99 protein-coding genes (1 of these 99 running past the window's edge) are annotated in these 102,546 nt (G+C 63.5%); 55 read left to right on the top strand and 44 right to left on the bottom strand.

Annotation, left to right across the window (positions count from 1 at the left end; genetic code table 11):
* From AV059_RS20210 to AV059_RS20185, 6 genes are all read right to left on the bottom strand, one after another.
* The coding region (locus AV059_RS20210) for a DUF1328 family protein (protein WP_058997447.1) at positions 1-190 on the bottom strand (190 nt) is incomplete at its 3' end.
* Positions 191-234: 44 nt separating this feature from the next.
* Positions 235-855, bottom strand: a complete 621-nt coding sequence (locus tag AV059_RS20205) for a hypothetical protein (protein ID WP_058997442.1) — start codon at positions 853-855, stop codon at positions 235-237.
* A 60-nt stretch (positions 856-915) separates the two neighbouring features.
* Positions 916-1,806, bottom strand: coding sequence for an RNA-guided pseudouridylation complex pseudouridine synthase subunit Cbf5 (locus AV059_RS20200; protein WP_058997440.1), 891 nt, complete (start codon positions 1,804-1,806; stop codon positions 916-918).
* A gap of 4 nt (positions 1,807-1,810) precedes the next feature.
* A complete protein-coding gene (cmk, locus tag AV059_RS20195) occupies positions 1,811-2,389 on the bottom strand; it encodes a (d)CMP kinase (RefSeq protein WP_058997439.1) in 579 nt (192 codons plus the stop codon).
* A 45-nt stretch (positions 2,390-2,434) separates the two neighbouring features.
* On the bottom strand, positions 2,435-3,325 hold the full coding sequence (locus AV059_RS20190; protein WP_004963999.1) for a DUF106 domain-containing protein: 891 nt from the start codon (positions 3,323-3,325) through the stop codon (positions 2,435-2,437).
* Between the two features lie 87 nt (positions 3,326-3,412).
* A complete protein-coding gene (locus tag AV059_RS20185; protein ID WP_058997435.1) occupies positions 3,413-4,063 on the bottom strand; it encodes an adenylate kinase in 651 nt (216 codons plus the stop codon).
* 406 nt (positions 4,064-4,469) lie between these two features.
* On the opposite strand from AV059_RS20185, the gene AV059_RS20180 reads away from it, so the two are divergent.
* Positions 4,470-6,950, top strand: a complete 2,481-nt coding sequence (locus tag AV059_RS20180) for a BGTF surface domain-containing protein (RefSeq protein ID WP_079990827.1) — start codon at positions 4,470-4,472, stop codon at positions 6,948-6,950.
* A gap of 20 nt (positions 6,951-6,970) precedes the next feature.
* Here the strand turns inward: AV059_RS20180 and AV059_RS20175 are convergent, their stop codons facing one another.
* Entirely contained in the window at positions 6,971-7,846 is an 876-nt protein-coding gene (locus tag AV059_RS20175; RefSeq protein WP_058997431.1) for a homoserine kinase, read from the bottom strand.
* Positions 7,847-7,969: 123 nt separating this feature from the next.
* On the opposite strand from AV059_RS20175, the gene AV059_RS20170 reads away from it, so the two are divergent.
* Both AV059_RS20170 and AV059_RS20165 read left to right on the top strand, forming a co-directional pair.
* Positions 7,970-10,201: a histidine kinase N-terminal 7TM domain-containing protein gene (locus AV059_RS20170; protein WP_058997429.1), complete on the top strand. Its 2,232-nt coding sequence runs from the start codon at positions 7,970-7,972 to the stop codon at positions 10,199-10,201.
* Positions 10,202-10,212: 11 nt separating this feature from the next.
* The gene (locus tag AV059_RS20165) at positions 10,213-11,574 is read left to right on the top strand and encodes an NAD(P)/FAD-dependent oxidoreductase (protein WP_058997427.1); all 1,362 of its coding nucleotides are present in this window, start codon (positions 10,213-10,215) and stop codon (positions 11,572-11,574) included.
* A 63-nt stretch (positions 11,575-11,637) separates the two neighbouring features.
* Here the strand turns inward: AV059_RS20165 and AV059_RS20160 are convergent, their stop codons facing one another.
* On the bottom strand, positions 11,638-12,246 hold the full coding sequence (locus tag AV059_RS20160; RefSeq protein ID WP_058997426.1) for a DUF6149 family protein: 609 nt from the start codon (positions 12,244-12,246) through the stop codon (positions 11,638-11,640).
* Positions 12,247-12,377: 131 nt separating this feature from the next.
* Here AV059_RS20160 and AV059_RS20155 point away from each other — a divergent pair, with 131 nt between their 5' ends.
* The 10 genes from AV059_RS20155 to AV059_RS20110 all read left to right on the top strand — a co-directional run bounded on the left by AV059_RS20155 (position 12,378) and on the right by AV059_RS20110 (position 24,454).
* Positions 12,378-13,628 carry an NAD(P)/FAD-dependent oxidoreductase gene (locus AV059_RS20155; RefSeq protein ID WP_058997424.1) on the top strand — a complete coding sequence of 417 codons (1,251 nt, stop codon included), beginning with the start codon at positions 12,378-12,380 and terminating at the stop codon, positions 13,626-13,628.
* 48 nt (positions 13,629-13,676) lie between these two features.
* Positions 13,677-13,901, top strand: a complete 225-nt coding sequence (locus AV059_RS20150) for a hypothetical protein (protein WP_058997423.1) — start codon at positions 13,677-13,679, stop codon at positions 13,899-13,901.
* Between the two features lie 52 nt (positions 13,902-13,953).
* Positions 13,954-14,370 carry a hypothetical protein gene (locus AV059_RS20145; protein WP_058997421.1) on the top strand — a complete coding sequence of 139 codons (417 nt, stop codon included), beginning with the start codon at positions 13,954-13,956 and terminating at the stop codon, positions 14,368-14,370.
* A gap of 74 nt (positions 14,371-14,444) precedes the next feature.
* A complete protein-coding gene (locus AV059_RS20140) occupies positions 14,445-15,293 on the top strand; it encodes a hypothetical protein (RefSeq protein ID WP_058997420.1) in 849 nt (282 codons plus the stop codon).
* A 107-nt stretch (positions 15,294-15,400) separates the two neighbouring features.
* Positions 15,401-15,934 carry a DUF5815 family protein gene (locus AV059_RS20135; RefSeq protein WP_058997418.1) on the top strand — a complete coding sequence of 178 codons (534 nt, stop codon included), beginning with the start codon at positions 15,401-15,403 and terminating at the stop codon, positions 15,932-15,934.
* A 50-nt stretch (positions 15,935-15,984) separates the two neighbouring features.
* Positions 15,985-16,746, top strand: coding sequence for a hypothetical protein (locus AV059_RS20130; protein ID WP_058997413.1), 762 nt, complete (start codon positions 15,985-15,987; stop codon positions 16,744-16,746).
* An 87-nt stretch (positions 16,747-16,833) separates the two neighbouring features.
* Positions 16,834-17,064, top strand: coding sequence for a hypothetical protein (locus tag AV059_RS20125; RefSeq protein ID WP_004963957.1), 231 nt, complete (start codon positions 16,834-16,836; stop codon positions 17,062-17,064).
* A gap of 156 nt (positions 17,065-17,220) precedes the next feature.
* A complete protein-coding gene (gene carB / locus AV059_RS20120) occupies positions 17,221-20,472 on the top strand; it encodes a carbamoyl-phosphate synthase large subunit (protein WP_058997412.1) in 3,252 nt (1,083 codons plus the stop codon).
* A 110-nt stretch (positions 20,473-20,582) separates the two neighbouring features.
* The gene (locus tag AV059_RS20115) at positions 20,583-23,594 is read left to right on the top strand and encodes a PAS domain S-box protein (protein WP_058997410.1); all 3,012 of its coding nucleotides are present in this window, start codon (positions 20,583-20,585) and stop codon (positions 23,592-23,594) included.
* Positions 23,595-23,827: 233 nt separating this feature from the next.
* Positions 23,828-24,454 (top strand): hypothetical protein, encoded by a 627-nt coding sequence (locus AV059_RS20110; RefSeq protein WP_058997409.1) that lies wholly within the window; start codon positions 23,828-23,830, stop codon positions 24,452-24,454.
* Between the two features lie 347 nt (positions 24,455-24,801).
* Here the strand turns inward: AV059_RS20110 and carA are convergent, their stop codons facing one another.
* A complete protein-coding gene (carA, locus tag AV059_RS20105; protein ID WP_058997408.1) occupies positions 24,802-25,848 on the bottom strand; it encodes a glutamine-hydrolyzing carbamoyl-phosphate synthase small subunit in 1,047 nt (348 codons plus the stop codon).
* 102 nt (positions 25,849-25,950) lie between these two features.
* On the opposite strand from carA, the gene AV059_RS20100 reads away from it, so the two are divergent.
* The 4 genes from AV059_RS20100 (at position 25,951) to AV059_RS20085 (ending at position 29,966) form a co-directional block, all read left to right on the top strand.
* Positions 25,951-26,364, top strand: coding sequence for an Lrp/AsnC family transcriptional regulator (locus AV059_RS20100; protein ID WP_004518577.1), 414 nt, complete (start codon positions 25,951-25,953; stop codon positions 26,362-26,364).
* Positions 26,365-26,580: 216 nt separating this feature from the next.
* Positions 26,581-27,456: a mechanosensitive ion channel family protein gene (locus AV059_RS20095; RefSeq protein ID WP_058997407.1), complete on the top strand. Its 876-nt coding sequence runs from the start codon at positions 26,581-26,583 to the stop codon at positions 27,454-27,456.
* 88 nt (positions 27,457-27,544) lie between these two features.
* A complete protein-coding gene (locus AV059_RS20090) occupies positions 27,545-28,645 on the top strand; it encodes an AI-2E family transporter (RefSeq protein WP_058997401.1) in 1,101 nt (366 codons plus the stop codon).
* A 133-nt stretch (positions 28,646-28,778) separates the two neighbouring features.
* Positions 28,779-29,966, top strand: a complete 1,188-nt coding sequence (locus tag AV059_RS20085) for a sensor histidine kinase KdpD (protein WP_058997399.1) — start codon at positions 28,779-28,781, stop codon at positions 29,964-29,966.
* A gap of 26 nt (positions 29,967-29,992) precedes the next feature.
* Here the strand turns inward: AV059_RS20085 and AV059_RS20080 are convergent, their stop codons facing one another.
* From AV059_RS20080 to btuC, 3 genes are all read right to left on the bottom strand, one after another.
* On the bottom strand, positions 29,993-32,431 hold the full coding sequence (locus AV059_RS20080; protein ID WP_058997397.1) for a DEAD/DEAH box helicase: 2,439 nt from the start codon (positions 32,429-32,431) through the stop codon (positions 29,993-29,995).
* Positions 32,432-32,501: 70 nt separating this feature from the next.
* A complete protein-coding gene (locus AV059_RS20075) occupies positions 32,502-33,773 on the bottom strand; it encodes an ATP-binding cassette domain-containing protein (protein WP_058997395.1) in 1,272 nt (423 codons plus the stop codon).
* On the bottom strand, positions 33,770-34,840 hold the full coding sequence (gene btuC / locus AV059_RS20070; protein ID WP_058997394.1) for a vitamin B12 ABC transporter permease BtuC: 1,071 nt from the start codon (positions 34,838-34,840) through the stop codon (positions 33,770-33,772). Before btuC ends, AV059_RS20075 begins: the two co-directional genes overlap by 4 nt.
* 58 nt (positions 34,841-34,898) lie before the next feature.
* Between btuC and AV059_RS20065 the strand changes: the two genes are divergently transcribed.
* The 3 genes from AV059_RS20065 to AV059_RS20055 all read left to right on the top strand — a co-directional run bounded on the left by AV059_RS20065 (position 34,899) and on the right by AV059_RS20055 (position 38,745).
* Positions 34,899-35,999: a PGF-CTERM-anchored ABC transporter substrate-binding protein gene (locus AV059_RS20065; RefSeq protein WP_058997392.1), complete on the top strand. Its 1,101-nt coding sequence runs from the start codon at positions 34,899-34,901 to the stop codon at positions 35,997-35,999.
* Positions 36,000-36,003: 4 nt separating this feature from the next.
* Complete coding sequence (locus tag AV059_RS20060; protein WP_058997389.1) at positions 36,004-36,732, top strand: 5-formyltetrahydrofolate cyclo-ligase; 729 nt, start codon at positions 36,004-36,006, stop codon at positions 36,730-36,732.
* A gap of 87 nt (positions 36,733-36,819) precedes the next feature.
* Positions 36,820-38,745, top strand: coding sequence for an ATP-binding protein (locus AV059_RS20055; RefSeq protein WP_058997387.1), 1,926 nt, complete (start codon positions 36,820-36,822; stop codon positions 38,743-38,745).
* Here the strand turns inward: AV059_RS20055 and AV059_RS20050 are convergent.
* The 3 genes from AV059_RS20050 to AV059_RS20040 form a co-directional block, all read right to left on the bottom strand.
* Complete coding sequence (locus AV059_RS20050) at positions 38,740-40,140, bottom strand: NAD(P)/FAD-dependent oxidoreductase (protein ID WP_058997385.1); 1,401 nt, start codon at positions 40,138-40,140, stop codon at positions 38,740-38,742. The two genes, AV059_RS20055 and AV059_RS20050, sit on opposite strands and share 6 nt — an antisense overlap.
* 92 nt (positions 40,141-40,232) lie before the next feature.
* Positions 40,233-42,749 carry an RND family transporter gene (locus AV059_RS20045; RefSeq protein ID WP_058997384.1) on the bottom strand — a complete coding sequence of 839 codons (2,517 nt, stop codon included), beginning with the start codon at positions 42,747-42,749 and terminating at the stop codon, positions 40,233-40,235.
* Positions 42,750-42,752: 3 nt separating this feature from the next.
* Entirely contained in the window at positions 42,753-44,678 is a 1,926-nt protein-coding gene (locus AV059_RS20040; protein ID WP_058997383.1) for a COG1361 S-layer family protein, read from the bottom strand.
* Positions 44,679-44,882: 204 nt separating this feature from the next.
* On the opposite strand from AV059_RS20040, the gene AV059_RS20035 reads away from it, so the two are divergent.
* Positions 44,883-45,503, top strand: coding sequence for a TetR/AcrR family transcriptional regulator (locus AV059_RS20035; protein ID WP_058997382.1), 621 nt, complete (start codon positions 44,883-44,885; stop codon positions 45,501-45,503).
* On the opposite strand, the gene AV059_RS20030 is transcribed toward AV059_RS20035, so the two are convergent.
* A complete protein-coding gene (locus tag AV059_RS20030) occupies positions 45,500-46,042 on the bottom strand; it encodes a response regulator (RefSeq protein WP_058997381.1) in 543 nt (180 codons plus the stop codon). The two genes, AV059_RS20035 and AV059_RS20030, sit on opposite strands and share 4 nt — an antisense overlap.
* A gap of 124 nt (positions 46,043-46,166) precedes the next feature.
* Here AV059_RS20030 and AV059_RS20025 point away from each other — a divergent pair, with 124 nt between their 5' ends.
* Both AV059_RS20025 and AV059_RS20020 read left to right on the top strand, forming a co-directional pair.
* On the top strand, positions 46,167-46,775 hold the full coding sequence (locus tag AV059_RS20025) for a hypothetical protein (protein WP_058997379.1): 609 nt from the start codon (positions 46,167-46,169) through the stop codon (positions 46,773-46,775).
* 76 nt (positions 46,776-46,851) lie between these two features.
* Positions 46,852-47,139, top strand: a complete 288-nt coding sequence (locus AV059_RS20020) for a hypothetical protein (RefSeq protein ID WP_004963905.1) — start codon at positions 46,852-46,854, stop codon at positions 47,137-47,139.
* Here AV059_RS20020 and AV059_RS20015 read toward each other — a convergent pair.
* Complete coding sequence (locus AV059_RS20015; protein ID WP_058997377.1) at positions 47,136-47,987, bottom strand: NAD(+)/NADH kinase; 852 nt, start codon at positions 47,985-47,987, stop codon at positions 47,136-47,138. The two genes, AV059_RS20020 and AV059_RS20015, sit on opposite strands and share 4 nt — an antisense overlap.
* Before the next feature lie 108 nt (positions 47,988-48,095).
* Between AV059_RS20015 and AV059_RS20010 the strand changes: the two genes are divergently transcribed.
* Complete coding sequence (locus AV059_RS20010) at positions 48,096-49,268, top strand: KaiC domain-containing protein (RefSeq protein WP_058997375.1); 1,173 nt, start codon at positions 48,096-48,098, stop codon at positions 49,266-49,268.
* On the opposite strand, the gene AV059_RS20005 is transcribed toward AV059_RS20010, so the two are convergent.
* Positions 49,265-49,978 carry a DUF4013 domain-containing protein gene (locus AV059_RS20005; RefSeq protein WP_058997373.1) on the bottom strand — a complete coding sequence of 238 codons (714 nt, stop codon included), beginning with the start codon at positions 49,976-49,978 and terminating at the stop codon, positions 49,265-49,267. The two genes, AV059_RS20010 and AV059_RS20005, sit on opposite strands and share 4 nt — an antisense overlap.
* Before the next feature lie 157 nt (positions 49,979-50,135).
* Here AV059_RS20005 and AV059_RS20000 point away from each other — a divergent pair, with 157 nt between their 5' ends.
* Positions 50,136-50,579 carry a universal stress protein gene (locus AV059_RS20000; protein WP_058997371.1) on the top strand — a complete coding sequence of 148 codons (444 nt, stop codon included), beginning with the start codon at positions 50,136-50,138 and terminating at the stop codon, positions 50,577-50,579.
* Between the two features lies 1 nt (position 50,580).
* Here the strand turns inward: AV059_RS20000 and AV059_RS19995 are convergent, their stop codons facing one another.
* The 3 genes from AV059_RS19995 to AV059_RS19985 all read right to left on the bottom strand — a co-directional run bounded on the left by AV059_RS19995 (position 50,581) and on the right by AV059_RS19985 (position 53,624).
* Positions 50,581-51,012 carry a universal stress protein gene (locus AV059_RS19995; protein WP_058997370.1) on the bottom strand — a complete coding sequence of 144 codons (432 nt, stop codon included), beginning with the start codon at positions 51,010-51,012 and terminating at the stop codon, positions 50,581-50,583.
* Between the two features lie 69 nt (positions 51,013-51,081).
* On the bottom strand, positions 51,082-52,932 hold the full coding sequence (locus AV059_RS19990; RefSeq protein WP_058997368.1) for an ATP-binding protein: 1,851 nt from the start codon (positions 52,930-52,932) through the stop codon (positions 51,082-51,084).
* 56 nt (positions 52,933-52,988) lie between these two features.
* On the bottom strand, positions 52,989-53,624 hold the full coding sequence (locus tag AV059_RS19985; RefSeq protein WP_058997365.1) for an IS6 family transposase: 636 nt from the start codon (positions 53,622-53,624) through the stop codon (positions 52,989-52,991).
* Between the two features lie 99 nt (positions 53,625-53,723).
* On the opposite strand from AV059_RS19985, the gene AV059_RS19980 reads away from it, so the two are divergent.
* The 4 genes from AV059_RS19980 to AV059_RS19965 all read left to right on the top strand — a co-directional run bounded on the left by AV059_RS19980 (position 53,724) and on the right by AV059_RS19965 (position 55,727).
* The gene (locus tag AV059_RS19980) at positions 53,724-54,515 is read left to right on the top strand and encodes an endonuclease/exonuclease/phosphatase family protein (protein ID WP_079990807.1); all 792 of its coding nucleotides are present in this window, start codon (positions 53,724-53,726) and stop codon (positions 54,513-54,515) included.
* A gap of 139 nt (positions 54,516-54,654) precedes the next feature.
* Positions 54,655-54,990 carry a hypothetical protein gene (locus AV059_RS19975; RefSeq protein ID WP_058997363.1) on the top strand — a complete coding sequence of 112 codons (336 nt, stop codon included), beginning with the start codon at positions 54,655-54,657 and terminating at the stop codon, positions 54,988-54,990.
* 69 nt (positions 54,991-55,059) lie between these two features.
* The gene (locus tag AV059_RS19970) at positions 55,060-55,425 is read left to right on the top strand and encodes a winged helix-turn-helix domain-containing protein (protein WP_228841846.1); all 366 of its coding nucleotides are present in this window, start codon (positions 55,060-55,062) and stop codon (positions 55,423-55,425) included.
* Positions 55,425-55,727: a hypothetical protein gene (locus tag AV059_RS19965; protein ID WP_058997358.1), complete on the top strand. Its 303-nt coding sequence runs from the start codon at positions 55,425-55,427 to the stop codon at positions 55,725-55,727. The genes AV059_RS19970 and AV059_RS19965 overlap by 1 nt, the downstream gene beginning before the upstream one ends.
* 5 nt (positions 55,728-55,732) lie before the next feature.
* On the opposite strand, the gene AV059_RS19960 is transcribed toward AV059_RS19965, so the two are convergent.
* Together AV059_RS19960 and AV059_RS19955 are read right to left on the bottom strand one after the other, a co-directional pair.
* Entirely contained in the window at positions 55,733-56,983 is a 1,251-nt protein-coding gene (locus AV059_RS19960) for a DNA double-strand break repair nuclease NurA (protein ID WP_058997356.1), read from the bottom strand.
* Between the two features lie 55 nt (positions 56,984-57,038).
* The gene (locus AV059_RS19955) at positions 57,039-57,431 is read right to left on the bottom strand and encodes a hypothetical protein (protein WP_058997353.1); all 393 of its coding nucleotides are present in this window, start codon (positions 57,429-57,431) and stop codon (positions 57,039-57,041) included.
* Positions 57,432-57,602: 171 nt separating this feature from the next.
* Here AV059_RS19955 and gpmI point away from each other — a divergent pair, with 171 nt between their 5' ends.
* On the top strand, positions 57,603-59,162 hold the full coding sequence (gpmI, locus tag AV059_RS19950; protein ID WP_058997352.1) for a 2,3-bisphosphoglycerate-independent phosphoglycerate mutase: 1,560 nt from the start codon (positions 57,603-57,605) through the stop codon (positions 59,160-59,162).
* A gap of 17 nt (positions 59,163-59,179) precedes the next feature.
* Here the strand turns inward: gpmI and AV059_RS19945 are convergent, their stop codons facing one another.
* On the bottom strand, positions 59,180-59,848 hold the full coding sequence (locus AV059_RS19945) for an RNA 2'-phosphotransferase (protein WP_058997349.1): 669 nt from the start codon (positions 59,846-59,848) through the stop codon (positions 59,180-59,182).
* A gap of 185 nt (positions 59,849-60,033) precedes the next feature.
* Between AV059_RS19945 and AV059_RS19940 the strand changes: the two genes are divergently transcribed.
* Positions 60,034-60,777, top strand: a complete 744-nt coding sequence (locus AV059_RS19940; protein WP_058997348.1) for a bifunctional helix-turn-helix transcriptional regulator/GNAT family N-acetyltransferase — start codon at positions 60,034-60,036, stop codon at positions 60,775-60,777.
* A 15-nt stretch (positions 60,778-60,792) separates the two neighbouring features.
* On the opposite strand, the gene nadC is transcribed toward AV059_RS19940, so the two are convergent.
* The 4 genes from nadC to AV059_RS19920 all read right to left on the bottom strand — a co-directional run bounded on the left by nadC (position 60,793) and on the right by AV059_RS19920 (position 66,021).
* A complete protein-coding gene (gene nadC / locus AV059_RS19935; RefSeq protein ID WP_058997347.1) occupies positions 60,793-61,614 on the bottom strand; it encodes a carboxylating nicotinate-nucleotide diphosphorylase in 822 nt (273 codons plus the stop codon).
* The gene (locus AV059_RS19930) at positions 61,614-63,125 is read right to left on the bottom strand and encodes an L-aspartate oxidase (protein ID WP_058997345.1); all 1,512 of its coding nucleotides are present in this window, start codon (positions 63,123-63,125) and stop codon (positions 61,614-61,616) included. The genes nadC and AV059_RS19930 overlap by 1 nt, the downstream gene beginning before the upstream one ends.
* Before the next feature lie 2 nt (positions 63,126-63,127).
* On the bottom strand, positions 63,128-64,255 hold the full coding sequence (gene nadA, locus AV059_RS19925) for a quinolinate synthase NadA (RefSeq protein WP_174789895.1): 1,128 nt from the start codon (positions 64,253-64,255) through the stop codon (positions 63,128-63,130).
* Between the two features lie 269 nt (positions 64,256-64,524).
* Positions 64,525-66,021 (bottom strand): amidohydrolase, encoded by a 1,497-nt coding sequence (locus AV059_RS19920; protein WP_058997341.1) that lies wholly within the window; start codon positions 66,019-66,021, stop codon positions 64,525-64,527.
* A gap of 484 nt (positions 66,022-66,505) precedes the next feature.
* Between AV059_RS19920 and AV059_RS19915 the strand changes: the two genes are divergently transcribed.
* On the top strand, positions 66,506-67,861 hold the full coding sequence (locus AV059_RS19915; protein WP_079990826.1) for a hypothetical protein: 1,356 nt from the start codon (positions 66,506-66,508) through the stop codon (positions 67,859-67,861).
* Between the two features lie 51 nt (positions 67,862-67,912).
* Entirely contained in the window at positions 67,913-69,130 is a 1,218-nt protein-coding gene (gene hmgA, locus AV059_RS19910; RefSeq protein ID WP_058997337.1) for a hydroxymethylglutaryl-CoA reductase (NADPH), read from the top strand.
* A gap of 21 nt (positions 69,131-69,151) precedes the next feature.
* On the opposite strand, the gene AV059_RS19905 is transcribed toward hmgA, so the two are convergent.
* Both AV059_RS19905 and AV059_RS19900 read right to left on the bottom strand, forming a co-directional pair.
* Positions 69,152-69,505, bottom strand: coding sequence for a hypothetical protein (locus AV059_RS19905; protein ID WP_058997335.1), 354 nt, complete (start codon positions 69,503-69,505; stop codon positions 69,152-69,154).
* The gene (locus AV059_RS19900; protein WP_058997333.1) at positions 69,502-70,026 is read right to left on the bottom strand and encodes a DUF5817 domain-containing protein; all 525 of its coding nucleotides are present in this window, start codon (positions 70,024-70,026) and stop codon (positions 69,502-69,504) included. Before AV059_RS19900 ends, AV059_RS19905 begins: the two co-directional genes overlap by 4 nt.
* A gap of 92 nt (positions 70,027-70,118) precedes the next feature.
* Here AV059_RS19900 and AV059_RS19895 point away from each other — a divergent pair, with 92 nt between their 5' ends.
* Together AV059_RS19895 and AV059_RS19890 are read left to right on the top strand one after the other, a co-directional pair.
* Positions 70,119-70,457, top strand: coding sequence for a cupin domain-containing protein (locus AV059_RS19895; protein WP_058997332.1), 339 nt, complete (start codon positions 70,119-70,121; stop codon positions 70,455-70,457).
* Positions 70,458-70,567: 110 nt separating this feature from the next.
* Entirely contained in the window at positions 70,568-71,365 is a 798-nt protein-coding gene (locus tag AV059_RS19890) for a hypothetical protein (protein ID WP_058997329.1), read from the top strand.
* A 21-nt stretch (positions 71,366-71,386) separates the two neighbouring features.
* Here AV059_RS19890 and AV059_RS19885 read toward each other — a convergent pair whose 3' ends face one another.
* Positions 71,387-71,611 (bottom strand): hypothetical protein, encoded by a 225-nt coding sequence (locus AV059_RS19885; RefSeq protein WP_058997328.1) that lies wholly within the window; start codon positions 71,609-71,611, stop codon positions 71,387-71,389.
* Positions 71,612-71,692: 81 nt separating this feature from the next.
* Here AV059_RS19885 and AV059_RS19880 point away from each other — a divergent pair, with 81 nt between their 5' ends.
* A complete protein-coding gene (locus AV059_RS19880) occupies positions 71,693-71,920 on the top strand; it encodes a hypothetical protein (RefSeq protein ID WP_008310699.1) in 228 nt (75 codons plus the stop codon).
* Positions 71,921-72,065: 145 nt separating this feature from the next.
* On the opposite strand, the gene icd is transcribed toward AV059_RS19880, so the two are convergent.
* Positions 72,066-73,328, bottom strand: coding sequence for an isocitrate dehydrogenase (NADP(+)) (gene icd, locus AV059_RS19875; protein WP_058997327.1), 1,263 nt, complete (start codon positions 73,326-73,328; stop codon positions 72,066-72,068).
* Between the two features lie 150 nt (positions 73,329-73,478).
* On the opposite strand from icd, the gene AV059_RS19870 reads away from it, so the two are divergent.
* Positions 73,479-74,321: an isoaspartyl peptidase/L-asparaginase gene (locus AV059_RS19870; protein ID WP_058997326.1), complete on the top strand. Its 843-nt coding sequence runs from the start codon at positions 73,479-73,481 to the stop codon at positions 74,319-74,321.
* A 42-nt stretch (positions 74,322-74,363) separates the two neighbouring features.
* On the top strand, positions 74,364-75,260 hold the full coding sequence (gene map, locus AV059_RS19865) for a type II methionyl aminopeptidase (RefSeq protein WP_014039607.1): 897 nt from the start codon (positions 74,364-74,366) through the stop codon (positions 75,258-75,260).
* Between the two features lie 220 nt (positions 75,261-75,480).
* On the opposite strand, the gene AV059_RS22840 is transcribed toward map, so the two are convergent.
* Positions 75,481-75,678 carry a hypothetical protein gene (locus AV059_RS22840; RefSeq protein ID WP_004518623.1) on the bottom strand — a complete coding sequence of 66 codons (198 nt, stop codon included), beginning with the start codon at positions 75,676-75,678 and terminating at the stop codon, positions 75,481-75,483.
* Positions 75,679-75,921: 243 nt separating this feature from the next.
* Between AV059_RS22840 and AV059_RS19855 the strand changes: the two genes are divergently transcribed.
* The 3 genes from AV059_RS19855 (at position 75,922) to AV059_RS19845 (ending at position 77,871) form a co-directional block, all read left to right on the top strand.
* The gene (locus tag AV059_RS19855) at positions 75,922-76,458 is read left to right on the top strand and encodes an HIT domain-containing protein (RefSeq protein ID WP_058997324.1); all 537 of its coding nucleotides are present in this window, start codon (positions 75,922-75,924) and stop codon (positions 76,456-76,458) included.
* A gap of 78 nt (positions 76,459-76,536) precedes the next feature.
* Positions 76,537-77,451, top strand: coding sequence for a cation diffusion facilitator family transporter (locus tag AV059_RS19850; protein ID WP_058997322.1), 915 nt, complete (start codon positions 76,537-76,539; stop codon positions 77,449-77,451).
* A gap of 33 nt (positions 77,452-77,484) precedes the next feature.
* Entirely contained in the window at positions 77,485-77,871 is a 387-nt protein-coding gene (locus AV059_RS19845; protein ID WP_058997320.1) for a DoxX family protein, read from the top strand.
* Between the two features lie 43 nt (positions 77,872-77,914).
* Here AV059_RS19845 and AV059_RS19840 read toward each other — a convergent pair whose 3' ends face one another.
* Complete coding sequence (locus tag AV059_RS19840) at positions 77,915-79,198, bottom strand: tRNA (N(6)-L-threonylcarbamoyladenosine(37)-C(2))-methylthiotransferase (protein ID WP_058997318.1); 1,284 nt, start codon at positions 79,196-79,198, stop codon at positions 77,915-77,917.
* 50 nt (positions 79,199-79,248) lie between these two features.
* Entirely contained in the window at positions 79,249-79,944 is a 696-nt protein-coding gene (gene deoC / locus AV059_RS19835) for a deoxyribose-phosphate aldolase (protein ID WP_058997316.1), read from the bottom strand.
* A 152-nt stretch (positions 79,945-80,096) separates the two neighbouring features.
* Here deoC and AV059_RS19830 point away from each other — a divergent pair, with 152 nt between their 5' ends.
* Entirely contained in the window at positions 80,097-80,933 is an 837-nt protein-coding gene (locus AV059_RS19830; protein ID WP_058997315.1) for a DUF63 family protein, read from the top strand.
* 8 nt (positions 80,934-80,941) lie between these two features.
* On the opposite strand, the gene AV059_RS19825 is transcribed toward AV059_RS19830, so the two are convergent.
* Entirely contained in the window at positions 80,942-81,355 is a 414-nt protein-coding gene (locus AV059_RS19825) for a hypothetical protein (RefSeq protein ID WP_058997314.1), read from the bottom strand.
* Positions 81,356-81,596: 241 nt separating this feature from the next.
* On the opposite strand from AV059_RS19825, the gene AV059_RS19820 reads away from it, so the two are divergent.
* A complete protein-coding gene (locus AV059_RS19820; protein ID WP_058997312.1) occupies positions 81,597-82,106 on the top strand; it encodes a hypothetical protein in 510 nt (169 codons plus the stop codon).
* 1 nt (position 82,107) lies between these two features.
* Here AV059_RS19820 and AV059_RS19815 read toward each other — a convergent pair whose 3' ends face one another.
* Positions 82,108-82,329, bottom strand: coding sequence for a hypothetical protein (locus AV059_RS19815; RefSeq protein ID WP_058997310.1), 222 nt, complete (start codon positions 82,327-82,329; stop codon positions 82,108-82,110).
* Positions 82,330-82,415: 86 nt separating this feature from the next.
* Here AV059_RS19815 and AV059_RS19810 point away from each other — a divergent pair, with 86 nt between their 5' ends.
* Positions 82,416-83,141 (top strand): nucleoside phosphorylase, encoded by a 726-nt coding sequence (locus AV059_RS19810; protein ID WP_058997305.1) that lies wholly within the window; start codon positions 82,416-82,418, stop codon positions 83,139-83,141.
* Positions 83,142-83,256: 115 nt separating this feature from the next.
* Complete coding sequence (locus AV059_RS19805; protein WP_058997304.1) at positions 83,257-84,771, top strand: HPP family protein; 1,515 nt, start codon at positions 83,257-83,259, stop codon at positions 84,769-84,771.
* Here AV059_RS19805 and AV059_RS19800 read toward each other — a convergent pair.
* A complete protein-coding gene (locus AV059_RS19800; protein ID WP_058997303.1) occupies positions 84,768-85,976 on the bottom strand; it encodes an NAD-binding protein in 1,209 nt (402 codons plus the stop codon). The two genes, AV059_RS19805 and AV059_RS19800, sit on opposite strands and share 4 nt — an antisense overlap.
* A gap of 29 nt (positions 85,977-86,005) precedes the next feature.
* On the opposite strand from AV059_RS19800, the gene AV059_RS19795 reads away from it, so the two are divergent.
* The 3 genes from AV059_RS19795 (at position 86,006) to AV059_RS19785 (ending at position 89,497) form a co-directional block, all read left to right on the top strand.
* Positions 86,006-87,286 carry a potassium channel family protein gene (locus AV059_RS19795; RefSeq protein WP_058997299.1) on the top strand — a complete coding sequence of 427 codons (1,281 nt, stop codon included), beginning with the start codon at positions 86,006-86,008 and terminating at the stop codon, positions 87,284-87,286.
* A complete protein-coding gene (locus tag AV059_RS19790) occupies positions 87,283-89,097 on the top strand; it encodes a TrkA C-terminal domain-containing protein (protein ID WP_058997297.1) in 1,815 nt (604 codons plus the stop codon). Before AV059_RS19795 ends, AV059_RS19790 begins: the two co-directional genes overlap by 4 nt.
* A 121-nt stretch (positions 89,098-89,218) precedes the next feature.
* The gene (locus tag AV059_RS19785) at positions 89,219-89,497 is read left to right on the top strand and encodes a ubiquitin-like small modifier protein 1 (protein WP_058997295.1); all 279 of its coding nucleotides are present in this window, start codon (positions 89,219-89,221) and stop codon (positions 89,495-89,497) included.
* Positions 89,498-89,515: 18 nt separating this feature from the next.
* Here AV059_RS19785 and AV059_RS19780 read toward each other — a convergent pair whose 3' ends face one another.
* The 3 genes from AV059_RS19780 to gatD all read right to left on the bottom strand — a co-directional run bounded on the left by AV059_RS19780 (position 89,516) and on the right by gatD (position 93,454).
* Positions 89,516-91,171 (bottom strand): histidine kinase N-terminal 7TM domain-containing protein, encoded by a 1,656-nt coding sequence (locus tag AV059_RS19780; RefSeq protein ID WP_079990806.1) that lies wholly within the window; start codon positions 91,169-91,171, stop codon positions 89,516-89,518.
* 51 nt (positions 91,172-91,222) lie between these two features.
* Positions 91,223-92,116: a GNAT family N-acetyltransferase gene (locus AV059_RS19775; protein WP_058997291.1), complete on the bottom strand. Its 894-nt coding sequence runs from the start codon at positions 92,114-92,116 to the stop codon at positions 91,223-91,225.
* Between the two features lie 90 nt (positions 92,117-92,206).
* Positions 92,207-93,454, bottom strand: a complete 1,248-nt coding sequence (gatD, locus tag AV059_RS19770; protein WP_058997289.1) for a Glu-tRNA(Gln) amidotransferase subunit GatD — start codon at positions 93,452-93,454, stop codon at positions 92,207-92,209.
* Positions 93,455-93,649: 195 nt separating this feature from the next.
* On the opposite strand from gatD, the gene AV059_RS19765 reads away from it, so the two are divergent.
* From AV059_RS19765 to AV059_RS19755, 3 genes are all read left to right on the top strand, one after another.
* Entirely contained in the window at positions 93,650-94,249 is a 600-nt protein-coding gene (locus tag AV059_RS19765; protein ID WP_058997288.1) for a hypothetical protein, read from the top strand.
* A 73-nt stretch (positions 94,250-94,322) separates the two neighbouring features.
* The gene (locus AV059_RS19760; protein ID WP_058997287.1) at positions 94,323-94,832 is read left to right on the top strand and encodes a hypothetical protein; all 510 of its coding nucleotides are present in this window, start codon (positions 94,323-94,325) and stop codon (positions 94,830-94,832) included.
* Positions 94,833-95,186: 354 nt separating this feature from the next.
* The gene (locus tag AV059_RS19755; RefSeq protein ID WP_058997286.1) at positions 95,187-96,752 is read left to right on the top strand and encodes a Na+/H+ antiporter NhaC family protein; all 1,566 of its coding nucleotides are present in this window, start codon (positions 95,187-95,189) and stop codon (positions 96,750-96,752) included.
* A gap of 30 nt (positions 96,753-96,782) precedes the next feature.
* Here the strand turns inward: AV059_RS19755 and AV059_RS19750 are convergent, their stop codons facing one another.
* The 3 genes from AV059_RS19750 to AV059_RS19740 all read right to left on the bottom strand — a co-directional run bounded on the left by AV059_RS19750 (position 96,783) and on the right by AV059_RS19740 (position 99,488).
* On the bottom strand, positions 96,783-97,430 hold the full coding sequence (locus tag AV059_RS19750) for a metalloregulator ArsR/SmtB family transcription factor (protein WP_058997284.1): 648 nt from the start codon (positions 97,428-97,430) through the stop codon (positions 96,783-96,785).
* A 69-nt stretch (positions 97,431-97,499) separates the two neighbouring features.
* Entirely contained in the window at positions 97,500-98,747 is a 1,248-nt protein-coding gene (locus AV059_RS19745; RefSeq protein WP_058997283.1) for a hypothetical protein, read from the bottom strand.
* A 96-nt stretch (positions 98,748-98,843) separates the two neighbouring features.
* Positions 98,844-99,488, bottom strand: a complete 645-nt coding sequence (locus AV059_RS19740) for a DUF1405 domain-containing protein (RefSeq protein ID WP_058997282.1) — start codon at positions 99,486-99,488, stop codon at positions 98,844-98,846.
* Between the two features lie 148 nt (positions 99,489-99,636).
* Here AV059_RS19740 and AV059_RS19735 point away from each other — a divergent pair, with 148 nt between their 5' ends.
* The 4 genes from AV059_RS19735 to AV059_RS19720 form a co-directional block, all read left to right on the top strand.
* Positions 99,637-100,002: a DUF5802 family protein gene (locus AV059_RS19735; RefSeq protein ID WP_004963742.1), complete on the top strand. Its 366-nt coding sequence runs from the start codon at positions 99,637-99,639 to the stop codon at positions 100,000-100,002.
* A gap of 517 nt (positions 100,003-100,519) precedes the next feature.
* Positions 100,520-101,185 (top strand): helix-turn-helix domain-containing protein, encoded by a 666-nt coding sequence (locus AV059_RS19730; protein WP_058997281.1) that lies wholly within the window; start codon positions 100,520-100,522, stop codon positions 101,183-101,185.
* A 71-nt stretch (positions 101,186-101,256) separates the two neighbouring features.
* Complete coding sequence (locus AV059_RS19725; RefSeq protein ID WP_058997280.1) at positions 101,257-102,150, top strand: Vms1/Ankzf1 family peptidyl-tRNA hydrolase; 894 nt, start codon at positions 101,257-101,259, stop codon at positions 102,148-102,150.
* A gap of 31 nt (positions 102,151-102,181) precedes the next feature.
* Positions 102,182-102,546 carry the start of a DUF1611 domain-containing protein gene (locus AV059_RS19720; protein WP_058997279.1) on the top strand. It continues 646 nt past the right edge of the window, so 365 of the gene's 1,011 nt are visible here — the first part of the coding sequence; it begins with the start codon at positions 102,182-102,184; its stop codon lies beyond the right edge, outside the window.

Here is a 102,546-nt window from a genome sequence, read left to right as displayed (position 1 = left end):
ACAGGAGGAAGCTAACGACCATCAGGACGAGGAACACGACGACGAGTATCTTCGCTATTCGCATGCTGAGCCCCGCCACGCCCCCCAGACCGGCCAGTCCAGCAACGACGGCGAGGACGAGAAACAGCAGCGCCAGTTCGAGGAACCCGCCACCGGGCTGGAGCGGGACTGCAGTTAGTAGGTGGTTCATGACGTTGTGTACCGCCCCATCTCCATTTATTATATATCACCTAATCAGGGACCGATGGCGAACGCGCCCGGGTCGTACTGGAACCGCGTCCGGTAGGTTTCCCACTCGTCGAGTTCTTCGAGACGGTACTTGCTGAACGACGGGTTCCGAACCAACTCCAACTCAGCGAGCCGTTCCTGAACCGGGTCGAACAGGGTCGCCCAGTCGAGTTCCTGAAGCGATTCATCCGGCTCCGCCTCACTCTTGGTAAAGGTCAACCCGTCGCCAGTTCGCTCAATGGTTCCGTACTGGTACCGGCTCCAGACGGTGTACTCCCCGAACGGAACGGTCTCAGTCGGTGGCGGTGGTCGGCGGTACTGCGCCTGAAACCGCTGGTGTGTCTCACCGCCGCCCCACAGCACCCCGCGGGTGAGGAGCTTGATCCGCTGGTTGGCGTCTACGCCACTGTTGTAGATGATGCGCGCATGCTCGTACTCACTGGACTGGAACTGTTCGGCGACGCTATCGTCGTGGTGAATGTCGACCTCGTGTTGATACGGCAACGGCGTCCGGAAGGCGCGTTCGAGCACCGAGACCGTCTCAGCGCCCCGGCGCAGGTCTTCGTACGGCCCCGTTCCACGCCACTGCGCCGGGTCGGCCTCGTTGGGATCGACCCATCGGTCCATGCTAGCAATATGTGGGAGACGGTCTTAGTTTTTCCCGCGGGGCGGCTGGGGCCGCCGTTCTCACACCAGCACGCGGTCGAGTTCGACAACGAGGCCGCTGTCGGCGTCTGGGTCGCTGATGAGCGTCCCCAGGCAGACCGCAGCGCCGTCGGGCGTGACGGAAACGACCTGTGAATCTATCTCAGGCGTCGCGTCGCCCACTTCTGCCGGGCCGGTCTCGATGACGCCCGGCGCATACACCGGCGCGCCCTCGGCGACTTCGCGGGCGGCGCTGGGCGCAATTGTGACCCGTGGCAGGTGGGACAGCGCACGCTCTGCGGGCTGGATGATCTCGCGCAGTTGCGCTTCGTCCCCGTCCGCAGCAAAGGCCAGCGCGTCCACGAGGTCGTGCATCGTCGACAGCGATCTGTCGTCAAAGGTGGCGGTCGCCGTCCGGCGGAGGTCGCCCATGTGTGCGCCGGTCCCCGCCGCCAGCCCGATATCGTGACACAGCTTCCGGATGTAGGTCCCCGACGCACACCGGACCCGCAACAGCAGTCTCCGGTCGCCCTGTTCGAGGATATCCAGTGAGTGAATCCGGCGGGAACGCAACTGGCGCTTCACTGCGCTCTTTCGAGGAGGTTTCTGATAGATGTCTGTCTCGAACTCGGCGACGATATCTGCAATATCGGCCGGCGCTTGGTCGTGGAGTTCGAGCACCGTCACGTACTCCTTGACGGCGTTGTCGAACACTTGCGCCATCCGAGCGGCGTCGCCGAGCAACACGGGCAGACAGCCGGTCACCTTTGGGTCGAGCGTTCCGCCGTGGGCGACCCGGTCCTGGCCAGTGGCGTCGCGAATCCAGGCCGCGACCTGATGGGCTGACGGGCCCGGTGGCTTATCGAGGTTGACGACGCCGAACGAGCGAAGCGAATCGAGGTCCCGTTCGTCGGGCGGGGCACGGAGTGTCATCGGCTCAGAACTCGTACCGGACGTTCTCGACCGGTGCCTTCCCCTCGTCGCCATCGGGGCTGTATGATTCGACAGCGTGGAGGGTCACGCTCAGGACTCCCTGTGGGTCCCAGCGAGCGGTGTTGACCGACAGGTCGTAGATAGCGAGGTCGTCGAAGTCGATGTCGTAGTAGTCGCTGTAGCGCTGGGCCTCGCTGTCGCCACGCTCCCGGGTTTCGGTCTTTGCCTGTTCGAAGGGCTTGTTTTCCCGTGTCGCGATGCGGTCGGCGCGTACGTCCAGCGGCGCAGTCAGCCACAGTTTCATGTCGGCGTACTCGCCTGCCATCCAGCCAGCGAGTCGGGACTCAAGCACGAGGTCATCGCGCTCGGCAGCAATATCACGCAATCGGCGGTCCAGATCACGGTCGATCTGGTCGTCTTCCTCGGCGGCTTTGTTCAGTTCGAGCGGTGTCATCCCGCGCTCTTCGGCCAGCGAGCGGAAAATATCGCCGCCACTGACGTGCTCGTAGTTCAGGGCGTCGGCCAGACTCTTGGCAAGTGTGCTCTTGCCGCTGCCGGCCGGGCCGGAGACGGTAATCAACATAGAGATGTTCGGGGGGCCCCGATAGAAAGGGCTGTCTCTTCGCGCCTACCCAGTCGGCGTCGTCTCGACGTTGAGCGCCTTCCGGATGATCTGGGTGAACGACAGCGAGCACAGGAAGTACCAGACAATCCACGCCTGGACCGGGCCGGCGACGCTGTTGCTCCACGCTTCGACCTCGCCGAAGATGGGGAGCGTAATCACCGGGCTCGCGTCGACGCCGGCTCCGAAGACAATCCAGTAGAGCCAGAGGAACAGCGGGATGTTGACCAGCATGATCCACACCATCGGGCGGAACTGCTGTTTGAACATCCCCATCTGGTCGGTCATCAGCTCCATCTGCTCCTCTTCGAGGCGGTCAAGCGCTTCTTGATCGTCGCGTTCCTTTGCGGCTTTGCGGCGCTCTTTCAGGTCCTCCATCTTCTCCTGGTGGTCGCCCATCCCCGACATGTCCATGAGGTTGTCCTGCAGAATCGTCGAGGTGGTCCCGGTGATAATCGCAAGCACCAGGATAACGACGTAAAACGGCAGCATGTCGTTGAGCGGCCCGAGGACGATGTCGATGACGCCGCCTGCGATAACGTCCCGGACTGAAGTCAGGGAGTAGCCGGCAAACAGGCCGAGCGTCCCGAGGCCGGCGAGCTTGTCCCATTTCGACCAGCCGCTGCCCTCGTCATCATCGCTCGGGGCCGCGTCGGACTCTTCGAGCGCCTCACGGACGCCATCAGGGTCGTCGATAACGAACCCCTCGCCATCGGCGTCGATGAGCAGGCCGGACTCGATGAGCCGGCCCCACTCGCCGCTCGTGAGGTCGTCGCTCACGTCGCCCCAGGTGACGGTCCCGTTCTCTTCGGCCGCAGCGAGCACCGTCGAGAGCGCATCAGTCATTGCCTCGCCGTCTTCGGCGAGTCGTTCTACCTTCGGCGCGGTACGTGCCATTGTGTGTGCTTGAGTTGCGACGGCATATCAACGTTTTACTCTGACTGTCTCGACGGTGTCGGACTCGAACGGCGGTTCCGTCGCGTTTCAGGCCGTGTGTGCGTCGACGGCGTCGTGAATCTCGCTCCAGACCTCGTCGGGTGTCTGCTCGCCGTCGACGGCGACGAAGCCGTCGTGGTCCCCGTAGTGGTCGATGACCGGTGCGGTGTTGTCGTCGAACACGTCCAGTCGGTTGCGGACGGACTCCTCGTTGTCGTCGTCGCGCTGGATGAGGTCGCCGCCACATTCGTCACAGACACCGTCTTCCTCGGGCTGATTGAACTCGACGTGGTAGTTCGTGCCGCAGTCGTCACAGACCCGCCGGCCCGTGAGTCGGTCGACCAGTTCCTCCCGCGAGACATCGAGCGAGAGGATCACGTCGAGGTCGGTCATCCCTTCCAGCTCTTCGGCCTGTTCGAGGTTGCGCGGATAGCCGTCGAGCACGAACCCGTCGGCCTGTGAGAGGGCTTCGTCGACGATAGCGTTAACTACCGCGTCCGGCACGAGGTCGCCCGCTTCCATGTACTCACGGGGCGTGTCGTACTCGGTGTCCATGTCGCTGATATCCATGTCCTTGTTCGCCCGAAGGGCGTCACCGGTCGTGATGTGTTCGACGCCGTACGCTTCGGCGAGGTTGGCGCTCTGGGTTCCTTTGCCGGCTCCCGGCGGCCCGACAATCAGGATTCGTGGATTCGACATAGTCAGGGTTTCCAAGGGGTCGGTTAAATGGTTGTCCAAACGCGTCCATCGGAGCGAGACGCGTCAGCCGCCGTCTAGAAGAGCGCAGGTGCGCTCCCATCGCCGTCCGCGGCATGATTGTTGGTCTGCCCAGAGACCGGAGTGATTTTATACATTAGGCGCGCCTAAAAATATGGTGTGCCGGTCAGATTGACAGATTGGCCGGTACTGCGCCGATCAGGAGGTCAGATCGGCCGTAAAGCGCGTTTCGATAAGTGTCCTGTTTTTTGGCTAGCCTAAAATTCGCAATCTATTTGTATTTCTTTAGGTATGCCTAAAACGCATGGTGGACAATGCCGACGATTCGACCAGTCCGACTCGACGTGACTCCCCGAACGGCGTGCGAAGTGCGCGGTGGAGACCGCCGATGTGGACAGAGAGCACGACAACCGTATCGAGAACAGCACCGACCGACAAACTCCGGAGCCTGTTTCTCACGGCGCTGGTGGTGGCGTCGGTGGTCGCCGGTACCGTCGCCGTCTCCGGGACAGCGGCCGCCGCCGGTAACATCAGCGTCGAGCAGGCTGTAGAGTACTCGGCAGCCAGCGGGGGCAGTACGGTCGAGTTGGCGCTGAACGAATCCGTCACGAACGGTCTCGACGGGACCGGCGAACTCGCGCTCTACCTCGACGGCGACGAGGTTTCTGGCACGCTTGTCGACGGCATCGACGCGGACGGAACCAGCGGCCGCGTCGAGATCGATCTCACCGAGGACGTGGCGCCGAACCGGAATCTGTCGGTGAAGCTCACCGACTTCGGAAGCGGCTCCGTCACCGCGACGGACATCAGCGTGACCTCGAAGACGATCACACCGGCCTCTGACGGCGGCTCCGACGCGAACGTCTATCACGGCGAGGTCATCGCCATCGAAGACACGGACGCCAATACCGACACGAACCTGCTCGTTGAGGCCGACGGTGGGAGCGTCGTCCTCGACGGCAGCTACGCCGACAACAGCCAGGTCTACACCGTCGACACTGGTGACATCGTTACCGGGCAGCGCTACGACGTGACATCCGGGTCCGATGTGGCCGGGTTCCGCATCAATGACCTCGACCTCACCGTCGAGGTGAGCGACACCAACGTCACCGACGAGGACACCATCACCGCCGACGTGACTGCTATCCGCGGCGGCACCGCGGCGACCGCGACGCTGACCGACGGCGACGGCGACGAGGTCGCGACCGCGGTCGGGACTCTCGACGGTACGGAGGCCGTCGAGTTTGACTTCGGCAGCCAGTCGGCCGGCGACGGACCGTACACGGTCAGCGTCACGGACAACCAGAGCGGTCTCGCGGTCACCTCGGCGCAGATCACCGTCACCGAAGCACAGGAGGGAGAGGTGCGCTTCGAGGACAGCGTCGTCTCTGACGAGCGCGGCGACGTGGTCAGCCTCACGTACCAGTTAGAGAACACGGACGACGGCTACGTCGTCATCGGCGACGAGAGCGAGAACAACTACGCCATCTCCGGCCAGATCACCGACGACGACGGTGACGGCGAAGTCACCGTCCTGTTCAACAGCTACCTCGCCGGCGTCCCCAACAGCGGGAACGCGAGCATCTCGGCGAGCGACGTCCTCAGCGTCTCGGGCGACGACGAGATCAGCGGCGTCAGCGAGAGGGGATCGTTCGCACGAGCCGACCTCACGGCCGAGACGCTGGACGCGACCAGCTACACGATGAACGCGACCGCGGGCACGAGTCGGAGCGACGACCCCGACTCTGTCGGGACGCTCCGGCTGGAAGCGCGCTCGACCGAACACGTCCAGAGTTGGGTCGCCCCGAAAGACGCCGACCTCACGGACGAGGACGTCGGCATCTACGACCGCGTCGGCACGACTCTCACGCAGTCGACCGAAGTCGCAGACGGTGACATCGTCGTCCACCGGATCACCGCCTCCGGTATCGAGGGTGCGATCGACTACCGGACGGACGTCAAGGGCGCAAGCGACACCACGGCCGCGTTCCTCCAGGCTACCGGGGACGGGGACGCGTTCAACATCTGGGTCAACCGAACGAACGTCGGCGCAAACACCGACGAGGACCCGATGCATCTCAACGACAGTAACGTGGTCGTGGTCGATGATCCCGACAACGACACGTACTTCGTCGCCGTCGAACTGTCGAACGTGAACTATCAGAGCGGAGCACCGGTCCGTGTGGACGGCGATGACGAGATCACGACGACCTTCTCGGTCTCGGACGCCACCGGCCTGAGCGACGATACCGACGGGGGGACAGCCAGCTACACGATTACGGACCGCGACGCTGGACTCGGCACGACCGATGGACGCGTGACCGTCGAAGCCGCCGAGAACCAGTCCGTCTCGGGTACAACGACGATTGCGCCCGGTTCGGACGTCAAGGTCAGCCTCGCCTCCGAGAGCGAGGCGAATCCGTTCATCCACCGTCCCGGGGCCACTGTCACGTCGAGCGGGACGTTCACCGCTACGGCCGATATGGGCGAGTACGCCGCCGGTGTGAACTTCACCGCGGACGTTCTCGACGTGGGCGGTGACAGCTTTGCCGCCGACAAAGACGGGCGCATCGTCTCGGTGGCCACCGCGAACAACTCCGTCGAGTCTGCGAGCGCGAACGTCAACAGCACTGGGGAGCCGACCGACCAGCCGACTGACGAGCCAACCGAACGGGCGTCGGAAGAACCGAGCACGGCGGTGAGCGACGAAGCGACCGCAGCATCAACCGCGGAACAGACCACGGTTGCACGCACCGATACGGCGACAGAAGTCGCCACTACACCCGCGTCCGGTCCGGGCTTTACCGTAGCCGTCGCGCTCATTGCGCTCGTCGCCGCGGCGCTCCTCACCGTCCGACGAAACGTCTGATTGAGACGGGGCGGCAGCGGTCAGAAGATCTCCGCGCCGCCGCCGATACGCGTCTGATAGACGCGGGCGTCGACCCCGCGCTCGCCGAAGGCATCGAGCATCGTACTCGCGATCTTCCGGCGGTCCTCCTCTGCACACGCGGCGATGACGGTCGGGCCGGCTCCGGAGATAGTGACGCCGGTGGCACCGGCCGCCAGTGCAGCCTCGCGGACCTGTTCGTAGCCGTCGATGAGTTTCGCACGGGCCGGCGTCACGACGGTGTCGTGCATCCCCTGGCCGACGAGCTCGGGGTCGTCGCGGTGCATCCCGGTTGTTAGCGCCGCAGCGTTGCCGACCGTCTCTACCATCTGGTCGACGCGGGCGGTCTCCGGGACGACGTTCCGAGCATCCCGCGTCGAAACCACGATATCGGGCAGACACGCCACGAGCGGGATGTCGGCATCAACCTGCGTGACGCCCTTCTCGGTCGCGATGGTGAACCCGCCCATTATCGAGGGGGCGACATTGTCGTCGTGGGCGTCCCCGGAGACGACGGCCTCGCCCTTGGCGGCGATGGGGACCAGTTCCTCGCGTGAGTAGCCGCGGTCGTACAGCTCGTTCAGCCCGACGGCCGCCGCGGCGGCGCTGGCCGCGGAGGAACCCAGCCCTGACGCGGGGCGGACGCCCTTGTCTATCTGAATGCGTGCCGGCGCATCAAGTGCGTCAGCGACCGCGCCGACGGTGTTCTTGTCGGGGTCCTCCGGAATGTACTGGCTGCCAGCGCCGGTCATTTCGATGGTGACCCGGTCGGCTTTCTCCAGACGGACGACGTCGGCCGGACGCTCCAGTGCGACGCCGAACACGTCGAAGCCGCTCCCGAGGTTTGCACTGGTAGCCGGCGCCCGGACTGTCAGCATGCCTGCGAATTTCAGCAGTGTAGGCAAAAAGGTAGCGAACCGACACTGTGGCCGTTTCGCAGTACTGAGAACGCGGCCCAAAGGCATAATACAGGGAAACCTGACGTTGGAATAGGTATCAATATGGATGTCGACATCGCCACGGTCGCCATCCTCGGGAACGCGGGTGGAGCGCTCATTGGTTTCGCAATTGCTGTCGTCGCCGCCCGAAACCAGGATGTCCCCGGCGCTCGCCAGTACGGCTGGCTTGCGGTCGCTGGGGGCTGCTGGTGTGCTATCTCGATATGGCAGATCGGCGTTTCGGACCCCGCCGCTGTCAGGGCAGTGTACCTGCTGTCGCGAACCGCCGCTATGCAGGTCATCGGGCTCTGGGTCGTCTTCGCGCTCGTCTACACTGGCCGACAGTCGTGGCTTCGGCCATCGTCTCTCGTAGCGCTGTTTCTCGTGGTGAACGCGGACGTGCTACTACTGTTGACGGACCAGGCACACGACCTCGTCGAAGTGGCGGCCGTGCCCGTCACCCAGCTCGGTACGACAATGGTCGCCATCCAGCGCGGTCCCACGTTCGCGGTACTTCTCGCCGTCAGTTACGGGCTGTTACTGCTCGGATACGCACTCCTGATTGAGTTCCTGTTCCGGTCGCAGAACGTCTATCGGCGACAGACAGCGGCGATCATTATCGGAACCGGCCTTCCGATATTCGTCGCTGTGCTGTATGATTTCGGCTACACGCCGCACCCGGCCATCGACTTCACGCCGGTAGCGTTCTCGCTCAACGCGGTGCTCGTCGGCTGGGTACTGTTCAAGGACGAATCGCTGTCTGTGACGACGCTGTCGGGTGACACCCTCGTCGACAACCTCCCCGACCCGGTCATCGCGCTCGACGACGACTGTGTTATTATCGATTACAACGCCGCGGCGGCCAGCGCGCTGGATCATCCGGACCCCGACGGAGAGCCACTCGACGACTTCGTCCCGGATCTCGTTGCCCGCATCGAGCGCGGCGAGGTGTTCTCGTTCGGCGATTCGTTCACGTACTATAACCCACAGACGACGAGCCTCACCGATCAGTCCGGGACGGAGCGTGGTCGCCTCGTCGTTCTCAGGGATGTCACCGGGCAGCAGCGCCGGCAGGACCGACTCGAAGCGCTGCAGGCTGCGACCCAGCAGTTCATCGAGGCCGAGACCGCCGAGGCGGTCGCGGAGATGGCTGTCGAGTTCGCGACGGCCGTCCTCGACCAGAACGCGGCGGGCGTGTTCCTCGAAGACGACGACGTCCTCGAACCGGCCGTCATTAGCGAATCGATCGCGGAACACGTCGAAGACGAACTGCTGTACGCCTCGCCGACGGACGAGCCCGAAAGCAAACTCTGGCAAACGTACGAAACCGGTGAGATACAGGCCGTCTCGCTCGACCAGGACGGACTCAACCCACTGGACAACGCGCTGATGCTGCCGCTTGGCTCCCACGGCGTGATGGCGATTACGTCACACGACAGCACCCTCGCCACGGAGGACAGACGGTACGCCGCGATCCTCGCACAGACGACGCAGGTAGCCCTCGACCAGGTCGAGCGCGAGCGCGAACTCCGCCAGAGCCGCAGTTCTGTCCAGCGACGCCGCGAGCAGATCGAGTTCTTCAACGGCGTCCTCAGACACTCGCTGCACAACGCGATGGTCGTCATCCGCGGCCGCGCGGAGCACATCAGAACCGACGTGCCGCGGTCGAAACGGCGGCATCTCGACAGCATCAGCGACTGGTGTGGGAACCTCACCGAGATGAGCGAAACGATCCGGGATATCAACAACACCGTGACAGCGAGCGAAGCTGAGCGGCTGGACGCCGTCGACCTCAACGCCACGCTCCGTCGCTCGATCGAGTCGCTCCGGGTCGAGTACGATTCGGTATCGGTCTCCTGTGAACTAAATGGCGACTACCGCGTGCAGGCGAACGAATTGCTCGAAGAAGTCCTCCTGAGCATCCTCCGGAACGCGGTCGACCACAACAACGCCGACACCCCGCAAGTGACTGTCTCGGTCCAGCAGGCCAGCGACTGGCTGCAGGTCCGTATCGCTGACGACGGCCCCGGAATGAGCGACGAACTGAAGACGACGGTGTTCGAACGCGGGCTCTCGCCCGACCAGACCGCTGGCGGCTTCGGCCTCTACTTCGTCTCGGTCATGATGGACCTGTACGGCGGGACACTCTGGTTCGAGGACAACCACCCGACGGGGACCGTCGCGATCCTCGAATTCCAGCAAGCGGTGACGGCCGACGAGGCGGAAGGCGACCCCGGGCCCGACGACACCGAGACGGCGGCGACCGAAGCGCAAACTAAATCCCACAACCGCTGATAGGTCGAGGCATGATTGGCGTCGTCGGTGGCGGTATCGCCGGCCTCTCGGCAGCGTACCGGCTCCAGCAACGCGGCCACGAAGTCCGTGTGTTCGAAGCGAGCGAGGACCTCGGTGGCCTAGCAGCGACCTACGAGACGGCTGGGGACCCCATCGAGAAATTCTATCACCATCTCTCGAAATCCGAGGAAACAATCGTCGACCTCGCCGAGGCACTGGGCCTCGGTGACGCGGTCGAGTGGCACATCGGGGAGAACGCCTACTACGTCGACGGTGTCGTCCACCCCATGGACAAGCCCTGGGAAATCCTCTCGTACCCGCACCTCTCGATGTATGACACGTTCCGACTGGGGATGCTAGTCCTCGATATCGATGTTCGCGGCGGCATCCCTTCCTTCGACACCTACGAGCGACTGGAGGACTTCGAGGACGTGCCTATCGAGGAGTTCGTCGTCGAACACACCACACGGGGCGTTTACGAGAACTTCTTCGAGCCGCTGCTCGACGCGAAGTTCGGCGGCCGGAAAGACGACGTGAGCGCGGCGTGGCTGCTCGGCCGGGTCAAGTTCCGCGGCGAGCGGGACATCCTGAACGGCGAGATTCTGGGCTACTTTGACGGCGGATTCGGCCGGTTGCTTGACGCGCTGGTCGATGCCGTCGGCCGGGAAAACATCGTCACTGGCACGCGCGTCTCCGACATCGATACGAGCGGCGGGACCGTCTCGTCGCTGACGGCCACCGACGGAACTGAGACGACGGTTCACGACGTTGACAGCGTCGTCGTCGCGACGATGCCGAACGTGCTTGAAGCCCTGACCGGCTATACCTGCGACATAGACTTCCAGGGGACGGTGTGTTCAGTCATCAGCATGGACGAACCCCTGCTTGATACGTACTGGCTGAACATCGCCGACGACGCCCCCTTCGGCGCGCTCATCGAGCACACGAACTTCGTCTCCGCGGAACGGTACGGCGGCGAGCATCTCCTGTACGTCGCCCGTTACATTCAGGACGAATCCGAGGCCATCTGGCAACAGACCGACGACGAGGTCGCCGAGACTTGGTTGGATGGCATCGAATCCCTCTTTCCCGAATTCGACCGTGACGCCGTCAACTGGATTCGGACGGGGCGCAATCCACGGACTGCCCCGGTCTACGAACGCGGGTATCTGGACATGGTCATCCCGTACGACCTGGGTGACGATGTCGCGGACGGCCTCTACTACGCCGGGATGGCTTCGCGCGCCCAGTACCCGGAGCGCTCGCTCAACGGCGGTATCGTCGCAGGCTTCGAGTGCGCCGATCGGATCGCACGCGATCCGTCAGCGGCGTCGAAAACCGACGATTCGCCGCTTTCGGAAGCCCAACGCTGAGCGCTTTTCTGCCCTCAAACCCGTTTTCTCTCGGAAAGTCCAATTCGGTGTGTACCGCGCGAGTCAGTCGCCGGCCGCGCTTTCCACGTCGTCCTCGTCGACGACCGGCGCGTCAGTCGGGCTCACGTCGTCCGGTTCCTCGCGGCCGCCGCCGACGATCATCTCGCCGTCCTCGGTTTCGACGTAGACGTCGTCGGCGAAGCCACCGACGGCGTGAGGGTGTTCTGGCTCGTCCAGCCGCTCCGGCGTCGACGGCGCGTCGGCAATGCCGCCGGCCGAGCGGAACGTCCCGAGCGGGTCGTCGATGGTGATGTCGTACGCGTCGAAAAAGTCCGCGTACCGCTCGTAGTGGGCTTCGAGTTCGTCGGCCGGGAACTCCATCATCTCCGTCCAGCCGTGGTTGTAGAAGTCGAAATTCGCCTGAATGTGGGTAATCTCCCGAGCCTCAGCCTCCGAGTACTCTGCTTCGAGCGCGGCCACGTAGGTGTCCATCGTGGCGTCGAAGAAATCATCGAGATGGTCGCGCCGTTCCTCCCGGTGAGCCTCGTCGGCCTTCCCGAGGAAGATCTTGGTGTGGAGTTTCACCAGCCCGTAGTTGGCCACCGACCGGACGCCGGGCGTGGTCAGCGCCTTCTTGCTTGCCCAGTGGCGCGGGTTCTGGTAGATTTTCATTTCAATTTCGAATACGGGCCCCAGCGCCTTCAAATCCCCGACTATCGGCCTCTACTACAGTGTTGCGCGCGCTATCGCAAACGATACGCAGATAGCAATCCACATTAAGCCCGATTTCGTATCGGCCGTACATGAGCACGTCGCACGTAATCATCGGTGACGGCATCGCGGGTGCGTCCGCAGCCGAGACAATTCGGGAAGCGGACCCGGACGCGTCGGTCACAGTCTTGACTGACGAGGGGGAGGCACTGTACAACCGGATCCTCATCAAGGAGTTCGCCAAGGGGAAGCTGCCGGAAGCGCCGATCTCGATCCACGAGCCGGAGTGGTACGACGAGCGCGACATCGACCTCCAGTTGAACACCCACGTGACGGACATCGATCCCGACGCTCACGAGATCCAGACCCACGAGGGGGACACCTACGAGTACGACAAGCTGTTGGTGGCCACGGGCGGGACGCCGGCACAGCTTCCGGTCGAGAACAGTGACGCCGACGGCATCCACCACTTCTGGACGTTCCAGGACGCGCGTGGTATCCGCGAACACGCCGACGAGGCCGATCAGGGCATCATCGTCGGGGCAGGACTGCTCGGCATCGACCTCGCGGCGGTCTGTGCCGCACAGGAAATCGACGCGAAGTACCTGATGCGTGGCAACCGCTGGTGGCGCTACGCGCTCTCGGAGGATGGGGCGGAGATCATCCACGAGGCCCTCGAAGAGAACGGCGTCGAACCCGTCTTCGAGTCCGGTGTCGACCACTTCGAGGTCGACGACGACGGCAAAGTCACCGGTGCAGTCGATCCCGATGGCAACCACTATGACGGCGAGTGGGCGGGTGTCGCCATCGGCCTCGACTTCAACACGGAGTTCCTCAACGGGACCGGACTCGAACTCGACGACGGCGTCGTCGTTGACGAGTATATGCAGACCAACGTCGAGGACATCTACGCTGCGGGTGACCTCACCAAGTTCTACGACACCATCCTCAACTCTCAGGCGCAAAACGGCGCGTGGGGCTCGGCCAAGGAGCAGGGGTCGGTTGCCGGGACCAACATGGTCGCGGACGCAGAGGAGAAGGAGTTCCGCTGGGTCTCCTCGTACTCCATCACGCACTTCGACTTCCCGTTCCTCTCCTTCGGCCATCCGACCCGTGGCGACGACGAGGCCGAACGGAAGTACTCCGACAGCGAGTGGCGGCGGCTCGCGTTCGAGGACGGACAGCTCATCGGCGGCGTGCTGATCGGCGACCTCTCACAGCAGTCGACGTTCAAGAAGCTCATCCGCCAGGAGCGCCAGGTCGCAGACAAGAAGGAACTGCTGCTGGAGAAGGAAGTGGACCTCGAAGAAGTGAAGGCACAGACGCCCGCGCCGGCCGAATAAGACCCGCCGACACCGATATTTTTACGCGCTGCGGACGTAGTCGCACGTATGCGTACCGCCCTTTCCCGCGTCGTTGCTTGGGTCACCCGTCGCAGCGACCCGTCGGGTGAGGCAGACGAGACAGGCGATGAGAGCAGCAGCTTCACGGGCTCGCTGCTCGATGCGTCGGTCAATCAGGGGCACGGTCAGGGCGACCCACAGGCCGCCAGCGAGATGGCCGCAGTGCAGGAAGAGGCCAACCGCCTCGCACAGGCGGACCAGCACCGAAAGTAACTGCCGGCGGGAGAACGACGCTCTTTTTTCGCCCTAAAGCGGAGAGTCGCGTATGGATGGCGGCAGCGGCGATATGACACTCGCGTTCGACCTCGACGCCCTCAAGCAACTGGCCTACCCGGACAGCGTGTTCAACGACGCGCGCCAGTGGTCCGAGTACGTCGGCGTCATCTCCGAACAGCCCACCTACGTCGTGACCAACTTCACCCGGAAACACCGGATCAGACAGGACTTCTTCTCTGGGCCGCGCGGCCGCGAGGAGAGCCTCGAAAACGTCAAAGAGCAGTTCGACACTGACCGGCACGTCTTCGTCGGTGCGAATGACGACGACGCTGATCTCGCCGAGACGGCGGGCTGGGAGTACCTCCCCGTCACGCAGGCCGCAGAGGCGGCCGACTGGGACCTTGGCGAACCGGAGACGCCGGACGCGACAACCGACGAGAACGAGCAGCGCGACGACTGGCCGTAAGCGGCGTAGTCCCGCTGTCGGCGGGAATCTACGATTCGACTAGTTTTATATTTTCTCGGAGAGCGACTGAAGATATGGCCCTCCAGATCGGCGACGCGTTACGGCGCGGTATCGACGATGTAACCAGCGAAAGCGGCCTTCTGGTCATGGGTGTTTTTCTCCTGTACAACCTCGGAAACACCGTCGCAAGTTCGTCGGTAATGGAAGTGCTGTTCGACGAGTTGATGGCACAGGGCAACCCCAGTGGCGCAGGTGGCCCTGCTGGGGCGGGCAGCCCGGGGTTCTCGATGGCGGACTTCGTTGGGCCGTTCAGCCTTGATCTGGCGGCTCCAGTCGCCGTAGTGTTGCTGCTGGTGTTCCTCGTGCTCGGACAGCTCGTCAAGTTCTGGGGTATCCGGCTGTTCGCAGACCAGAGCGAAATCAGGAGCGACAACGCGTCGGAGCGAGCTGTGATGGCGGTTGTCCTTGGTGGCAGCATCGCGATCGTGATGTTCGCAATCTCGATGAGCTCGACGTTTTTCCAACTCAACGGACAGGCGTTGCTAAGTCTCGCTGCGTCGCTCGGTAGCGTTCTCGCCTCTCTGGTCGTCGGCCTTGCACTCGTGTACCTGCTGCAGGCGATTGCCCTGTTCGACGGCGGCTACGTCGCGACACTCAAGCACTCCGTCGCACGGTTCATGGACGCCCCCGCACAGATCATCGTCTTGCTGTTCCTCTTGGCGCTTCTCGGCATTATTCCGGGCATTCCTTCTACGGCGTCCATCATCTCGGTGTTCCTTCCCGGCACATTCAACCTCCCCTCTCAGTCGGTCCTGCAGGTCGTCTCGATGGTACTGAACGCACCGGTGCAGGCGTTTAGTCTCGCAGTGATTACGGACGCATACCTGCAGGTGCGGGCGGATCAGGACGACGACGGGTTCTGAGTACTGGGCTTGAGTGCCCCCGGTCACTGATTTCGGGCCTTCGTTCACTATAAACCGCTGTAGTTCGTATCGCGGCCTTTAACCACGCGAGCGACCAATCACAGGTAATGGCTGAACCGCGCGTGCCCGGCGGGCGCGAGTCCGAACTCGAACTGGCCTGTGGCGAACTCGTCGACACGCATGACCTCCATCTGGGAATGCGGGAGTTCGCGTGTGACTGCGGGCAGACTCACGCCGTCGTGCTTGACCCGCACCCGCTGGCACGGTTCGTGCCGGAGTTTCTCACCGAGGTACTACACGCGACTATCGAGACCAACGACGACTACGAGGAGTTCACCACTGTCCACCTGATGGGCGTCGTGATGGAGGAGTTCCCCGAGAAGGTCGTCGCCGCCGACACCAGCGAGGACGGGTCGGTCGGCTTCTCGCTGGCATGGGTGAGCGACTTCGACTCTCGCCGCCTTCACGAAATCGTCGTCGAACTACTCGTGGAACTGATGGAACACGCTATCAGCCACGCCGAGGACGACGACGTGATGGCGGAGTTCGAAGAGCAGATGCTCCAGTTCGACGTTGACGCATTTGTCGAGCAGTACCGCGACGAGCGGAACTTTGATGGCCGATCTGACACCGCGATCTGAGACCGACTGCGGCCTGAGTACTTAGTAGAGCCGGCTCGCATACCCCACGTATGGCGGCTCGCATCGCGGTCCTGCTTGTCCTCTTGCTTTTTGCGGGCTGTGGAGCCTTCGGCGGGGCGGAGCGACAGACGGTAACGCCAGTTCCGGTCCCTGAGCAGTCACAGGACGACCGGGCCCACCCCGGCGTGACCGAGGAAGCTGTCGATGCTAGGCGACTCGCGGCGGCACACCGGCGCGCGACCCGGAACCGCTCGTACGTGCTGGGAATGCGGCTGTCGCTGGAGTGGGGCACGCAAATCGTCAGTCTCGTCGTCGAAGACAGGTACCGCTACCAGTTCCGGACCGAAATCGTCAACAAGAATTACACCAAGCGAGTGTACAATAACCGGAATCGGCGCTATGTCTATGATAAGCGAGCACAGGGAGCCTGGACCGCAACGCGGCGGCCAATCCCGGTCAGCGGGGTACTTGACCCCGACCCCGCTCGACTCATCGAAGCCTACCTCGCGACAAACGTCAGCGTCGACCGTCCGAAAGACGACTGTGACTCCTGCAGTGTGACGCTCATGGCTACGGACCCGCCGGCGGCGTTTGAACCGGCCGACAATTACAGCGTGCAGGCGACTGTCCGGCCGGACGGCCTCGTCCAGTCGCTCACCGTCTCGTACTGGGACCGCTCCAGAAAGGCGCCGGTCAGCTACGAAATCCGGTACTCAGCGGTCGGCGATACAACCGTCTCCCGACCGGCGTGGGTCCGAAAGCGCTGGGGGAACGCGACAGACAGCGACCCTGAACTGTCCGACAGCCAGTGACACGCCGCCGTCGGTTGATTTCCCGGAATCAGCCGTCTGACTGTTGTCTGACGGTGTTATATGGTGAAAGCGGTGCTGTAACTGTGTATGGCTATGCGTGAGGGAGAGTTCGGGCGCATCCTGACAGTGCTCGAAGAAGCCGATGTCAACGGCACACTGACGGCACGCGAAATCTGTGACCTGCTCGAAGAACACGACGAGGCGTTCGGGAGCGCCCACCGTGTTGCGACAGTCCTTGGTCGTCGTGCCCAGTCCGGCGAGGTCGAGGTTATTCAGGGCCAGCCCTACCGGTATCGCGTTCCCGACCGCGACAACTGACCGTTCTCAGCGCCGCTACCGTCTGTCTGCTACACCGAGACTCATCTGTGAGATAGCCGGCTGTGTTACGGACACGCATTACGATATTCGAAATTAGGCTTCGAGCTTCGCATTGTTTCGCCGGGCTTATTACGATGTGTAGACTCCGCTCGTACAATGACAGCGGACGAGGACCGTACAATCCTGCTCATCGGCAGTGGCCCGATCAAGATCGGACAGGCGGCCGAGTTCGATTACTCCGGCGCACAGGCGTGTCGTGCCCTTCAGGAAGAGGGTGCCCGCGTCGTGCTCGTGAACTCGAACCCGGCGACGATTATGACTGACCCGGAGATGGCGGACAAGGTGTATCTCGAACCGATTAACACCGAAGCCATCTCTGAGATTATCCGGAAAGAAGAACCCGACGGCGTCATCGCCGGTCTGGGCGGCCAGACTGGACTGAACGTCACCGCCGAACTCGCCGAGGAGGGCGTCCTCGACGAGTACGACGTGGACGTGATGGGGACGCCACTGGACACCATTTACGCGACGGAGGACCGCGACCTGTTCAAACAGCGGATGGAGGACATCGGCGAACCGGTGCCGCGCTCGACGACCATCACGCTCGACGACGGTGAATCGGTCACCGACTTGGACGAGGACTCGCTCATCGACCGCGTCGAATCCGCCGTCGACGAGGTTGGCGGGCTCCCCGTCATCGCACGCACGACGTACACGCTCGGTGGCTCCGGCTCCGGGGTCGTCGACGAGATGGACGAACTCATCGAACGCGTCCGCAAGGGCCTGCGCCTCTCACGCAACAATGAAGTCCTCATCACCGAGTCTATCTCCGGCTGGGTCGAACTCGAATACGAGGTGATGCGCGACGCCGACGACTCCTGTATTATTATCTGCAACATGGAAAACATCGACCCGATGGGTATCCACACCGGGGAGTCGACCGTCGTCACCCCCTCGCAGGTCATCCCCGATGAGGGCCATCAGGAGATGCGCGACTCCGCGCTGAAGGTCATCCGCGACCTCGGCATTCAGGGCGGCTGTAACATCCAGTTCGCCTGGCACGACGACGGCACCCCCGGCGGCGAGTACCGCGTGGTCGAGGTGAACCCGCGTGTCTCCCGCTCCTCTGCGCTGGCCTCAAAGGCGACTGGCTATCCGATTGCCCGCGTCACCGCGAAGGTCGCGCTCGGCAAGCGCCTCCACGAAATCGACAACGAGATTACCGGCGAGACGACCGCCGCTTTCGAGCCGGCTATCGACTACGTCGTGACGAAAGTGCCGCGCTGGCCTATCGACAAGTTCCGCGACACGGAGTTCAAACTGTCGACCGCGATGAAATCCACCGGCGAAGCGATGTCTATCGGCCGGACCTTCCCCGAGAGCCTGCTGAAGGCGCTTCGCTCCTCGGAGTACAACCCGGCTGCTGACTTCAACGAAATCGACGACGCGGAACTCGAAACGGAGTACCTCGAAAAGCCAACGCCTGACCGCCCATACGCGATGTTTGAGGCGTTCTGCCGCGACTACACCGTCGAAGAAGTCGTCGAGATAACCGACATCAAAGAATGGTACGTCGAGCGGTTCAAAGAGGTCGCCGATGCCGCTGAAGCCGCCCGCGATGGCGACTACGAGACCGCCGCACAGGCCGGCTTTACCGACCAGGAAATAACGGCGCTCGCCGGCGGCGAGTTCAACGACACGCACGTCTCCTGGCTCCCGGCGGACCTCGATGAAGACGGCGGCGACGAGCCGGAAGTCGAGGCAGCCACTGACGGTAGCGGCGTGCAGATTGAGGATGTCGAGACCGACACGACCGACCGCGACTTCAAGCTCGTCGACACCTGTGCCGGCGAGTTCGAGGCGACGACGCCGTATTACTACTCGACGCGGGACCCGCTGTCGGGTATCGACCGCGACGAACTCCAGATCGACCCCGACCTCGAAAGCGTCGTGGTCGTCGGTGGCGGCCCCATCCGTATCGGGCAGGGCGTGGAGTTCGACTACTGTTCGGTCCATGCGGTCCGCGCGCTGGAGAACCTGGGCATCGACGCCCACGTCGTCAACAACAACCCCGAAACGGTGTCGACTGACTACGACACGTCTGACGGGCTGTTCTTCGAACCGGTCACCGCCGAGGAGGTCGCCGATGTCATCGAAGCGACCGACGCCGACGGCGTGATGGTCCAGTTCGGCGGCCAGACCTCCGTCGACATCGGCCACCCGCTCGAACAGGAACTCGAACGCCGCGACCTCGACTGTGAGATCATGGGGACCTCCGTCGACGCGATGGACCTCGCCGAGGACCGTGACCGGTTCAACAAGCTGATGGACGAACTCGGTATCTCACAGGCCGAAGGTGGCTCTGCGACCTCCAAGGAGGAGGCCCTCGATTTGGCCCACGACATCGGCTACCCCGTCCTTGTGCGCCCGAGCTACGTGCTCGGCGGCCGCGCGATGGACGTGGTGTACAACGACGAGGACCTCGAAACGTACATCGAGGAAGCCGTCCGCGTCAGCCCGGACAAGCCGATTCTGGTCGACGAGTTCCTCGCCGACGCCGTCGAACTAGACGTCGACGCTGTGGCCGACGAGGACGACGTCCTCATCGGCGGTGTGATGGAACACGTCGAGACGGCGGGCATCCACTCGGGCGACTCCGCCTGTATGATTCCGCCACGCTCTCAGGAGATCAAGGACGTGATGCCGCGCATCCGCGAGGTCGTCGAGGACATTGCCGACGCACTCGATACCGTCGGTCTGTTGAACGTCCAGCTCGCCGTTCGTGACGGCGAGGTGTTCGTCCTCGAAGCGAATCCGCGCTCGTCCCGCACCGTTCCGTTCATCTCAAAGACGGCCGGCGTCCCGATCGCGAAGATCGCCGCCAAGGTGATGTCCGGCGCGACGCTCTCGGAACTCGACGTGCAGGAGCAGATTCCCGAGCAGGTCTCTGTCAAGGAGGTCGTCCTGCCGTTCGACCGCCTGCCTGGTTCGGACCCACGTCTCGGCCCCGAGATGAAATCCACCGGCGAGGTCATGGGGACCGCCGGCTCCTTCGGCAAGGCCTACCAGAAGGCCCAGATGGCCGTCGGCAAGGCAATCCCGCTTGAGGGGACGGCCATCGTCGATCTACCGATCCTCGGCTTCGAGGAGCACTTCGACGTACAGGACTTCGATGACTACGACGACACCGACGCCATCATCGACGCCATCCAGAGCGGCGAGGTCGACCTCGTTCTCTCCCGCGACCGCGATGTGCTGGAAGCTTGCGTCGAGGAGACTGTGACGTACTTCTCGACCCACGAGAGCGCTGAGGCGGCGCTGGAAGCAATCAACTCCGCCGACCAGCCACTCGCCGTCCAAGCCATCGACGAACGGCCAAAGACCCAGCGCGAGTGGGGCGCTGAGTAACGCGATCGGTCGGTCTCGGGATTCGGTCAGGCACCGCGGCGGCACTGATTCCTGTCACTCGAACAGATAGGCACAAATACTTATTCGTTGGACACGTTCACATACACTTCATGGCCGATGTCGTGCGTGTCCTACACGTCGAGGACGACCCCGAGTTTGCGTCGATGACGGCAGCGTTTCTCAGTCGTACCGACGACCGGTTCGACGTGGTCTCGGCAACGTCGGCGGATGAGGGACTGACCCGGCTCAGTGAGGAACCGATCGACTGCGTCGTCTCCGATTTCGATATGCCCGAGCAAGACGGCATCGAGTTTCTGGAGTCCGTCCGGGCTGTCGATGAAGACCTCCCGTTCATTCTCTTTACTGGGAAAGGCTCTGAGGAAGTGGCCAGTGAGGCGATTTCGGCCGGTGTGACGGACTACCTCCAGAAGCAGCAAGGTACTGACCAGTACACGATTCTGGCCAACCGCATCGCCAACGCGGTCGAGCAGTACCGGTCACAGCGAGCACTGGATGCGAGCCGGAAGCGGCTCTCGCTGTTTATCGATAAGTCACCGCTCGGCGTCATCGAATGGGACGAGAGCTTCGAGGTGGTTCAGGTCAACGAGAAAGGCGAGAAGATTCTGCGGCGCGGGGACGCGGACCTCGTCGGCAAGGAGTTCAAGACGCTCGTCCCGGATTCGGCGTTGGATGCGGTCGAAGAGACGATCACGGCCCTGCAGGAAGGTAGCGGGGGCTACTACACAGTACTCGACATCGAAACCGGCGATGGCGAGCAGATCGTCTGTGAGTGGCACAACCGCATTATCCGAGAGGACGGGGAGACCGTCGCGATCTTCTCGCAGTTTCAGGAGATAACGGAGCGCCGGCAGCGACAGCAGCGTATCGAGGCGCTACACGACACGACCCGGGAGCTGATGCACGTCGAGTCACGCGAGGCCGTCGCCGAACTGGTCGTCGAAACCGCGCGTGATCTGCTTGGATTGCCACTCAGCGCAGTCTTTCTCGCTGACGAGTCGGCCGACGCTCTCAGGCCGACTGCAGTGACCGATCAGGCACGGGCGATCATCGACGAGCACCCGACGTTTAGCGAGGGCGACAGCCTCGTCTGGGAGGTGTTCGAATCCGGCGAACAGCGCGTCTTCGACGATGTCTCAACGAATCCTGGCCGCTACAACCCCGATACCGACATCAGCAGCGAGATTCTGATCCCACTGGGCGATCACGGCGTGCTAATCGCCGCGTCGACCGATACCGATGCGTTCGAGGACGCATCGATCTCACTGATGCGGACCCTCGCTGCCAACACTGAGGAGGCGCTTTCCAGACTCGATCGACAGCAGGAGCTCAGAACGCTCACGGAACGCCACGAACTCGCGCTCGAGGGTGCCGAACTCGGCGTCTGGGACTGGAACGTCAAGACGGACGAAGTCACCTTCGACGAGCGCTGGGCCGATATGCTCGGCTACTCGCTCGACGAACTCGACCCGTCGGCCGACACCTGGGACGAACTGATCCACCCCGAAGACCGCGATCGGACCTACGAAGCACTGGACGCCCACTTCGATGGCGAGACGGAGATCTACGAATGTGACCACCGGCTCAAGACGGCCGCCGGCGACTACCGCTGGATTCGCGACATCGGCAAGGTGTTCGAACGCGACGAGCACGGCGACCCGGTCCGTGCGGTGGGGATCCATCAGGACGTGACCGACCACAAAGAACGGAAACAGGCCCTCGAAGACACGAGCCGCAAACTGCAGGTCATTCTCGATACAGCGCCGACGTACATCCTGATGAAAGATACTGACAGCCGCTTTCTCTTCATCAACAGCGCGGCCCGTGACCTCTACGGGATCGACGCTGACGAGTCTGTTGTCGGGATGTCCGATTACGATATTCTCTCGGACCACATCGCGGAGCAGACCCACGCCGACGATCAGCGAGCCCTCGAACAGAAAGAGACCGTCGAAGTCGAGACGGTGATTCCTGTCGACGGGACGGAGCGGACACATCTGACGCGGAAGACGCCGATACTCGACGAGGACGGCGAGCCGTATGCTCTCTGTGTCGTTGCGACCGACATTACCGACCAGAAACGGCGCGAGCGGGAGTTGGCCCGCCTCACCGACGAGTACGAGGCGGTGTTCGAGAACACCAACGACGCCATCGCGCTCGTCGACATCGAGGGGTCGGCAGACGATCCGACGTTCCGCTACGTCCGGACGAACGAGGCCTACGAACGACAGAGCGGATTCGACACCGAGTCACTGACCGGTCAGACCCCAGTCGAAGCTGCCGGCCCGGACAGCGGTCGTCGAATCGCCGACCACTACGAGCGGTGTGTCTCGGCCGGTGAAACCATCACGTTCGAAGAACGGGACCTCCACCCGACTGGTGTCTGGGAGACGCAGGTGACACCGATCTTCGCTGACGGAGAGATAGATAGACTCGTTGCTATCTCCCGGGATATCTCCGACCGCATCGAGTACCGAGAAGAACTGGAGCGACAGAACGACCGGCTCGAAGAGTTCGCGAGCATCGTTAGTCACGACCTCCGGAACCCGCTTAGCGTCCTCGAAGGCTCACTCACCCTCGCCAGAGATACCGGAAATGACGAGCAGTTCGACCGTTGTTACCGTGCAATCGACCGCATGAAGGAACTCATTGAGGATCTGCTGACGCTCGCCCGTGAAGGGGACACGGTATCCGAAACGGAACCGCTCGACCTCGAATCGACTGTGCAGTCCTGCTGGCACGCCGTCGAGACGTCTGATGCCACCCTCGAAGTCACTGCCGAGAGCACGATATACGCCGACGAGAGCCGCGTTCGCCAGCTCCTCGAGAATCTCATCAACAACGCCGTGACACACGGCGGCCCAGCCGTCACTGTCGAGGTCGGTGATCTCACCGATTCGGGCTTTTATGTCGCCGATGATGGCGGTGGTATCCCGCCGGAAAAACACGACACAGTGTTTGAGAGCGGCTACACCACTACCGATGGTGGCACCGGCTTTGGTCTCGCTATCGTCAAGGAGATTGCGGCGGCACATGACTGGTCGGTGTCCGTGACTGAGAGCACCGACGGCGGCGCACGATTCGAGTTCAGCGGCGTTAGATAGGAGTTCTGAGGGTGGGGCTGTGATGACTACTTGCCGTGAATGCCTCTCTTTCTAGCCTTACAACTCAGAAGTATTACGCCAATATAGTAGCTATAGATGATGGACATTCATATATTGGTGCCTATCTGTCCTATTCTGGGTCAATAATGGCACGTTCGTAACACTCATTTCCGGGGCTGTGACACTAGCTGTATGGATCGCGTTGTAATCGCTGTCGCCGCTCCGGGAAGCCGATGATAGAGGATGTCACCAAGCGGGCGGAGACAGTTGCGGAGATGGCGCCCGGTGACTCGGTAACGGCGGGTGTCCTCGCCGGATACAAGAGTCGCTTCTCCGAGTCACCACCGCTGAACAACCCACCGCTGACGTACCTCGACGGCGCGGAAGCCCCGGCGTACCTCCTGACCAACGGGAAGCGCGGCATCGGGCGCGGGACGAAACGCAAGACTGAATCACCGGTCGGCGACCGACGGACCGTCATTCTGGTTACCGGCCGCCGGACGCTCTGTCTCATCGGGAAAGACGAGAACGACGACATCATCGAGATCCCACACGAAGCAGTTGCCGACGTTACCACCAAGACCGGGTTCCGTGCGCACCGCCTCGCGCTTCGGACTCCACGGAAAATGTACCACTGCTGGGTGCACCGCAAGACCGACAAGACAACGCTCAAAGCTGCCGCCGAATTCATCGAGAACCATCAGCAGGACAGTCCGGACGCAATCGACGGCGACGACACCGCCAACCGGGTCATGTACCGCGGCCGCCCCGTCGCACCACAGAATAATATGACCGAAAACGAAGATAGCGACCAGACCACGTACTACCGTGGGCAGCCAATTGACGACGACAGCGACTGACAGACGTGGCTCATCGGCGTGCAAACCGCACTACTGCTCGCGAGTCACTCCGTTCCCCGTCGTCGGGCGGCGATACCGCCCGACTGCCTGCGGGACCGAAGGTCCCGCTCCGCTCGCAATTCGAGGGCCGCTCCCTGTAGTCGCGCCCCTCGCTCTCCTCACGGTTCGTTACCACTCACCGTTCGGAAGGCTGGGGACCCCTCCCTACGGTCGGGCTCCCCCTGCTCACGGCTGCGCCGTTCGCGTTTCGCGGTTCTCACCCGCTTCGCTCGCTTCGAACCGCGCTCCTGCTCGCGGGTCGTTCCTCCCCGCTCGCAATTCGAGGGCCGCGCTTCGCGCGCCCCTCGCTACTCCCCCGCCATCCCTAGCACATCATCAAAGAAGCCGAGCGAATCGTGCGGACCGGGGTTGGCCTCGGGGTGGTACTGGCGCGTGATGATGTCCAGATCGTCGTTCTCCAGTCCCTCCGGCGTGTCGTCGTTGACGTTGATCTGTGTCACGTCAAGCTTGTCGCCGGGGTCAGCGACGGTGTAGCCGTGGTTCTGGGTCGTCATCACGACCCGATTGGAGCGCAGGTCACGGACCGGCTGGTTCACGCCGCGGTGGCCGAACTCCATCTTCTCGGTCTCGCCGCCGAGCGCGTTGGCGACGACCTGCTGACCGAGACAGATACCGGCGAGCGGAACATCCCCGACGTAGGTCTCAACGAGCTCACCGGCCTGTTCGAAGTTCTCGGGGTCGCCGGGGCCGTTCGAGATGAACAGCAGGTCCGGGTCGATAGCCGCCACGTCGTCCTCGGTGGCGTCGTACGGGAACACGTGGACCTCGGCGTCGCGCTCGACGAGCGACTCGGCGATAGAGCCCTTCGCACCGCAGTCGACCAGCGCGACCGTCGCACCGTCGCCACCCTCGTTGTGGACCTCCACGTCGTCGACGGAGACCTGCGCGCCGATGTCGGTGTGGTCAGACATATGCTTACACTCGTGGAGTTCGTCGAGCGCGTCCTGCTCGGTCACGTCCGGCCCAGCGGCGATCCCGCATTTCATCGCCCCCTCGTCGCGGATTTCGGTGACGATGTCGCGCGTGTCGAGGTGGTCGACGGCCGGGACGCCCTCGGATTCGAGCCATTCGGCCACGTCGTCGGTCATCTCGCGGGCTACTGCCGCACGCGGGTGGACGCGGTCCGACTCGAAGCGCTCCTCTCGGACGCCGTAGTTCCCGATGAGCGGGTAGGAGAACGTCAGGACCTGTTCCTCGTAGGAAGGGTCGGTGAGACTCTCCTCGTACCCGGTGTACGCCGTTGTAAAGACCAGTTCGCCGCGGGCCGTCCCCGGAGCGCGAGCGCGCGCCTCGATGACGCGGTCGCCTTCGATTGCCACGTATGCGTCAGTCATTACGAGATGCGTATACTATCGTCGGTCATAAGGGTTGCTTTCGAAGACGAGTTTCGAATTTCGTAATCCTCAAGTCACGGACGATGGTACTGTCACATCTCGATGGACGACCTCGACAGAGAGATACTCTCGATACTCCGCCGGGACGCCCGAACCCCGTATACGGAAATCGCGGACCGGGTCGGCACGTCGGAAGGGACCGTGCGAAACCGCGTCGAACGACTGGTCGACGACGGCGTTATCGAACGATTCACCGTCGCGACGCGGACTGGCAACGTGAAAGCGATGATCGAGGTCAGCGTCGATGTCAACGTCGATACGGCCGAGGTTTCGGACCGTATCGCCGATTGGCAGGAGGTCGATTTCGTGTGGCAAGTCTCCGGCGAGGAGGATATCGTCGTCGTCGTTGATGCCGCTGACACCGACGCAGTCAACGGGCTCATCACGCAAGCGCGTGAGTTGGAGGAGGTTGTGGGTACGAAGACGAGGCTCATTCTGAACGAACGAGTTGGGTGACGCGCGGGACTGCTGCGCGAGCCAACTCGGTGAATCGGAATTCGCCGAGTGGGGTTGGTTTTAAACGAGCGCGTCGGGTGATGTGTATGGCGTGGCCGTGCGCGAACCGACCTTGAAGAACGAGCGGCGGAGCCGCGACCAGACTCGCGGAGCCGTGGTCGCCACCAGTCCGATGTGACACCCTGATTTCATATCCGTCGGGCTACGACAGACGGTATGCAGTTCCCGGCGGGTCTGGATATCGACATCGTCTCGACGTACGGACAACTCGCGACCGACGGGGCGCAGTTCCTCGCTGTCGCGGCGCTACTCTACGCTATCGGCCGGCTAATCGCTGTACCAGCGGCCCGATGGCTGCTGTCACGGATGGAGACTAACAAGACAGTCGCCAGTGCGCTGACCAGCGCCGTCCACCTAATCTCAGTCATCCTCGCGGTGGTCATCGGCGCCAGCGTCGCGGGCTTCCGGGGCGCACTTGCGGGGTCGACGCTGCTGGCCGCAGGCATTACACTGGCGGTCGGGCTGGCGGCACAGGACGTACTCGGAAACTTCGTTGCCGGCGCGTTCATCGTGACCGACCCGGATCTGAACGTCGGTGACATCATCGCTTGGAACGGGATGCAGGGCACGGTGGTCGATATCGACCTGCGAGTGACGCGGATTCGGACGCCGGACAACGAGCGTATCATCGTCCCGAACACGGAGCTGGCAACGAGTGCAGTGACGAACCAGACATCAACAGGCCCGGTGGGTATCTCCTACCGGTTCGGCGTCAGCTACGACGCCGATATCGAGACGGTACAGGCCATCATCACGAACGCTGCCCGCGACCTTGACCACGTCTCGGAGAAGCCGGCACCAACAGCCAGGGTCAGTGACCTGGCGTCGACGGCGGTCATCCTGACTGGCCGAATCTGGATCCCCAACGAACGGCGGAACCGACTCGTGTCGGTCAGGGCTGCGTTTATTCAGCAGGTGCAGGCGGACTGCCGCGCCGAGGGAATCGACCTCAGTGACACGAGCCAGCACGAACTCTCCGGCGACATCGGCGTCCACGACAGCGTCGGGCCGGTGCACGAGCGAACCGAGTAGCCACCGGTCGGGACCGTGTCCGGCCCCATGTTGTCTGCGAGATTCCCAGCGCCCGTACGTTTATACCTGTTCACAAGCTGGTACGTATATGGACGAGAAGCGTTTCGTCGTCGCCCTCTTCGGCCTCGCTGTCGCGGTGGTGGTCGGCGTCCTCGCATATCAGTTTATCGCGGCGTTGACTGTCTCCGTGTTCCTCTATTACTCGACGCGACGGTACTACAGCTCCCTGCGCAGGCTCCGCCTTCCGGCGCGGGTGCGTGCGGTCGTCGTCATGGCGTCGCTGGCGATTCCACTCCTGTTGCTCGTCAGCTATGCGGCCGTCCTCCTCATTGTCGAGGCCCGGCAGTTCGTCACCCAGTACGCGCTCGTCGACGTGGCCGCGACGCACGTCAGTTGGCTTGACGGCGCGGAGTCCGTGCCGGACCTCACCGTCGAGGGGCTGTACAGCGCCTACCAGTCGGGACAGCTCTCGCCGTTCGTCGACTTCCTCAGCGAGAACGCGATGGTGCTTACCTCGGTCGCCTCCCAGTTCGTCCTCAATCTGTTCATCACGACCATCGTCACGTACTATCTCCTCGTGGACGGGCGGCGCATCCGCGAGTGGCTGCTCCGGTTCGATGACGAGGCCATCATCCGCGAGTACCTCGAAGCTGTCGACGAGGAGCTGGAAGCGGTGCTGTTCGGCAATCTCCTGAATGTGCTGGCGATATCGCTCATCGCCATCGCTGCATTCACGGGCTATAACGTCGTCGCGCCGGCGGCTGTCGAGGTTCCATATCCGACGCTTGCCGGCGCGCTGACCGGTATCGCAAGCCTGATCCCCGTCGTCGGGATGAAAATAATCTACCTCCCGCTGACCGGTATCACCGCGCTCCCGGTGGTGCTCGACGGTCAATCCTCGTTGCTCGTGTACGTGCTTGGATTCCTCCTCATCGCGGTGGTCGTCGTCGACACGATCCCGGACCTGCTGCTCCGGCCACTCCTCAGCGGCGAGAGCACGCACGTCGGGCTCCTGATGCTCGCGTACACGCTCGGACCGGTCGTACTGGGGTTCTACGGACTGTTCTTCGCACCGATACTGCTCGTCGTCGGCATGACGTTTGCGAATACGGCCCTTCCTCGTCTGCTCGGCGCGAGCGAGCCGGACGGTATCCACCCCGACCAGCTACGACTGGAAGACTTCAGCTAGCTGCCGTAACTCGGGCCAGAAGTCGAACGCGAATGGGTTTTCGGGATAAGGAGATACCGATGCCCATGTCTGAATGTGTATTTGTCACAGACTGAACGAACATTTATATTCAGGCCAAAGTAAGAGGGCAAAAATGGGGATGGATTCCGACTCCCCCTCCTGTCTGGTGGCTTCGGACGACCATATCGGGGAGTTGTATGTGGCGACACGCCGGCTGATGACAGCCGAGAACCGGTCCGAAGTCGCGACTATCGCAGTCGAGACTGCAACAGCGATTCTCGACTTCCCGTTCAGTATCTTCTGGGAAGCCACTGACAGCGGGCTCAAAGCCGAGGCGATCTCTGACCCGCTTCGAGAGCACGTCGAGGTCCCGGACGAGCCGGGACGGAGAATGCGACACGAACGCGGGAGTTGGCTGTGGGACCATTACGAGAGTGCCGAGACACAGCGGGTCCTCGTTGATGAAGAGAAAGCGGCGTCCGATGCACCCCTTCACGGCTGTATCTCCGTTCCACTCCCGAAGTACGGACTCTTGACAGCCGGGACGGATGAACGAGCCGAACCGACCGAGCGCGAGACGCAGTTGGCCGACATCCTCGGGAAGAACGTGCTTTCGACCCTCGAACGGATCGAGCGCGAGCGGGAGCTGAAACGGCAACGCGACAACCTCGACCTGTTGAACCAGATCGTCCGCCACGACCTCACGAATCACCTACAGACCATCAGCGGCCGGGCGGAGTTGCTCCGGGACCAGTGCAGCGATGACGCACTGGAACACGTCGACGGGATTCAGGAGAGTAGCCGGTCGGCTGCGGAACTGCTTGAGACGGCTGGAAACCTTGCGACGGTAATGCGACAGACGGACTGGGAGACTGAGCCGGTCGCCCTCGGCCAAGTCCTGTCCTCGGTGACCGAAGATATCACAGCGACGTACAACGATGCACAGGTCACCGTCCCGGACGAGTACCCGTCGGTACGGGTACAAGCCGACGAACTCCTGTCCTCCGTGTTCCGAAACGTCCTCACTAACGCCATCCAGCACAACGACTCGGCACCGCCGTCGGTCGTCGTCGATGTGACCGACGACGGCGACGGAGTCCACGTCACTGTCGCCGACAACGGACCGGGAATCCCGGACGAGCAGAAACAGGCGGTGTTCGAGCGCGGGGAGAAACGTCCGGACAGTGACGGCACCGGTGTCGGCCTCTATCTCGTCCGAACGCTGGTAGACGCGTACGGCGGTGACGTGTGGGTCGAAGACAACGAGCCGACGGGGACGGTAGTCGGGGTAACGCTACCGAAGGCAGTGGGCGACGCCTGAGTCGTCTCCAGAACTGGGCGGGCTCGCTACCGCTCTACCAGCCCGTCCAGCAGGTGTATCGCGCCGTGTTTGTCGAGCGGGTCGTTCGCGTTCCCGCAGTGGGGCGACTGCACACAGGCCGGACAGCCGTCGGCACAATCACACGAGGTCAGCATCGACAGCGTGGTGTCCATCAGCGGTCCGATATCGTGGTAGCCCGCCCGCGTTAGTCCGATGCCACCGGGATAGCCGTCGTAGATGAAGATGGTAGGCTCGCCGGTGTGGGGATGGCGCGGCGTCGACAGGCCGCCGATGTCACCGCGGTCACAGAGGTACTCGAAGGGGAACATCGAAATCATGGCGTGCTCGGCGGCGTGGATGGCCCCTGGGAAGTCGCCGGCGTCGCCGCCGTCGGTCACCGCATCGCCGGACTGACCGCCGCCACCGCTTCCGCTCTCGTTCTCGCTCCCGGAATCGCTTTCGGCTCCGTACGCACCCTGCCGTATCTCGCTTTCCAGGTCCGACGGCACGGTGTAGTACAGCGCCTTCGTCTCCAGCGTCGTCTCGGGCAGATCGAGCGAACGCTGGCCGAGCACCTCCCCGGAGGAGCCGTCGCGGCGCTCGTAGCCAGTGATTTGCTTGCGCATCGTCACTGAGGCGAAGCGGACCGGAACCTCCTCGCGGGTCGGTAGTCGCCGCTCCGCCAGGTCCGCCTCAACGGTGATGGTCTTGTCGTGCAGGACGCGAGTGAAGTAATCGGCCCACGTCCGGTCGAGTTCTGCCACACCCGCGTTGAGGTCGAGGTCCGTCACCTCGTAGCGCCGGCCCTGATGATGGTAAATCGCGCCGGGGTGGGCGTCCCGCAGTGCGTCCTCGACGGAGAGCGTCGCTATTACGTCGCCGTTCGCCACCAGCTTCACCTCGCCGTCGTCAACGGTCCGCAGGTTCATCTCGTGGTGCGGGCTGCCGTTGCCGAGCCAGCGCATTCCCTGGTCGGTCTGGCGACGGTCGAGTTTCCCGGCCGATTCGAGGTCGGCGACTACGTCGGGGAACGTCTCGCCGAAATGACGGTCGTCGTCCGGTGAGAGCCAGTTTTCACAGGCGGCCGCGTGAACGTGGTCCGGGAGCAGTTGCTCGTTTTCGGGGTTGGTCACAGCTTGCTCGGCCCCCGTCTCGAACAGCGCGTCGGGGTTGCGCAGGACGTACTGGTCAAGCTGGTCCTCCCCGCCGACCAGCGCGACGAGCGCGGGGTCGGTGCCGCGGCCGGCCCGCCCGGCCTGCTGGAAGGCCCGCATCCGCGTCCCGGGGTAGCCGTCCAGCAACACGGCGTCGAGGCCGCCCACGTCGACGCCCAGTTCGAGTGCGCTGGTCGACCAGACGCCCCGCAGGTCCCCCGACTGCAGGCCCTGCTCCAGTTCGCGCCGGCGGTCGTCGGTCAGCGCGGCCTGGTACGCGGCGACGCCATCGGCGAGGTCGTGCTCGCCACGCTTCCGGAGTTCGTCGGCGCTATCGCTGGCGTAGCGCTCGGCGGTCTGGCGCGACCCGGCAAAGACGACCGTCTGGAGGCCCCGCTCGACGAGGTCGACGAACAGCTGTTTCGTCTCGACGTGGTTCGACTTCCGGCGGCCGCTCCCCCAGCCGTCACCCTCGTACTCCGGGGGGTTCCACAGCAGCCAGTGACGCGGCCCGCTGGCACTCGCGTCCTCGTCGACCAGCGCGAACGACGGATCGGGCTGGCCGGTGACTGCTGCCGCGTGCTCCACCGGATTGCCGATAGTCGCCGAGCAACAGACCCACTCCGGGCCGCCCGCCGTAGCCGTACTCTCCTCGCCGTTACTGCCGCCTGCGTCGAACCGCTCAGCTACCCGCTGGAGGCGGCGCATCACCAGCGAGACGTGGCTGCCGAACACGCCGCGGTAGCCGTGGACCTCGTCGATGACGACGGTTTCGAGTCGCTGGAAGAACCAGTCCCACAGCCGATGGGCGTGGGGGAGGATGCCGTAGTGGAGCATATCCGGCGTGGTCAGCAACACGGTCGGCTGGCGCTCCCGGATAGCCTCTTTCTCGGATTTGGACTGCCGGCCGGTGTACTGGGCGACGGAGACGCCGGAGGCGAAGCCAAGTCCCTGCGCCAACTCCGACAGCGTCTCGGTCTGGTCGTTGATGAGCGCGACCTGTGGGGCGATGTACAGTGTCGTTGCCCGGCGGTCAAGCGCCCGCTCGAACGCCGGAACGGTGTAGGCGAGGCTCTTCCCGCTCGCCGTCTCGGTCGCGAGAACAACGTTGTCACCGGACCTGATTGCCTCGATTGCGTCCACCTGATGGGTGTAGAGGTCGGTGATGCCCCGGTCTTCGAGGACGCTGGCGAGCCGGTCCGCCACGTCGCAGTCCGCGGTCCGCGCGTCCCGGCCGGGGACCGTCCGCTGGTCGACGATCTGTCCCTCGTAGTACGGACGGTCCCGGAGCCACGAAATCGTGTCGTCCACGGGCGACGTACGGGAGCGAAAAGTATCGGTGTTGCTGTTCTCGCCCGGGATACCTCAGCCGACGGTGGACTCAGTCAGTGGTCGACTGATTGAGCGGCGGTGTCGCATCGCGCTCCGGTCCGGGCGGCAGGGACCCCACCGCTGCAGGGAGCGCAGCCAGTGGGACGGTATTGTGGACGGCGCTGGCGTGGACGCTCTCATCCGTCTCGACAGCGAGGCAAGTATCGCCCGCCTCGATAACCGCACTGTTGCCGTCACCGGTTTCGCCCGCTATCACGACAGCATCGGCGGCAGCGGCGAGGTCAACTGCGCGCTCACGGGCCGTGTCGTCGATGCCAGCGAAGGCTGGGACCGTGACTGCTTCACAGTCGAGGTCCTGGGCCCGCTCGGCGGCTGCGTCGCCGGCAGAGACAACGCCGACACTGACCCGACAGCCAGCCCCGACGAGTTTCGAGACGGCAGCGGCCGCTGGCTTGCCGGTCCCGACGACGTGGACGCGACGGGCGACCGACTCTTGTTCAGCAAGCGGCGTCACAAGCGGCGCGTCGGTGCCGGGCTGGGTCGTCACCAGTGTCTCCGCGTCGAAGGCGTCACGGAGCGTGTCGCTCGTGAGAACATCGGCGGGACGGCCCGCGGCGCGGATGCCGCCGCCGGCGAGCAACACCAGCTCGTCGCAGTACCGCGCGGCCAGATTGAGGTCGTGGATGGCGGCGACGGCCGTTTTCCCATCGTTGACGAGCGCTCGGACGAGTTCGAGCGTGCGGACGGCGTGGTTGATGTCGAGGCTCGCCGTCGGTTCGTCAAGCAGGAGCACCGGCGTCTTCTGTGCCAGTGCCCGGGCCAGCAGGACCCGCTGGCGCTCGCCGCCGGACAGCGAGGTGAACGGCCGGTCAGCGAACTGAGCGACGCTGGCGCGCTCCATCGCCGTCTCGACGGCGCGCCGGTCGCCGTCGTCCATTCGGTCGAATCGGCCGAGATGCGGTGTCCGCCCCATCTCCACGGTCTGTCTGACGCTGAAGTCGAACGACAGTGCGGTTCCCTGTGGCGTGCTCGCGACAAGGCGGCTCACCGCTTTCGCTGAGCGGTTCGAAATCGGCTCGCCATCGACGCGAACCGTTCCGGTGTCCGGGTTGAGCGTCCCTTTCACCGCTCGCAGGACGGTCGTCTTGCCCGCGCCGTTGGGACCGACGAGACCGACGAGCGACCCGCGGTCGACGCCGAAATCGACGCCCGAGACGACCGGCTGGTCGCCGAAAGACACCGTGAGGTCGGATACGTCGAGCATCGGCCTGGAACGGTCTCGCTCCGGGTCCGCATTGTCGGGCTCGCTTTGACCGCTCATAGCTCGTGGACCTCCCGCTTCCGGAGCAAGTACAGGAAAAACGGCGCACCGAGGACGGCGGTGACGATGCCGACCGGGACCTCGGCGCTCCCCGAGCGTGCTAGCGTGTCCGTCGCCACGAGGAACGACGCCCCAGCGAGCGCCGCTGTCGGGAGGAGTATCCGGTGGTCCGGCCCGACGAGCAGCCGCATCACGTGGGGGACGATGAGGCCGACGAACCCGACGATGCCGGCGACGGCGACACCCGCAGCCGTGATGACCGCTGATAGCGCAAGCAGGACTCGTTTGGTCCGTTCGACTTCGATACCGAGGCTCTGTGCGTCTTCCTCGCCGAGCAGCATGACGTTCAGGTCGCGTGCGTACGCGAGCAACACGACGAACGGGACGGCAACGAGCACGACGCTAGTGGTCACTTCGGGCCAGGACGCACCCTTGAGATGGCCCATCAGCCAGTACAGCGCCCGGCGGATGCTCTCGCCGCTGTGGAGCAACAGGAACGAGACCACCGCGCCCAGAAACGTCTGTATCGCCACGCCGGCCAGCAACAGCGTCGCGACCGGCGTGCGGCCGTTCCGCGTGGCGATGAGATAGACGCCGAAGGCCGCGACCAGCGCTCCTGCGAAGGCCGCGCCGCGGAGCCCGAGCCCGAACGGGATGACGACTGGCGCGACAATGAAGGCAACCGCGCCGACCGCTGCGCCGGAAGAGACGCCGATGATAGAGGGATCAGCCATCGGGTTCCGGAAGATTCCCTGCATGATCGTCCCCGCGGCGGCAAGCGAGAAGCCGACGACCGCACCGAGCAGTATCCGGGGGAGTCGGACCTGCATCACTATCTGTGTCTGGAGGTCGCTTACGGTGTAGGAAAATACGTGGGCCGTGGTCACGTCGACGGCAGGACCGGAGAACGAGATGCCAGTCGGGACGACGACGGCGTTGAGCAGCACTTTCCCGACGACGTCGGGCGGAATCCACACCGGGCCGATGCCGGCGCTCGTCGTCACCACGGCACAGAGGACGGCGACGAGCCCCGCCGACCACCCGACAGTCCGACCCGCGAAACGCATGTATGAAAGCCCAGTTGCAGTAGATAAGTATTTATTGCTCCTGACACCCGCCTAGGATATGCGACGACTTTCTCTCGTATTCGTCTCTGTCTTGCTTGTCGGCTCGTTCGCGGGTGTCACTCCAGCTTCAGCAACAGCAGCCACACAGGCGGAGGGCTGCTCGTTTCCGGTCACGGTGACCGACGCGACCGGGACCGAGGTCACCCTCGAGGAACGCCCGGAGCGGGTCACGACGACCAACCCTTCGGCTGCCCAGACGATGTGGGAGATCGGTGGCCGCTCCCAAGTGGTCGGGCTCACCCAGTATGCAAGCTATCTGGACGGCGCTGAGAACCGAACGAACGTCTCCGCGAGCTTCGGTGTCAACGTCGAGCGTGTCGTCAGCACGAACCCGGACCTCGTGATCGCACCGAACGCCAGCGCCGGCGACGTGGCCCCGCTCCGACAGGCCGGGCTCACTGTCTATCACCTCCCCGCCGCGACAACTATCGAGGATATCCGAACAAAGACAACGACTATCGGACGCCTGACCGGTAACTGCGAGGGTGCGAGCGAAGCGAACGCCTGGATGGACGCAAACGTCGATGCCGTCCGGCAGGTCACCGCGGACGCCGAAGACAGACCGACGGCGCTGTACCCGCTGGGCGGAGGGTACGTGGCGGCGGGCAACACCTTCGTCACGTCGCTCATCGAACTCGCGGGCGCGGAGAACGTTGCGGCCCGCAACCACACCCAGTATCCACAGCTCAGCGACGAGGTCATCCTCCAGCTCGACCCGGATGTCCTCTTCGTCACCGAGAACACAGCGACCGTTGCGGAGACAGAACCCTACGCCAGCACGACCGCAGGCGAGACCAATTCGACGGTCGCCGTACAGGTCCGGAACATCAACCAGCCCGCCCCGCGGAGCGTAGTTTCGTTCGCACATAATGCCACTGCACAGCTCTATCCGGACCGCTACGACGCCGACAGCTACGTCCCACGGTCGGCGGTGATGCCGGCCGAGACCAAAACGAGCGAGCCCACGCCCGCGGACCACACGCCAAGCACTGACCAGTCCACGACCGACGCCAGTGGCCCCGGATTCACGGCTGTTGGGGCACTTGTCGCGCTGCTGGCGCTGGTCTGCACACAGCAGGTTCGCCGCCGGAGGCCATAGCGCCATGGATAAACAAACTATCCGCGAGACGGTCTGGGACGCGCTGGAAGAGCGCAGTATCGCTCGATTCCCGTTCCCGCCCCACGACCGGATTCCGAATTTCGAAGCCGCAAACGAGGCCGCACAGCGCTTGACCGAGACCGCAGTCTGGGACGCCGCGGAGACGGTGAAGGCGAATCCGGATTCACCACAGCTCCCGGTCCGCCGGGCGGCGCTGCGGGCCGGCAAAACGGTGTATATGGCCGTGCCACGGCTCCGGGACGAGCAGTGTTTCTACGAACTCGACCCCGCCGAACTCGACGACATCGAGGCCGCGCCGGCGGTGTCGAACGTCGCGGACCACGCCCGGCAGGTCGGCCCCGAGGCGGTCGGAAGCGTTGACCTCGTGGTATCGGGGTCGGTCGCAGTCACCGGGGACGGCGCGCGAATCGGGAAGGGTGAGGGGTACAGCGACCTCGAATACGCTGTCCTCCGTGAACTGGGACTGGTCGACGAGACGACACCGGTCGTGACGACGGTCCACGAACTCCAGATTGTCGGCGGCCCCGAAGGCGTCGTCGACACCACTGTCCCCGTCGACGACCACGACGTGCCAATGGACTGGGTTGTGACGCCGGACCGAACTGTCGAGACGGCCACCACGCATACGACGCCAACGGGCGTCGACTGGGACGCGCTTTCGACAGAGCGCATCGACGAGATTCCGGTCCTGTCGGCTCGCCGGCCTGACTGACCTCTCAGTCGCTATACACGGGGTAAAACCCTGGTAATGAAAGCTTACCGGCGGTACAACTTTATTCCCACATACCCTGAAGCGGATATGGATACACCCGTGGCCACGCCGAACCGTCACGGGGCCGACGGAACTGCCGGTCGGGTGCGCGTTCTCTACGTTGACGCGGACTGCGACGACATCACGGCAGTCACGGAGGCGCTAAGCGGGAGCCCCGACGAATTCACTGTGACGGTGTGTGAGACGGCGGACGACGCGCTCACATCTCTCGAAAACGCGTCCTATGACTGTGTTGTCAGCGAGTACCGACTGACGGACAGAGACGGAATCGAACTGTTGAGCGTCGTCCGGGAGCAGTCGTCTGACCTCCCGTTTTTGTTATTCACTGACGATGGGGACGAAAGCGTGGCCAGCGATGCCATTTCTGCCGGGGTCACGGACTACGTGACGAAGACACCCCTCTCAGAGCAGACGGAGTTCCTTCGACAGCGGATCACCGCTGCTGTCGCTCGTTATCAGGAGGAGGCGGACATTCTCGACCGGATGACCGACGCGTTCTTTGCGGTGGACGAAAACTGGGAGTTCACATACGCCAACGAACGCGGTCGCCGCGTCATCGGCCGTGCGATGGCGGGAGACGGTGATACCACCGACTTGCTGGGGCAAAACATCTGGGAAGTGGTCCCGTCCCTGGAAGAAACGGAGTTCAGCAAGCAGTACCGACAGGCGATGACTAAGCAGGAGCCAACATCCTTCGAAGCGTACTTCGAGCCGCTACAGACGTGGTTCGAAGTGTCTGCGTACCCGTCACAAACCGGAATTTCGGTGTACTTCCGTGACATCACTGAGCGCCACAAGCACGAGGAGGAGATCAGGGGCAGAGAACGGACGCTCCGAGAGATTTACGCGGTTATCTCCCGCAAGGACCTCGATTTCGAGGACAAGGTCGAGCGCCTGCTCGAAATCGGGCAGCACGCCCTCGGAACCGAAACGGCCGCGCTCTCACGCATCGATGGCGATATGTACGTCTTCGAAATCGTCCGCGACCGGACAGGAGCCATCGAGGCGGGCGATGCAGTCCCGCTCGACGCGACGAACTGCGAGCGGGCCGTCGTCGAGGAGCAGACGCTGGTGCTCGCTGATATCGCCGAAGACCGGCCAGAACTAACTGAGAGAGTGGGTTACACCGAAATGGGCGTCTCCTGTTACCTCGGAACGCCCGTTGTCGTCGACGGCTCGGTGTACGGCACGTTCTGCTTCTACGGCACGGAGCCCCGCGATTCCTTTTCGGAGTGGGAAGTCACGCTCGTGGAGTTGATGGGGAACTGGGTCAGCTACGAACAGGAGCGCGAACGCCGCGAGCAGGAACTCACCCGCGAGCGAAACCGCCTGGAGGAGTTCGCCAGCGTCGTCAGCCACGACCTCCGGAACCCGCTCAACGTCGCGGTCGGCCGGCTAACGCTTGTCGACGAGGAATACGACGGGGACCCGGAGCACGTCGAATCGCTCCGGCGGTCGCTCGAACGGATGGACGAACTCATCGACGACGTGCTCGCGCTCGCCCGCGGCGGCCACAAGGTCATCGACGCGACCGAAGCGTCGCTAGACGATATCATTACGGCCGCCTGGGACACCGTCGAGAGTTCGGACGCGACGCTTGAACGGGTCGATACGGACGCGCGGATCACGGGCGACCAGACGCGGCTTCAGCAGCTCTTCGAGAACCTCTTCCGAAACAGTGTGGAACACAGCGACGACCCCGTGACCGTCTGCGTCGGGACCCTCGCTGACGGCCGTGGGTTCTACGTCGCGGACGACGGCCCCGGAATTCCCGAAGACGAGCGTGACGAGGTGTTCGAGCGCGGCTACACCACGAGCGACGACGGGACCGGCTTCGGGCTGGCTATCGTCTCCGAAATCGTCGACGCACACGGCGGCCGGATAACTGTCGCAGAAAGCGAGGACGGCGGGGTGCGCTTCGACGTGACCGGTGTTCAGGTCGACCGCTTATAACTGGTCGACGCAGTCCCGAATGAGGCCGTCGACGTTTTCGGGGAGCGTCGGGTGATAGGCCCGGTCCGGCAGGTCGCGCACGTCAAGGCCAAGTTCGACGATGGTCTGGAACGTCTTGGCGAAGCTGTCCGCGTGGTAGTGCATGCCCTGCCAGCCGAGTACTGTCCCGTCCTCCGCGTCGACGACGAGTTTTGCAAGCCCTTCAGGCACGTCTTTGGATTTGAATACGCCGTCGTCGCTGGCCTGGCGCGTCGCCGTGACCACGTCGTAGCCCGCTTCTTTCGCCGTCTTCTCGTTGTGGCCGACGCGGGCGAACGGGTAGACGCCCAGCCCGGAGAAGATGACGTGGTGGTGGACGTTGCGGTATTCTTCGAGCGAGCCACCGGCCTCCTGTCGGACGATGTTCTCGGCCGCGGTGAAGCCCTGCTCTTTGGCGACGTGGAGAATCGGCTCCTTGCCGTTGACGTCGCCGACGGCGTAGATGTGGTCGGCGTCGCGGGTCTGCATCGTGTCTTTCGCCCAGTCACCTTCGACGGAAACGGGCGTGTTCTCCAGCCCGAGCCCCTCGACGGTCGGGCGACGGCCGGTAAAGAGGAACAGCTGGTCGGCTTCGAACGTCTCCTCGCTGCCGTCGTCGTACTCGACGGTGAGGCGGACGCCGCCGTCTTCCGTTTCCTCTAGTTCCTGCTCGTAGCAGTTCGTCGGGATGGTCACGTCCCAGTTGTCCTCGTAGATGTCAAGCGCCTCGTCGCCGAACTCCGGGTCGCCTTCGTCGATCGGCCGGTCGTCGTGCTCGATAACGGTGAGCTCCATGCCACCGGCCTCCGCCAGATACGGGACCAGCTCCATCCCGATGTACCCGAAGCCCATGACGATGCCGGAGTCAGGGAACTCCGTGGCGTCGAGCACCTGATCGCTCGTCATGAAGTCGACCTCGTCGATGCCGGGCGTGTCCGGAACGTTCACGCTGGAACCGGTCGCAATGACGACGTAGTCGGCCTCGTGTTCCTCGCCGCCGGCCTGGACCGTGTGCTCGTCGACGAACGTGGCAGTGTCGTGGATGAACGTTACGTCGTCGCGCTCGGCCATCTCGTGGACGGAGTCCCGGCGGTGCCCGGCCCAGTCGAGCACATGGTCGTCCTTGCGCTCGACGACGGCCTCCAGATCAACGTCGGGCACGTCGCCGACGAGACGGTCGTCGTGGCGCGCCTGGAAGCGATGTGCGCCTGCGGAGAGCACTTCCTTGGACGGCATACAGCCACGAAGGATACAGAGGCCGCCGCCGGGCTCGCCGTTGTCGATGAGCGTGAGTTCGATGTCGTCCGCCTCGACAAGGTCGCCGGCGACTGCGGCCCCGGCACTGCCATACGCGCCGATGATAACGACGTGAGTCATATCAGTGCTAGGACGATGCCAGCAAATAAAGGCTTCAGTGGCGTGTTTCGCCCGGACACGACCGGCGGTGGGTCGTGCCTCGGCGTCGTGGATTAATCGTCGCCGTCGACGGGCGCGGGCGGACGCGACCGACCGAACCCGAGTAGGCCACGAACCGACCAGTCAGCGTTGAACACCCGGTCCCAGACGACGAGCGCGGAGGGGATCACCAGCAGGGACGCGAGGAAGGCGTACGCGATTGACAACGCTGTCAGGATGCCGAACTGGCCGATCGCGGGGAACACAGCCAGCCCGAGCACGCCGATGCCGAACGTCGTGGTGAGCATACTGCCGAACAGCGCGCCGCCGGTCCCGCGAACAGTCCGGTCCAGTGCCGTTTCGAGGTCGTTTTTCTCGAACTCGTCAGCGAACCGGTGCGTGACGTGGACCGAGTAGTCGACACCCAGCCCGATAGTTATCGCCAGCATCGTCGCTGTGAGCGCGTTGAACGGGATATTGAGCAGCCGCATCGTCCCGCCAAGCCACGCTACCGTGACGACGACGGGAATGATGTTCACGAGCCCGAGCGACGGCCGCCCCTCCAGCATGTTGTAGATGAGAACGAGGAACACCGACGAGCCGACAAGCGCAATCGCCAGTGACTGGATGGCTGACTCTAGGATGAGGTCCGAGACAGCCTGGAACACGACGACCGAGCCGGTTGCCGTCGCCTCGTACCGGAAGTCGTCGGCAACGTTTCTCGTGTCGGCGGTCACCTCTGCGTCGGTCGCGTCCGATTCGACTGTGTAGACGACGCGCGCGCTCCGGTAGTCCTCGGTGATGTACTCTAGCGCCGTACTACGGGCCGGCGAGTCGAGCAGATACTCGTATATCTCCTCGAGGTTATCGTCCGGGACCCCGTTGTCGTTTCGGTCGTTGCGCTCGACCATCCGGCGGAACTTGGGGTCGCGCTCTGCCTGGTCCTGAATGACCGTCACGATAGATGTCGAATCAGCGCGTCCGTCCTCTCGGATGAACGAGTCCGGCGGGTTGTTGCCCGCTCGATACATCTGCTCAAGCGCCGCGTCGTTCCGCATTGGCCCCTCTACGTACACCGTCGCCTGACTGGACTGGGTCGTGTCGAATCGCTCATCGAGGAAGTTCGTCACCTCCGTTACGGTGTATTCGCTCGGAGCGAACGGTTCCGGAAGGGCCTCGACGAAGTCCGGGTTCTCCTCGGGCGGCAGGAAGTCCTCCTGACTGAACGACGTCGAGACGCCGGTGGCGTAGTAGCTGGCACCGACCGTGGACACGAGGATGAGCACGAGGAAGACGATCGGGGCGCGGTTCGCGATGACGACACCGCCGCGCAACACGTCACTCAGTGCGGAATCCTCCGCACCCAGCGGCGTCTCGCTGAACGTCGGAATGGGGTAACGCTGGCGGAGTCGGTCCAGTTCCACCTTCGCTGCGGGCAGGAACACCCCGAAGATGAGGAAGGTGAACGTGATACCGACAGAGGCCACGTAGCCGAAGTCCTGAATCGGCGGCAGTGCGCTGGTGAGGTTCGCGGCGAACCCGATGACTGTTGTCCCGGTCACGATGAAGAACGCGACAAGCAGCTGGTCGGTCGTGATACGCATCGATTTCTGGATGGACGCGCCGGTTTCGCGCTCCTCCCGATACCGGTTGACGGCGTGAATCCCGAAGTCGATACCGACCGCCAGTAACAACGGTGGCACGGCGATGAGCATCTGCGAGAAGGGGATGCCGGCAAGCCCCATGAAGCCGAACGTCCAGACGACGGCCATAAACAGCGCGAGCAGGCCAAGTGCCATGTCCGCGAGGTCGCGATAGGCAATCGTCAGGAAAAACAGGATGAACAGCACTGCCGCGGGCACGGTCAGGATGAGCGAGTCGCCGACGACGTTCGAGAACTCGTCTGCGACGATACCGCTGCCGAACAGGGTAATGCCGCCGTGGTCAGCGCTGGCGACAGTGAACCCGGCCTGTTTCTGGATGCTCGTCAGCGGACTCGAACCGCCTTGCCCCGACCCGGAGGAAATTCCCGCCGGGACCTCGTGTGTGACGACCCCGATGGTCGCCGATGCCGAGGCGGCTTTACGGTTGAAGTCCTTGCTCAGTAGCGATCTGAACCGGGGGTTCTGCTCGGCTGCGCGCCTGACAGCAGCGTCGATTTCACTCGGCGTTGCGGCTTCGACAGCATAGACCTGCTGTTCAGTCGTCGTCGCTTCCGGGTCTAGCTGCTGGGCGACAATGCTGGCGGCGCTTGAGGTCGATGTGACACGGAGCGTTCCATGCTGTTCCAGCCGATGCTGTGACCTGAGCATCCGGAGCAACGCCGGCTTCGAGAGCACGTTGGTTTCCTGCTGGATCAGCTGTGTGCTCCCTGTGTCCGGTGAGAAGGTCGGTGAGAACTTGTCGTTGACCTCCTGTAGTGCCTCCTCGGCCGGCAGTCCGGTCGTAAACTGCGACGTCCCGGAGTTGGTCGAGACGCTCCCGAGGCCGGCGCTGAAGACCACCGTCACGACCAGGAAGAGGAGCACCACCTTCCGTGAATCGTGGACGATGCGGTCGTCCGCCCAATCGATGTAGCGCTGGTAGTCCATGCGTTAGCGGAACCTGAAGTAGCCGCCGATGGCCAGGGCGGCCACGAGTGCGACGCCGATAATCGCCGTCAGCGGCGAACTGCCACCGCCGGAGTTAGTCACGGAGACCGGGAGGCGGTAGGTGTCGGACACTGGCGTATCTCCGTCCGGCTCCTCGTACTGGAAGTCCACCGAGATGGGATAGTTTTTGGTCATCGCGGCACCGCTTGCGCTGATACCGAACTCGATGGTCGTTGACTCGCCCTGGTCGAGGCTGTCGACGTACGCCTGGTCGTCCGACACGGAGATCGGTGACTCGGCGAACAGCTTCGCCTCGATATCGGTCAGTCGCTCACCGGCGTCGTTGGTGATGGTCACTTCGAGCGTGCTCGACCCACCCACGTTGACCGACGCGTTCGTCGTCTCGACGATAAACTCGTCGGCGCTGCCGTCGACGCTCTGCCGGATTTCGAGCGTGTCACTCTCGCGCCTGTCGCCTTCGCTGTTGCGGTAGTTGGCGACGAAGTCGAACTGTCGTGGGCCGGAGTTCGCGTTGTCCGACACGTCGGCGTCGAACGAGACGGTCGTCGACTCGCCCGGTTCGAGGTCGCCGACCGCGTACTGGGTCTCCTTCGGCGAGATGTTGTCGTGGGTGCTCGCCCAGTTCAGCACGACGTTACGGACTGTTCGGTCGCCGGTGTTGGTCAGCGACGCTTCCAGCGTGCCGTCGTCACCCGCCTGCAGGGACGACTCGACGTCTCCCATGGCAAAGGACTGTTCGGGTTCGGGCGTAAGTCCGAGTGAGATGTCGTCAGCGACGCCGGCATCGCCTTCTGGGTCGTCATAGCTCACTGACGCCGACAGCGCGTAGCTCTGTGTCTTGGCGTCGTCGCTGGCGCTTGCATCGACGCTTACCGTTCGCGTTTCACCGGGCTCCCAGGAGCCGACAAACTGCGATGTGGATTCGGACTGTCCGAACGTAATCGCGCTGTTCTGCGTGGTAAGTGTCACTGTCGCGTCCGAGACTGTGACAGGCCCGTCGTTGCGCAGGGTCACGTTATACGTCCCGGAGTCACTGACAGCAACGTCGCTGTCAACACGTTCGACAGTGAACGTTTGCTCGCGGGCAGGTGTAATCCCGATTGAAGAGGCCGACGTACTCTTTCGCACCCCGTCGGTGTCATCGAAGTCGACTTGCAGGTCAAACTGATACGGTTCGGCTCTGGCGTCACCGCTCGCACCGACGCGGTACCGGAGCGTCCGCTGTTCACCAGCCTCCCAGGTATCGATGAACCGGGAGCTGCTGGTGTCACTACCGACTGTGAGTTCAGGGTTTGTCGATTCCAGCGTTACTGAGGCTTCTCGGGCTGGTTCGTCACCAGTGTTCTCGACGGTGACTGCAACCGTCCCGACTGAGTCGACGCGTGCGCCGGAGTCGACGCCCACCACGTCAAAACCCGCGTCGTCGTCGATTTCGAGTTCGAGTTCGACCCGTTCAGTCGCGGTTTCTTCGTCACGTGCCCCGTCGTTTTCGGAGATATAGCTCGTGTACTCGTATTCAACGATGACAGGAACGGTGTAGTCCCCAGGACTTGCGTCGTCATCGACGCTGATGTCGAATGAAATCGGACTCGTCTTGCCTTCCGGGACGGAGCCGACGGCCTGCTTGTTCGTTGTTACCGTAATCGGGGCGTCTCCGTTGTTGACTTTGACTGTGGTCCCGCGGGCGGTCGTTACTTCACTGTTCTGTATTCCCTGGGTCGTAGACCCGGAGTCGACCGTTCCGCTGTTGACGAGGACAACGTCGAGTGTCGTCTCCTCACCGGGCGTAACGGTGTTATCGACCAACGTTGCGTCGAAGTCGGGGCTTCCGGTCACGGCGCCGATCGCCGTTCCGGATGCCATGAGCAATGCGACAACTGCCAGCGTCAGTAATGTTCGTGGTTTCATGCGTAGGGACACTTCGGACATTCCGTGTCGTTGTTTCTGTCCGGAGCGGACGTCATGCCTGGGAGATCGGGATATGTACCCACATACGTCTGTGCAGACTCCCGCCCGAACCGTGTACATCGAACGAACGTTCGGTCGCCTATCAACGTTGTGGTTCAGTAACAGTGGGAAGATATTTACTGCCCGAACGAATATTCGGTCGGGATGAGTGATGGAATTCCGTTCGCCGGGGAACCAGCGGACTCGCACGAGGCGATAATGCGAGCCACGTTCCGTGCCCTCCGGGAATACGGGTATGCCGGACTTTCGATACAGCGAATCGCGGACGAGGCCGACCTCAGCAAATCGACGTTTTATCACCACTTTGATGGCAAGGAGGACCTCCTGTTGTCGTTTCAGGAGTTCATCCTCACGGAATTCAACCGCATCTTTCAGGTCGAATCGACCGGCGACCCCGAACAGGACATCAAGACGTTTGTCAGTCTCATTCTCGACGATTTCCCGGACTGCGTCGAAACGCCAACCAAGGACGCCGTCCTCGGGTCGTACGTCGAGATGCGCGCCCAGGCGGTTCAGAACTCGGACTTCCGCGAGAAGTTCACCGAGACGGACGAACTGTTCGCCCGGCAACTCGTACAGATCATCGAGGACGGCATCGAACAGGGGGTCTTCGCCGACGTCGATCCCGAAACGGTTTCGCGGTTCCTGATCACGATACTCGACGGCGTGATTCTTCAGAGCGCAACGCGAAACGACAACCCTGTCGCCGAGGTTCGGGACACTATCGACGAGTATATCGAAGAGACGCTGATTCTCGGTACCTAGCTTCGGCTGATCGACTGGTACGTCTCCTTCAACTCCTCGAAATCATCGTTCTCGGCGTTCAGCACCCACTCCAGCTCTTTTGCCCGTTCTTTCAGTCTGGTGTACTCGTCGCTCGCCTCCAGTTGTGACGTGGATTTCTCGCGTTCCAGCACGGAGAGTTTCGAGGAGATCCGGAAGTACTCGTCGAGCCTGTCGTCCTTGCCGGACCTGTCGAGGTGCTGGTCGAGCGCCGACAGGAGCGTCGACTGGTCGACCGGCTTCTGGAGGTAGTCGTCGAAGGGCATCTCCAGAATGTTCAGGTCGGCGTCAACCGCGGTCAGCATGATGATGATGCCGTCGTACCCCCGCTCGCGCAACCGGGATAGCACGTCGTCGCCGTGCACGTCGGGCATTCGTCGGTCGAGCAACACGGCGTCGAACTCCGGGCCGGCAGCGTCGAGCGCCGCCTGACCACTGTACACGACAGTCGTCTCGTAGCGCTTGCCGAGTTTCAGAGCCTGCGTGTCGGCGACGTCGTGCTCGTCGTCGACGACGAGCACCCGCGGCGGGCCGCCTGTAGTTCTTGACACGGTACTACACCGTTCTAGGGCTGGCAACTGTATATGTTTTATCGGCGGCCGCCTCTCGAAAAGCGTTAACCGATGGCCCGTTGAGTGTATCCCGATGAGCAAGTCGTCGGCGGGCACGGGCGGTCGACATCGCCTTGGCAGCCTCGCGGCCGTGGTCGGTTGGATAGGGGCAGGAGCGGTCGTGCTCGCTACCGTCGCGCTGGTGGTGCAGTCAGTGTTTTCACTCGGACTTTCGGAACAGGTTACCGTCGGCCTCGGTCTGGCGCTTGGCGGCGGGCTGGGCGGCGTCTCCTACCTGCTGGTAACTGATTCGCCCGGTGAGACGACTGACGAGACGATGACTGTGTCGGCAGACGCCGAGCAGACACCGGAGCCACAGCCGGTGGATCTCTTCGACGGTCATCCGGACCCGGTGTTGTACTTCGCCGATGAGGGCCATGGCCCGGTCGTGCGTGCGGCCAACGAGGCGTTCGGGACCACGTTCGACGTGCCGTCCGACCGCCTCAACGGAACGGCGCTCTCCGAGGCGCTGCTCGTGGCTGGTATCGACGAAGTGGACGCCGAGACAGTCAGTACAACTGACCTCGATGTCGTGGCCCTTTCGACGGCACTCGACAAACCGAGACAGTTCCGGCTGCGGACGGCCGGCGCCCCGTCGGCCGGCTACCTCCTGCTCACGCCGCTGGGGACAACGGGCGATTGAACGGCCGAACGCCGCCCGCGGGTCGGCGGCGTAACGGAACTTTAAAGATTCCATCCCGGCGAGATTCTGGATAGGAATGCTCGCGTCACCGCTGCAACTCATCGATAGTTTCCTGCTGAACTACACCATCGGTGATGTCCTGCTACTCGGCTTTGTCGGTGGGCTCGTCGCAATTCTCCCGCAACGGTCGCTCCGGATGCTGGGACTGCACACAATTGCGCTGGGCGCACTGCTCGTGATTACACCGGCATCGGCGATGGAACCGAACAGTGCGAGCGTCCTCGCATCGTCGTTCCAGTACAAACTATTCGGCATCGTGCTGCTCGTCCTCGCCCCGGTGCTGTACGCCGTCGGTCGGCGTTAGGCTAGCTTGTCGAGTGCGGTGAAGAAATCAAGCGGCGGCCCGGCAAGTCGGACCGGCTCGCCCGCACGCGAGATTGTTATCCGCTCCGGCGGGACCACGTCCTTTCGAACCCGACCGTCACTGACGACGACACCGCTGTCGGCGTCTGTGAGTTCGACGACGATTTCGCTGTCAACGTCGACGACCAGCGGCGGTGTCCCCATCTCGTCTGCCATCCCGGTGACGATGAGACCGGCCACGTCGGGGTGGACGAGCGGGCCGCGTTCGCTGAGATTGTACGCTGTCGAGCCGGTGGGTGTCGCCACCAGCACGCCGTCGGCGTGGCCGGACGTGTACAGCGAGTCGTCGACGTACACGTCGAGCGTCGCCCCGCCGCCGTGACCGCGGCGTTCCCCCTGCACGACGACCTCGTTCAGCGCCGGCGAAAGCTCCCAGTCGTCGCCGCTGGCCTGCAGCCGTGGCTTGGCTCGCGTTCTGGCGCTCCCGGTTTTCTGGATGTGTTCGACCTCCGCGACGACGGTCTCGACGGCTTCTTCGGGTGCGATAGCGTTCAGAAAGCCGACTTCGCCGAGATTGACCCCCAGTATCGGTGTTGACCCCGCACCGCGGGCTGCGTACAGAAACGTCCCGTCGCCGCCGATACTCACGACGAGGTCACAGGCGGACATCTCATCGACCGGAGCCGAATCGGGCACGGCTGCCTCCCATGCGTCGTGGTCACCCAGCGCTCCGGCGGTCGTTTCATCCACGACGACGGCCGCCGACGTGGCGCGCAGTCGGTCACACAGTGTACTCGCAAGCGACATGGCCCGGTCGTTGTCCCGCTGCGCGACGATACCGACAGTCATTGCCGGACGTTCCCGCCGGCCGCATATAAACCCTCTACGACGGCAATTATATCCGTCCCGACGCGTATCCACTTCCATGGGCCGTTCGTGTGGCTGGTGGTCGTGCGTATGAGCGGGGACGACGGGTCCGACGACGACTGGTTCGAAAGTGCGCTGGACGATGAGGGCGGCGACAGCGAACAGACGGATACCGACGATACTTCGGCGACACAATCCGAGAGCGGCGCCGAAGAGCCTACAGCTGCGGACACTGAGCCGTTTGCGGCAGACAGTGACGACGGCAGTAGCAGTGGTGAGAGCAGCCCGTTCGGTGACGATGGAAGCGCTGATTTTAGCGAAGACAGTGATAGCAGCCCATCTGATGATGACGGCAGCGCCGCTTCTGGCGGGGACAGTGATAGCAGCCCGTTCGACAACAGCAGCGGTGACCCCTTCAGCAGCGAGAGTGGGCCTGCCGATGCCGACGTTGGGTCCTCCGACGACGATGGCGGCGGGCTCTTCGACGACGACTTCGCCACCGCGTTCGAATCTGCCGGCAGCGGTGACGGTGACAGCGGGAGCGACTTCGAGGAGGAGTTCGAGTCCGACATCCCGCGGGTCGACATCGGTATCGAGGGGCTCGACCAGATGATTCAGGGCGGGATTCCACAGCGGCATCTCATCGTCACTATCGGTTCAGCCGGAACCGGGAAGACGACGTTCGGGCTGCAGTTCCTGCACCACGGCCTTCGGAACGGCGAGAACGCGGTTTTTCTGACGCTCGAACAGTCTCACGACGCGATACTGGACACCGCCGGTGACCGCGGCTGGGGGTTCGAGGAGTACGAGGAACAGGGCCAGCTTGCGATCGTCGACCTCGACCCGGTCGAGATGGCAAACAGCCTCGACAACATTCGTGGCGAGCTGCCGGCACTCATCGAGAAATTCGACGCCGACCGGCTGGTACTCGACTCCGTCTCGCTGCTCGAGATGATGTACGACGATCAGTCCCGTAGACGCACCGAAGTGTTCGATTTCACCCGGTCGCTGAAACAGGCCGGCGTGACGACGATGCTCGTCTCCGAGGCCAGTGAGAACAACCCCTTCGCGTCCAGACATGGTATCATCGAATACCTGACCGACGCGGTGTTCATCCTTCAGTACGTCCGGTCGGACACTGGCGAGACGCGACTTGCCGTCGAGATTCAGAAGATACGGAACGCGAACCACTCGCGGGAGACGAAACCCTACGAGATAACGAACGACGGCATCTCGGTCTACCAGCAGGCCAACATCTTCTAAACCGTTGCCGTCCCGACCGACTCCGGTTCGTCCCGCTCGTCGAGTGCGGCGTTGTAGCCGCCGGCCCAGAGGTCCGTCGCGACGACCAGCACGTAGAAGGTGGCGAACGGACTGAGAATCACGGCGATGAGCGAGCCGATGAACGGAACGACGTTGAGCAAGTTCACCACGACGTTGGCGGCGATGAACAGCGCAATCGAGACCAGCCACGGCGTCGCGTACTCCGGGGACATGACTAACTTCCGGAGCGTCCCGAAGTCGAACCCGGCACCGAACTCGCCGGTACAGGCGAAGTGGATGATGGCGGCCGTCGCCACGTAGCCGAACACCAGCGACAGGACGAACGATATCGCCAGCCCGCCGAAGAGGCCGGCCAGACCGGCACCCGCTCCGGCGCGAGTTCCGGTCGCCATCGCGAACAGGCTGCCGCCGACGGTCACCCCGAACACGACGAGCGGGACGAGCATATACACGATGCCGATGACCCAGGCTTTGAGGCCGTCGACGAACAGTTCGCCCCAGTCCTCGAACCCCGGCGGCTGTGTCGCTCCGTCTGCCCGCTCGCGGACTGCCTGAACGAGATAGCCGTACACGAGGATAGCGGGGACGAGGAGAAATACGAGGAGGCTGAGGACGCCACCGATGAGAACGGTCATGGTCCAGTCGTCGTCTTCCATGGGATACCTGAGTGCGTCGTCTATCGATTCCATGCCTATCGGTCACACGCAACATAGTTAGTTACAGACACCTTGCCGGATTATTCGCTCGGCTTACCGCTGGACTGTGGTATGTCGCCGCCGACACTGTCTCGCTTAAACCGTACCGGCTTGCGGAACCAATAAATCACAACCGGGCGACAGGAGGGATATGGTACTACTTGTGCCCTTCGACGGTTCGGACCTGTCGAAAGCCGCGCTCACGCGGGCGATGGAGTTCGCGGACTACCGCGACGAGGACATCACTGCGCTGTCCGTTATCCCGGACGATGCGGCGTACGCGCGGGAACGCGGCTGGACCGATGCGGACGAGGCGTTCACTGTCGAGGCGGTCGCCGACCGGATGCGAGAGCAAGCCGAGTCGGTCGCCCCGGCGGCGTCGTTCCGCTACGAGGTCCCGGAAGACGTGAGCTCGATGGCGTCAACGACGACGAATATCACCCGGACGATCAGAGAGGTCGCTCACGAAGAGGAGGCCTCGATCGTGTTCATCGGCAGTGAAAACGCCGGGCGGGTGTCGACGCCGGTCTGTAGCGTCGGCTCTCCAGTATCAGAAGACCCTGAATACGACGTCCATATCATCCGGCACCCGTAAGCTATCTGACGACAGTTACGGGGATGGACGCCCGTCTGACGACGATTTCGGCGACGCTGCCCAGCAGGATGCGGGACATCCCCGAGCGGCCGTGGCTTCCCATGACAATCTGGTTGATGTCGTGCTCGTCCGCGTACTCCACGATGACCTTCGTCGGTCGCCCGACCTCGACGACGCGTTCGACGGACTCGACACCGGACTCGGTCACCTCCGCTTCGAGTTCGTCGAGCAGGTCCTCCGCTGTGGCTTTCTGTTTTTCGTACCACTCCTCGGAGAAGGAGGGAATCGAGGCCTCTGCGCTGTAGCCCGCCTCTGCGGGGTTGATGACGTGCAGGAGGACGATCGTTGCGTCGGGATGCTCCTCGGCTGCGAACGAACAGGCGACCGTTGCTTGATCTGAACTGTCGACCGGAACGAGGATTCGCTTTTCCATATACCCACTTCCGCTGGGGCCGGTTTGAATCTTCGGCCCGCTGCAATCGGTGAGTTGGCCTGCAGTCTGTCAGTCCCGCCCGTGACGGGTCACGCATGTCGACAGGCCGATCAGTTCGACCGGCTCGGAGTTATCGGGCGAGTAGACGACCCGCTGGCCCTTCTCCATGTAGGGGACCTTCGATTCCAGATTGCTGGGGATGTTCACCGCCGAGATGGCGTCCTCGTCGCCGAGGTTGAGGACCATCGTCGTGTTGATCTGCTTGAACACCGGGTCGGCGATGTCCTGTGGGTCCTGCGTGATGAGGTACAGGCCGAGGCGCTCCTTCCGGCCCTGTTTGGCGGCTTCGGTGAACTTCCCGATGACCTTGCGCCCCTGGACGCTGTCGGCGTCAGTGAGGAAGTTGTGGGCCTCGTCCATCCCGAGGACGAGCGGCGTCTCCTTGATGCGGTCGTAGTCCGGGTCGTTCGAGAGCTTCTGGTCGATGAGCAGGCTGGAGACGGCCAATACGATTGTCGATGCGGTCCGGGAGTCCGTGATGTGATAGGTCGGGATGACCGTCAGCCCGCCGTCGCGGACGAACTGCGAAATCTGGTCGGTGATTGGTCGGGCATCTTGATCGAAGACCGTACCGAAGCCTTGGACGCGGCGCTTGACGGCGTCGAACGTGGCCTCGTGGACGTCGCCCGCTTCGTCCAGTTCCTCCTTGAGCGCGGGGTCCCCGAGGAAGGTCCGGAAGTCGCTGTAGGTCCCGCCCTCCCCGTATTCGCGCTTGAACCGCGGGAGCAGTGTGTTCACCAGCGCGCCGTACTGATTGTCGTTCAGGCTCGACCCGGCGATGAGCCAGGGGTTGTCGTGGACGAGCGAGAACGGGATTGTGAACTCCACCTGCTCGGCGCGGTGGTGGCTGGCGTTGTAGTCGGCCCCGGCCACCTTGGGGACGAAGGCGATGGTGTCGTCGTGGCCGCCGTAGGCGACGCCCTCCCGCTCACAGCGGCGCTCGAACTCGTCAGTCATCGCGGGGTTGTCGTCGTGCATCTGGGCGTACTCGTCCTGCGGATCGAACTGGACGACCGCGAGTTCGGGCGTGCGGCCGTCGCCCATCTCGTAGGTCCGGCCGAGATACTGCCGCAGGACGTTCTTCGAACTGTGGGTCTTCCCGGACCCAGTCCCACCTGCGACGAGGGTGTGCCGGAACACGAGCGGGTCGCCGGCGTCGTAGTCGTCTTTCAGCCGGTAGTCGATGGTCGGCGGCTCGGCGGCCGTCCGGACCTTTTCCCCACCGACGGCGAGGTGGCCCAGAAAGACGCCGTCCTCGGGAATCTTCAGGCCGGTCTTGATTTCTGACTTGTCGGTGGCCTCCCGGACGACGGTTTCGGGTTTTGGCACCCGGTCGGTCATCCGGCGTTTGAGTTCGCCGCCGTCGCTGTACAGCACTGCAACCGGCTCAAGCTCGGCGATGAATTTGAAATCCCGCTCGTCGATGCCGCGCTCCCGCATCGCTCGCCGGGCGTGGATTTCGGTCGCGTCGTCGGCGTGGAACTCCTGGGCGTACTCCAGGGCCTTGATGCGGCAGAACAGGCGCTCACCGCCTGGATAGGGGACGAGCAAATACGTGCCGATGCGCAGACGCGAGCGGTTCCGCGCGGTGACGTACGCCCGGAGGACCGTTTCCTCCGCCTCTTCGCTGATTCGGAGGCCATTCGCGGCCGAGAGGACGCCGAGGCCGGTGTCTGTTCCGGCCGGTGTCACATCCATATCTTCGAAGTCATCGTCTGCAGACTGTGTTGTCGGGTCGGTTTCCCCCGACGCATCGACAGCTCCATCGCCGTCGTCGGCCGTCTCGGCCGACTGTGCGGCCTCGTCGTCGGCCGCCGCGTCGTCGCCGTCGAAATCAGTGAAATCCCCGAGGTCGGACATACCCCAGTTCAGGGTAGCCGGGGATTAACACCTTTCCCCAGCAGCATGGGTAGTGTTTAGTTTGTAGCATTATGCCAGCAAGCGAAACTCTGCAACCAGTTTTCGGCGGTTTCCGGGTCGACGTGACTGAAGGAGTTTGAAAACGACGAGGTTCGACGCTTCAGTTCTCGAAAAATCCGTTCGACAGCGTTCCGATTTCCGTTGCGACACATCTGAAATCGGAGTCCAGTTCGTTGCAGTGCAGTTTGGAGGTGTTGAGCGCCATCGACCAGAAAGACAGCAGTTTCGACATCGTGTTTTTGCCGAAGTTCGCGCAGGAAAATTTCCGTGAGGGTGGTCGTAGTCGTCGCAAACAGCCGGACGTGAAGCAGTTCGTTCGACTGCGGATCGGCGGCAGCGTACAGCCAGAATTGCTGATTATTGATGCGAATCACTGTTTCGTCGAGCGCAACCTGATTCGGAGATTTCCCAGATTCGGGCTGTAGATCGGCTTTCTGAACCCAATCGTGGATCGCTTTCCGACTGCGTCGGACACCCAGCGAATCGAGTAATTCGACGGTATTCGACAACGACAGTCCCGCAACGTGGGATTTAATACCCAACGCCATCGCCGACTCGGGTGTCCGCTCACGCTCCACAAAATCCAAATCAATCCAGTCTCTATGTCCGCTGAGGCGGCTGATTTCTGGCATAGGCACCAAGAAATCTGTCCGCCTCACTTTTCACGCTTAACTAAACACGACCGCAGCATGAATGTGAAACCTTACCCGGATGGCTGTCAACGAACGCATATGAAGCCGACGCGGGTGATGTCTTTCAATGTGCGGTACGATACCGCCGGGGATGGGGTAGACGGGTGGCCCCACAGGCGGCGGCTGGTGGCGGGGACCATCCAGTATCACGACCCCGATATTATCGGGGTGCAGGAGGCGATGGCACACCAACTCCGGGAGCTAGAGGTGTTGCTGGACGGCTACGAGTGGGTCGGTGACCCGCGGGACTCCGTCGATGCCGGCGGGGAGCACACGGCCATCGGCTACCGGGCCGAGCGCTTCGATTGTGCGGCCACGAACACGTTCTGGCTCTCCGAACAGCCCGCCGAGCCGAGCAGCGTCGGCTGGGACGCCGCCTATCCCCGCGTAGCGACCTGGGCCCGCCTTCGTGACCGCGATGCTGACGCTGACCTCCTGTGTCTGAACACGCATCTGGACCACGAGGGTGCTGACGCCCGCCGTTCAGGTATCGAACTGGTGCTTGACCATCTCGATTCTGCCGCCCGGGATGCGCCCGCAGTGGTGATGGGCGATTTCAACTGTGTCGTCGGTGAACCGGCCTACGAGCGCGCCGAGGGGCACGAACTCCCGGATGGCCGCCGGCTCGTCGACACCCGCGACACAGCGACCGTCACCCACGGCCCGACGACAAGCCGAACCGACTTCCACGAGCTGCTTCCCGAGATGGGGATCGACCACGTGTTCGTCAGCGAGGACGTGGCCGTCGACACCAGAGCGGTCATTGCCGACCGCGACGACGACCACTACGGCTCCGACCACCTGCCCGTCGTGGTCGACTGCGAGCCCTGACCCGGCATATTTGGTTAGTGTAGAGAAGTCAAGAATAGCCAGCCGGGGCTTTCTGGCTCTCTGCAGTCGCCATTGCTAAACTAAATATACCCATGACCCGGCGAAGAATCTTTTGCCGCTGGGGCCCCTACGTGTAACTATGTTGCTTATTCGGGGGACGGCGGGCGGGACGGCGCTGACCGGGACGCTGTACGAGCCGGGTGAGGAGCCGCCCGAGTTCAAGGGCGCGCCGGACGAGGGGACGCCCTACGTCTGGGTCTGTGACGCTTTCTACGAGGTCGAAAGCGGCGGACAGGTCCAGTCCATCGACGACCGCGAGATCCGAATCGCCTTCGAATCCCCGATGCCCCGTGGCTTCGAGACGCGCGATGCGGCCATCGACGCGGCCAAGGAACACGTCCGAACGCAGTTCGCCCGACTCGGCGTGGCCGGCGAGACGGTTGAAGTGACGGTACAGCAGGCCGAGACGGCGTAGTCGGAGCGGCCAGCTTTACCGCCGTTTTCTGAGTCAGCGAACGACCGGTGAGTTATACGGCGGTGTCGGGTGAAACCACTGCGCGTGGCCGAGGACCCGTCCCCGACCGAGGTGTTTGCCCTCCTCGATGACGAATACGCTCGCGCGCTCCTTGCAGCCACGAGTCACAGACCGATGACAGCAACTGAACTCAGCAACGACTGCGAGATGTCACCCTCGACCGTGTACCGCCGTCTCGACGCCCTTGAGGACTGCGGCCTCGTCACCGCTCGAACGCAAATTGCGGATGACGGGCACCACATAGACGTGTACGAGGCACAGATGGACAAACTCACAGTGTGTCTCACCGACGGAGCTTTCGATGTGAGCCTCTCCGTCGAGTCAAAGACACACGAGTTCGCCGATGCGTTGGTAGACCTCTGGGAGGGGCTCTAATGGAGGTCGCCGGCCTCTCCGCCGAAACGTGGGTTACCGTGAACACTGCGTTCCACCTCGCACAGACGGGGGTCGGACTGCTCATTGCTGCATTGGCGCTCGTTGGCTACCGTCGACGGCGGACCCGCTCCATGCTCGCACTGGCTATCGGCATCAGCCTCCTCACCTTCGTCTCGTACCTCGTTACCCTTAGCGCCGTGCAGGTTCTCCCGCGAGTGGTGTTTCCCCTTCCGGGCACTATCACAGAACTCGTCGGTCTCCTTGTCCTCCTCTACGCTATCGTTCTGGCCCGTCGCGACTAGCCCCTTCAGAACGATTCTTCGACGGCGCCCCACCGGATGTCGTTGTACTCCCGCTCCCGGTCGGTTTCGAACGTCCGCTCGATGCGGCGGGTGAGTTCCTCGCTTCCCTGGCGGTCGATTTTCGCCAGCTCGTCAGCCTTGCCGATAGCCAGGGGCGGCCCCTGTTCCCGGGCCACGTCGTGGAGTATCTGCCGCGTGAGCTTGGCCCGGCACTCCGGGTCTTGTGTGAACGCGTACGGGGCCTCGACGCGGAACACGAGGTCCGAGCGCGGGTCATAGAGGACGAAAAACGTCACTTCGTACGCTTCTGGGTCGAGGGACCGTTCGATGCCCAGCGCGTCACCGTCGGCGGCCATGATGCCGTCAGTGCCGCCCCGCGAGCGGAACCAGTTTGTCGCAGTCAGACAGTCGGTCTGGCGCTCGCCGTCGTCATCGCGACGCTCTAGGATTCGGCGGAAGAAGGCGGTGTCATTCACCCATGGGGCGTTGGTCTTGCGGCGGAGTGCCCGCGTGAGGGCCTTCGTCGAGGAGTTCTTGATGAACCCGACCATCGGGACGTCCCGCTCGACGAACCGCTCGACGAGGTCAACGTAGTTGTTCACGACCGTTTTGGGGCGGTCGTCCTCCGCAAGCAGGTCGGCCAGTTCGGTGTCGCGGTCGGCCCAGCGGAGCACGCCGGTCGGGTAGATGGGGCCGTCGAGGATGAACAGGTCCTCGACCACGTCGGCGTTGGTCAGCGCGTGCTGGCTCTCCGCGAGGTACAGCGCCAGCGCGTGGACGACCCGCTGTTCGTAACGGTCGACCTGTGGTACGTCGAGAACGCGCCGCTTGGCGTAGCCGCGGTCTCCGCCCTGCCACTCGCCGTCGAACCCCAGCGTCGCGTCGTTGGAGTGGACGGCCATGATGATGGTCCGGCCCCGGTGGAGTTCCACGTCCGAGGGAACACTCCCCATCGCCGCCTGTGCTACGTCCAGCACCAGTCCGTTCTTGAACGTCGTCGGATTGATGGTCCCCGAGTCCAGCCCGTGCTGGGTCGGAAACGGCGGGTCCGCCAGCGCGATATCCTCGATGGAGACCTTCCGGCGGCGCTGCTCGTCCAGTGGTTCCAGAATCTTCGTTCCGTCTTGCCACAGCGGGTCGAGAAAGTTGTCCCACACCTCCTCGGCAGCCGCCTCCTGGTCACTCGTCTCGACGGTCTCGCGCACCTGCCCGGCGAGCTTGGCGATCCCGTCGACGTGGACCGGGTCCAGCGTCATGCCCGTGGGTTCGCCGGGACGGGCATAACCCTTTGGTCGCCCGCCGACTCGGTGGTTACTCCTTCCCCGACTCTTCGCGGAGCAGGCGTTCGATGGCCTCGGCGATTTCCTCGTAGGACTGCATTGTCAGGCCGTCCGTGGTGATGAGCACGCCCTGACGCTCGGTTGTCGCCCGCACGAGGTAGCCATTGGAGAACGCGCGCACGGTGAAGCGATAGTCGCCCAGTTCGGACTCCTGGTAGGCGTTTTTCGTCTGCTTGTACCCCTGCCATTCGTGGCCGACGAAGTCGTTGAGGTCGGCGTCCTGTTCGAGGTCGTCCCGCAGGTAGAGTTGCTCGAAGTTCGCACGTGTGAAATACGTCACCGAACGGAGCGAGTCGCCCGTCGCCGTCCGGGCTGTGGTAACGATTGCGTCGGCCAGATCGTCCGAGAGAATATTTCGAGTCATGCCCGACCGAAGGCGGGCCACCCTCTTAATTTCAGGGTTCCAGATACCGGCAAGGATAGCGGAGTGGATGCGGGGGGATAGCACCATCAGCACCGCCGAATTTCGCATTATCGACCGTCACGTTCGGGACTGACCGACAGTGTATTAGGCCGGTCGCGTGACCCACTGGATATGGACGCCGGACTCATCATCTTGGACGGCTGGGGCCTGAATCCGGACGACGATGTCCGGGATGCCGTCGCCGCCGCCGACACGCCGAACTTCGACCGCTACCGAGACGCAGGCGCAGCGTCGACGCTTGCCACCCACGGCCGCCGGGTCGGTCTCCCGGAGGGCCAGATGGGCAACTCCGAGGTCGGCCATCTCAACATCGGGGCCGGCCGCGTCGTCAAGCAGGACTCCGCTCGCGTCAGTGACAGCATCGCCCGCTCGCGGGGCGAAGCCCCGCCCGATGACGACGCACAGGACCCGCCATTCTTCGAGAACGAAACGATTCTATCAGCCTTTGAGCACGCCGAGGCGCACGGCGGCCGGGTTCACTTCATGGGCCTCGTGTCGGACGGCGGCGTCCACTCGTATCAGGACCACCTGCACGCGCTCATCGAACTCGCCGGCGAGCGCGGGACTGACGCTGTCTCACACGCCTTCACCGACGGCCGGGACACCTCGCCGACCGGCGGCGAGGACTACCTCGCCGACCTCGAAGCCCACGTCGAGGAACACGGGACCGGCCACGTCGCCACCGTCTGCGGGCGCTACTATGCGATGGACCGCGACCAGAACTGGGAGCGGACCCGCCGGGCTTATGACGCCATCGTTCGCCGCGAGGGCGACCACCACGCCGATGAGGCCGTCACGGCCGCCACGGAGTCGTACGCCCGCGACACCACTGACGAGTTCATCGAACCCACGACTGTCGGCGACCACGCCGGTCTCGAAGCCGGCGACGCGGTCGTCTTCTTCAACTTCCGCTCAGACCGCGCCCGGCAGCTCACCCGAATGCTCGGCGATATCCGACCCGAAGACTGGGGGGCCGACACCGAGCCACCGGACACCCGGCTGGTGACGATGACGCAGTACGACGAGACGTTCGACCTGCCGGTCGCCTTCCCACCGAACCAGCCTGAGGACGTGCTTGGCGAGGTGCTTTCCGAAGCCGGGAAGACGCAGATTCGACTGGCCGAGACGGAAAAGTATCCCCACGTCACCTACTTCCTCAACGGCGGCCGCGAGGTCGCATTCGACGGCGAAAGCCGCGAAATCGTCGACAGCCCTGACGTGGCGACCTACGACCTCCAGCCGGAGATGAGCGCGCCGGAACTGGCCGACACCGCTATCGAGTTCATCGAGACTGAGGACCCCAGCGCGATGGTCCTGAACTTCGCCAACCCCGATATGGTCGGCCACACCGGCGACTTCGACGCGGCGGTGACCGCCGTCGAAGCCGTTGACGAACAGCTCGGGCGACTGGTCGAGACAATTGGGGCTGCTGGCGGTCACGCACTCATCTGTGCCGACCACGGGAACGCCGACGATATGGGGACCGAAGACGACCCGCACACGGCCCACACGACCAACCCCGTCCCGTTCATCTATCTCTCTCCCGACGGAACTGCCGGCGGTCGGACTGCCCGTGACGGCGGGACGCTGGCCGACCTCGCGCCGACGATGCTCATGCTCATGGGAATCGATCGGCCGGACGCGATGACCGGCACGCCGCTGGTCGAGTAGCGGGCGACGCAACCACGCTATTTTTCGAGCAGCGAAAGGTACACCGGCGGCACGCGGTCAGTTGTGTACGTCTCGGTTCCGCGCTTGACGATTCGGCGGTCATCGGACTGCATCGCCGCGGCGTCGACGACGAACACGACGGGGTCGGCGGCGTGGCGACGCCCCACCTCCCGGGCCGCCGCGGCGGATTCGGAGAGGTGGACCGTCTGGCGGCTCATTGGTTTCAATCCCGCCTCGCGTATCGAATCGACGTTCCGCGGGGCGGTCCCGTGGTACAGCGTCGCCGGAACGGGGTCGTCGGTCCCATCGAGGGTCACGTCGACGGAGTGCCCGTAGGCGGCCCGAACGCGGTCACCAGCGGTCGTCGTTCCTGCCTCATTGTCGACGCCCGTCCGTTCGAATCGCCCTTTCGGGTCCGTGGCGATGACGCCGGCCAGTGCCGTAGCATCCGCCCAGTCGTACTGTCGCTCAACTGCGGCACGGAGGGAATCGAAGCTCGTCCACCCCGTTTTGTCTACCTCGATGCCTGCGTCTTCGGGAAAATGTCTGAGCGCGCCCGAAACGAACTTCGAGAGCTGTCGTCGCCGTGCACCGTCGAGAATCTGGGTCCCAACTGCGTCACAAACCGGGCACGTGTTGCCCTCGAAGAAGCCGTCTTCGGGACAGCGGCGGACCGCGTCTGGCATAGCTGAGAATGAGCCACGACCATACAAAAGCGTCACGCGGACGCACGGGATGCTGCGGCAGCAACCCCTGTTCCAGCCGGTCTCACCGGCGACCACGGCAGCGCCGCTACAAAGGCGGCCTGCAATTGCAGGCGACGGTGCCGGGTAGCTTCAAGTAGATACAGTCATCAGTGGGCCATAGCGAGATGCCGTCCCCAACAGACCTCGAACTCGGCGGTGAGCGGTCCGACGTGTACCGGTTTGTGGAACGGAACGGCCCTGTCGCGCCCGCCGAGGTGGCCGAAGCTATCAGTGTCGACCCCGAGCGGTTCCAGCACCACGTCTCCATTCTCAAACGGGACGACCTCATCGAGGCCACCGAGGACGGGAAGCTCACCGTGGCACTTCATGGCGGTGAGACGGCCGAACACTACGAAGCCGGCGTTAGCTACGAGATACGCCCGTCCCGGCCGTCGGACCTCTCCGGCGTCGTCGGTACGATCCGCGACGTGACTAGCGAAGCGCCGTATATTATCGCGGCCGGCGTCGCCGAGCAACTGGCCTACGAGGACACACTCGTCCGCTGGGGCCCCAACCGTTGTCGCGTCGTATTCGTCGCCACGGTGGACGACGATGTCGTCGGCTGGGTCCACGTCGCCATGTCCGAAGTGGATGAACTCGCGTCGACGGCCGAGCTCACGCTCGGTGTGATGGAGACGTACCGTCGCCATGGTATCGGCAGCCACCTGCTTCACCGCGGGGTCGAATGGGCCGCAAGCCGTGGCTGTCGAAAGGTGTACAACAGCCTGCCGGCGACGAACGAGCGAGCAATCGACTTTCTGAAGGCGGCCGGCTGGACGGCCGAGGCTGTCCGTGCCGACCACTACGAAATCAGGGGCGAACTGGTCGACGAGGTGATGCTTGCTCGCCGGCTAGATGGTCGGAACTGACGGGACTCAGGGCCGCTACCCCGTTCGGAAGGAGAAATCCAGCGTTGGTGCGGAGTGGGTCAGCGACCCCATCGAGATGATGTCCACACCTGTCTCAGCGTAGGCCGGCACGTCCGCGACGGTGATACCGCCACTGGCTTCGGTGAGCGCATCGGCATCGGACGCCGTTACGAGGTCGACGGCCCGCTCGGTTTCAGCAGGGGACATGTTATCCAGCAAGACGATGTCTGCGCCGGACTCAGCGGCCCGCGGCGCGTCCTCCGGGGCTTCGACTTCGACGTCGAGTTTTGTTGCGAAGGAGACTCGCTCGCGGAAGTGCTCAATAGCGTCGACGAGGCCCATTTCGGCGATGTGGTTGTCTTTGACCATCACCATGTGCGAAAGGTCGAGCCGGTGGGTGTCGCCGCCGCCGGCCGCTACCGCCCGCTTCTCGACGCCACGCAATCCCGGGGTCGTCTTTCGCGTGCCGGCGATACGGGGTGTGGAATCTGTCGCGGCAGATTCCGCCCCATTGACGGCGGCCCGAGTCTTCGTTGCCACGCCTGACGCGTGGCCGGTGACGTTCACCGCGACGCGCTCGCCGCGGAGCACCGACTGGGCAGGGCCGTCGACGCGAAGCACCACGTCGCCAGCATCGATAGCGTCCCCGGAGTCGACCGGTGTCTCCACCGTACAGTCCAGATACTCGAACACCGCGGTGGCGGCGTCGAGACCCGCAACGACGCCGGACGCTTTCGCTACCAGGCGGCCCTCGGTCGTCCCGGGCACATCGTTGGTCACGTCGTGATGGCCCACGTCCTCGCGGAGCCACCGCTCGATGTCGCTGTCGGTAAGCATCAGTCGGCCGTGGACTCCGGCGGGTCTTCGCTCGCGTCCACGAGGTTGTGCGTGCCGACGCTCTCCTCGTTTTCGGCGGCGTGACGCGCGATCAGGAGGGCGGTGACGCTGGCGTGGCGGAGTTCGTACAGCGAGCGGCTGGTTCGCGTACGGACGTAGGCATCCACTTCGCCCTTGAGCCGGCGGAGGACGGCCATCGCGCGCTGGAGGTCCGCAGGGTCGCGCTCGACGCCGACGTTCTCGTCCATCACGCGGGTCAGCCGCTGGAACTTGTCGCGGGCAAACCGCTCGGGCAGGTCCGGGTCACGTTCGAGCAGCTCCGGCGCTTCGATTGGCTCCGGGTCGGCTCCGGCAGCGTCTTCGCCGGCCCGCAGGCCCCAGACCAGGCCCTCAAGCAGGGACGTGCTGGCGAGTCGGTTCGCACCGTGGACGCCGGTCCGGGAGCACTCGCCGACGGCGTAGAGCCGGTCCAGCGTCGTCCGGCCGCGGTCGTCGACGCTGATACCGCCACAGAGGAAGTGTTCGGCGGGCGCGACCGGGATGCCGTCTGTCCAGTCGACCCCGTGCTCCGTACACCGGTCGGCGAGGTTCGGGAACTCTTCGGCGAAGTCGAGCGGCGAAACGTCGAGCGTCACCTCGCCCGTCGCCTCCCGCTCGGCTTTGACTGCCCGGGCCACCACATCGCGGGGCGCGAGCTCGGCGTCAGCGTGGTAGTCGGGCATGAACCGCTCATTGTCGCCGTTCCGTAGCAGGCCGCCCTCACCGCGGACGGCTTCGCTGACGAGGAAGGCCACGTCGCCGTCTATCGTGCAGGCCGTCGGGTGGAACTGGACGTACTCCATGTCCTCGACCTCGGCTCCGGCGAGCGCGGCCATGCCGATGCCGTCACCAGTCGTGTTGTCGGGGTTCGTCGTCCGCGGGTAGAGGTCGCCGATACCGCCCGTCGCCAGCACGACGCTGCCGGCGAAGTACGGGTCGACCTCGCCGTCGGATTCGAGCATTGCGCCGTGGACTCGGCCCTCGTGGCGGATGAGTTCGAGCGCGGCGGTATCGTCCAGAATCTCCACGCCGTCGTGGTCGTCGATGTAGTTCAGGAACGGGACGTGGATGTGCTTGCCCGTCGAGGCGTCCACGTGGAGAATGCGGTCCTCGCTGTGGGCGGCCTCGCGGGTGAAGTCGTGGCCAGAGCCGTTCTGGTCAAACTCGACATCCAGCGTCTCAAGCAGTACGTCCTCGACGGCTTCGTTGGCGTTCTCCACCAGCACGTCGACGGCGTCGGGGTCGGCGGTGCCGTCGGAGGCGGCCATGATGTCGTCTTTGAATCCTTCGGGCGTATCTCGGGAGATGGCGATGCCGCCCTGGGCCCACCAGGACGAGGAGCCTTCCGGGCGGGTCGCCTTTGTGGCAAGCGTCACGTCGTCGCCTTCGCGGGCCGCAGCGAGCGCTGCCGCCAGCCCGGCAATCCCAGAACCGATGACCAGTACGTCCGTCGTAATCGGGTCGTCTGTCATGGTTAGATCTCCAGCATTCGGTCCATCGCGACCTGTGCCAGTTCCTTCTCTTCGGGCGCGACCTCTATGACGTTGCGCTCGCGACCCTCGACCAGTTCCTCAAGCACCCACGCGAGGTAGTTCGGGTCGATCTGGCGCATGGCGTTGCAGTCCATGCAGGCGTCGCCACACAGCGGGACGACGTTCACGTCAGGATGCCACCGCTGGAGGTGGTGCGTGAGGTGAATCTCCGTGCCGATGGCCCACGTCTCGCCGGGGTCGGCCTCGGCGACGGACTCACAGATAGTCGACGTCGAGCCGGCCACGTCGGCGGCCTCGACGACCTCGCGGCGACACTCGGGGTGAACGATGACGTTCGCGTCGGGGTAGTCCTCTCGGATGGACTCGATGTGGTGCTCGCGGAAGCGTTCGTGAACCTGGCAGTACCCTTCCCAGAGGATAACGTCGTTTTCAACGGCGTCGGCGGCGTCGGTGCCCTCGGCGTCCCAGGGGTCCCACTCGACAGTCTCGTCGGCCATGCCGAGCCGGTGGGCCGTGTTCTCACCGAGGTGTTTGTCGGGCAGGAACAGCACCTTGTCGCCCTTCTCGAAGGCGTACTCGAAGGCCTTGTGCGCGTTCGAAGAGGTACAGACCAGCCCGCCCTGCTCGGCGCAGAAGGCCTTCAGGTCGGCGTAGCTGTTCATGTACGTGATGGGAATGATTTCCTCATCGTCGTCGAGCGCCGCGGTCAGTTCCGCCCACGCGGCGTCGACCTGCAGCGCTTCGGCCATGCCGGCCATCGGGCAGGACGCCTCCATCGACGGGAGAATCACGGACTGGTCGTCGTCCGTGATTATGTCTGCGGATTCGGCCATGAACGTCACGCCGCCGAAAATCACGTAGTCGGCGTCGGATTGGGCCGCTTCTTTCGAGAGCTGGTAGGAGTCGCCGATGAAGTCGGCGTGTTCGACAATCTCCTGTCGCTGGTAGTTGTGGCCGAGGATGACCACGTCGTCGCCAAGCTCGGCGAGCGCGCTCTCGATGCGCTCAGTCCGCTCGTCCGCATCGAGGTCCCGATACGACGGCGGGAGCTGCTCGAGGTTGTCATACTTGAAGAGGCTAAGGTCCGTCTCGAACGCGGCGGTTTCCATTTCGGGCACGTTGTATCCACCTGTGGGTACTCACACTTCGTAACTACTTCGTGAAAAGATTTTATCTTCAAAGAAGTTAGTTGGTAGCAGAGAAAATTGTGTATCCAATATCGGTGGTCACTATACTTTTGTTTCCGGGGTTGGTGACCGCTCTGGTTTTATATCCGACTTTGGCGACTTATCCGGTTCTATATCCCGTATTGCTGAATCAAGTTGTTTGTTACCGAACAACAAGATCCGGAGCGCTTCGATACCGCTCTTTGTTTGATTCAGTCACCGGAGTCGAACACGATGTCGCCGGCGCTGACGGTCATCGTGATTGCTATGTCCGAAATCTCCCCGTTCGGCACTTCCCACGGCGAGGCCGATAGCACAGCGAAATCCGCGACCGACCCCGGTGTGACTGCGCCCATCCGGTCCTCGTCGAAGCCCGCAGAGGCAGCACCGCTGGTGTACGCCCGGAGCGCCTCGTCAACGGTCAGGCGCTGGCTCGGTTCCGGCGCGGTAACGGCCTGCTGAATACCATACAGCGGGGAAAGCGGCATACAGTCGCTCCCGAACGCCAGTTGCGCGCCGGCATCCACGAGGTCGCGGAAGCGGTTCGTCAGCCCGCGACGCTCGCCGAGGCGCTCGTCGTACAGACCCCCCGGCGCTGCCCAGCGGTGGAAGTTCGGCTGTGCCGAAACGACCAGCGGCGACGCTGCCAGTCGCTCCACCAAGTCGCCGGTGAGGACTTCGGCGTGTTCGACGCGGTGGCGCTCGCCAGCGGCGTCGACCGATTCGACGGCGGAAAGCAGCGCGTCGATAGCCGCGTCACCGATGGCGTGGGCGGCAAACTGGAGGCCCGCGTCGTCGACTGCCGACACGAGTTCCCGGAGTGCGTCCGGGTCTGTCCGCCACTCGCCGACGCTGTCGCTGTCGGCGTAGGGGGTCCGGAGCCGCGCGGTTCCAGCCCCGAGCGACCCGTCGATGTACGCCTTAATCGCGCCCGTTCGGACGCGGTCGCTCCCGTGGTTCGTCACCAGACCGAGTTCCCGTATGGCGTCGAGGTGGTCCGCCCAGTAGTTGAGCCGCACCCGCAGGGAGAGGGCGTCCTCGTTGTCCAACTCGCGGTACACCTGTGGGGCGTGCGACTGCCGTACCATGTCGTGGACGGCGGTAATTCCCTTTGAGAGGGCCACTTCCTGTGCGGCCAGCAGATACTCCCGAGTCTGTGTGTAGTCGGGCGCGATGGCGTCGAAGACGGCCTCAGCGGCTTCCTCAACGAGCACGCCGGTCGGCGCGCCGTCCTCGGTGCGGACGCCGTCGGCGGGTAGGTCCAGCACGTCCAGCGCGGCGTGGTTCACCGACACCGTATGGATGTCTTCGCGTGCGGCCGCGACCGGGCGATCAGTGCTCACCCGGTCCAGTGTCGCCGCCTGCAGCAGCTCGCCGTCCCAGTCGCTCTCGTCGTAGCCAAAGCCCAGAACCCAGCCCTCGCCGTCGTCGGCCGCCAGCAGCCGGCCGATGCAGTCGTCCGGGTCGTCTGCCCTGGCGAGGTCCGCCTCGACCGCACGCCGGCCGACGATGTCCAGATGCGTGTGGGCGTCGACGAAGCCGGGCAACAGCACGCCACCGCGACAGTCGACGGTCTCAGCACCCGCTGTCAAGAGTTCGTCCGGGCCCCCGACGGCGGTAACCGTGCCGTCCGTTACTGCAACCGCGGACGCCGGGTCGTCGCCGGATAGCGGCCGTACCTCACAGTTCGTGAATACGCGGTCGACCATACCGGCTCCGGGACCGGCGGCGGGAAAACAGTTCGGTAGTTTGTCACGCGACGCCGACAGTGCAGCCGTCACACGACGTGGTTTCCATCACCGACGGGCGATTGCTGATGTCACGGGTCATGGATGGGAAGCAAACGGGACAGACATATCTCCTGAATGTTCATGGGCGGGAAATTCAGATGGGACTCCTTACTCCTGTCCGCTACCGGTAAGCAACTGTTGGTGATTGTGGAGCTGTATTTCACACGTTCGTTTCAACCGCTCTGCCTATCGAGATCAACGGTCTCTAGCACTGGTATCCCAGCCGTTTCCTGACGGAGAACCTGTACAAGACAACGTGTATATCAATAGAATTCCAGTATGAGACGCGCTGCTGTCACCCAGTTTAGGTCTCTATAACAATGTACAGCCACGGGGCACCGAGTGTGTGTCCAATCTATTCAGATTGACCGAAAACAGCGAACACAGCGGCACAGACACTTCTTTGCAGTCGAACGGCAGCCGACAAGACGGGAGCGGCAACACGAGACGGACATTTCTTGAAGGCGCGCTCGGGACAGCACTCGTCGGAGCCGTAGGAATCGGCGGGACCGCCGGGACGGCAGCCGCAGCAGTCACTGAAGACCAGTTCACGTTCAAATGCGACCACGTGGTCGTCGACGACAGAAGCGGTATCGACTATCTCGCTGTTAACTTCCGCGACGGGAGCACAGTCGCAGCACAAAAGGGGCCAGGAAGACGGGCTAGCGATGACGAACTGATTCGCTATGGCTCACCCGGGCGGACAATGACCTCTATTGACATTGAAAACAATTCGACCGGCGAGGAAAAGCGATTCGAGGTCGACCCCTGTGAACCAGACCGGCCACGGGCAACGAGATACACTGCGACATCCGCCTACGTCCCGCCAGCAGAATTATTGCTCAATCTCAGAGGACGTATTGCCGATGTGTTGGCGACGAGTGTTTCAATCCGATTCACTGACGGGAGTTATGAGGGAAAGCAACACTATGGAACGGACAACATCGGCGGCCCCGGCGACATTCAGGAGTTTGAAGACTCAATCGGATCTACTACCTCGCTTGCCATGGGCGCAGTTCCGAACCTGTACCGGGGGACCGGCGAAAACTCCGGCAAGGTACTCGATGCGGTGGATATTCGTACCGATATTGATTACGTCTCGTTCAACCTGAAAAACCCCCATGCACAGCCGTCGCTGTTCGGCACCGAGAGTCATCAGGAGCGACTCATCGAGATCGTCGGCACGAAAGCCGGCCCCGTCGAGTACGAACTCACTGCGACAGGCCCGATACGGCCCGTCGACGTGAATGAGAAACTCGGCGCTGGCTCGAACGATAGCATCTCACAGAATGGGGACGGAACGTGGACGGTCACCGGCTTCACCGGTAACCCTGGGTACGGTGATGTCTACGCCGTCAACGGTGACATAACAGATATCACACAGACCGGCGGCGACGGGGAGTTTGTCGCTAGAGCGCTTGAGCGACGGGTAATCGGCGGCTCTACCTCACAGAGACACAGCGTCGCAATCATCGGGACCGAAGAAGGTGAGGTCGCCTACGAGTTCACCGTCGACGGGCGCGTCCAACCCCAGCCAGGTGCGGTGGACGACAGATCTGTCGAAGACAACGACAGTTTCACAGAAAACGAGGACGGAACGATGACTGTCTCCGGATCCACCGGCAACACCGATAGCGGCGATACGTACCTCGTCACCGGGGATATCACGTCGTTTGCACGTACAGACGGAGACGCCGATTTCAGCATCGAGGTCGACGGTAAGACCGTCAGCCCTGACGAACTCCCGGACAAGGTGTGACTGGACCTGCGTCCCACAACTGTTAGGGGGGTCCACCGCCAGAATCCGGGCATGACCGACTCCGACGTCGTCGCGCTCGCAGAGCGCGTTCGTGACGGTGAGTTGCGGCTCTACGAACTGGAAGACCACGCCGAGCCCGACACCGCGGCGGCGGCCCGCAGACACCTGCTGGCCGAGGAGACTGACACGGACCTCTCTGCGGTCGGCGACTACACGTTCGACGCCGCCGACGCCGAGAGCAACATCGAGAACATGGTCGGCGCGGCGCAGGTCCCGATGGGCGTCGTCGGCCCGCTGCCTGTCGACGGCGGGGCCGCCGAGGGTGACCACCACCTCCCGCTGGCGACCAGCGAGGGCGCGCTGCTGGCCTCCGTCAACCGTGGCGTTTCGACCATCCGCAACGCCGGCGGCGCGACCGCTCGTGTCCTCAAATCCGGGATGACCCGCGCGCCGGTGTTCCGCGTTGAGGACGTAGCCGAGGCGGGCGAGGTATCGGCCTGGGTTCGCGAACACGTCGACGTCCTCGCCGACGCCGCCGAGTCGACGACGAGCCACGGCGAACTACAGGACGTGACACCCTACGTCGTCGGCGACAGCGTATTCCTGCGATTTTCCTACGACACCAAAGACGCGATGGGGATGAACATGGCCACCATCGCGACGGAAGCAGCCTGCGATATTGTCGAGTCTGAAACGCCGGCCGACCTCGTGGCGCTCTCGGGCAATCTCTGTTCGGATAAGAAGCCCGCTGCCATCAACGCCGTCGAGGGCCGGGGCCGCACCGTCGCTGCCGACGTACTCATCCCACACGAGCAGGTCGAGGACCGACTCGATACGACCTCCGACGCCATCGTTGAGGCCAACACCCGAAAGAACCTCGTCGGCTCCGCAAAGGCCGGTGCGTTAGGATTCAACGCTCACGCCGCCAACGTCGTCGCCGCCGCCTTCCTCGCGCTCGGGCAGGATATGGCACAGGTCGTCGAAGGGAGCAACGCTATCACGACGGTCGACGCCCGCGAGGACGGCCTGTACGCCTCAGTCACCATCGCGTCGCTGGAGGTCGGGACCGTCGGCGGTGGCACGGGCCTGCCGACACAGTCCGAAGCACTGGACGTGCTGGGATACAGTGGCGGCGGTGACCCTGCTGGGAGTAACGCCGACGCGCTCGCCGAAGTTATTGCCGCCGGCGCACTGGCTGGGGAACTCTCTTTGCTTGCAGCACTGTCGTCGCGCCATCTCTCTTCGGCACACGCCGACCTCGGTCGGTAGCGTCAGCCGCCCGGCGGTGCACTATCGCTGTCGGCTCTGACTCACGAGAAAGCCGGCACCCGCGACGAGCACGACGACCCCAGCGAGCAGGAGCGCTTCCCGCCCGAGCAGCGGGCCAAGCACGAGCAGCGCCCACGCGACGGCGAAGACGCCGTGGGCGATGGCGAACAGCCGTCGGCCCCGGCGAGCGAACACGACCGTGCCCAGCGTGAATCCGAGCGTGAGAACGACTGCCGAGAGCGCGACCGTGCTCACCCGCAGCGAGCCGACTGCGACGGGTTCGACGACCGGCGTAAGCAAGAACAGCAGTCCCGAGAGACCGACGAGCGTCCCGACCGCTACCGGTCCGGGCTCGAAATCCAGTGTCGCGGTCATAGCAGCCGGTACTGCCCCCGGCTCTCCGATGCCTCGCCGGCGCGAACCAGCTTTTTCAACGCCTTCCGGGTGTACGACGCCGGGACGCCACGCTCCTCGGCGTAGCCTACGATCTCGTCCTCGGTCGGCTCGTCCAGCTCCCGCAACGCGTTCGTTACCGTTTCCTTGCGGCTTGACCCACCTGTCGCCCCCTGCTCGGCACGGTCGGCGGCTGCCGACACGGCGTCGGTGTCCACCCCCGAATCTCCGAGATACGTCTCGTCGTCCACGCCCGCGTCGTCGACCTGCCGCTCCATCTCAGCGTAGGAGTCCAACTCCGCGAAGGCGTCGCCCTCCCCCTGCCGGTTGGCCAGCATCGACGCTCGAACCTCGCGGGCGTGGGCCTCGTCGTCCGTCTCGACGAACTTCCGGCGCTTCTCGTGTTTGCGGCGCGTGCCACACCGCGGGCACTGGGTCGTCTCCGGCCGCCCCTCGGTGACCCACAGTGCGCTACAATCACTACACCCGACGACCGCGTACATACCCCTCTGTCAGGGCCGGACGGTACTGAATCCACCGACGTCCAATGCCGGGGGACGAAGGCTTAGGTGCGGTGGACATGACATAGCTGAGCATGGAAGAAGTACCACAGGCGGCCTGTGAGACAGTCGAAGCAGTCGACGGCGTGCACCTGACACAGATGGCCGTCGGAGAGCAGATGAGCGTCCAGCAGTTCCATATCGAACCCGGCGCGGCCGTCCCGGAGCACAGCCACCGCCACGAGCAGGTCGGCTACGTTGTGAAGGGGACCTTTACCTTCCACGTCAACGGCGAGGAGTACGTCATCGGTCCCGGCGACTCCTACGTGGTCCCAAGCGAGGAACCACACGAGGCGCGCAACGACGGTGAGGAGCCGGTTCGTGGCATTGACGTGTTCAGTCCGCCCAGGCCGAACCCGGACTGGCAGGACTAGCACTGTCGGCTGTACGTCTGTACCGAATTCCGCCACCGCGAATACCCTACAATAGGTCCAGCCGACAGTACAACCACAACTGTTTGAGTCCTCCGGCCGTATGGTAACCAATGACGCGAGCAGTGGTTGCTGTCGTGACGCTCGCGCTCGTACTCGCCGGCTGTTCTGGATTTGTCCAGCAAGACAGTCCCGAGACGGTCACGCCGGCAGCGGTGCCGACCGACGGGGTCGGGTATCCGCCGGGCGTGAGCGACGACGCAGTGGTGCCGTCAACGCTGGCCAGCACCCACGAGCGGACGCTTGCGACGACGAATTACACGCTGGTCACTCGCCAGTGGGTCACTGACAGCAACGGGACAGTGCTCCGGCGGTCCAACCACACCCGCTACGTCGCGGTGAACAAGACGACGTACGCAGGGCAGTTCCGCCAGAACGGCACGGAACTGAACACGTTCACCACCCGCATCGACTACTGGACCAACGGCTCTATCGTCGCGGCCCAGTACGACGAGCGAGCGAACGGGCGTAACCGGGTCACGTGGCCAGTCCGCGACGACGGCCCGGTTTCGGACCTCTCGGAGCGCCGGACGATACGTGGCGTCGGAGAAGCCGTCGCCCTCTCCGTTGCAGACCGGAGTGACAGCGGCGTCGTCCTCGTCGGCACCCGCTTTCGGAACCCTGACAGACTCAACACACCGCTGTTCGTGAACGACCCTCGCAACGTCTCCGTCCGACTTCGCGTCAGTCACGACGGTACCGTTTCGGCGTTTCGGCTGGCCTTCGACGCAGAACGAAGCGACCGGCAGGTTCGTGTCACCCAAGAGATGCGGCTCCGACAGATCGGGTCGACAACAGTGAGACAGCCAGAGTGGGTCGAAAATACAACCCAGCGGTCGTTTCAGGACTAATAGTCCGCCTGCAGAAAACAATCAGGCGCTTCCGAGCGCGGGAAACACTCGCCGCGATGCGAGGGTGTAGCCGGCGTACAGGAGGACCAGCCCCATGTACACCTCCCAGGCAGCGAACGCGGAGACGCCGCCGGACAGATCGGCGAGGGCGGCCTGTTCGGTGAGTGCTCCCCCCACAGTTAGTCCGGCCGCGAGAAGCGTCGAGAGCAGGAGTTCGAGTAGCTCCGGAATCGATTCTGAAACCATGTATGCACAGATATCACTACAAACGCGTTTGTAGCTCTTTCGATCCGAGAGAGCTTAGTAGACCCACGAGAACGGACCTATATGAGCCAGAACTGGAACGCGGACTATGCGACACTCGCAAAGCGCGGGTTCATGCTCGGGGCAGGGCTGTTCCTCCTCGGTATCGCAGGAGAAGTCGCCGGAAGCGCCGTTCTCGGGACGCTCCCCGCCTGGGGCGACACGCTGCTGGTCGACATGGAAATGCTCGGTATTCTCGTCGGACTCCTCTCACCGCTCGTGTTCGGCGTGGTCCTGCCGCTGACAGAGTAACGCTTCTCGGACCGGATGCGGTCCGTGGACGAAGGAGACTCCCGAGCGACAGCCCCGTTCCCCTAACAGTACTCACTTGTCACGTCACTCCTAGGCTGTGAGGGGTGATAAAAAATTGAGCGTCTATGTCGTCAGCGCGACTCGCTTATGCGAGCTTTTCGATGTTTTCGACGACCTTCTCGGCGAACTCGCTGGTGGCGAGCTTCGTGCCGCCCTCGATCTGGCGTTCGAGGTCGTAGGTGACGTTGCCCGAGGAGATGGTCTCCTCGACGGCGTCACGAACGAGCTCGCCAGCGTCCTTCCAGCCCATGTATTCGAGCATGAGGCGGCCGGAGAGAATCATCGCGGTCGGGTTGACCTTGTCCTCGCCGGCGTACTTCGGTGCGGAGCCGTGGACCGGCTCTGCGAGACAGCGCGCCTCGCCGAAGTTCGCACCGGGGGCGATGCCGAGCCCACCGATCTGTGCGCCGGCGGCGTCGGACATGTAGTCCCCGTTGAGGTTCATCGTCGCGATGACGTCGTACTCGTCGGTCCGGGTCAGGAGCTGCTGGAGCATGTTGTCGGCGATGCGGTCGTTGACAACGAGCGCGTCCTCGGGCGCTTCGCCGTCGTACTCGTCCCACAGCTCGTCCTCGGTAATGACGTTCTCGCCGTACTCCTCTTCGGCGACCTCGTAGCCCCAGTCGCGGAAGGCACCCTCGGTGAACTTCATGATGTTGCCCTTGTGGACCAGCGTGACGCTGTCGCGGTCCTCTTCGAGGGCGTAGTCGATGGCCTCGCGGACGAGGCGCTTGGTCCCGAACTCGGTGATCGGCTTGACGCCGATGCCGACCGGGCCGTCGTGGATGGTCTCGTCGAAGTTCATGTCGTCCTCGACGAACTCCTTGACCTCCTCGACTTCGTCAGTGCCGGCCTCCCACTCGATGCCGGCGTAGACGTCCTCGGTGTTCTCCCGGAAGGTGACCATGTCCATCTCCTCGGGGTCTTTGACCGGGGAGGGGACGCCGTCGATGTGGTATGTCGGGCGGACGTTCGCGTAGAGGTCGAGCGTCTTCCGGAGCGCGACGTTCAGCGAGCGGAAACCAGCGCCGACTGGTGTCGTCAGCGGGCCCTTGATAGCGACGTTGAACTCCTTGATGGCTTCGACGGTGTCATCAGGGAGGTTCTCGTCGTACTTGTCCCGGGCGGACTGTCCGGCGTAGACGCGCATCCACGAGATGTCACGACCGGTGGCGTTTGCGGCGGCTTCGAGCACCTTCTGTGCGGCCGGTCCGACGTCCGTTCCGATACCGTCCCCGTGGATGATGGGGATGATCGGGTTCTCCGGAACGTCGAGTTCGTCGTCCTCCGTGACCTGAATCTGCTGTCCCTCGTCGGGAACCTCCACTTTGTCGTAATCGTAGCCCATATTCCGCCAATTGATAGTCGCCCCTAAAGGCGTGCCGCTTTGCCTCAGACGTGGTAACACAGTGCGTAAAGAAAGGTCACGACCGCACGCCGGCACGTCACTATCGCAATTCCCGGAGGTGATATGCCTTTCGTGTGTCAACGGGGCTGTATGCACGTCATCGTCCACGGCGGCGCGGGCAGTCCACCGGAGTCACCGACTACTCGGCAGGAAACGCTCACAGACGCCGCTGAACAGGCAACGGAGGCGGAGGGTCCGATGGAGGCGGTGCTGGCCGCGCTTCGGCCGCTCGAATCCGACCCGGCGTTCAACGCTGGTGTCGGTGGGGCAATCCAGAGCGACGGCGAAGTCCGGACTGACGCTGGACTGATGACCGACGGCGGCGTGGTCGGAGCGGCGTGTGCAATGTCTGGCGTTGTACACGCCGCGGATGTAGCCCATACTGTGGCAACTGAGACGCCACACGTCCTCCTTGCCGGCGACGAGGCCGTTGAGTTCGCGGCTGGTACAGGGGTCGAAACCGGCCGGGACCTCACGACTGCAGAGACGCGACAGCGATACGAGCGCGCGGACCCGCCCGACGGTGGCCCCGCTGACCACCTCGACTGGGTTCGTGAGCATTTCAGCGGCACTGACACCGTCGGCGCTGTCGCAACCGACGGGGACCGGCTCGCCGCGGCGACATCGACCGCCGGGCGCTGGTACGCGCTGGCCGGTCGAGTCGGCGATGTGCCACAGGTCGGCGCTGGCTTCTACGCGGACAGCCGCGGTGGTGCGAGCGCGACCGGCGAAGGGGAGGCTATCGCCCGGTTCGGGGTGGCTCGCCGCGCTGTCGAACTACTGGACACGTACGGCCCGAAACAGGCCGCCGAAGAAGCCATCGCCGAGTTCGAGGACGCGACCGGTGGACGTGCCGGCGTCATCGTTCTCGACCATGCCGGCCATACCGGGGCCGAACGGAACACCGCAGCAATGCAGACCGCGACGAAATAGCAGAGGGAAACCCCTTTGGCCGCCACCGACTAACCGGCGTGCATGACTGACGTGGACTTCGATTCCGAGCAGTACGAGAAATGCCGCGAAGCAGGCGAAATTCTGGCACAGGTGCGCGACGAGGCGGCCGAACGCGTCGAGGTGGGCGTCTCCCACCTCGAAGTCGCCCAGTGGGCCGAGGATAAAATCAAGGAGTTGGGCGGCAAGCCGGCGTTCCCGGTCAACATCTCCATCGACGAGGAGGCAGCTCACGCCACCCCTGAGCGCGACGACGACGCCACCTTCGGCGAAGAGATGGTTAACCTCGATATCGGCGTCCACGTCGACGGGTGGCTCGCCGACACCGCCGTGACGGTCGACCTCTCCGGGCAGGACGAACTCGCCGAAGCGCCCGCTGAAGCCTTGGACGCTGCGCTGGACGTCGCCGGCCCCGGTGTCGACGTGGGCCAGATCGGCGCAGCCGTCGAGGAGGTCATCGAAGGGTACGGCTACAACCCCGTCGTGAACCTCACCGGCCACGGACTCGGTCACTGGGAGCAGCATACGTCGCCGAACATCCCGAACCGCGAAGTGGCACAGGGTGCGACGCTCGACGTGGGTGACGTGGTCGCTATCGAGCCGTTCGCCACCGACGGCCGCGGCAAGGTGCAGGAAGGGGCTGACGAGGAGATTTTCGCCCTCGAACGGGAGGGTTCAGTTCGGAACCGGCAGGCCCGACAGGTCCTCGAACAGATCACCGAGGAGTACCGCACGCTGCCGTTTGCCGCACGTTGGCTTGACTCGCCGCGAGCGGAGATGGCGCTTCGCCGCCTGAAACAGCAGGATATTGTCCACGGCTACCCGGTACTCAAAGAGCAGGACGGCGCGTACGTCAGTCAGAAGGAACACACTGTCATCATCACCGAGGACGGTTGTGAAGTGACGACACGCTCGCGGTAGCGCGACACCGACTTCGAACCCGCCGGATAATATCGGAATCTCGTTTTCGAGCACGCCATCACTCTGCGATTAGTGTGAAAGGGTGGAGTAGGGGGGTGTGTGGCCACGCAGTCAGAGACCGCGTGGCGTATGGAAAGAGTGGGGTGGGGTGTGTGGCCACACAGTCAAAGACCGCGTGGCGTACGGAAAGGGTGGGGTGGGGGTGGGGTGTGTGGGATGGTTAGGCGTTGTTCATCCGTGTCGACGTGGTTGTCCCACAGATTTGGCACTCGCTAACCCGATACGGCTCTCGGGAAAACGCCGCGTTTTCGCGTTTATCGGACTCTGTCTGTATCTGGACACGCACGGCGTGCGGTGTCTCACGGTCACACGTCGAACAGTGTTCAGCCATGTCAACGCCGTCGTTTATCGCTGCCATCCCGTCTGATACAAGCCGGGTAGGGAGTATAAAAACCGACCTCAGTTCTGGTCCGTTCAGCACTGTTTATCGCCAGACGGCAGTTGATTTCTGCCGAAAACGCCCTTAGATCCTATAAGAATGTTTAAAAACCTCGCTAAGGCCACAGAACTCGATCAGTTTGCATGAACGGCCAATACTTTTATATACTCATTTTGCGGTACCAGTCCTGTCGTTTTTGCTGGTGGGTCGACAACTGGCGATATGGACAAGGTGTTTGCGCCGTGGCGCATCGAGTGGGTCGAACGCGAGGAGACAAACTCCGATGTCGACTGCGTGTTCTGTGCGTTTCAGGCACAGGATGACGACCAAGCGAACAATCTCGTGGCGCGAAGCGACCACGCCTTTGTCCTCCTAAACAACTACCCGTACAACCCCGGACACGTGATGGTCATTCCGCATACCCACACCGGTGAGTACGGCGACCTCGACGACGAAACCCTACTCGACCACGCCCAACTGAAACAGCGGACCTTCGACGCCCTTGAAACCGCGCTGTCCCCAGACGCGTTCAACGCCGGGCTGAACCTCGGCGGAACGGCGGCCGGCGGCTCGATTGACGACCACCTCCATACCCACGTCGTCCCGCGGTGGAACGGCGACACCAACTTCATGCCGGTGATCAGTGATACGAAAGTCATCGTCGAGGCCGTCGAAGAGACGTACGACCGGCTCTACGCTGCGTTCGCGTCACAGGACGGAACGACCGTCCCCGAAGACGGGGCTGTCCGAATCAACTGAGACGGTCGTAAGCAAAGCCCGGAGCGAACTGCGCCAGTGTCGAAGCGGCTTTGACGGCGGCCCGACAACGGGGGAGCAATGTCACGCCGCGCGACGCTCAGGCGAGTCGGCCTGCTCGTTCTCGGCGTCAACCTTCTCCTCGTGCTGCTGAAAGCCAGCATCTGGCTCACTACTGGGAGCTTCGCCGTCCAGTCCGAGGCGGTCAACAGCGCCGCCGACACCGCCTACTCGCTGGTCATCGTTGCTGGACTGTACCTGACGACGCGCCCGCCTGACTTCGAGCACCCCCACGGCCACGAGCGCATCGAGCCGTTCGTCTCGCTGTTCGTCGCCGCAGGTATCTTCGCCGCTGGCGGGTTCGTCCTCTGGAACGCCGGGACTGCCCTGTTGACCGGGGACGTCTCGGTGACACAGGGGCCAGCCGCTGTACTCGTACTCGTGTTCTCGGCAGTCGCGAAGTACGCCCTCTACCGCTACTGTCTCCGCGCGGGCACGGACCGTAACTCCCCGGCGCTCATTGCGACGGCGAAGGACAACCGCAACGACATCCTTACCGCGGGAGCGGCGCTTGTCGGCGTCGCTGGCGCGATGGCCGGCTACCCCATCGCTGACCCGCTGGCCGCCCTCGTCGTCGCAATCGGCATCATCTACACTGGTATCGAGGTCGTGCAGGAAAACGTCACGTATCTCGTCGGCGGCGCACCGCCGGAGGACCTCCGGCGCGAGATTCTCCGCCGCGCACTCGACCACCCGAAGGTCAGCGGCGCACACGATGTCATCGCTCACTACGTCGGTCCCGAAATCGACGTGAGCCTCCACATCGAGGTGGAGGGAGACCTGACACTGTTCGAGGCCCACGACATCGAGACGGCGGTCATCAAGTCCATCGAGGAGCTTCCGGAGGTCGACGACGCGTTCATCCACGTCGACCCGAAGGAACTCGGCGAGTGGAAAGACGACGAGGAAGTGGAACGGCTCGCTGACCTGGAGTGATGTTTTAGTAGCTTCCGTGCCATGCTGTAGCATATGGGTGACGACTCATCACGTAGCTGGCTCGCGCTTGGACGACTGTTGTTCGGCCTCGGCGTGGCCCTCCAGGCCGCTGAGGACTTCCGGGACATGGAAGACGCTATTGAGTATGCTGAGTCGGCGGGTGTCCCCGCACCGGACCTGCTGGCCCCGCTGGCCTCGGGGATGATGCTTGTCGGCGGGCTGGGGACGGCATTCTGGCGGCTCCCCCGTGTTTCGACCGGTGCTGTCGCCACGTTCCTTGCCGTTGTCACTCCGACGATGCACGACTTCTGGAACGCCGACCCGGACGACCGGGGCGGCGAGCGTCTGGCCTTCTTCGGCAACCTCGCGATGTTCGGCGCAGCGGTAACGTTCCTTCGCGAAGCCTACAGCAGTGACTGAGCGGACGGTCGATTCAGGCTGAAAATTTGAGCCGACGACCCGTTTAGTCCGCGACCTGCGCCCGCTCGACCGGCTCGCCGAAGGCGTACACGGTGTTGTGGCTCGTGATCTCCACGTCGACCGTGTCGCCGATTTCGAGGCCTCGTTTCTCTGCGTCGGCGATGACGACCTGCCGGTAGGCCTCGTCGTAGCCCACCAGCGACTCGTCGGTACCGTCCTCGACGAGCAACACCGAAGACGTGTGACCGACCATCTCTTCGTAGGCCTCGGCCATCAGTTCCATCTTCGCCTCGCTCATTTCCTTCGAGCGGTCCTTCTTAGTCTGGCCGCCGAGTCCCTTCATGTCGTCAGCGTCGGTGCCGGGCCGCTTCGAGAAGCGCGTGACGTTGATCTTTTCAGGGCGGGTCTCGCGAAGCAGCGCCATCGACTGCTCGTGGTCGGCCGGCTCCTCGGTCGGGAAGCCGACGATGAAGTCCGTCGACAGCGTCCAGTAGTCCAGCTGGTCGTCCAGTGTCTCGACGACCTCCAGATACTCCGAAACGGCGTGCTGGCGGCGCATATCTGCCAGCACGTCGTCGCTGCCGGACTGGACGGGTGCGTGGATGAAGTTGTACAGTTTGTCGTGCTCGGCGAACACCGCCGCGAGTTCGTCTCGGACGCCATGGAGTCCCTTCGGGTTCGCCATGCCAACACGGACCCGGAAGTCGCCGTCGATGTCGGAACAGATGCGGTCGAGTAGCTCCGGCAGGAGGCTCGTCCCTTGGTTCGTATCCCAGCCGTAGACGCCCGTGTCCTGGCCGGTGATACGGATTTCCTTTGCGCCGGCGTGGACGAGCGCGCGGGCCTTCTCAACGTTCTCCTCGACAGAGGGCGATTCGATTCGACCGGTCGCCTGCTTGGTGATGCAGTAGGAACAGTCTGACATACAGCCCCGGGCGATGGGGAGGATGCCGACGACGCCGTTGAGCACCGTTTCGGTGTCCGGCGTGATCGTCGGGCACTCGCCGTTGAGGACGTACTGCGGGACGTCGTCCCAGTGGAGCACTTCGGCGTCGATGTCGGCGCTCTGGAACTCTTCGCCCTGCGCGAGCGCCATACAGCCCGTGATGACGAGGTCGGCCGGCGTTTCCTTGTCGAGTTCTTTGGCCCGTGCGAGCATATTGCGTTCGGTCTTCTCAAGCACCGTACAGGTGTTGAGGATCGCCACGTCGGCGGACTCCGGCCCGTCGGCGGGGTGGTGCCCGCCTTCCCGGAGCGCCTGCTCGATCTGCTGGGTCTCACCTCTGTTCGAGGTGCACCCGTACGTCTCGATGTGATACCGGGCCATTCATCCAAACACTATCGCCAGGACGGCAAAAGGGCGACGGATTGGACCGGTCAGTAGCCGTCGGTTGTGTCCGCGTCGTCCCGATCTCGCTCCGGTTCGGCCGGGGTTTTGCCTTCCGTCGTGGCCTGCCACCCCCGAACGATGGTATCGCCGCTCGACGCACCGATCCGCTCGGCCCCGGCCTCGAACATCTCCTTGGCGTCGGCCCACGACCCGACGCCGCCGCTGGCTTTCACCGGGAGGTATTTGCTGAGAATCTCTACGTCGTGGACCGTCGCGCCGCCCTCGCTGAATCCCGTCGCAGTCTTGAGATACGCGGCGTCGGCGTCTGCAACGAGCTGTCCGACCCGTTCGAGTTCGTCGTCGGAAAGCAGCGGCGCTTCGACGATGACCTTCACGGGCACCGGGACGCTGGCGACGACTTCGGTGATGTGGTCCTGAACGGCATCGTCCTCGCCGGCTTTGAGCAAGCCCACGTTGCACACCATATCCAGTTCGTCGGCTCCGGCGTCCCAGGCCAGCTTGGCCGCCTTGCAGACGCTGTCGGTCTGGCCCTGGCCATGGGGGAAGTCGATAACGGCCGTGAGCGGGACGTTCGCGTATTCAGTCGCAAGTGGGAGCGCCCACGGGGGGATGCACGCCCGCATTCCGTACTGGAGCGCCTCGTCGAGGCAAGTTCGCACGTCGTCCGGTGTCGTCGTCGGTCCGAGGATCGTATGTTCGATGCGGTCTGGTATATCGTCCATACCGCGGGGTGACACGCGGTGCCTACGTAAAGACGGCGGGCGGCAAGCGCTGGGGCTACTGGCACCCTGTCCGACGGTCGCCGCTCGTGCCGATGTGCCCTCCGTCGGTCTCGTTCGGAAGGTTTTCCCTCGTAGGCGTCGGCGTGAGGGACATGGTACTGCCTTCGGGGTTAGCGCTCCCGCCGCTTGAGTACACTGTGGCGCTGCTTGCGGGCACACTCGTAGTGACAGCGCTGTTGTACGCCCTCGAACCACCGATCGACCAGCGGACCGTGGTCGCCCTGACGCCATGGATGGCGCTCGGCGGCGCGCTCCACGCGTTCCACCAGCCACCGATTGAAGCGTACAGACCCGTGGTTGCACCGCTGTTCGGAGCACCGGCGGTGTACCTGACGACGTTCGTCACGCTTGGTGTCGTCTGGATCACGTTGACGCTGTTCAGCGTCCGGCGCGGCCATAGCGAGACCATATCGCGTAATCTGGGGTACATCGGTATCGGACTCCTGACGGTGCTGCTCGTCATCGCCGTCGTGATGGCACTGGAGTCCGGCCTGCTGGGACTCATCTGGCCGACCGTCGCCGTCGTCGTCGCAATCGTCGTGACTGCCGTGACGGTGCTTGCGGTCGCGCTGTGGCGGACACCGGTCGTCGTCCGGATGCGCTACGCGGCCCCGACGGTCGTGTTCGCGCATATGCTCGATGGCGTCTCGACGGCGGTCGGCGCTGACGTTATCGGCATCACGGAGCGAACGCCGATACCGGCCCGTATTATGGAGTTCGCCGGCACGCTCCCGACAGCGCCGTATCTCGGCAAAGGCTGGCTGTTCGTGTTCGTCAAACTGCTCGTGGCGATTGCGGTCGTCTTCCTGCTCGATGACTATCTCGAAGAGGATCCCGTCGAAGCGAGCCTCTTGCTCGCGGTTGTGACCGCCGTCGGCATCGGCCCGGCCACGAACAATATCGTCCTGTTCCTGTTCAGCCCGGTCTGAGGGCGGCGTTATTCTGCCACCGAATCGTCGAAGCGCTCCTGCCGTTCCCGTTCGAGCCGCTGACACCCGAATACGAGCGAGTCCGGAACGTCTATCGCGTTGGACTGTAGCGAGTCGAACACGACGGCCACCTCATCGAACCGCGGGCCGCGACCGGCAACCAGTGGCTCGCTTTCCCACGTAATGAACTCGTGGTCGGACAGCATCGGCAGATGACAGTGGTACAGCTCCTGCCGAAGAACCTCCGGGTCCTGCGGAACGTTTGGGTTTATCGCACTTTCGGGGAGCGGGACTGTCTCGTCAGGGTGGGTATCCAACAACGCGACGATGAGCTGTCGCCGCGGTTCGGCCGTAACGGCCTTGAAAACCTCGTCCCAGCGTTTGATCACCTGCTTCCCGTTCTGGTAGCGCTGCTGTGTCATGGTATAACTTGCGTCACTTTTCTACACGACTACATATATATTATCGTGGTGTACTATATTGAGTGAATCGACTGCTGAGGGCGGTATCTGAGTATACCGAGACGCCACAGTTGCGGACGCTGAAACAGGCCTGCTGGTGCCCAGTGAGACATCTTGAACAAAATCCTGACAGTAGGCTGTCCTGGCCACAGACCTCGTATTTAGAGCGGTCGTCGCTGTGTCGTTCTGTTCATATGACACAATGCTCATTGGCACTGCGAACGAGGGACGATACGTGCTTGACTACCCCATCGCGCAGTGGGCGTTCGTCTGTGTCGTCGCCGGTGCGGTCGTCGGTCTGTTGTTGAATATCCCGATGGTGACACAGGATCAGGGGTATCTGCCGGCACACGTCGCCGCGGCCGGCCTCACTCGCGCCGACCCGGCCGCAGTGGGCCATCCAATCGCCGTCGTTGTGCATCACGGCACCGCCCTCGTTGCAGCACTGCTCTACGGTGCGGTCGTTGCAGGCCTCTCGACCGTGCTTCCGACGGCAGTCTCGCTCAACGGCGTCCCGCTGCTACCGCATATCGCTGGCGTTGCGGGCGTCTCCGCGTTCATTTACTACTTCTTCGCTCGGATCGCCATGCCTCGCTTCGGCGGCAGTCTCCGAGACGACGCTGACGAGATCATCCGACAGTGGGCACTCACGGCGTTCATTTTTGGAGCGGCGCTTGCGCTGTTCATCCCAGTGCTCGTCACCTGGCTGTAAGCTACGTGTCCCGGACCCGCTTCGAGAGGTTTCTGTAGGCCCCGAGATACAGGAAGACGCTGGCAAGCAGCGCGAACGGGACGACGAGAGTCCACGAGGGGCCGTCCGGCGTTCCCGCGCCGACGGTGTAGCCGGTCAGCAGTCCGAGGACGACTCCGGCGGCGAGAGCGATACCCGCCGGCCCCCGCATCCGTCTGTCGAACAGCGAGATATCGTCTGCCATACGTCCTCTCTCGCGGCCGTCCTACCTCACTGTTGTGACCGACGGGAATCCACTGACTACTAAATAGTTCCGTGCGACTGGCCTGTATGGCGAAACAACCGCATCTACTCGTCGAACCGGGTGACCTGACAGACATCGCGCTCGTGCCGGGCGACCCCGGCCGCGTCGACCGCATCGCCGGTCTCTGTGACGACCACGAGGTCGTCGCGGAGAACCGCGAGTACAAACTCGTCAACGCGACCTACGACGGCCGCGAACTGACGATCTGTTCGACCGGCATCGGGTCGCCGTCGACGGCCATCGCCGTCGAGGAACTGGAGGCGGTCGGCGTCGAGACGCTCATCCGCGTCGGAACGACTGGCGCGCTTCAGGAAGGCATCGAAATCGGGGACATGGTCGTCGCCAACGGCGCGGCCAAGGACGAGGGAACGTCCCAGCGCTACGAATCCAAGGCCGTCCCGGCCGTCCCCGATTACGACGTCCTCTCGTCGCTGGTCGACGCCGCCGAGGCAAACGACGAGGACGTTCACGTCGGCCCCATCGCCACGGACGACGCCTTCTACGCCGAGACGGACGAGTACATCAACGACTGGGAGGCCGCCGGCCTGCTGGCCGTCGAGATGGAGGCCGCCGCGCTGTTCTCCCTGTGTCGCCGTAAGGGCCTGCGCTCGGGCGCTATCTGTACCGTCGACGGGAACCTCGTCGAGGGGACACAGAAGGGCGAAACCGAGGACGAGGAACTCCCCGAGAAAGCCAAGAACAACGTCGAGCGCGCCATCGAAATCAGTCTGACGGCGACCACGTCGCTGTAAGCGTCGGCACCGCTGGATTCTGCGAGCGCCCGCCGGGCTATCAGACCCGCATGAGTGGCCGGTCGCACCGCTTTCCGGCGGAGGGCTTAACAGACGTTCTCCCGTGAGAACCGGTATGCTCGACCAGTTCCGGAAGCGACTCCACGCGGCGGCCAGACGACTCCGGCGGGTCGAGCGCCGCGAACTTCAGGACTTCAGACGCTGGGCAGAGGTGACTGAAAACCTCGTCCACCTCTCGATGCTGGTGTTCGTCCCGCTGGCTATCGTGCTGGTGACGACGCTGGCGAACGCCGTCCCACAACTGAGCTTCCTGCTGTTTCCGCCACTCGCGGCGGGGTCGTACACGCTGTTCGTCGACCCGACGAGCAAGTACTCCGACCCGAAGCGGTTCGTCGCGGGACTCACTATCGGCGCGGTCTGTGGGCTGGGGGCGCTCGCTGTCTCGAACAGCTATCTCACAGCCGCGGGCGGCCAGTTCGGCGTCAACGCGCTCGGTGCTGGTCTCGCCGTCTTCGCGACCGGTGTCGTCACCTGGCCGCTTGACATCGAGGAGCCGTCGTCGTATTCCACCGCCCTGCTGGCGCTGCTGGTCGAACCGAACCAGCGGGCGACGTTCGTTGCCAGCATCTTCCTTGCCAGTACACTCGTGGCCATCCTCTTTGTCATCTGGCGCGAGCAGTTCTACGAGCAGCGAGCGACGTACCTGTACGAGTCGATGTCCGGTGACGACCGCGTTCTGGTCCCGATGCGCGGCAACTCAGCGGGACAGACGGCGATGCTGGGCGCACGACTCGCGGCCGCCCACGAAGCCGGAAAAGTCGTTCTGCTCGACATGGTTGCAGACAGCGACGCCGCCACGACCCAGCAATCGCTTATGCGAGACACGATACAGCTTGACATCCGGTCGGAGAACGGTGCAGAGTCGCCGCCGGCTCGGACCCGCCTCGTCGGTGATGGCGGTGACCCGGCCACCGCGGGGGCGTCACCCGACAAGACTGACCTCGAAGCGGAAGTCGACTGGCTGGAGACCCACGCCGACCGAATCGAGACGCGAACGGGCGTGTCCTGCCAGGTCGTCGTTGCGAGCGACGATGGCTCGCCGGCCAAGACGACGCTGCAAACCGCGGCCGAAACCAACTGCGACCTCATCGTCGCGCCCTACGAGAGCCAACACGGAGCGCTGACGCCGTATCTACAGCGGCTGTTCCGCAGTAAGAGCGACATCGTCGTCCATCGGTCCCGAAGCGACCGGACCCGCTGGAAACAGGTCATCGTCCCCGTGCGGTCTGTCAGCGACGTGGCCCACAATATGGTCGACTTCGCCACGCGACTGGCCGGTCGGAGCGGGCGGGTCGCCGTCGCGACCTGTATCGGCTCCCGCGGGGACCGCCGGCGGGCCGAGGAGATGCTCGCGGACCTCGTCGAACCGTACGAGGGCGCGTTCGAGACGCGGGTCCCGCGGACGGACATCCAGACGTTCCTGTCCGACATCGCCCCGCAGTACGACCTGGTCATGATCGGAGCGAGCCGCGACCGGAGCAAGGCGTCGCGGTTCATCTCGCCGCCGACGTTCGAACGGCTGGAGGACGTGGAGACGGACGTCGCTATCGTCGACCGCGGCCGGGCCTAGATCTCTGTGTCGTCCTCGTCGTTCACGTCGAGCAGGTGGTCGGCGATGTTCTCCATCCCCTTGCGACCCAGTGCCGACTGAACGATGAGGTGGCCACCCAGCACCGCCGGGCTGATGACTGTGTCCGCGCCCGCCCGGCGGAGCTTCTCGATGTTCTCGCGGTCGGTTGCCCCGGCGACGATGTTGACCTCCGGGTTGAGCGTCTGTGCCGTCAGTATCGCCAGCGCATCCTGTGCGTCGTCGTTCGTCGCTGCGACGACCGCTGCGGCCTCCTCGATACCGGCCCGTTGCATCGGCTCTTCGTCGCTCGGGTCCGCGGTCAGGACGGCGATATCCTGTTGCTGGAGCCGCGTGGCCGTCTCCGTGTCCGGCGTGATGACCACGAAATCGATTGCGCCGGTCAGTTCTTCGATAATCGGTTCCGTCAGGTCGCCGTGGCCGAGTACCAGTACGTGGTTCTCGAGCAAGTCCAGTTGTGCGTCAGTCATGTTTCCGAGTGCCTCCGAAAGCCGCTTCTCGATTGCCGGGCCCAGCAGCGACCCCAGCGCGATGGCGAAACTGGCCGTTCCGAGGACGACCACCGACATCCCGAACAGTTTCGCCTGCTGGCTCTGTGGGGTCACGTCACCGTACCCGACGGTACTGGCCGTGACCAGCGTGTAGTAGAACGCATCGGTCGCCGTCGAAAGGTTGGTGAAGTCATCGCGGAGCGCGTACGACCCTGCCGTCCCGTACATGAGCGACCCGAGGAGTGCCGCGCCCGCGGCCAGTTGCGCTGTCGAGAGATCGATTGGTCGGTCGAACCGCCGCCGGTTCAGCAACATTGCCGGGAGCGAAATCAGCGAGAGTACCACGAGCGGAATCGACACCGCCGAACTCGGTACGGGGCCGATAAACGGGAGCGGCACCTCCGAGTTCTGTACGAGCCCCTGTATCGCCGCCACGGGGAGCAAGACGACGGTCGCGTACCACGCGATTCGCAGGCGGCGGCGGAGTCCGACCACGCTGACGAGTAGCGTGAATCCGGTGAGTGCACCGGTAAATCCGGCGGTGCGCTGGATGCTTCGCGGAATGAGGTCCCCGAGCGGCCCGCCAATCGACACGGCACTGATGTTGACTACACCAGTGATGAACGAAAGCACTGCCACCAGCACCGGCAAGACGATGGTCGCGCGTGCCCCCAACCAGTTCCGCGGCCTGTCCATACCCATCCAGATTACATCGGTCGGTGTAAATGTACTGTCCGCGGGCCGGAAGCGATTTACTACCGGCCACGCAGGATGTGGACATGGCTTCGCTCCCGGTCGAGGTGTTGATGGGGATCTATCTGGGGCTGTTGGTGGGAGTGATACCGGCACTCGTGTCGTGGGCGCTGGGGTTCAGCTTCAAGTATTTTACCGGCATTACCGTGCCGGGGTTCGGTGTTGTCGTGCTGGCAATCGCACTCGCCGGCGTCAGCGGGGGCCTCATGGCACTGGCGGACAAGTCGATTACGCAGGCCCCCAACGCCGAGCGAATCATTACTGCAATCGTCCTCGTCGGGATGGTGTCGCTGTACGCTCACAGCAAGGGCGACCAGCTCGGGGCGGAGTTCCCGAAGCGGCTCTCTTTCCAGGGGCTCCGCGAGAAGAAACTCTCGGCGGACGTGGTCGAATTCGTCGGCGGCCGCGACGAGGTCCGTATCCGCGTTGTCGGCGACGTGGCCGACATGGAGGGGTACCCGCCGCTTTCGGAGCCACTCCGGGCCGAAATCCGCAACGAGGACTGGCGGTTCCCGGCCGACCTCCGCATCGGCGAACTCGAACGCCGGATGGAGGAGCGACTGAAATCGGCGTTCGACCTCGGCGATGCCGCCGTCTCGATAGACGAACAGGGGCGGGCGACGGTCGTCGCCGCGCCGCCGTTTTCGGGCCTGTCGAAACGTGTGGGCGACAACCGCCACGCCGTTTCGGTGGACGCGCTGTTGCCGACCGGGCTGGCCCGCAACGACGAGGTGACAGTGTTGACTGAGGACGCACAGGTCCGGGGGACCGTCGTTAGTGCCCGGTCGGCTCCGTCGGCCGATGAGATGCCCGCCGAGACGCCGACGGAACCGGAAGTCGCCGACGCCGAGGCACCGCCGACGCCGGTTCAGGCACCGACGACCGACGGCGGTGAGGGCCGACTTACCGTCGCCGTGACTCGGACGGACGTACAACCACTCCTGCGGTCGGCACAGCCGAAGGTCGTGGTCGAACCCCGCGGGACACACCGGGAATACGAACTCGTTTCCCTGCTCCGGCGGGCCGGAAGCCGGTTCCGCCGTCTCACAGTTCGCGCCGATGGCCCGCTCGACGGAACGACGCTCCGGGACGCTTCCGTTCGAGAGGTCTACGACGTTGCCATCGTCGCTATCAGGACGCCGGATGGCTGGAAGGTCGCGCCGCGTGGCGATGCGGCCGTCGAAGCCGGCGACGAACTGTACGCGATTGGCCGCCGCACCGACCTCGATGCCTTTGCGGAGGCGGTCGCATGACGCCGCTCGGCGCGCCACTCCTCGCACAGATCGGTTCGAACCTGCAACTGGGGATAGTGTCACGGACGCTTGTCGAGGGCGTTGTCTGGCTCCTCGCTATTACGGTCCTCGCCGCGACGCCGGCTGGTGCTATCGCCGTCTTCTACCGCTGGTACGTCCGTGAACGGATTCAGACCGGGCTGGCGCTCCTGTTTGGACTGACTGCGGTCGTCCTCATTATCGGCGCGACGACCGCGCTCAGCGAGGTCATCCTCGGCGACGACGACGTGCTAGCGGCCAGCGCGGTCCTGTTGAATCTCGCCGCGTTCCTCGCCGGCGGCGTCGGGGCCTACGGCGGTATGCGCATCGGGGACCGGCTGGGCGTCGACCTCTTTGCCGCAACCGGCGGCCGAAACATCGACGCCGACGTGAGCGAGATCGTCCAGACCGTCGGCCGCGTCACATCCGTCCGCCTCCCCGAAGACATCGACGACATCGTCGGCTACGATCCGATGCCCGAGGAGACGAAAGAAACGCTCGCTGACCGTCGCTTTCTCTTCCCTCGGCGGCTGACGAAAGACGAACTCCGCGACCGGCTGGTTGGCCGGCTCAAGACCGACTACGGCGTCGGCCACGTCGACGTCGAACTGGCCGACGACGGCACCGTCGAGTATCTCGCCGTCGGCTCTCGGGCGGCCGGTATTGGCCCGACGCTGCCGCCCTCAACGAACGCCGTTGCCATCCAGGCCGACCCGGCCCATGCCGCAAGCGCCGGCGATCTGGTTCAGGTCTGGGAGCAAGCGCCGTCGAAACGCGTGCTCACCGGCGAACTCCGCGGCGTCGCCGACGACGTGGTGACGGTTGCTATCGACGCCGCCGACACGCCGAAACTCGACCCGCAAACCAAGTACAAGCTCGTCACGCTCCCGGTGCAGGACCGCTCCGACCGGGAGTTCGCCTCGCTGCTCCGGGCGGCCGACGAGACGATGGGCACGGCCACCGTCGAATCAGGGAGTTCGCTTGACGGCGCGCCGGTCGGCAGTCTGGCGGTCTCGGTGGTCGCGATCACCCGCGACGACACAGCACCGGAGACAATCCCGTCCCGCGAACGCGTCCTCGCGGCCGGTGACACAATCTACGCAATCGCTACCCCGGACGCGTTGCGCCGGCTGGAGGAAGCCACGGAAGGGACAGGCGAACCGACTTCCACGGCGGCTGTGACGGACGAGTCGGGAGACGATACTGCCGACGAGGACGCTCAGCCAGGCGCGTCTGACGCTGCTGACCAGAGCGAACAGACTGACGGGACGGCGGAATCAGCGGCCGATACGACTGATGCCAATGCCCGCGACGGCACAGGAGATGTCGACGCGGCCGATACCGATGCCGGTGATATGACGGACGCTAATGCGGACACAGACACGACTGACACCACCACCGCTGACAAGCCGACTGGCACCGCCGATGAGGATGGGTCGGCTGATACTGCTGCTGACGCTGGCTCGGCTGATGTCGGCGCTGACGACAGGACAACTGAGACCGGAGACGAACCCACGGACGACGACCCGCTGGAGGCACTCCGGAACGCCGATGTGGAGGACGCAAGCGACGATCTGACTGCGGACGGGGCGTTTGACGACCTGCCGGCGGACGACAGCGACGACACCGTCGAGGTGTGGGACCCCGAAGAGCGGATCGGTGGGGCGGACGACGAGCCTGCTGCCGACGAGGTCGACGACAGCGACTCGGCGGACTCCGAAGCGACCGCCGAGGACGCAGACAATGTAGGCGACGAATCGACTGCGGGTGACGAATCGGAGAAGCCAAACTGAGTGGCGGGTACCGTTACTGCCGGACGCACGCCGTCGCGGACCGTCCTTCTCCTGTCCACCTGAACGGGCAGGACACACCTCCGTCCGGAACCCTCTTTTGCCGGACGCCCGGAGTACGGATATGGAGTGGAAACTGTTCGCACACCTCCGGGACGTGGCCGACGGCCAGTCGGTCAGCGTCGATATCGAGGGGGACGCCACGGTCGAGACGGCGCTCGATGCGCTGCTCGCGTCGCGACCGGCGCTCGCTGAGGAGGTGCTTGACGAGAACGAAGAGCTGGCCGACCACATCCGGGTGCTCGTCGACGGCGAGGACCCGTTCGCCGCCGCCGATGGGCTGGCGACAGCAGTCGACGAGGAGACGGAGCTCGCGTTGTTCCCGCCGGTCAGCGGCGGTTGATACGGGTTGTTGGCCGGGTCAGCTTTCTACCGGTCCCGCCACCGTCACGTTCGAGATGACGATTCGGACGCCGTCCTGATACTCGGTATCGAGCGTCACGTCCCACCCGTGGGTCCGGGCGAGCATCCGCAGGTTCGGGAGTGTCATCCCGGCTTCGGCGTCCGGCATCGCGCCACCGTACTCGAAAAAGGCCTCCGCTGCTGTCTCGCCCGCCGAGGTCCCGTCGTCGGTGATGACGATCTCGTCGGCCTCTCGTTCGACGGTGACCGTCGACGCGCTGTTGTGCGCCGCGAACGTGAACCCGCTCTCGAAGAGGTCCCGCAGGCGGGTCGGGTCGGCAATGACCTCTCCCTCTACGTCGGCCACCATCGTAAGACCGTTCGTGTCGGCACGTTCCCAGGCTCCGTCGATGACCGGCTGGAGGTCGACAGGCATTGTTTCGTCGATTGTCTGCCCGTGTCGAGCCAGCGTCGCGAGGCCATCCACGATTTCGGACATCCGCTCGGCTGTCTCAGACGTCGACTGGAGGGATTCTTTGGCCAGATCGACCTTGCCGCGGTTCAGGGCGTCGCCGGCGGCGGAGACGCGGCCGGTGATTATCTGCAGCGTGTTCAGCAGTTCGTGTCTGATTGCGGTTGCGAACCCCTCCAACTGCTCGTTCTGTCGGTCGAGCTCGCGGCGACGCCGCTCGCTTTCGGTCACGTCAGTGAACACAAGCATCCGGCCGATATCGACCTGTCCCAGCGAAAACGAGGTGTCACTGACGAGGTAGTACTCCGTCCCGCCGTCCCGGTTCCGTTCGAGGATTTGTTCGTCCGTTTTCACGATCTCCGAAACGACCGGCAACACCGTCTCAAGCTGCTGCCCACGGCTCCCGGATAGCGGCGGGAAGAGCCGCTGTGCCTCGCCGTTGGACTCCTTGATGTAACGCTCATCGTCGAGATACACGACAGCATCGTCGACGCCATCGGTCAGTTGCACGGCGAGAAATGCCTCGTCGTACACGTAGAGGACACCGAACGCGAACAGTGCGACGCCGAGCGGTTCGTGGTTGATGTCGAGCAGGATGTCGCTGGTGTACCCGATGACGTCAAGAACCGCTGGGATCGCCGTGACGCCGACGAGAACGCCCAGCGGACGGGTGTTGTAGTCCGCTTCGAGGAACAGTTCGAACAGCATGAAGAAGCCGACGGTGACGAGCGCGTAGGAGAGTCCCGTCACCACCCAGTGGAACACACCGTGCGTGATCGCCAGATGCGGGAACGGGTCAGAGACGAACTGCGTGGCGAAGTAGAGCCCGTGAAGCGGATTGGTCAGCTTCACCGTGACGATACCGAGGTACACGCTCACGGCGACCACGCGATATAGTCGGTTCCGGTGGAACGCCCGACCCGTGTACGCCGAACAGAAGTACAGCCACGCGCCGACCGTCGCAAGACCGACGATGAGGCTGCCGAGGTAGAACACGTATCCAAGCGTCCCGGGCGTGATCAGGAAACCGAGTTGCAGCGCCGCCCAGCCGCCGCTACAGAGGAGGAGCCCGACCATCCCCTGGCGGGTATCGGGGTCCTCCATGCGAGTCGCTCTGTAGAGCCCGATACCACACCCGACTGCCGCGAGAGCGTACGCCGAGACATACGCAAGATATGCCGGAGAGCTCCCGATCAAATTCATCTACCGATGATATGGTAAGTATTTCAATGAGTGTTATGTCCTCGTTATCGGCTATGATAACGCTTCGAGGCCGTCTATCTCGAGCACGAAGTCCGGGCGCCCATCGATGTTCCCGCTGGCGTACGCGGCCTGGGCGACGTGACGCGGTGTCTCGGGGATGAGGACCCGTGTCCCGTCGACGCCGAGGCTCGCTGCGTCGGCGGCTATTGCAGTGAACAAGGCCCGTGCAGCGTCGACATCGCTCCACACCCCGACCGCGTACTCCGCGAGTTGCTCGCCGTCAGCTTCGGTCGTCCGGGCGCGACAGGCCATCCCCTGTGGCTCGTCATCGCCGACAGTGAGGACCGCTTGGTCAGTCGCCAGTCGGTCGAGCGTTTCCCGCGTCAGCGTCGAAAGCGCCCAGCTCTCTTCGCTGTCGAGCGCGAGCCCTGACAGGGCGTCCCGGCCGTCGCTCTCCTCCCAGTAGCGCCACGCTATCGCGGGGTCGTTTCCGACAGTCATCTCGGGCGTCTCGTCCCGTGGCTCGGGGTGCGTCCAGCGGAACGACGTGACCGCTTCGAAGCCAGCAGCCAGTGATTGCCCGAGCCCGGCTTCGTTCCAGGAAAACACCATACTTCGACCGACTGACACGCCGGCATCGGCCGCCCATTCTATGAGGTGGTCAGTCAGCAGCGACCCGAATCCCTTCCCCCGGTGATCCGAGTCAACACGCATGCCCTGGAACCATGCCTCGGTCTCGGTGAGTATAACAGCCTGTGCGAGGCCGACCGCGTGGCCGTCAACGTCGACAACGAGGGTTTTCCGGTTCGCGCCGTCGTCGTCGACCCACTCACGGAACACGTCGGGGATGTAATCAGCCATCGCGCGGTCAGCCCAGACATCGCTGGTCAGGTCCACAATATCGTCGTAGTCGTCGTGACAAGCCGTCCGAACAGTCGGCGACATACCGGGAGACTCGCCCGCGACAACAAAAAAGAGGCGCTCCGGTGGTGGAGCCGTCCGCACTGTGACCGAGGTACCGCGCCGGGTCCAGTGCTACAACCAGGGCGTCGAGCGCTGCTGAATCTCGCCGGCGAGGGGCTCCTGCATAGCGTCGGCCACGTCGCCGCTGTTTGCCAGCGCCCACATGAGCTTGACCTTCGCTGTGCCGGGGAGCATATCTTCGCCCTCGATGACGCCCGCGTCGAGCAGGTCCCGGCCGGTGTCGTAGACGCGGTCACAGACCCGGCCTTCGAGGCACTGGCTGGTCATGACAAGCGGGATGTCCAGTTCCTCGACGGTCCCGATCCAGTCGGTGTTGACGTGGCCGAGCCCGGTCCCTTCGATGACGATGCCTTCGCTGTTCTCGGCGGCCGCTTCGAGCAGCGACGGGTCCATCCCCGGAGAGAACTTCAGGAGTTCCACGTCGGTCTCGATATCGTCGTGTAGGGCCAGGTCGACGGCGTCCCGCTCGGTGTACTCGCGGTGGAACGTGACTGTACTCTCGCCGTCGATGTCGTAGTCGACCTCGCCCAGTGGCTTCGCGCCGACAGTCTCGAAGGCGTCTCGACGCGAGGTGTGGTTCTTCCGGACGCGAGTGCCGCGGTGGAGCGCACAGCGGTCGTCGGACTCATCGGCGTGCATACAGACCAGCACTTCCGCACAGTCGCTCGTCGCAGCCTCGACCGCTGAGACAGCGTTCATCACGTTATCAGAGGACGGCCGGTCCGCCGACCGCTGGCTGCCCGTAAACACGATGGGGACCGGCGTGTCGAGCATGAACGACAGCGCCGACGCGGAGTACTGCATCGTATCGGTGCCGTGCATGACGACGATTCCGTCCGCCCCGTTCTCGATTTCCTCGTGGACTGCCTGCGCGAGGTCCTGCCAGACTGCCGGGGTCATGTTCTCCGAGAGGATGTTTGCGACGACGCGGCCGCGGTAGTTCGCCATCCCAGCCAGATCCGGGACTGCCCGCAGCACGTCCTCGGCGTCGAACTGGGCCGTCACTGCCCCGGTCCGGTAATCGACTGTCGAGGCAATGGTTCCGCCAGTGGAGATAAGTGAGACCGTCGGGAGGTCGTCGTCGAACTCTATCGCTGACTGGCTCTGTTCGTCCTGTGCGCTCTCGACGTCGTAGACATCCGACTCCAGCACGTCGATAGACGCATCTTCGCGGTCGATGCCGACGTTGTACCCGCCGTCGAGTTTGACGACGAGGTGGTCGGGCGTACTCGATGGGAGCAACACGCCCTCGTAGGTCTGGGCCGCGCGCTCGACGCGGACCCGGTCGCCTGCGTTCATGGGCGGCACTTTCCGCCGGTGGGACTTGAACCCACTCGTTTCGGCGAGCGCTCTCGACCACAGGCCGGACCTGAAAAGCGGTCGTCGGCTTCGGTCCACGCTTCGGTTCACCTCCGGGGCATCGACATTCGTTACGCTGGCTTTCAAGCGGTACCGGACCACAATGTTATCTCACTCGACACTCTTCTAACAAGTATGGCAGACAACAAGAACGGCCGCGAGGCTCAGGCCCAGAACGAGGAGCGCCGCCAGCGGGAGCGCGCTATCGCCGAGGAACTCGAGCGCGCGGACGAACCCGAACCGCCGGTCGACCCGACGGAACTCGCGTATTTCGAGACAGAACTCGACTCGCTCGAATTCCCGGCGACAGCGGCTGCAGTGGTCGCGACGGTCGGCGACCACGAGATTGAGTCGGCCGACGAGACGTACACTGTCGCGGACCTCCTGCCCGACACAGAGGTCGAGTCTTTCGACTCGCCAGCCGAGGTCCGGGCCAGAGTCCAGCGACCAACGGTAGCCGAGGCGATGAAGCGCGTCGTGGCGGCCGCCGACGAACACCAGAGTGCGTCCTTTGGGGCCTCACAGCGCGACGGCTACGAGCGGACGTTCCGGGAGCTACGGGCTATCGACGCGGATGACGACGACGAGGGCGTTCGGACCATCGCCGACTGGATTATTGAGCACATTCACGAGAACGAGCAGCTTCCCGGGTCCCGCGATGTTCGCCGGGAAGCGGCGAAGTTCTGCCGGTCGAACGGCTATTCGGTTCGCAACGACGAGTGGCTCGGTATCTGAGCGACACACCACCGTATCCCTGACTGCCGGCAGACCCCACAAGGACCATACTACTCGCGGTCCCACACTCTGTATGGCCGAACGAACCGAGGAACGGACCCGCGACACGGACGCGAAATCGGGCAGTGACCTCGGCGTCGATGTTGGCACGACCGAGTCGGTCGAGACGGATGTTGCTGTCGGGGAATCGGGCGGAGCGGAGCCGTCTGTCACCGAAACGTCTACGAAAGACACCGGGAGCTACTTCTCACTGCGGGCGCTGCTGTTCGCTTTCGGGGCGGTCGGCGGCGGAATGGTGCTCGGCGGGCTGATACCGCTCGTCCCGTTCACCGAACTGGTCGGTATCCTGCTTGGCGGCTTCGTTTACGGACTGCTCGCCAGCGAGCGCCGATACGTCGAACTGGGGCTGGCGGGCGGTGTCAGCGGCGGTGCGACGGCTGTGCTGTCTCTCCTCCCACAGCTCGCCGCGGGGCTGAACGGAGCCAAACTGTTCGCCATCGCCGGCGGCGTCGGCCTTGTGCTTGCGCTCGTCGGGCACTACTTCGGGCGTGACCTCCGCAGCGGACTGACGAAAGACCTGTAGCTCTCTCGACGGCAGATTCGGGTCAGTGCTGCGACCGCCTTTCTGAGCTTACTGTACTGTATTCGATGGTCTTCCCGTCCGATGCCGCATATCGGTCGCCCGGCCAAACGATGTCGATGTTTTCTGCCGATAGCCTGCCTGCGAAAGAGTCCTCGATAGCAGTGTCGACGCGAACGGACTTCATGTTGCGTAATATCGATTGTACTGGTCTTGTCATATGGTGGTAAAATAAACCCATATGTCCAGAATATTGGTCTATACCTGACCATCTGCTACACTTTCATGTATTACGGCCACAGTATCTTGAGTTAGCAACGCTTATAACTCTCGTATGTAAACCCCGGAACAGAACGCATGGCACCAGAAACGTACGGGCTTATCAGCCTGTTTCCGGCGATGCTCGCCATTGTACTGACGTTGTTCACTCGCCAAGTACTGCTCTCGCTGTTTGCAGGTATCTGGATCGGTGCGACGGTGCTTGTCGGCTGGAACCCGGCCGCCGGCGCTGCTCGGAGCCTCCAGTTTGTCGTAGATAACGTGACAGAGTCGTTCAATGTCAAACTCCTCTTGTTCACGTTCCTCATCGGGGCAATGCTGGGGATGATCTTCCTCTCCGGCGGGATGAATGCGCTGGCATCACAGATGGTCAAGCGTATTCGGACTCGTCGCCAGGCGGCGCTTGGCACGTCGCTACTGGGGATGACGATCTTTGTCGACTCGTACGCCTCGACGATGATTACCGGGTCGGTCATGCGGCCGATCACCGATAAGTTCGACATCAGTCGCGAGAAGCTGGCGTACATCCTTGACTCCACCACTGCCCCGACCGCGTCAATATCAGTCGTCTCGACGTGGCTCGGATTCGAGGTCGGCCTCATCGCCGAGCAACTGAGTACAATTGGGGTCGATCGTAGCGCGTTTCTGCTGTTCCTCGAATCGATTCCCTATCGGTTCTACAGTCTCCTTGCGCTCGCGATGGTCTTTATCATCGTCATTGCGGATCTGGACTTCGGCCCGATGGCGAAGGCCGAACGCAGAGCCAGAGAAGAGGGGAAAGTCCTCGGCGACAACGCTGACCCGCTCATGGAAACGCAGGAAGACGATATCGTGACGCCCGACCACGTCGAGCCGCGGTGGTGGTACTTCGCCGCGCCAATCATCGCACTTGTGGGGGTAACCGGGTTCTCGCTGTATTACTCCGGTGGTGGGTTTGCTGGCCGGGGCCTTACCGACGCGCTGTCGAACGCGGCCACTGCGGACGCCATCCTCTGGGCCTCGTTCTCGGCCTGTCTGGTCATTCTGACCATTCTCGTCGGGCACGCACGAATCGCAGTTGACGAAGTGAGCGACGCTATCTTCGAGGGGTTCAAAATGGTGATGTTCCCCGTTGCGGTGCTTTCGCTCGCGTGGTCCATCGGTGCTGTGAGCCAGGCACTCGGTGTCGGTCCCTACGTCGTCGCTATCAGTGAGGGGATTATCACGGCCGGGATGCTGCCCGCTATCATTTTTCTCAGCGCCGTCATAATCAGCTTCAGCATCGGCACGTCATGGGGGACGATGGGTATTCTGTTCCCGGTCGCAATCCCGCTCGGACACGCGCTCGGCGCGCCGCTGGCACCGGCTATCGCGGCGATTCTGACTGGCGCGCTGTTCGGTGACCACTGCTCGCCGATCTCGGACACCACGGTGATGTCGAGTATGTTTGCCGCAAGCGACCACGTTGACCACGTGAACACCCAGATTCCCTATGCAGTGCTGGCCGGCATCGTCGCAACTGGGCTGTTCCTGATGGCCGGCTACGGCGTCCCGGCGTACATCGCGCTTCCGATCGGACTGGCCGCTGTCGGGTCAGTGACCTACCTGCTCTCGGAACAGCTGTCGGTCGAGGTCCCGAGTTCGTACGGGTCGAAAGCGGACTGAGTCGGTCCGCTTTCTGAACTACTGTTCTGTTCAGACGATCTCCCAGCCGTCGTCGGTCCGCTCGACCACGTCGTCGTCTTCGAGTCGATGAAGCGCTTCCTCGACGATTTCCGGCGGGGCCTCGATTTCTCGGGCCAGCGCCGGGACGGTGTCGATACCGTTTGCGAGTCCGCTGACCAGTTCTGCGTACAGCCGGCCGTCACCGTTCTCGAAGCCGGAGTCGATGCGGTCCCGTACGTCAGTCAGACGGGCCTGCACCCACCGCTGGGCCAGCGACAGTTCGTTCTCTAGCTGCTGGAGATGCTCCAGTTCGCGTGCTAAGTCGTGAAAATTCCCGCCAGCTTCTTCGCCTACATCTATCGAGAGGTGACGGCAGGAGGGCATCTCGAACTCGGGGTTTGCCGGATAGGCGCTCTTGGTACCAAATTCATATGGTGAGACACGGACCTCCAGACGGAGGTTTCGAGCGATAGAGAAGTACTTCCGGCGCTGGTCGTCCGTCCGGGAATCGACGAGCCCGGCGTCTTCGAGCTTCTGGAGGTGGTCGATGACCGCTTTCGGGCTGACGCCGATGTATTCGCTGATTTCCGTGACGTAACAGGGTTTGTGTGCGAGTAGTTTGAGAATCCGCCGGCGGTTGGCGTTTCCAAGGAGATTGAGTAACTCGGCGGAGTCCATCGATACGTAGGTAGCGGGTCACGGTTCAAAAGCATGACTCTCGTCGGGCGGTTTACTGGTGTCTCCCGGCTACGTTAGCTGGTCCATCCACGACGTGCCCTGTGAGCCGCTGTTTCCGCTCCCTTGACCGCTTCCGCCATTACCGCTCTGTCCGCCGTTGTTCCCTTGTCCACCATCATTTCCGCCGCCATTCGCGTTGTCGTTGCCACCATCAGAAGCGCTGCCAGAATCATCAGCACCGCCATTTCCGGCGGAATCGTCACTATCAGAACTGTCGTCAGAGTCGCCGGCATTCTCGCTCCCAGAACTGTCGTCGGAGCCGCTAGAATCGCCACTGCCAGAACTGTCGTCAGAATCTGACGTGTCGGCTGAATTATCCTCACCGTCACTGTCAGAAGCCCCATCAGAACCAGTGCTGCCTCCCGCGCTATCGTCGCCGCTGTCGCTCTCATCACCACTCCCATCGCTGTTGCCCCTGTCGTTACCCTGCTCAGCTCCGTTTCCCCCACTCTGAGCTGTGTCGTCGGACTCTTCGGTTTCGTTTTCGCCGTCGTCAGGCCCGTCGTCCGGTGGACCTCGGTCACTCTCGTTCCCTTGCTGTCCGGGGGCATCTGCAGGCGGTCCCTGTTCGCTTCCGTTGGCACCCCGTTCGGACGTGTTGGCTGGTGGTCCCCGTTCGCTCTGGTTGGTTCCAACATCGTCCGGCGGTCCTTGGTCAGTTCGGTTGACACCGGCGACGTCCGGTGGCTCCTGCTCATCCGGGCCGGCAGTCTCTGGCGGTCCGGCGATGCCGCGAGCAATCGATGCGACCTGTTGGCCGGAGAGCTTGCTGGCGTTCTGTTTCAGGCGCTCCAGTGCGGTGTCGTTCACACCGGTCTGTTCGGCGGCCGTGTCAGTGTCGTTAATCGCGGTCTGTAGGCCTGCGATCTCCGCAGTGAGCCGGCTTCGCTGCGCCACGTAGGCTTGCTCACTGACATTTCCGTTCTCGTATCGCTGTTCGAGCGTGGCGTTGCGCTCTTGCAGTCGTTCGAGTCGGCGCTCGAGCGAGCCAGTCCGGTCCGTGACCAGTTCAGCTCGTTCGGTTCCGTTGGACTGGTTGTACGCCGACCGCCACATCCCGTTTTCCACTGTGTCGTTCGCGGCGGCGGAGTTCGACTGGAGGAACGCGGTGAGTTGCGTTCCCATTCCGCTGGCAGAGTTGTTCTGCGTGGCCACTGTCTCCGTCGCGGTCTCCTGTGCTGTCACGGCCGGGAGGCCGACAGCGACAGTCCCGACGATGACCAGCACGGTGAGGAGCGTGGCCTGGCGTGGGCTCATTCCTATCTCTGCCTCTGTCCTCCCTCATCAAAAAGAAACGCCTTCGTTTGCGTTGTTCATCGACGCTTGAAACTATCTCAGATAGTCCAAGAGAGTTTAAGCTGTCTTCTGCGCCGGCTTCTCCATCGGCAGCAGTCGCCAGGCGATTCCCACCGAAAGCACCGAGAGTACGACGGTGGCGAGCGGTAACAGAAGCGCTGGCTCGTATCGCAACGGCGGATGATACCCGAAGCCGTAGTCGAGGATGTCGTTACCGAGTGCCAGCACTAGCGCAGTCACGAGCGCGCCTTTCGTTGTCCGGGCGTAGTGTGGGACCAACAGTCCCTCGGCAACGAAGCCGAGGTGGGTAATGATGATGCCGAAATACGCCCATGGGGCGGGGAAATAGGCGTCGAAGCCGATGTTTAACGCCACGACTGTCCACAGCCCCATCTTGACCAGCCAGACCAGCGCAATGGTGTGGAGGTACGCGAGCGGTACCGTCAGCGGGACCTCGTCAAGCGACTCGCCGAGGAACGGCAGGAGGGTCGCTACCGATAGCGTCATCAGGAACAGCGCGGCCGGTGAATCGGCGTACAGCGGCCAGAGAAACGTCGACACGTCGGGCATCGTCTCGACGTAAAACCGGACACCGACGAGCATCGCGACAGCGTTGACGACCAGCAGCCACACGAGACTCGGCGTCTGTTCCAGGTAATACCGTGCGTACCGACGTGGCAACGGCCCCCGCTGCTCGCTCATAGGTCGACTCGGGGCCGGCCGTGGCAAAGCCCTGTCGGACGGAAGCCGGCATCAGGTCACCGGCCCCTGAATCCGCGCTGTTTGCACGACGGCAAAAGGTTGCCGGCGAACACTTATGTATGTCAATGACACACATTCAGTTGCACCGATGTTCGAACAGTTTTCGCGGGGATACTACCTCGGCCGCCTCTACGTCGAACCGAGAGACGACGCGGCGGCCGCGATGTGTCGCGAGCAGCACGAACGAGTGAACGAACAGTTGTACGCCTCCGGGGACGGGGTCGAGCGCACAGACTATCCGCTGGTAATGAAACTCGGCTCCCAGCACTTCGCCGTCCACGGGGACGAACAGGTCCCGGCGGACACACTCGTCGTTCCCGAACCGATGCTCGAAGACGCCAACGTCCGGAACCCGCCCAGCCTCGAAGAAGTGTTTCTGGCGAAAGCGGACCACGCCGCACAACTGCTCTCTATCTCCGAGGGGACGCCGACACTGCCCGACACCGCCGTCTGAGGGGGCACAACTCTGTTTTACTGTGTTTTCTCCGTCCACCGAGTGGGCGGAATGGTTGAAACGCGGGATAAGTAGGTTATACGCTTAAGCTACAGACCAATGCGGTTCAGGGGCTTCTAGTTCCCTGTATGTCACAGCGAAGCCACACCGACAACTGGGACAACGCTACAGAATCCAAATTCTACCTCCCCGCTGGGGTCACTCCGTCGTCCGAAGCCAGTTGGTCCGAGCGGCTCTGGGCCATGCTATTCAATCATCGCGTCTGAGCCGGCGCCATCACTGCACGGGAACCCGCTGGCCCAGTGGGCGAGTCCCTCTCTCAAGCCGACCCGCACAGACGGGACATAAAATCCGCATTGCCTTCCCGTACTCAGAACTCACAATCGACCGACTCAGTTAAGCCACCGCACGACCACTTTCACCCAGTAACAAGAATCTGAGACAAAGTCTCCACAGACGTCTCGAACAAACACCGTAATCGTACGTTTTGGCACACTCACACACTACCCTACAACTAATGACCGATATCAAGGCGGTCGTCCGGGTGGAGCACCCTGACATCGTGCTCACAGAAACCGTGACCCACGCCCCAGATTCGAGCGTCAGGTCCGTGTCAGAGGCGGGTACGGACCCGACGTCGGGCAGGTTCTTTTACCATATCGAATCGCCTGACTTCCAGCAGTTCGAGGACGGATTACAGAACGACAGCACTATCGGCGAATTCGAGCGCGTCATCGAAACCAGAGACAACGAGGCCATCTACAGCTTTGAGTACACCGACGAGGCGAAGATTCTCTCTCCCGTCATCTCATCCGCGAATGGGGTTATCCTCGACATGGAAAACGACGGGAGCGCATGGATACTGACGATATGGATGCCAGAGCGAACGGCTCTCGCTCATCTCTGGGACTATGCTCAAGAGAACGACATCGACATCGACCTGCTGCGCGTGAACGAATACGCCAGTCTGGGCAACACGGATGCAGGGTTGACCGACAGCCAGCGGGAAGCGCTTCTCGTCGCACTCGAAACGGGGTATTTCGAAGAACCACGGAACGCGACTCTCAGCGACGTTGCCGCCGATCTAGACATCTCTCAGCCTGCGGCTAGCGGTCTCCTTCGACGCGGCATCAGGCGGCTTATCATCTCCTCGCTGAGAGATGACGACGGGCCGCCGAACTGAGCGGGAGCGTTCCGATGCAGCGGCGGTTCGGGAAGTCACTTTTAAGCCCGTCCCCGTCTGCCATCCAGTCGATGCTTGACCGGTTGCTGGGACGGGCGTCGCTGAAAGAGCGAGTAGCCGAACTTGAGGAGGCAAATCACCACCTCGAACGACAGCTCGACGCCGAGAAGGAGCGCCGCGCCGACGCAGCGACTGAACGCCAGCAGGCTGAGGCCGAGCTCAATCGGCTGGAGGACCGCGTCGCCGAACTTCAGGACCGAGTCGAACGCCTGCAAGACGAGGAGGGAGAATCGACGTTCCGAGCCGAGGAGACGCTTAGTCGGGCGCGACTGAGTGAGGTTCTCGACCGGCTGGAATCCGTCGAGACAGAACCAGAGGGGGTCTTTACCACCTACGTCGATGCGGAGCGCTCCCTGCCGGGTCCAGTCCGGGACGCCTTCGGTGACCGCGCGTCGCTGGTCGCCAGCGCTGCGCCGTGTCTCGCAGTCACCGACGACGCCGGCCTCCTGTCGGCGTGTCTGTCCGTCCCCGCGCCGCCGTCGCCGTTCACCGGGTGGGCCGATACCGTCCAACTGGAGCGGTCGTGGTTTGAACCGACCGGCGAGCACGTCGTCGCGCTGGTTCGCTCGGACCTGTTCGCCATGGGCGAGTACAACTGCCGGGAGCAAACTGCGTTCCACGGGTTCGACTCGGAGCTAAAGAGCCAGCACTCCAAGGGCGGCTTCTCACAGAGCCGGTTCGAGCGGCTCCGGGACCAGCAGATCGACTCCCACCTCGACCGCTGTCGGGCCGCTATCGACGAAGTGTCCCCCGACCGGCTGTACGTCGTCGGCGAGGGCTCGGTCATCCACGAGTTTGAGGACCTCGCGACGGCGATGAAACCGGTCGACGCGACCGGGGAGCCCGACGCAGCGCTTGACGATGCCGTTCGGTCGCTGTGGTCAGTCCGGCTGCGCGTTCCGTAGCTTTTTCGCGGGGCGGTGATTCTGTCCGGCCATGGCCGTAGCTATCTTAACACACGACGCCTTCCCCGACCGAGCCAAGACGGCCGTCGGGCTGTTGCGGTACGGTGACCGAACGGTACGCGCGCTTGTCGACCGCGAGCGGGCCGGCCAGCGCGTCCACGACTCGCTGCCGGATGTACAGGACGCACCAGTCGTCGCATCGATGGCCGACGCACCCGACGTTGACGCGCTCGTAATTGGTATCTCGCCAATCGGCGGCGAGTTCGACGAGTCCTGGCGAGACGACGTTCGCACAGCGCTCGAACGCGGTTGTGACGTGTATTCTGGACTGCACGATTTCCTGGCTGACGACGAAGAGTTCGCCCGTCTCGCCGCGGAACACAACGCCGAACTGCA

It is taken from the genome of Haloarcula sp. CBA1127 (assembly GCF_001485575.1).
Taxonomy (GTDB): domain Archaea; phylum Halobacteriota; class Halobacteria; order Halobacteriales; family Haloarculaceae; genus Haloarcula.
The sequence above is the reverse complement of the archived record's forward strand: the minus strand, read 5'-3'. Positions and strand labels throughout refer to the sequence as shown.

Bases quoted from the DNA above. Each gene is read 5' to 3' on its own strand.
- AV059_RS19975 (WP_058997363.1), top strand. From the start codon at position 54,655: ATGTTGCTTATTCGGGGGACGGCGGGCGGGACGGCGCTGACCGGGACG.
- AV059_RS19780 (WP_079990806.1), bottom strand. From the start codon at position 91,171: ATGAATTTGATCGGGAGCTCTCCGGCATATCTTGCGTATGTCTCGGCG.
- AV059_RS20125 (WP_004963957.1), top strand. From the start codon at position 16,834: ATGGCTATGCGTGAGGGAGAGTTCGGGCGCATCCTGACAGTGCTCGAA.
- AV059_RS19830 (WP_058997315.1), top strand. From the start codon at position 80,097: ATGGTACTGCCTTCGGGGTTAGCGCTCCCGCCGCTTGAGTACACTGTG.
- AV059_RS20130 (WP_058997413.1), top strand. From the start codon at position 15,985: ATGGCGGCTCGCATCGCGGTCCTGCTTGTCCTCTTGCTTTTTGCGGGC.
- AV059_RS20005 (WP_058997373.1), bottom strand. From the start codon at position 49,978: ATGGAATCGATAGACGACGCACTCAGGTATCCCATGGAAGACGACGAC.
- AV059_RS19775 (WP_058997291.1), bottom strand. From the start codon at position 92,116: ATGTCGCCGACTGTTCGGACGGCTTGTCACGACGACTACGACGATATT.
- AV059_RS19750 (WP_058997284.1), bottom strand. From the start codon at position 97,430: ATGGACTCCGCCGAGTTACTCAATCTCCTTGGAAACGCCAACCGCCGG.
- AV059_RS20010 (WP_058997375.1), top strand. From the start codon at position 48,096: ATGAGCGGGGACGACGGGTCCGACGACGACTGGTTCGAAAGTGCGCTG.
- AV059_RS19955 (WP_058997353.1), bottom strand. From the start codon at position 57,431: ATGACTCGAAATATTCTCTCGGACGATCTGGCCGACGCAATCGTTACC.
- AV059_RS19765 (WP_058997288.1), top strand. From the start codon at position 93,650: ATGGCAGACAACAAGAACGGCCGCGAGGCTCAGGCCCAGAACGAGGAG.
- carA (WP_058997408.1), bottom strand. From the start codon at position 25,848: ATGACTGACGCATACGTGGCAATCGAAGGCGACCGCGTCATCGAGGCG.
- AV059_RS19895 (WP_058997332.1), top strand. From the start codon at position 70,119: ATGGAAGAAGTACCACAGGCGGCCTGTGAGACAGTCGAAGCAGTCGAC.
- AV059_RS20200 (WP_058997440.1), bottom strand. From the start codon at position 1,806: ATGACACTCCGTGCCCCGCCCGACGAACGGGACCTCGATTCGCTTCGC.
- AV059_RS20110 (WP_058997409.1), top strand. From the start codon at position 23,828: ATGATAGAGGATGTCACCAAGCGGGCGGAGACAGTTGCGGAGATGGCG.
- AV059_RS20170 (WP_058997429.1), top strand. From the start codon at position 7,970: ATGGATGTCGACATCGCCACGGTCGCCATCCTCGGGAACGCGGGTGGA.
- AV059_RS20040 (WP_058997383.1), bottom strand. From the start codon at position 44,678: ATGAAACCACGAACATTACTGACGCTGGCAGTTGTCGCATTGCTCATG.
- AV059_RS20045 (WP_058997384.1), bottom strand. From the start codon at position 42,749: ATGGACTACCAGCGCTACATCGATTGGGCGGACGACCGCATCGTCCAC.
- map (WP_014039607.1), top strand. From the start codon at position 74,364: ATGACTGACGTGGACTTCGATTCCGAGCAGTACGAGAAATGCCGCGAA.
- AV059_RS19930 (WP_058997345.1), bottom strand. From the start codon at position 63,125: ATGACAGACGACCCGATTACGACGGACGTACTGGTCATCGGTTCTGGG.
- AV059_RS20025 (WP_058997379.1), top strand. From the start codon at position 46,167: ATGAGCAAGTCGTCGGCGGGCACGGGCGGTCGACATCGCCTTGGCAGC.
- AV059_RS19990 (WP_058997368.1), bottom strand. From the start codon at position 52,932: ATGTCCGACCTCGGGGATTTCACTGATTTCGACGGCGACGACGCGGCG.
- AV059_RS19920 (WP_058997341.1), bottom strand. From the start codon at position 66,021: ATGGTCGACCGCGTATTCACGAACTGTGAGGTACGGCCGCTATCCGGC.
- AV059_RS19965 (WP_058997358.1), top strand. From the start codon at position 55,425: ATGGAGGTCGCCGGCCTCTCCGCCGAAACGTGGGTTACCGTGAACACT.
- AV059_RS19820 (WP_058997312.1), top strand. From the start codon at position 81,597: ATGCTCATTGGCACTGCGAACGAGGGACGATACGTGCTTGACTACCCC.
- AV059_RS19735 (WP_004963742.1), top strand. From the start codon at position 99,637: ATGTTCGAACAGTTTTCGCGGGGATACTACCTCGGCCGCCTCTACGTC.
- AV059_RS20000 (WP_058997371.1), top strand. From the start codon at position 50,136: ATGGTACTACTTGTGCCCTTCGACGGTTCGGACCTGTCGAAAGCCGCG.
- AV059_RS20150 (WP_058997423.1), top strand. From the start codon at position 13,677: ATGCGTACCGCCCTTTCCCGCGTCGTTGCTTGGGTCACCCGTCGCAGC.
- AV059_RS19805 (WP_058997304.1), top strand. From the start codon at position 83,257: ATGCTCGACCAGTTCCGGAAGCGACTCCACGCGGCGGCCAGACGACTC.
- AV059_RS20140 (WP_058997420.1), top strand. From the start codon at position 14,445: ATGGCCCTCCAGATCGGCGACGCGTTACGGCGCGGTATCGACGATGTA.
- AV059_RS19740 (WP_058997282.1), bottom strand. From the start codon at position 99,488: ATGAGCGAGCAGCGGGGGCCGTTGCCACGTCGGTACGCACGGTATTAC.
- AV059_RS19870 (WP_058997326.1), top strand. From the start codon at position 73,479: ATGCACGTCATCGTCCACGGCGGCGCGGGCAGTCCACCGGAGTCACCG.
- AV059_RS19785 (WP_058997295.1), top strand. From the start codon at position 89,219: ATGGAGTGGAAACTGTTCGCACACCTCCGGGACGTGGCCGACGGCCAG.
- AV059_RS20175 (WP_058997431.1), bottom strand. From the start codon at position 7,846: ATGCTGACAGTCCGGGCGCCGGCTACCAGTGCAAACCTCGGGAGCGGC.
- gpmI (WP_058997352.1), top strand. From the start codon at position 57,603: ATGGACGCCGGACTCATCATCTTGGACGGCTGGGGCCTGAATCCGGAC.
- AV059_RS20205 (WP_058997442.1), bottom strand. From the start codon at position 855: ATGGACCGATGGGTCGATCCCAACGAGGCCGACCCGGCGCAGTGGCGT.
- AV059_RS19795 (WP_058997299.1), top strand. From the start codon at position 86,006: ATGTACTGTCCGCGGGCCGGAAGCGATTTACTACCGGCCACGCAGGAT.
- AV059_RS19885 (WP_058997328.1), bottom strand. From the start codon at position 71,611: ATGGTTTCAGAATCGATTCCGGAGCTACTCGAACTCCTGCTCTCGACG.
- AV059_RS20075 (WP_058997395.1), bottom strand. From the start codon at position 33,773: ATGAGCGGTCAAAGCGAGCCCGACAATGCGGACCCGGAGCGAGACCGT.
- nadA (WP_174789895.1), bottom strand. From the start codon at position 64,255: ATGGAAACCGCCGCGTTCGAGACGGACCTTAGCCTCTTCAAGTATGAC.
- AV059_RS20090 (WP_058997401.1), top strand. From the start codon at position 27,545: ATGGACGAGAAGCGTTTCGTCGTCGCCCTCTTCGGCCTCGCTGTCGCG.
- AV059_RS22840 (WP_004518623.1), bottom strand. From the start codon at position 75,678: ATGGCAGCGATAAACGACGGCGTTGACATGGCTGAACACTGTTCGACG.
- AV059_RS20035 (WP_058997382.1), top strand. From the start codon at position 44,883: ATGAGTGATGGAATTCCGTTCGCCGGGGAACCAGCGGACTCGCACGAG.
- AV059_RS20020 (WP_004963905.1), top strand. From the start codon at position 46,852: ATGCTCGCGTCACCGCTGCAACTCATCGATAGTTTCCTGCTGAACTAC.
- AV059_RS19760 (WP_058997287.1), top strand. From the start codon at position 94,323: ATGGCCGAACGAACCGAGGAACGGACCCGCGACACGGACGCGAAATCG.
- AV059_RS20185 (WP_058997435.1), bottom strand. From the start codon at position 4,063: ATGTCGAATCCACGAATCCTGATTGTCGGGCCGCCGGGAGCCGGCAAA.
- AV059_RS20145 (WP_058997421.1), top strand. From the start codon at position 13,954: ATGGATGGCGGCAGCGGCGATATGACACTCGCGTTCGACCTCGACGCC.
- nadC (WP_058997347.1), bottom strand. From the start codon at position 61,614: ATGCTTACCGACAGCGACATCGAGCGGTGGCTCCGCGAGGACGTGGGC.
- AV059_RS19995 (WP_058997370.1), bottom strand. From the start codon at position 51,012: ATGGAAAAGCGAATCCTCGTTCCGGTCGACAGTTCAGATCAAGCAACG.
- gatD (WP_058997289.1), bottom strand. From the start codon at position 93,454: ATGAACGCAGGCGACCGGGTCCGCGTCGAGCGCGCGGCCCAGACCTAC.
- AV059_RS19850 (WP_058997322.1), top strand. From the start codon at position 76,537: ATGTCACGCCGCGCGACGCTCAGGCGAGTCGGCCTGCTCGTTCTCGGC.
- AV059_RS19790 (WP_058997297.1), top strand. From the start codon at position 87,283: ATGACGCCGCTCGGCGCGCCACTCCTCGCACAGATCGGTTCGAACCTG.
- AV059_RS20165 (WP_058997427.1), top strand. From the start codon at position 10,213: ATGATTGGCGTCGTCGGTGGCGGTATCGCCGGCCTCTCGGCAGCGTAC.
- AV059_RS19880 (WP_008310699.1), top strand. From the start codon at position 71,693: ATGAGCCAGAACTGGAACGCGGACTATGCGACACTCGCAAAGCGCGGG.
- hmgA (WP_058997337.1), top strand. From the start codon at position 67,913: ATGACCGACTCCGACGTCGTCGCGCTCGCAGAGCGCGTTCGTGACGGT.
- icd (WP_058997327.1), bottom strand. From the start codon at position 73,328: ATGGGCTACGATTACGACAAAGTGGAGGTTCCCGACGAGGGACAGCAG.
- AV059_RS19825 (WP_058997314.1), bottom strand. From the start codon at position 81,355: ATGACACAGCAGCGCTACCAGAACGGGAAGCAGGTGATCAAACGCTGG.
- AV059_RS19940 (WP_058997348.1), top strand. From the start codon at position 60,034: ATGCCGTCCCCAACAGACCTCGAACTCGGCGGTGAGCGGTCCGACGTG.
- AV059_RS19845 (WP_058997320.1), top strand. From the start codon at position 77,485: ATGGGTGACGACTCATCACGTAGCTGGCTCGCGCTTGGACGACTGTTG.
- AV059_RS19905 (WP_058997335.1), bottom strand. From the start codon at position 69,505: ATGACCGCGACACTGGATTTCGAGCCCGGACCGGTAGCGGTCGGGACG.
- AV059_RS19985 (WP_058997365.1), bottom strand. From the start codon at position 53,624: ATGCCAGAAATCAGCCGCCTCAGCGGACATAGAGACTGGATTGATTTG.
- AV059_RS20100 (WP_004518577.1), top strand. From the start codon at position 25,951: ATGGACGACCTCGACAGAGAGATACTCTCGATACTCCGCCGGGACGCC.
- AV059_RS20015 (WP_058997377.1), bottom strand. From the start codon at position 47,987: ATGACTGTCGGTATCGTCGCGCAGCGGGACAACGACCGGGCCATGTCG.
- AV059_RS20190 (WP_004963999.1), bottom strand. From the start codon at position 3,325: ATGGCACGTACCGCGCCGAAGGTAGAACGACTCGCCGAAGACGGCGAG.
- AV059_RS19840 (WP_058997318.1), bottom strand. From the start codon at position 79,198: ATGGCCCGGTATCACATCGAGACGTACGGGTGCACCTCGAACAGAGGT.
- AV059_RS19960 (WP_058997356.1), bottom strand. From the start codon at position 56,983: ATGACGCTGGACCCGGTCCACGTCGACGGGATCGCCAAGCTCGCCGGG.
- AV059_RS19900 (WP_058997333.1), bottom strand. From the start codon at position 70,026: ATGTACGCGGTCGTCGGGTGTAGTGATTGTAGCGCACTGTGGGTCACC.
- deoC (WP_058997316.1), bottom strand. From the start codon at position 79,944: ATGGACGATATACCAGACCGCATCGAACATACGATCCTCGGACCGACG.
- AV059_RS20055 (WP_058997387.1), top strand. From the start codon at position 36,820: ATGGATACACCCGTGGCCACGCCGAACCGTCACGGGGCCGACGGAACT.
- AV059_RS20050 (WP_058997385.1), bottom strand. From the start codon at position 40,140: ATGACTCACGTCGTTATCATCGGCGCGTATGGCAGTGCCGGGGCCGCA.
- AV059_RS20095 (WP_058997407.1), top strand. From the start codon at position 26,581: ATGCAGTTCCCGGCGGGTCTGGATATCGACATCGTCTCGACGTACGGA.
- AV059_RS19725 (WP_058997280.1), top strand. From the start codon at position 101,257: ATGCTTGACCGGTTGCTGGGACGGGCGTCGCTGAAAGAGCGAGTAGCC.
- AV059_RS20115 (WP_058997410.1), top strand. From the start codon at position 20,583: ATGGCCGATGTCGTGCGTGTCCTACACGTCGAGGACGACCCCGAGTTT.
- cmk (WP_058997439.1), bottom strand. From the start codon at position 2,389: ATGTTGATTACCGTCTCCGGCCCGGCCGGCAGCGGCAAGAGCACACTT.
- AV059_RS19945 (WP_058997349.1), bottom strand. From the start codon at position 59,848: ATGCCAGACGCGGTCCGCCGCTGTCCCGAAGACGGCTTCTTCGAGGGC.
- AV059_RS20060 (WP_058997389.1), top strand. From the start codon at position 36,004: ATGGATAAACAAACTATCCGCGAGACGGTCTGGGACGCGCTGGAAGAG.
- AV059_RS19755 (WP_058997286.1), top strand. From the start codon at position 95,187: ATGGCACCAGAAACGTACGGGCTTATCAGCCTGTTTCCGGCGATGCTC.
- AV059_RS19890 (WP_058997329.1), top strand. From the start codon at position 70,568: ATGACGCGAGCAGTGGTTGCTGTCGTGACGCTCGCGCTCGTACTCGCC.
- AV059_RS19810 (WP_058997305.1), top strand. From the start codon at position 82,416: ATGGCGAAACAACCGCATCTACTCGTCGAACCGGGTGACCTGACAGAC.
- AV059_RS20085 (WP_058997399.1), top strand. From the start codon at position 28,779: ATGGGGATGGATTCCGACTCCCCCTCCTGTCTGGTGGCTTCGGACGAC.
- AV059_RS20160 (WP_058997426.1), bottom strand. From the start codon at position 12,246: ATGAAAATCTACCAGAACCCGCGCCACTGGGCAAGCAAGAAGGCGCTG.
- btuC (WP_058997394.1), bottom strand. From the start codon at position 34,840: ATGCGTTTCGCGGGTCGGACTGTCGGGTGGTCGGCGGGGCTCGTCGCC.
- AV059_RS19730 (WP_058997281.1), top strand. From the start codon at position 100,520: ATGACCGATATCAAGGCGGTCGTCCGGGTGGAGCACCCTGACATCGTG.
- AV059_RS19800 (WP_058997303.1), bottom strand. From the start codon at position 85,976: ATGGACAGGCCGCGGAACTGGTTGGGGGCACGCGCGACCATCGTCTTG.
- AV059_RS20155 (WP_058997424.1), top strand. From the start codon at position 12,378: ATGAGCACGTCGCACGTAATCATCGGTGACGGCATCGCGGGTGCGTCC.
- AV059_RS20135 (WP_058997418.1), top strand. From the start codon at position 15,401: ATGGCTGAACCGCGCGTGCCCGGCGGGCGCGAGTCCGAACTCGAACTG.
- AV059_RS20065 (WP_058997392.1), top strand. From the start codon at position 34,899: ATGCGACGACTTTCTCTCGTATTCGTCTCTGTCTTGCTTGTCGGCTCG.
- AV059_RS19855 (WP_058997324.1), top strand. From the start codon at position 75,922: ATGGACAAGGTGTTTGCGCCGTGGCGCATCGAGTGGGTCGAACGCGAG.
- AV059_RS19980 (WP_079990807.1), top strand. From the start codon at position 53,724: ATGAAGCCGACGCGGGTGATGTCTTTCAATGTGCGGTACGATACCGCC.
- AV059_RS19815 (WP_058997310.1), bottom strand. From the start codon at position 82,329: ATGGCAGACGATATCTCGCTGTTCGACAGACGGATGCGGGGGCCGGCG.
- AV059_RS20180 (WP_079990827.1), top strand. From the start codon at position 4,470: ATGTGGACAGAGAGCACGACAACCGTATCGAGAACAGCACCGACCGAC.
- AV059_RS19745 (WP_058997283.1), bottom strand. From the start codon at position 98,747: ATGAGCCCACGCCAGGCCACGCTCCTCACCGTGCTGGTCATCGTCGGG.
- carB (WP_058997412.1), top strand. From the start codon at position 17,221: ATGACAGCGGACGAGGACCGTACAATCCTGCTCATCGGCAGTGGCCCG.